This window comes from Nocardioides daeguensis (genome assembly GCF_019192965.1).
GTDB lineage: Bacteria > Actinomycetota > Actinomycetes > Propionibacteriales > Nocardioidaceae > Nocardioides > Nocardioides daeguensis.
On the sequence record NZ_JAHTKU010000002.1, the window covers coordinates 1 to 112,336 of the forward strand.

Below are 112,336 nucleotides of genomic sequence, written 5' to 3' on the forward strand. Positions count from 1 at the left end.
GCGGGGGGGCGGGCGCGGGCGGCCCCCGCCCCCGGGGCGCCCCGCGGGGCGCCCCCCCCCGGTCCGGTCGAGCTGTCAGGAAGGTCGAGCCAGGCGGCTCAGGCCTCTTCCTCGCCAAGGATGGAGCGCAGCCGCTTGGGGGCCGGGGTCTCCTCGACGGGCGCCAAGGTGTCGCCCGGTGCCTGCAGCGACTCGAGCTGCTGGGTGAAGTAGCTCTTGAGACGCGAGCGGTACTCACGCTCGAACGAGCGCAGCGTCTCGACCTCGGCGGAGAGCTTGTCGCGCTCCTTCTCGAGGTCGCCGAAGAGCTGGGTACGACGCTCGGCGGTCTCGGCGTCGAGCATCTCGGCACGGGTCCGGGCGTCGGACTCGAGGCGGTCGGCCTTGATCTTGGCCTCGGAGGCGAGGCGGTCGGACTTGGTCCGGGCCTCGCCGACGATCTTGTCGGCCTCGTTCTTGGCGTCCTCGACGAGCTCGTCGGCGTTGCGCGTGGCGATCTCGAGGAGACGCGCCGCGGCGTTGGACGCCTCGGGGACGGTCTCGACCCGGATGGTCTCGACGCCGCCGGTGGCAGCGGGCGCCGGGACGGGGGCCGCCACGACGGGCTCGACGGGGGCAGGAGCCGCGACCGGAGCCGGGGGCTCGGGCAGGATCTCGGGCACCGGCGCCAGCTGGGTCGGAGCGTCGAACGTCGCCGACGACGAGCCGGCCTGCGCAGCCGCGAGCTTGGCGCGGAGGTCGTCGTTCTCCTGGGTCAGCCGAGCGAGCTCAGCCTCGACCTCGTCCAAGAACTGGTCGACCTCGCCCATGTCGTAGCCCTCGCGCAGCCGAACCGGCGTAAAGCGCTTGTTGCTCACGTCCTCAGGCGTCAGGGGCATGACCTCACCTATCTAACGAAGAATCTCGACGGTATGTCTTCACGAACCATAGCGCCTGCACGGGCGAAGGCGGCATCCGCGGCCCGTGCGTGACTCGGTCCCGCGCCAGCGTCCGGATGATCACTGGCGTCACAGCAGTATCACAGGAGCAGGTTGCGGCGGTTCACCTCGAGCAGGACGTAGGCAAGGATCATCACGAGGATGAAGCTGAGATCCAGGGCGAAGTTGCCGATCCGGATCGGCTTGATCACCCGCCGCAGCCCGTTGAGGGGCGGGTCGGTGACGGTGTAGGCCAGCTCGAGGAAGACCAGCACCGGTCCGCGCGGCTCCCAGGCACGCGCGAACACCTGCACCCAGTCGGTGATGAAGCGCACCCAGAGGAAGCCGATGAAGGCGAACAGCACGCCCTCGATGATCCAGCCGACGATCGTCACGACGTCAACCTATCGCCCGCCCACCAGCGCAGCGCCCGCGCCCGCCCACCACCGCAGCCCACCACCGCAGCCCACCACCGCCAACACCGTCGGCCAGCGCGAAACGCTGCGGGCCGGAGCCGTCGGAGCGAGGAGCGAGCGACCGGAGGTGGAGGGAGGCCTCTTTCCTCGAGCCGACCGTCTTGCCGCCACGCGAAGGCAACCACCCACCGACTCGACTGCGCGCGCGGCAGCGTGTCAAGCGAAGCGCCGACACGCTCGCGCCCGTCACCACGGCCGCCGGTCGTCGCGGGAAGACCGGCCGACGGAGCGTAGAGAGCGACGAAGGAGCGACCGGAGCGACCGAGGACGGCCTTTCCGCGAGCCGACCGTCTTGCCGCCACGCGAAGGCAACCACCCACCGACTCGACTGCGCGCGCGGCAGCGTGTCAAGCGAAGCGCAGACACGCTCGCGCCCGCCACCACGGCCGTCGGTCGTCGCAGGAAGACCGGCCGACGGAGCGTAGAGAGCGACGAAGGAGCGACCGGAGCGACCGAGGACGGTCTTTCCGCGAGCCGACCGTCTTGCCGCCACGCGAAGGCAACCACCCACCGACTCGACTGCGCGCGCGGCAGCGTGTCAAGCGAAGCGCCGACACGCTCGCGCCATCCGGCTCAGCTCTGGTTGAAGAAGCCGTCGGCCGCGATGGCCTGCTTGTCCTCGGCCGCGACGGTCACGTTCGCCGGGGACAGCAGGAAGACCTTGTTGGTGACCCGCTCGATGCTGCCACGGGTCGCGAAGATCAGGCCGGCAGCGAAGTCGACCAGGCGCTTGGCGTCGGCGTCGTCCATCTCGGTGAGGTTCATGATCACCGGGATGCCCTCGCGGTACTCCTCGCCGATCGAGCGCGCCTCGTTGTACGTCGTGGGGTGGATGGTCGTGATCCGGGACAGCTCCGCCACGACCGGCTGCGCCGCGACCGCGACGGGACGGCGACGCTCCTCGAGGTCGGCGACACTGCCCGAGACGTTGCCCGACGGTACGGCGCGGACGGCGCGCTCCTGCCGGGACTCCCGCGTCTCACGCGGGCGGGCCGGCTCGGTCACCTCGTCGTCGTACTCGTCATAGCCGGTGTCCTCCAGCAGGCCGAGGTACTCACCGATCCTGCGCATCGCACCGCTCATGACTGTTGCCTCCGTGATCCGCGTCCCCGGGTACCGGGAACGTCTGGTGGTGTTGTGGACATTACTGGACTCCCACCCTCGAACCGAGGACCGCGGAGCCTATGCGTACGTGTGTCGCGCCGACGGTGATCGCCGCCTCCAGGTCACCGCTCATCCCGGCCGAGAGCAGGGTCGCGTCGGGGTGGCGGGCGAGGAAGTCGGCACGGATCCCGGCCAGCCGGGCGAAGGCCAGGGCGGGGTCGTCGCCGAGCGGCGCGACGACCATCAGGCCCCGCAGCCGAAGCTCCGGGGTGCGGGCGACCTCGTCTGCCAGGGCGGCCAGGGTGGCCGGGTCGGCGCCGGAGCGCTGGTCGCGCCCGGGCGGGTCGAGGCTGACCTGGAGCAGGACGTCGACGACCCGGCCGGCGTCGGCGGCACCGCGGGCGAGCCGCGGCACGAGGGCCGGGCGGTCGACGGACTCGACGACGTCGGCGTACCGGGCGACGGCGGCGGCCTTGTTGGACTGCAGACCGCCGATGAAGTGCCAGCGCAGGTCGAGGTCGGCGCACTCGGCGGCCTTGGCCTCCGCCTCCTGGTGGCGGTTCTCCCCCACGTCGGTGACGCCGAGCCCGGCCAGCAGGCGAACGTCGGAGGCCGGGAAGTACTTGGTGACCACGACCAGGGAGACGTCGTCGGCGGCGCGGCCGGCGTCGGCGGCGGCGCGCGCGATCCGGTCGTGGACGGCCCTCAGGTTGGTGCGCAGCTCGTCGAGGCGGGTCATCGCAGCCACACCAACCCGGCGAAGCGTCCGGCGGCCGCGCCGTCGCGTCGGTAGGAGTGGAAGGAGGCGTCCTCGCGCGTGCAGCCGGGGACGACGCTCGCCGGGACGCCCGCGGCGGCGAGCTGAGCGGCGACGCCGGCGCCCAGGTCGAGCGCGGGCGTGCCCCAGCTCGTCTCGGCGTACGTCGCGGGGACGGTGGCCGCCACCTCGTCGCGCAAGTCGGCGGGCACCTCGTAGCACCGGCCGCAGACGTGGGGACCGATCCAGGCACGGATGTCGCGGGCACCGAGCTCACGCATCCGCTCGACGGTCCGGGTGACGACGTCGAGCTGGACTCCGCGTCGGCCCGCGTGGGCGGCACCGACGACGCCGACGACCGGGTCGCCGAGCACGACGGGGACGCAGTCGGCGACGCGGACCATCAGCCCGAGCCCGCGGCGTGCGGTGACCTGGCCGTCGGCGGTCGGGGCGGGGCCGTCCGCAGCGTCGACGACGACCACGACGTCGCCGTGGACCTGGTGCAGCCGCGCGAACGGGACGCCGGCCTCCTCCTGCAACGCGGCGAGCGCGCCGTCGATCCCGCCGGTGCCGTCGGTGCCGTCGGTCTCACCGAGGTCGAGCGAGGCGTCGGTGAACGCGACCTCGACCCGGCCCGCGTCAGCGGGGGCCGGGTCGAGGTCGATGGACTCACGAAAGGCGAACACGGCTCACTTCAAGAAGTCGGGCACGTCCAGGTCGTCGCCGTCGTCGAACTGCATCGGCGCCGGCGTGGTGCGGGCACCGACCGGCTGCGGCTCGGCGGGCGTCGCGGGAGCGGCGGCCTCACGGGTCGGTGCGGACTGGGCGGACTGGGCGGGCTGGGCCTGCTGGGCGGGGGCCGCGCGCGTGGGGGCCGGCGTGGCCGGCGCCTGCTGGGCCGGGCGGCGTACGGCGGACTCGTCGCGACGCTTCGGCAGGCCACCGTCGAAGCCGGCGGCGATGACGGTCACCCGGACCTCGTCGCCGAGGGCGTCGTCGATGATCGTGCCGAAGATGATGTTGGCGTCGGCGTGCACCGCGTCGGCGACCATCGCGGCGGCCTCGTTGATCTCGAAGATGCCGAGGTCGGAGCCACCGGCGATGGAGAGCAGGACGCCGTGGGCGCCGTCGATCGAGGCCTCGAGCAGCGGGCTGCTGATCGCCATCTCGGCCGCGGCCAGCGCCCGGTCCTCGCCGCGGGCCGAGCCGATGCCCATGAGGGCGGAGCCGGCGTTGCTCATGACCGCCTTGACGTCGGCGAAGTCGACGTTGATCAGGCCCGGCGTCGTGATCAGGTCGGTGATGCCGGAGACGCCCTGCAGCAGCACCTGGTCGGCCTGCTTGAACGCGTCGAGCATCGACACGTTGCGGTCGGAAATCTGCAGCAGCCGGTCGTTCGGGATCACGATGAGGGTGTCGACCTCCTCGCGGAGACGCTCGATGCCCTCGTCGGCGGACTTCTTGCGGCGGGCGCCCTCGAAGGTGAACGGACGGGTCACCACACCGATGGTCAGCGCGCCGAGCGAGCGGGCGATCCGGGCCACGACCGGCGCACCGCCGGTGCCGGTGCCGCCGCCCTCGCCCGCGGTCACGAAGACCATGTCGGCACCCTTGAGCACCTCCTCGATCTCCTCCGCGTGGTCCTCGGCGGCCTTGCCGCCCACGTCGGGGTTGGCGCCCGCGCCGAGACCGCGGGTCAGCTCGCGTCCGATGTCGAGCTTCACGTCGGCGTCGCTCATCAGCAGCGCCTGTGCGTCGGTGTTGATCGCGATGAACTCGACGCCCTTGAGGCCGACGTCGATCATCCGGTTGACGGCGTTGACGCCGCCGCCTCCGATGCCGACGACCTTGATGATGGCCAGATAGTTCTGTGCTGCTGCCACGGTGGCTCCACCTCTCCGGTGTTGCGATGAGTTCGTATGTGTCCGTTCACCGACGTCGGCGGCCGGACCGCTTCCCCGTGGCCAGCCGGCGTGTCGCCACAACCCTTACCCTCAACCTGAGGGTTATAGTTATGTCAACCTCGTCGTGGTCACGACCCTAGGGACGGTCCGGCGCACCAGCGCGCCGACACGCCGCACCGGTCCCGGAAAGTCCACCGCCGAGCGCGCCTCGCGCCGGCCCGCCCCCGAATGTCGGGACACCCGACTAGCCTGCGACGTGGAGGTGGGAGCGTGAGCGAAGCAACAGACACGGCGCGGCACTCGTCGCTCGCGGCGCGCGTCGTCGCACTGGTGGCCTACGTCGGCGCCCTGGCCGCGTACGTCGCCGTGGTCGGGCTGCCGAAGCAGTCGTGGGTCGCGATCCTGTGGCTGTGGCTGCTCACCATCGCCTGGGACGTGCGCAAGCCGGTTCGCGAGCACCGCGCCTTCCTCAGGGACTGGGCGCCCGCTGTCGCGCTGCTCCTGGTCTACCTCTACAGCCGGGGGATCTCCGACGACCTGGGGCTCGGCTCGGTGCACGTGACCGCACCGATCGAGGCCGACCGCTGGCTCTTCGGCGGCACCCTGCCGACCGAGTGGCTGCAGGCGCACCTGTGCGGGGACCCGTGCCTGCGCGCCTCCGCGCCCGCCTGGTACGACGTGGTGCTCACGACCGTCTACTACTCGCACTTCTTCGTGGCGCTCACGATCGCCACGGTCCTGTGGATGCGCGACCGGCCGGAGTGGGTGCGCTACATGCGGCGCTACCTGTCGCTGAGCTTCCTCGCCCTGGCCATCTACATCGCCTACCCGATGGCGCCGCCGTGGATGGCCTCGCGCGACGGCTACCTCACCGACGACATCTCGCGGATCACCGGACGCGGCTGGTGGGACCTCGGCCACAGCGGCAGCAGCGGCGGCGGAGGCACCCACCAGAGCATCTCGGCGGTGGGCAACCAGGTCGCCGCGATGCCGTCCCTGCACGCCGGCATCGCGATCCTGGTCGCCGCCTGGGCGATCCCGAGGCTGCCGGTGCGGTGGCGCTGGCCGATGGCGCTGTACCCGGTCGCGATGTCGTTCATGCTCGTCTACTACGCCGAGCACTACGTCGTCGACGTGATCGCCGGCGGTCTGTGCGTCGCCGTCGTCCTGGTCGGCTGGTCCCTGGCCGAGCGCCGGCGGCGGCCGGCACCACCGCAGACGCCTCAGCGGGTGGTCGGGGCCCCGGGGACCGAGACGTCGTAGACCTGGGCCTCGCGGTTCAGCAGCTCGAGCAGCACGGCAGCCTTGTCGTCGGCCTGCTCCGCGCTCCCCCAGCGCACCAGCCGGCCGTCGCGCAGGTGGAGGTCGATCTCGTCGACGGTGCGGACCTCGACGAAGTCGACGAGCTCGGCGACGGCGGAGTCGAGGGCGACCACGACGGCGGCACCCTCGGCGAGAGCGTCGCTGTCGGCACCCGCACCGACCTTGACCCGCGGCAGCCCGGCGGGAGCCTTGGCGAGCCGGCCGAAGGCGACGCCGGACGCGTCGAGGTTGGTGAGCCGGTCCCCGCGGTCGAGGACCGCGACCGGAGTGCGCTCGACGATCTCGATGCGTACGTCGTGGGGCCAGGTCCGGGAGACGTCGACCGTCTTGACCGTTGCGAGGGACTTGAGGCGGACCTCGATGGCGTGCAGGTCGACGGTCGCGAGCGGCCCCCCGAGGGGGACGTCGGCGGTCGTGAGCACCTGCTTCTCGGACAGCTGGGCGTTGCCGACCACCTGGACGGCGTCGGCGCGCAGCCAGGCGGAGAAGTAGAGCGCGTAGACGCCGAAGCCCACCGCGGCGACGAGCAGCACCGCGGCCAGGACGTAGCGCCAGGTCAGCCACCGGCGGGCGCGCTGGCGTCGGGCGAAGGCGCGACGCGTCCGGTCCTGCGGGCTGCGCGCGCCCGCCCCGCGGCCGCTACCCCTCGCCATCGCCCCGCTCCGCGAGGGCGGCGAGCACCTGGGGCGCGAGCGCGGTCACGTCGCCCGCCCCGAGGGTGAGGACGAGGTCGCCGGGCCGGGCCAGCTCCACCAGTGCGGGTACGACGCCCGCCCGGTCGGGCACGAACCGCACCCGGTCGCCGGGAAGCGGCACTGCCTCGGCCACCCGCGCGCCGGTCACGTCGGGGTCGGGGTCCTCCCGGGCGACGTACACGTCCATCACGACGACGTCGTCGGCGGCCCCGAGCTCGCGGCCCATCTCCTCGCCGAAGATCCGGGTGCGGGAGACGAGGTGCGGCTGGAAGCACACGACGAGCCGCCCGTCCGGCCCCACCAACGAGCGGGCGGCCTCGAGGTCGCCGCGGATCTCGCTGGGGTGATGGGCGTAGGAGTCGTAGACGCGCACGCCGGCGGCCTCGCCGACGAGCTCCATGCGGCGCTTGGCGCCCTGGTGCTGCGCGAGGCCGCGGACCAGCGCGGCCGGGTCGAGGCCGAGCTCGAGGCCGGCGGCCAGGGCGAGCAGGGCGTCCTGGGCGTAGTGGCGACCGGGCACGGCGAGCTCGACGGTGCCGAGGTCGGTGCCGTCGCTCGACACCCGGAAGCGGGTGCGACCTGCCTCGATCACGAGGTCATGGCCGCGCAGCCGGGCATCGTCGGAGAAGCCGACGGTGCGGGTGGCGAGATCGGCCCGATCGGCGAGGGTCACCCCTGCCCGGCGCGCGAACTCGGCGAAGGCGGCCTCGTAGGCCTGCTCGGTGCCCCAGTGGTCGAGGTGGTCGGCGTCGACGTTGGTGATCACGCCGATCCGCGGGGTGTAGACGAGGAAGGCGCCGTCGGACTCGTCGGCCTCGACGACCGCGACCGGGCTGGTGCCGAGGCGGGCGTTGGTGCCGAGCGCCTCGACCTCCGCGCCGATGGCGAAGGTGAGGTCGACGCCGGCCGCGCGCAGCGCCATCACCGTCATCGCCGTGGTCGTGGTCTTGCCGTGGGTGCCCGCGATGGCGACGACGTCCTTGTCGAGCAGCACCGACTGCAGGCCGGCCGAGCGCGGCCACAGCCGCAGGCCGCGCTCGAGCGCGGCGACGACCTCGGGGTTGTCCTCGCGGACGGCGGTGGTGGCCACGACGGTGTCGACGCCGTCGAGGTGGGCGGCGTCGTGGCCGACGTGGACGGTGATGCCCTCGGCTCGCAGCGCCGAGACGACCGCCGAGTCACTGGCGTCGCTGCCGCTGACCGCCACGCCCGCCTGGTGCATCAGCCGGGCGATGCCGGACAGACCGGCACCACCGATGCCGATGAAGTGGACGCGACCGAGCCGGTCGGCGGGCAGGATCTCGTCGGGGACGGGGATCTTCACCTGGCGGCTCCGGCCACGTCGCGAATGATCCGCGCCAACCGGTCGTCGGCGTCGCGCGGGACCAGGCCCGAGGCCGCTGCACCCATCCGGGCCAGCCGCTCCGGGTCGGTGGCCAGCGCGGGCACCGTGTCGGCGACGTAGTCGGCGGTGAAGGAGGCGTCCTCCACCAGCAGCGCTCCCCCGGCGTCAACGACCGGCCGTGCGTTGAGCGCCTGCTCGCCGTTGCCGATCGGCAGCGGTACGAAGATCGCCGGGACGCCGGTGGCCGCGGCCTCGACGACGCTGGACGCGCCCGAGCGGCAGACCATCACGTCGGCGGCCGCGAGCGCCAGGTCCATCCGCTCGACGAACGGCACGACGACGTACGGGACGCCGGTCGGGACCGGATCGCTCCAGCTCGGGTCGCTCGCGCCGTTGGGGCCGATCACGTGGAGCACCTGGACCCCGGCCGCGCCGAGCGCTGCCGCGGCGCCGCTGACCGCCTGGTTGAGGCGGCGCGCGCCCTGGGAGCCGCCCGTGACGACGAGGGTCGGCAGTGCCGGGTCGAGCCCGAAGAACGCACGGGCCTCGGCCCGCAGGGCGGGCCGGTCGAGGGTGGAGATCATCCGGCGGATCGGGAGGCCGACGTACTCCGCGTGGCGCAGCGGCGTGTCCGGGAAGCTGACCGCGACCCGGTCGGCGATCCGCGCACCCACCTTGTTGGCGATGCCGGGCAGGGCGTTCTGCTCGTGCACCACGAGCGGCAGCCGGCGGCGGCGCGCCGCGATGTAGGCCGGCATCGAGACGTAGCCGCCGTAGCCGACGATCACGTCGGGGCGGACCTCGTCGACCACCTCGAGCGCGGCCTTGACTGCGGCCCGCAGCCGGTTCGGGACCAGAGCGAGGTCCTTGCCGGGCTTGCGAGGCAGCGGGACGGGCGGCACCAGCCGCAGCGGGTACCCGGCCGCGGGCACGACCTTGTTCTCCAGGCCGCGCGGTGTGCCGAGGCAGGTGATCTCGGCGTCCGGGTCGAGACGGCGCAGGGCGTCCGCGGTCGCGAGCAACGGCGAGGTGTGCCCCGCCGTCCCCCCGCCGGCCAGAAGAATCCTCACGCGGCTGAACCTATCGCGCGCCGGGTCAGGCGCTCAGACCGGCCGAACGCGCCCGGCGCCGCTGGGCGAGCGCCCGGGCGGCGGCAGGCTCGCGCCGGGCGAAGCCGATGACCAGGCCGAGCGCGCTCAGCGTCGGCAGCAGGCTCGAGCCGCCGTACGACACGAGGGGAAGCGGGATGCCGATGACGGGGAGCAGGGCCAGCACCATGCCGACGTTGATGATCATCTGACCCAGCAGCCAGACCACGATGCCGAAGGTGCAGTAGCGCACGAACGGCTGCTTGGTCTCGCGGGCGACCCGCACGCCGGCGTAGGCGAGGACGAGGAACAGTCCGATCACCAGCAGGGTGCCGACCAGGCCGAGCTCCTCGCCGAGCACGGCGAAGATGAAGTCGGTGTGGGCCTCGGGCAGCTGGCCCCACTTCTGCTGGCTGGCGCCGATCCCCTCACCGAGGACGCCGCCGCTGGCCATGGCGTACAGGCCGTGGGCCGGCTGCCAGCCGGTGCCGTGGTAGTCCTTGAACGGGTCGGCGAAGTTGGCGATGCGCGCCAGGCGGGTGGGCGAGGTCGCGGCCAGGCCGAGCGCAGCGACGGTGACCACGGCGAACACCATCCCGAACAGGCGGCCCGGGGCGCCGACGACCCACAGCATCGCGACCAGCAGGGCGAAGAAGACGAGCGCCGTGCCGAGGTCCCTGCCGAGGACGACGAGCCCGGTCGCCAGCACCATGCCGGGCACCACGGGCACCAGCATCTGGTGGAGGTTGCCGAGGCGGCGCTCCTTGTTGGCGTAGATGTTGCTCGCCCAGATGATCAACGAGAGCTTGGCGATCTCGGACGGCTGGATCTGGACCGGGCCGAGCACCAGCCAGTTCGTGTTGCCGCCGACCTCCTTGCCCGCGAACGCGGTGACCAGGAGCAGGGTGAGGGACACACCGAAGGCCGGGTAGGACAGTCTGCGGACCCAGCGCTCGGAGACGCGCGAGGCGATGAACGCGCACGGGACGCCGATCAGCACCCACATCATCTGGCGGCGCACGATCGTGTAGGAGTCGCCGGTCTCGCGGTAGGCGCGCACGCTCGAGGCGCTGAGCACCATGATCAGGCCGATCACCAGCAACAGCGCGGTGGCGCCGAGGAGCAGGTAGTAGGTCGTCAGCGGGCGCTCGAGCGCGTCCTTGAGGGCGCTGAGCCAGCCCGGTCGCCGGGTCCGGGCACGGAGGATGCCGAAGCGGATGCGCTCGGGCTGGGTCATGGGAGAGTGGGCGGTGGTGATGTCGCTCCCCCTTGCTCCTGCTGTGCTGCTGGTCAGCCCCTGACGTGGTCCTGCACGGCCGCGGCGAAGGCGTCGCCCCGCGCGGCGTAGTCGGTGAACTGGTCCATCGAGGCACATCCCGGCGCCAGCAGCACGGTGTCGCCCGGTTGGGCGGCCTCGGCTGCCGCGGCGACGACGCGCCTCATCAGGTCGAGCTCTCCGACGGCTCCAGTCTCAGGGGTGTCCACCTCGATCACCGGCACATCGGGTGCGTGTCGCGAAAGCGCGTCGGCGATCACCTGCCGGTCACGGCCGATGAGCACGGCGGCGCGCAGCCGCCCGCCGACCGAGCGGACCAGGTCGTCGAAGGCGGCGCCCTTCGCGAGACCCCCGGCGACCCACACGACCGGCTCGAACGCGACCAGTGAGGAGGCCGCGGCGTGCGGGTTGGTGGCCTTGGAGTCGTCGACCCAGGTGAGACCGTCGTGCTCGGCCACCACGGCGATCCGGTGCCCGTCGGGACGGAAGGCCCGCAGCCCGTCGCGTACGGCGGACCGGCTGATGCCGTGGGCCCGCGCGAGGGCTGCGGCGGCGAGGGCGTTGGCCACGAAGTGCGGGGCCCTCGAGGCGAGGTCGTCGAGGGTGCACAGCTCGGCGGCGCTGGTGGCGCGCTCCTCGATGAAGGCCCGGTCGACGAGGATGTCCTCGACCACGCCGAGCATCCCGGCCGCCGGGGTGCCGAGGGTGAACCCGATGGCCCGTGCGCCCTCCATCACGTCGGCGTCGCGGACCAGCTCCTCGGTGGCGGGGTCGGCGACGTTGTAGACGCAGGCGCGCTGGACGTTCTCGTAGATCCGGCCCTTGTCGCGGGCGTAGTCGTCCATCCCGGTCGGCCCGGTGTACCAGTCGAGGTGGTCCTCGGCGATGTTGAGCACGACGGCGCTCTCCGCCGACATCGAGGCGGTGTAGTGGAGCTGGAAGCTGGACAGCTCGACCGCGATCACGTCGTACGGCTCGGGGTCCATGACCGCCTCGGTCAACGGCAGGCCGACGTTGCCGGCGGCGACGCTGCGCAGGCCGGCCGCGCGCAGGATGCTGTCGAGCATCTGCACGGTGGTCGTCTTGCCGTTGGTGCCGGTCACGCACAGCCAGGGCGCGGGGTTCTCGGGGTCGCGCAGTCGCCAGGCCAGCTCGACCTCGCCCCAGACGGGGACACCCCGCTCGCGTGCGGCCGTGATGATCGGGGCGTCGGGGCGGAAGCCGGGCGAGACGACGAGGAGGTCGGTCTCGTCGGGCAGCGTCGCGGTCGCGCCCTCGTGGACCTCGATCCGGGCGCCGAGCACCTCGAGCAGCTCGGCGCGCTCGAGGTGCTTCGGGTTCACGGACTCGGCGACGGCGTGCACGGAAGCGCCGAGGTGGAGCAGGTTGTCGACGGCCGCGGCACCGCTGGTGCCGAAGCCGGCGACGACGGCGCGGACGCCCTCCCAGGAGTCGGTGCGGCCGAGGGTGGAGACGTCAGGACGTTCAGGCATCAGCGGGGTGGTTCATAGACGGGAGACCCATTCGGCGTAGAAGATGCCGAGACCGGTGGCGACGAAGAGACCGGTGATGATCCAGAACCGGATCACGACGGTGACCTGCTCCCAGCCGAGCATCTCGAAGTGGTGGTGGATCGGCGCCATCCGGAAGATCCGGCGGCCCTTGGTGAGCTTGAAGAAGCCGACCTGCAGCATGACCGAGACCGTCTCGAGGACGAACAGGCCGCCCAGGACGACGAGCAGCAGCTCGGTGCGGGTGAGGATCGCGAAGCCGGCCAGCGCGCTGCCGAGCGCGAGCGACCCGGTGTCGCCCATGAAGATCTTCGCCGGGGACGCGTTCCACCACAGGAAGCCGAAGCAGGCGCCGGTGATCGCGGCGCCGATGATCGCCAGGTCGAGCGGGTCACGGACGTTGTAGCAGGTGGCGCTCGGGTCCTCCTGGCAGAACTGGTTGTTCTGCCAGATGTTCACCAGCGTGTAGGCGCCGAAGACCATCACCGAGGCTCCGGCGGCGAGGCCGTCGAGCCCGTCGGTGAGGTTGACGGCGTTGCTGAACCCGGCCACGAACAGCCAGATCAGCGCGATGGCGAGGATCGTGGGCAGCACGAACCAGTCGAGCTCGCGCAGGAAGGAGACCTTCTCACTGGCCGGCGTGCGGCCGTGCTCGTCCTCGAGCAGCGGCGAGAGCGCGAGCCAGCCGAAGACGAGTGCGATCACGGTCTGCCCGGCCATCTTGGCCTTGCTGCGCAGGCCGAGGCTGCGCTGCTTGTAGATCTTGATGAAGTCGTCGAGGAACCCGACCAGGCCCATGCCGACGAACAAGAAGAGCAGCAGCATCGCCGAGGCGCTCGGGGTGGTGAGCGTGATCAGCTTGGCGGCGAAGTAGCCGACGACCGCGGCCAGGATGATGACGACGCCGCCCATCGTGGGGGTGCCGCGCTTCGTGTGGTGGCTCGTCGGGCCGTCGTCACGGATCTCCTGGCCGTAGCCGAGCTTCGTGAACGCATTGATCGCAACCCGGGTGCCGAGCAGCGAGATCAGCAGGGCGATGCCTCCGCCGAGCAGGATCGCTCTCACGCCGTCGTCTCCTCCAGGATCGCTGCTGCCACCACTTCCAAGGCGGCGCCGCGCGACGCCTTGACGAGGACGACGTCCTCCGCCCCGGCATTCTGCCGCACCCAGGCCGTCGCTTCCTCCCGCCCCGCCGTGACGATCACCTCACCGGCCCCGGTCCGGGCCCCCTCGGCGATCCCGGAGGCGGCTGGACCGACGACCACGACGATGTCGACGCCGAGCCGGGCGGCGTCGGCGCCGACGGCCCGGTGGCCGGCCTCGTGCTCGTCACCGAGCTCGCGCATCTCCCCCAGCACGGCGATGGTGCGCCGTCGCCGGGTGTCGTCGCCGCGGCCGATCGCGACCAGCGCCTCGAGAGCGGCACGCATCGAGTCCGGGTTGGCGTTGTAGGTGTCGTTGACGACGACCAGGCCGTCGGACCGCTCGCCGATCTCCATCCGCCACCGTGAGGCGGAGCGCGCCTCGCCGAGGGCCCGGGCCACGTCGGCGAGCGGGAACCCGGCAGCCGTGGCCATCGCGGCCGCGGCCACGGCATTGGGCACCTGGTGGAGCCCGGCCTGGAGCAGCTGGACGGCGTGCGCCCCCTCCTGGCCGGTGAGCAGGAAGGCCGGCCGGCCGAGGGCGTCGAGGTGCACGTCGCGCCAGTGCAGGTCGGCGGCGTGGCCGAAGGTGAGCACCCGGGCGCGGGTCCGCACGGCCATGGCGGCCACGAGCGGGTCGTCGGCGTTGAGGACCGCAGTGCCGTCGGCCGGGAGGGCCTCGACCAGCTCGCCCTTGGCGCGCGCGATCTGCTCCTGACCGCCGAACTCGCCGACGTGGGCGGTGCCGACGTTGAGCACGGCCGCTATCGCGGGGGGCGCGATGTCGCACAGGTAGGAGATGTGCCCGATCCCGCGGGCCCCCATCTCGACCACGAGGAAGCGGGTGCCGGGGTCGGCGCGCAGCACCGTGAGCGGGACGCCGAGCTCGTTGTTGTTGTTGGCGGCGGTCGCGACGACGACGTCCTCCCCGGCGAGGGTGCGCAGCACCGCGGCGAGGTAGTCCTTGGTGCCGGTCTTCCCCTGCGAGCCGGTGATCGCCAGCACCGTGGGGTCGAGCCGGTCGAGCACGTGGCGGGCCAGCCGTCCCAGCGCGGCGACCGGGTCGGCGACGACCACGGTCGGCGCGGTGGTCGCACGGCTGCCGAGCACGGCGTGGGCGCCGTCGGCATAGTCGTGGCCGTCGACCCGCTCCCCCACGACCGCGACGAACAGACCGTCGGCGAGCGGGGTTCGGCTGTCGACGTACGCGGGGGCGGAGACGGTGACGTCCGTGCCGTGCAAGGTGCCGCCGACCACCTCGGCGATCACCGAGAGCGGGAGCGGGATCATGCCTCACCTCCGGGGCCGGGCAGTTCGGCGAGCAGCTCGCGGAGCACCGCGCGGTCGTCGAACGGGTGCACGACGCCCCCGATCTCTTGGCCCGACTCGTGGCCCTTGCCGGCGACGAGGACGACGTCGCCGGGACCGGAGCGGCGCAGGGCGGTCGCGATCGCCTCCCGGCGGTCGCCGACCTCGAGGACCTCGGCGGTGCCGGTCCGGGCGCCGGCCAGGACCTCGGCACGGATGGCGGCGGGGTCCTCGGAGCGGGGGTTGTCGTCGGTCACGACGACGAGGTCGGCCAGCTCGGCGGCGATCGCACCCATCACGGGACGCTTGCCGCGGTCGCGGTCACCCCCAGCGCCGATCACGACCACCAGCCTGCCACGGGTGAGCGGGCGCAGGGTCCGCAGCACGGCGTCCACGGCGTCGGGCTTGTGGGCGTAGTCGACGACGACGGTCAGGTCGCGGTCGGTGTCGATCCGCTCGAGCCGCCCGGGTACGCCGCCCGAGCGACCGATCCCGTCGGCGACCCGCTGCGGGTCGAACCCCGCCTCGGCCGCCGCGGCGATGGCGGCGAGGGCGTTGGCGACGTTGAACCCACCCGCCAGCGGGACGGCCGCGGCGACGGTGAGGCCGTCGGGGCCGTGGACGGTGAAGGTCGAGCCGCCGGGACGCTGGTCGACGTCGGCGACCGTCCAGTCGGCGTCACGCCCGACCGCGTAGGTGCGGATCGGGACCGGCGCGTCCGCGGCGAGGCGACGACCGTGCTCGTCGTCGACGCAGACCAGGCCGAGCCGGGCGTGCTCAGGAGTGAACAGCATCGCCTTGGCGGCGAAGTAGTCCTCGACGTCGGCGTGGAAGTCGAGGTGGTCGCGGCCCAGGTTGGTGAAGACGGCGACGTCGAACACGACCCCGTCGACGCGGCCCATCACGAGCGCGTGGCTGGACACCTCCATCGCGCAGGCGGTGACGTCGAGCTCGCCCATCCGGGCGAACAGGCCGTGCAGGTCGGGTGCCTCCGGGGTGGTCAGCGCGGTCTTGACCTCCGCACCGGCGATCCGGGTGCCGACGGTGCCGATCACGGCGCTGCGCACGCCGGCGGCGAGCAGGCCGCCGTCGAGCAGCCGGGTGACGGTGGTCTTGCCCTGGGTGCCGGTGACGCCGATCGTCCGCAGCGCGGCCGCCGGGTGGCCGTAGACGAGTGCGGCGGCCGCACCGAGGACGGCGCGGGGCTCGGCCACCACGAGGGCCGGGAGGCCGGTCGGGGCGGCGAGCCGTGCGCCCTCGGCGTCGGTGAGCAGCGCCACCGCGCCCGAGGCCGCGGCCTGCTCGGCGAAGGCGGCGCCGTGGGCGCGCGCGCCAGGCAGGGCGGCGTACAGGTCGCCGGGAGCGACCCGCCGCGAGTCGAGGGTGAGGCCGGTGACGACGACGTCGCTCGCGACCACAGCGGCACCCACGGCCCGGGCGACCTCGGCCAGCGGTGTGGCCGGGGGGCGCGCGGGGCGCGTGGCGAGGGCTTCGCCGCTCACCACTCGACCGGCGTCCGGTTGGGCTGGGCGCCGGTGGGAGCGACGCCGTAGCGGCGCAGGGCATAGCTCATCAGCTGGGCGAAGGCCGGGCCGGCCACGCTGCCGCCGCCGCTGCCCGCGCGCGGGCGGTGCACCACGACGTAGATCGTGAACCGCGGCGCGTCGGCCGGGGCGAAGCCGGCGAAGGAGACCGTGAGGCTGCCGTCGTAGCGGCCGTCGACCACCCGCTGGGCGGTACCGGTCTTGCCGGCGACGCGGTAGCCGGGGACCGCCGCGCGCGGCGCGACGCCGGCCTCGGGGTCGACCACGCGCTCCATCATCAGCATGGTCTCGTGCGCGGCGTCGGCGCTGATCACACGCCGGCTGGTCGCCACGTCGGTGCCGACCTCGGTGCCGTCGTCGGTGCGGGCCTCGCCCTTGACCAGGCTCGGGGCGACCCGGACGCCGCCGTTGGCGATGGTGTTGACCGCGGCGATCATCTGCACCGCGTTGACCGACAGCGACTGGCCGAACGCGATGCGGTCGCCGACCTGCGAGGTCCAGGCCGCGCCCTGCGGCAGCAGGCCGCGGGTCTCGCCGCCCAGGCCGACGCCGGTGCGGTCGCCGAGTCCGAAGCCGGTCAGGTAGCCGCGCAGCTGGCCCGGTTTGAACTGGTCGGCGGCGAGCACGGTGCCGACGTTCGAGGACTTGGCGAGGATGCCGGCGAGAGTGAGCTTGAGGGTGCCGTGGTCCCAGTAGTCGCCGATCGGCCGGTCCTGTCGGTGCAGCTGTCCCGGGACCTTGAACCGCTGCTCCTTGAACGCCAGGCCGGCGTCGACGAGCGAGCTCACGGTGAGCACCTTCTCGACCGAGCCCGGCTCGTAGACGTCGGTCAGCGCCGAGGACTTGTAGAGCTCCTCGGGGTAGCTGCGCGGGTCGGAGGCGTCGTACGTCGGGTAGTCGGCCAGCGCGAGCAGCTCACCGGTCCTGGTGTCCTGGATCAGCGCCATGCCGGACTCGCCACCGGACTTCTGCACGGTCTGCTGGAGCACGCGCTGGGTGTAGAACTGCAGGTCCCGGTCGATGGTCAGCGTGAGGTTCTTGCCGTCGACCGCAGGCGTGACCGTGTTGTCACCGAGCGGGATCTGGTTGCCGGCGCCGACCTCGTAGCGGGCCTCGCCGTCCTTGCCGGACAGGTAGGTGTTGAACGAGTCCTCGAGCCCCGCGAGGCCGATGGTCGCGGCCTGCTTGCCCTTCTTGCCGTTCTCGCCGAGGAAGCCGATCAGGTTGGCCGCGACCGTGTCGTTGGGGTAGATCCGCAGCGGGTCGCGCTCGGTCTGCAGACCGCTGAACGGGCGCCCCTTGTCGTCCTTGAACTGCTCCTGGATGTCGGCGACGACCTTCTCGGCCTTGCTCGCCGGCACCTGGCGGGCGACGTACTGGAACCGGCCGCCTTCGCCCGTCACCCGCAGCCGGCGCAGGGTCTCGAAGTAGTCGACGCCGAGGCGCTCGGACAGGATCGTCGCCAGCTCGGGGGCCACCTTGGCCGTCACCTTCGGGTCGGCCACGACCATCCGGCCGTCGACGGTCTCGGCCATCGGGTGGCCGTTGCGGTCGAGGATCTCGCCTCGGGTGGCGGGCAACGTCACGTGGACCTGGCCCTCGGCCGCGGCCATCTCGGCGTACGACTGCGGGTCGATGCCCTGCAGCTGGACCAGGCGCGCGGCGAACACCGAGAGCACCATCGCGATGAGCAGGAACCCGACGTGCATCCGGCGGTGCGGCGAACCGCGCAGGACCTCTCCGGTGCGCAGCCGCAGTCGACTGGGAGTGGGACGGCTCACGGATCGAGGCTACGGCGCGAGGGTCACTGAACGGTGGCGGGCACGCCGTCGGTGGCGGGCTTCACCTTCTGCTTGACCGGCGGCGGGTCGAGGAACGAGGGACGCTGCGGGCCGGGCTGCTCCAGCGGGAGCCGGTCCGCCCCGGTGGCGGGCTGGGGGTCGCCGCTGATCTCGCCGGAGCCGAGGTGCAGGACACCGGCGGCGGTGCTCGGCGTCACCATGCCGAGCTTCTCGGCGGCGGCGGCGACGTGGGCCGGGTCGTTGAGCGACTGGAGATCCATCTCCAGCGCCTCCTGCTGAGCGCCGAGGTCGGTGGCCTGCTTGCGCAGGGCGGTCTCGCGGAAGGAGGCCTGCTGCATCGAGGTGTTGAACATGAGCAGGCCGATCACGCCACCGAGCAGGATCACGCTGACGAACGTCACGAACGGCACCCGGGGGGCGCGGGTGCGCCGCCGCGGTACGACGGTCAGCCGGGCCCGCTCCAGGGCCGCCTGCGCGATGCGTGGGGCGACGTACGGGAGCCGGTTGCGCACAGGTGAGGTGGAGGACATCAGACGGCTCCCTTGCCAGTGGATGTGCTGCTCGGACGGTGGTCGGCACGGATGCGCTCGATCGCGCGGAGTCGGACGGAGGCGGCCCGCGGGTTCTCCTCGACCTCCGCGGGGGTGGCCTGCTCGGCGCCGCGGGTGACGAGCCGGTACGACGGCTCCGCGCCCTCGGGCACGAACGGCAGGTCCTCGGGGACGTCGAGCCGGGTCGCCGCGGCGAAGGTCCGCTTGACCAGCCGGTCCTCCAGCGAGTGGTAGGACTCGACGACCACGCGACCGCCGACGCCGATCACCTCGACCGCCGCGGGCATCGCCCGCTCCAGCACCCGCAGCTCGTCGTTGACCTCCATCCGCAGCGCCTGGAACGTGCGCTTCGCGGGGTGGCCGCCGGTACGGCGGGCGGGGGCCGGGATCACCTGGTAGAGCAGCTCGACGAGACGGGCCGAGCTCGTGAACGGCTCCACCTGGCGCTCACGGACGACGGCGTCGGCGATCCGGCGCGCCATCTTCTCCTCGCCGTACTCCCGCAGGACGCGGGCCAGGTCGGCGGCGCTGTAGGTGTTGAGGACGTCCGCCGCGGTCGGGCCGGTGTCCCCCATCCGCATGTCGAGGGGCGCGTCGACGGCGTAGGCGAAGCCTCGCTCCGGCAGGTCGAGCTGCATCGAGGAGACCCCGAGGTCGAACAGGACACCGGCCACCTCGTCGAGACCCTGGTCCGCGACGACGTCGGCGATCTCGTCGTAGACGGCCTGGACTCCGACGAACCGGTCGCCGTACGGCGCCAGCCGCTCGCGGCTCATCGCGAGCGCCCGTGGGTCGCGGTCGATGCCGATCACCCGGGCCTGGGGGCAGCGCTCGAGGACCGCCTCGCTGTGGCCACCGAGGCCGAGCGTGCAGTCCACGAGGACGGCGCCCTCGTGGTCGAGCGCGGGCGCGAGGAGGGAGACGACCCGGTCCAGCAGGACGGGGACGTGGCGGGGGCCGCTCATGTCAGCGCCCCGCGAGGTGGGTCAGGACGAGCAGGAGTGCGCACCCGACCGAGAGCGACGCGGAGAAGGCCATCAACGTGACGGCATCGCGCGCCTGCTCACGGACGCGGCGCGCACCGGTGACCTCCGGTGGCTGCGTGCGAACGACGCTCATGCTCTCGACCCCTCGACCCTGGGAATTGGCTGTGCTGCTGGAAATGGCGAGATCCGCAGAGCCAGGTCACGGCCCGCTCCCATCCCGGTGTTCGGGGTGCCGTCTGGTGCCGGGGAAGGTGCCCCAGAAGGCGGTGGTTCGCCTGTCGCCTGTGGCCGGGGAAGGTGCTACAGGAGTCAGGATCAGGGAGCGGGAACGGGCCGAGACCTCGTCCTGCGGATCCGCTGTTGTGTTGTCAGTGGTGGTGCTGCTGTGTTGCGGGTGCTGCTGACCTGGTGCTGCTGGTCTGGTGCTGCGGCGGCTAGTCGTCGTCCTCGTCGAGGTCGGCGAACTCCTCCAGCGCCTCGAGCTGGAACTCGCGCCAGGCGGCGGGGTTCCAGATCTCCAGGCGGTCCCGGACCCCGATCACGACGACGTCGCGCTCGAGGCCGGCGTACTCACGCAGGTGGGCCGGGATGCCGATCCGGCCCTGCTTGTCGGGGGTGCTCTCGTCGCCGCCGGCGAAGAGCACCCGGGCGTAGCGCCGGGCGGCGCGGTTGGTCATCGGCCGGGCGGCTTGCCGCTCGGCCTCCTCGGCGAAGACATCGGTCGGCCAGACGACGAGGCACTTGTCCTGTCCCTGTGTGACCACGAGGCCCTCCGCCAGCCGATCCCTGAACTTCGCCGGGAGGAAGAGGCGGCCCTTGTCGTCGAGCTTCGGGGTGTAGGTGCCCATGAAGAGCATCGGGCCACCCCCAGCCGTCCCACCGGACTCCGCCATTCCTCCACTTTCCCCCACAGTACTCCACTTTCCCCCACCGTCAACCACCGACGCACCACTTTCGGCGGCGTGGCGCACCACCGCGCGCCTCAAAACCGCAGGTCAGCGCCCGGGGAGCGCCGGTGGAGCGAAGTGGAGCGCCCGCCCGTGGCGCGGGCTGCTCGACGGGCCCGACCGGGCCGACGTCTCGCTGCGGAGTGCTGCCGCGGTTCCCACCGCAGCCGTAGGGTTGCTCCACTGCAGCGAGGTGGCTGCCGAGAGAGGGAGAAGAGCCGTGGAGTCGCCGAGCACCGATGTCGACACCGTTGCGCGCGTCGCCGGGCGGATCCAGGCCAACGTCGAGAAGGTGATCGAGGGCAAGGGCGAGGTCGTCTCCGCCTCGATCGTCGTGCTGCTGGCCGAGGGCCACCTGCTCCTCGAGGACGTCCCCGGTGTCGGCAAGACCATGCTGAGCAAGGCGCTCGCGCGCAGCATCGACTCGACCGTGCGCCGGATCCAGTTCACCCCGGACCTGCTGCCGTCCGACATCACGGGGGTGTCGGTCTACAACCAGTCGACCCGCGAGTTCGAGTTCCGGCCCGGCGGCGTGTTCGCCAACGTGGTCATCGGCGACGAGATCAACCGCGCCTCCCCCAAGACCCAGTCGGCGCTGCTGGAGTGCATGGCCGAGCGACAGGTGACCGTCGACAACATCACCTACCACCTCGAGTCGCCGTTCATGGTGATCGCGACCCAGAACCCGGTGGAGATGGAGGGCACCTATCCCCTCCCCGAGGCCCAGCGCGACCGCTTCCTCGCCCGGGTCTCGATCGGCTACCCGGTGCCGGCCGCGGAGATCGCGATGCTGGCCAGCCACGGCGCGGCCAGCCCCCTCGACGACCTCGAGCCGGTCACCGACAGCGCCGAGATCCGCAAGATGTGCGCCATCGTCAGCCAGGTGCACGTGTCCGACGTCGTGCAGCGCTACGCCGTCGCCCTGACCGCTGCCACCCGGCACAGCCCCGAGCTGGTGCTCGGCGCCTCGCCACGCGCCACGCTCCACCTGGTCCGGGCCGCCAAGGCCCGCGCAGCCCTGCACCGCCGCGACTACGTCCTGCCCGACGACCTGCGGGCCCTCGTGCAGCCGGTGCTCGCCCACCGTCTGCTGCCCAGCGCGGAGGCCGCCATCGGCGGACGGGACGTCGCGACCATCCTGGAGGGCATCGCGGCGCAGGTCCCGGTGCCCGAGCCGACGTCCTGACGGCAGGACCGGGTCAGCCCGTGCGCCGGCACCTCTCCTCCCTCACCCTCCGCGGACGGGCGTTCCTCGCCGCGGGAGGAACGGCGGTCGCCTGCGCGATCGGCTTCGGCCAGCCCGCGCTGACCCGGGTCGGCGTCCTGGTGATGGCGCTGCCGCTGCTCGCGGCGCTCGTGGTGAGCCGGCGCAAGCACGACCCGACGGTGAGCCGCACCGTGTGGCCACGCCTGCTCCGCGCCGGGGAGACCGCGCGGATCGACCTCACCATCGCCAGCGACCGCAAGCGCTCCGACGGCGCCCTGCTCGTCGAGGACACCCTCCCCTACGCCCTCGGCGGGCGGGCACGGTTCGTGCTGCAGGCCCTGGGCAGCGAGTGGGAGCGCACGGTGTCCTACCCCGTCCGCTCCGACATCCGGGGGCGGTACGTCGTCGGGCCGGTCGTCGCCCGGCTGGCCGACCCGTTCGGGCTGGTCGAGCGACGCCGCGCGATCGGCGGGACCGCCCAGCTGACCGTCACCCCGCGCGTCGTACCGCTTCCCGCCATCCCGCTGACCGGCGGCTGGCAGGGCGCGGGCGAGCACCGGCCACAGGCGTTCGCGTCCGGGTCGGCCGAGGACGTCAGCGTGCGGGAGTACCGTCGTGGCGACGACCTGCGCCGGGTGCACTGGCGCAGCTCGGCCCGTATCGGCGAGCTGATGGTGCGGCGCGAGGAGCAGCCCTGGGAGGCGCACGCCACCGTCCTGCTCGACAACCGGCGCCTCGCGCATCGCGGCCAGGGCCCGGCCTCAAGCCTCGAGGCGGCCGTGATCGCCGCCGCCTCCGTCGTCGTCCACCTCGAGCAGCACGGGTACGCCGTCCAGCTGTGCACCGCCGACGGGATCGGCGGCGTCGGCGGCCCGGGCACCCTCGGCGCCGAGCAGGCCCTCGAGCACCTGGCCGTGCTCGAGATGTCGCCCCGCTCCACCCTCCACATCACCTGGTCCGGCGAGCAGGCCCGCGGCGGCGTCGTGGTCGCGGTCCTGGGCGGCTTCCTGCCCGACGACAACGCGGCACTGCGCCGGATCCGGCACGACGCCGGCGCCGCCCTGGCGCTCGTGCTCGACGTCGACCAGTGGTCGCCGAGCCGCGCCGGGCTGGGCGCCGCGGCCGCCGCACCGGTGACCTCGCTCGCGTGGCGCGCCACGGCGCTCGGCCCCCGCGACCACCTCGACGCCGCCTGGCGCGAACTCGGCCAGGCGCCCGTACGCGGAGGCGCCCGCTGATGAGCACCGGCAGCATCACCGACCGGCGCGGTCCGTTCGGCCCGCACCTCCTCTTCGGTGTGGTCGCCGTCCTGACGGCCTGGGCCGCGCTGATCGCGTGGGGCGGCTTCGTCGACGACCCGGGCAGCTACCTGCGTCCGCTCGCCGTCCTCGGCGCGCTGTTGGCGCTCAGCGGTGCACTGCTCCGGTGGAGCGGGATCCCACGCTGGCTGACCGCGCTCGCCCAGCTCGCGCTGACCACCTTGTTCGTGTCGCAACACATCACCGGGTCGCTGCTCCCGGTGGGCGGCACGGCCGGCGAGCTGTGGCAGGCGCTCGAGACCTCGGTCCGGACCTCACGCCGGTACGCCGCGCCGATCGGCGACCAGGTCCCGCCGGTCTGGCCGCTGCTCGTCGTCGCCGGGGCCGCGGTCCTCGTCCTCGTCGAGATCCTCGCCTGCACCCTGCGCAGGGTCCCCGCCGCCGGGCTCGCCCTGCTCGCCGCCTACGCCCTGCCCAGCGGCGTGCTCGACGACGGCCCGGACGCGGCCAGCTTCGTCGGCGCCGCCGCCGGGTTCATCGTCCTGCTCCACCTCGACTCCCGCGATCACCTGCTGCGCTGGGGCCGCTCGGTCGGCCCCGACCAGGACACCCTGTGGCGCGGCAACCCGTTGCGCGAGGCGATGCGTGCGGGCGCCGGCCGGATCGGCGTCACGGCCACCGCGCTCGCGCTCCTCGTCCCTGCCGTGCTGCCGACGGTCGGCGTCGACCTGCTCGACCTCGGCACCGGCAGCGGCAACGGCGACATCCGGATCCGCAAGCCGGTCGCCGACATGCGCCGTGACCTGGAGCGCGGCGAGGACGTGCCGCTGGTCGAGGTCCTCACCGACGACCCCGCGCCGTCGTACCTGCGGATCTCGGTGCTCAACCGCTACACGGGCGACGAGTGGAGCAGTGGCGACCGCGACGTGGCGCGCGACGACCGCGCCGACGGGCAGGTCCCCCTCCCCCGCGGGCTCTCCGACGAGGTGCCGCGCACCACCTACGACTACGACGTGTCGATCAGCGAGGACCTCGACTCCACCTGGCTGCCGACTCAGTACCCCGTGTCCGCGATCGACGCTCCCGGCGACTGGCGCTTCGACCCGGCGACCATGGACTTCCTGGCTGCCGACGGCGGACTCGACACCCGCGGCATCAGCTACACGATGAAGTCGCTGTCGCTCGACTTCGGCACCGACCGCGCGTTCTTCCGCAACTCCGGAGCGGGCGACACCTCCGAGGAGGTGCGGCGCCTCCCGACCACGGTGCCGCCGATCGTGCGCAACCTCGCGCGCGAGGTGAGCGCCGGTGGGACCACCGACTACGAGCGGGCGCTGTTGCTGCAGCGCTGGTTCCGGCAGGACGGCGGGTTCACCTACGACCTGCGCCAGGCGCCGAAGGGAACCGGGAACCAGACCCTGGCCGGCTTCCTGGCCCGCGACGGCCGCGTCGGCTACTGCGAGCAGTTCGCCTCCGCGATGGCCGTGATGGCACGGGTGCTCGGCATCCCGTCCCGGGTCGCGGTCGGCTTCCTCCAGCCCGACCCGGTCGGCAAGCGCCGCTGGGTGTACAGCAGCCACGACCTGCACGCCTGGCCCGAGCTCTACTTCGAGGGCTCCGGCTGGGTCCGCTTCGAACCCACTCCCGCGGGCCGCGTCGAGGACGTTCCTCCCTACACCCGGGTCGCCGTCGCCGGCGGCAGCGACGACCCGCGCGGTGGGCCGACCGCCGCGAGCTCGGCGACCTCCGGCGGCACCGGCACGGCCGGGCCCAGCGCTGGACCGAACCGGCGACCGGAGATCGAGCGCGACACCGGCTCGACCACCAGCGCCGACGAGGGCGGGCTGCCGCTGCCACTGCTGATCGGCGGCGGTGCCCTGCTCCTGCTGCTCGTGGCCGGCATCGCCGCGCTCGGCGGTCCGAGTGCCGTGCGGGCCCGTGAGCGCCGGACCCGTCTGGCGGGGACGCCCGACGACGTCTGGCGCGAGGTGCGCGCCACCGCCGTCGACCTGGGCCTGGCCTGGCCGGCCGGCCGCTCGCCACGCGAGGCGGGCGCCTTCCTGCTCGACCACCTCGCCGTCCCGACCGACCGGCCCGCCGAGCGGCCGCGCACCGGCGCCGAGGCCGCGCCGGAAGCCGCCGACGCGCTCGAGCGACTGGTTCTCGCGGTCGAGCGGTCTCGCTACGCGCGGCCGGGGTCGGTGGCAACCCTCGAGCGGACCTCGGCCACCGAGGACGGTGCGCTCGTCGTCGCGGCACTCCAGGCCGGGGTCACGCCACGTGCACGGCGGCGGGCGCGGTGGATCCCGCTCTCGGTCTGGCGGCGCTGAGCGGTGCTCGGCCGCGGTCACCGCCGCACTCGACGCCGCCACCCTCGTGAGCGGAGGACCCCGCCGCTGATCTCGGCCGGCTCCTGACCGACGACCGGGGCGCCGTCGCCCGCTCCCGGGAGGGGGCAGCTGCAGTGCCCGGCTTGACTGCCGTCGTACGCCGGCGACCGGCGGCCGGACGTGCCGATGTCCCCGCAGCCTGCTGGTCCTGCGGGGTTCGGGGCGGAGTGGCTACTCGTCGGGCGGGTGGACCACATGGGTGCCGCGGTGGTCGACCCGGAACCGGAACCCACTGGGGCTGGTCCACACATAGGACCCGGGCATCACGATGTCGTAGCGCCATGCCGAGTGGGTCTTCGCCCGGTGATGACGCCTGCAGAGCGGAACTTCGTTGCACGGACAGGTCACGCCACCCTCGCCGTAGGGGCGGGCGTGGTCGAGGTCGCAGCGTTGTGCGGGGCGGGTGCAGTGCGGGAACCGGCAGGAGTGGTCGCGCAGGGCGACGCGGGTCTTGTGCCGGTCGGGGATCTCGTAGGAGTCGACGGGGACGTGGTCGGCCAGGTCGATGACCGGGCGCACGATGATCGTGGTGCCCTTCGCCCGCAGCCACTCGCGGATCTGGGCGGTGCTGATCGGACAGCGCCCTTCCTCCCACCGCCCGACGGGGTTCGCGAACGGGTTCGTGTCGTCGAGGAGGCTGGTGTCGGTGAGGTGGACGTTCAAGACCACCTTGCGACCCGGCACCGTGCTCCCGGTGGTTGAGCTGTCTCCGGTGGTTGAGGTGCGAGCGCCAGCGAGCATCGAAACCCCCGGGCCCTCCGGCTCCCCGGTGGTTGAGGTGCGAGCGCCAGCGAGCCTCGAAACCCCCGGGCCCCCTGGGCCCTCGGAGGCCGGGATGAGCAGGTCGAGCGCGAGGTCCTGACGGGCGAGCTCGGCGGCAGCCTTGGACCGTCGTACGTCCAGGGACGACTCGTCGCCCAGCTTCCCGAGGACCTCGGCACGCCGTGCCACCGCGAGGTTCAGGTCGTGCCCGTCAGCGGCATCCAGCAGCCCGTCGAGGTGAACCAGGCCGTGCTCGTCGACCTCACCGATGTCGAAGTGACGCTGATCCGATGCGTTCCGCCGGTCGGTCTCTGCCTGCTCGGGGTCGAACCGCAGGACTGCTTCGGTGATGAGGCGTTCGAGCTGGGCCCATCCGACGCCGGAGGCGTGGAACAGCTGCCGGTCCACGAACGCCGCCGCTTCGGCACACAAGCCGTGGGTCAGGTCGGCGATGCGTTCGGCCCGCCACGGCGCCAACCGCCCGGCGGTCACCGCGGCGTAGACGTTGGGGAGCCGCCAGGCGCACTCGATCACCCGCCCGACGTACGCCTTGCCACCATCGGGGGTGCGGCCGAGGACCGCGACGAGCTCCATGACCGCGAACTCGGAGATCAGGGGTGCGCCGGGTCCGGCGATGGGGATGCCGGTGTCGAGATAGCCCTCGGTGATCGTCGCGGCGCCTTCAGGTCCGGTGACGATGTGGTCGCCGGCCCAGGCGGCGATGTCTTCCCATTCCTCGATCACCAAGGTGTTGCGGGAGCGGATCCGCTCACCCACGCGCGACAGCAAAGCTGTCGTCGAACGGTGCCGGGTTCCGAGATCCATGACCGGATTCTCTCAGTTGGGTCCGACACAACCCGAGGCCGCAAACCCGCCTGTGCACAGGCGAAACCCGACCATCGGGGTGGGGAGAGGCGACCTCACGATCGGTGACCGCAGGGGCTCGTGCCCCGGTGGTTGAGGTGCGACGAGCGCCAGCGAGGAGCCTCGAAACCACCGGGCCTCCGGACGCGAACTGTGCCCGGACGGTTCCGGCAGCATGGCCAGAGGTTTCGAGGCTCGCTGGCGCTCGCACCTCAACCACCGGCGGGGACTGCTCCGGTGGTTGAGGAGCGACGAGCGCCAGCGAGGAGCCTCGAAACCTCCGGGCCCACGGGCGCGAACTGCGCCCGGGCGCGTTCCGGCAGCACGGCCAGAGGTTTCGAGGCTCGCTGGCGCTCGCACCTCAACCACCGGCGGCGGGCGGGGGCTGCGGTTCGGTGGGGCTCAGAAGCCGCCGCGGTCGCGGCGACGACGCCAGCGGGCCTGGAGGGTGTCCATGAAGCCGGAGGAGCGGCCGTGGCTCCGGCCGTGGTGGTGGCGACGGCCGCCGTCGACGACGCCGAAGCCGGACGGGTGGGAGGTGACGTTGGGGGTCGCACCGCCGCGCTGGCTGCGGAGCGAACCCAGCAGGATGGTCGCGGAGGCGAGCATCACCAAGAAGCCGGCGACGCCGACGGGCCAGTAGCCGCTGACGGCACCGCCCATCATCACCGCGATGCCACCGGCGAACACGGCGCCTGCGAGGATCGCACGGCGTCGGGCAGCCTGCCGGAGGGTCGTGCCCCGCAGGGTGGACGCGAACTTGGGGTCCTCCTCGCTGAGGGCGCGCTCCATCTGCTCCAGCAGTCGCAGCTCCTCTTCCGAGAGTGGCACCGAATCCTCCGACACGTGTGAGGCGGTTCTCCGCCGATGACTTGCTTCAAGTGTAGGCAGGCATCTCCAGCGGTGGTAGGCCGTCCCCCGAAAATGTCCGGTCGACGACCGTGACCATCCCGACGGGTGGTCGGCCGCGGGGCCACCGCGGGGTCACAGCAGGCTCGCGCGGCGGACCGCGGAGCCGCCGAACCGGTCGATCGCTCGGTCGACGGCACGGTCGGCGTCGGGCCAGCCGGGATCGCGCTCGCCGAGCACCATCTGGCGTCCGTCGGCGGGGCGCAGCGGACGCAGCCCCTCGACGCGGACGCCGACCAGGCGGACCGCGAGCCGGCGAGGTCCGCGGTCGAGCAGACCGTCGAGGAGCCTCACGGCGACGGCGTAGACCTCCTGGGTGACATCGGTCGCCACCGGCAGGGTCCGCGAGCGTTGGACCGTGGTGAAGTCGGAGAACCGGACCGTGACGCTGACCGTGCGGCCGGTGCGGCCGGCGGTGCGGACCCGCGCCGCGACCCGCGCGGTGAGGCGGAGCAGCTCGCGGCGCAGCGTCACCCGGTCACGTACGTCGACCGCCAGGGTGTGCTGCGCGCCCATGCTGCCCTCCGGCTCGCCCTCGCCGAACCCGAACACGCCTGCGCCACCGGGCACCAGCTCGGTGCGATCGGTCCCCCACACGAGGGCGTGGAGGTGGCCGCCGAGATGGTTGCCGAGCATCCGGCGCAGCAGGTCGACCTCGACCGCGGCGACGTCGCCCACGGTGACCAGCCCGAGGCGGTGGAGGCGTTGTCGGGTGGCCTCGCCCACGCCGTACAGGACGCCGACGTCGAGCGGGTGCACCTCCGCGACGAAGCGGTCGGGCGGGATCACCCGGACACCGTCGGGTTTGGCCTGCCGGCTGGCGAGCTTGGCGACCGAGATCGAGGCGGCGATGCCGACCGAGCAAGTGATGCCGTGCTCGGCGCGGATCCGGGAGCGGAGCCGCTCGGCGATCGTCTCCGGCGGCCCGAACAGCCGGACCGCGCCGCGCACGTCGAGGAAGGCCTCGTCGAGCGAGGTCACCTCGACCAGCGGCGTGACCGTGCGGAAGGTCTCCATGATCGCCCGCGACACGGGCGTGAGGAGGCCGAAGTCGGGCGGCATGGTGAGCGCGTGAGGGCACAGCCGAGCCGCCTCGGCGCCGGGCATCCCGGAGCGGATGCCGAAGCGCCGGGCCGGGTAGTTGGCCGACAGCACCACCCCGCGGTGTCCACCCCCGACGACGACCGGGACGTCGTGGAGCTCGGGCCGGTCCCGGGTCATCACGGAGGCGTAGAACGCGTCCATGTCGACGTGGAGGATCGGGCAGGCCGGCGTCACGGCCCGCCTCCGGGCGGCGCCGCGACCCCCGTGGGCTCAGGACGCGGCGTGGGCCAGGACGTGGAGCTGCGTGGCGAGCGGGAGGTACTCCGGGCGCTGGGAGACCGCACGCTCCAGGTCGACGAGGGCCGCGGCGGCGCCGGGCTCCTGGTCGACGAGGGCCGCGGGGACCAGGTCGGCGAAGACCCGGACCGCGTGGACCGAGACGGCACCGAAGCCGTGCTCGGCGAGCAGCGCGCGCACCTCCTCGGCGGTGAACCGGCGCCCGGTCCGGGCGTCGACCGGCTCGTGGTCGTCGAGCAGTGCGCGCGCCTGCTGGAAGTGGCCCGCCATGGCCCGGGTGATGACAGCGGCGTGCCGCTGCCCGACGACCAGGCTGAGCAGACCGCCCGGGCGGAGCACCTCGCGGATCCGGGCCAGCGCCAGCGCCGGGTCGACGACCTCGAGCACGCCGTGGCACAGCACCACGTCGGCACTGGCGGCGCCGACCACGTCGACCAGGTCCGCGACGTCGCCCTGGATCCCGGACACCTCGAGGTCGACCTCGCGCGCGCGGCGGGCCAGCGCCGCCAGCGCGTCGGGGCTGGGGTCGACGACGCGGACCCGGTGTCCCGACTCGGCGAGCCGTACGGCGAAGCCGCCGGTGCCGCCGCCGAGGTCCACCACGTCGCGGGGTCCGCCCGCGAGCGCGGACTCGAGGGCGTCCCACACGACCGCGGTGCGAACCGATCCACGCTGCTCGCGAGAGGCCATGCGCCGAACACTAGTGGCTCCCCCGGGCCGATCAGGCAGGCGCTCCGTCAGCCGACGGCCAGGCCGGCCAGCTGGTCGCCCACCGGGACGTGAGGGGCGAGTCCCAGCGCCTGCTCGACCAGTGCCAAGAAGCGGTCGGCGTCGCGGACCAGGTCGTCGGCCTCGCGCTCGGTGGCCGCGCGCGAGGAGCCGGCCTCGGCCGCGGCCCGCTTGGCGGCGCCGGCCGCGAAGAAGGACGCCCACTCGGAGAGCTCCGGCGCGACGTCGGCGAGGAGCACCCAGGCGTTGCGCTGGGCTCGCCGACGGCCCGCCTCGGGGCGGGCGCGGGCGGCCAGCAGCGCGGCCGCCGCGCGCAGGGCCGCGACGTGGGCGCATGCGTAGCGGGTGGCCACGTCGCGGGCAGCCACGGCCTCGCTCAGCGATTCTGCCGCACGGATCAGGTAGTTGTGGGTGGTCGCCGGCAGGGCGTGCGGGCTGACCGTGAAGGGGGCGAACTGCTGGGCCACGGCGTCTTCTCCTCCGATCGCGTTCGAACAGGTGTTCGAACGCTCCGAAGGTACACCGGAGGTCCGACACGACTCAAGGGCCGCGCCTCAGCGAGCGGCGTCGCGGACGTACTGCGCGCTCTGCGGGTGCCACAGGAAGACCAGGGTCACCGCGCTGAGCACGGCGGCACCGATCGCCATCGCGTCGACCATCGTGGGCGGGTCGGTGCGGACCGTCGCGACGGCCACCACGATCACGCCGGCCACGATGGCGGCCAACGAGTGGCGAGCCCAGTTGTGGCCGGCCCAGAACAGCGCGATCAGCGTCGCCGCCAGGACCGCCGTGACGCCGTACAGCACGAGGATGACGGGCACGAACTCGACCGGCTGGACCGTGCTGTCCCCCACCTGCATCGGCGACCAGACGCTGCCGAGCTCGTCGCGCTGGACGACCACGAGGACGCACACGAGCAGACCGGCCGCGACCAGGAACCACAGCAACCGGCAGGCGACGACGACCGCGGGCGGCCGCACCAGCTGCGCGGCCTCCGGGGCGGCCTGCTGCTCGGCGTCGGTCTCGGGCATGGTTCCTCCAGTCCGTGGTGGGGTCGTGCTCGGTAGGGTCACCCCCATGTCGGCCGAGCATCCCTCGATCACCCGGTTCCGCGACGAGCACCAGCGCCGGGGCGGAACCGGCGAGATCGTCATTCTGCCCGACTCGGTCCACACCGCCGCACTGGCCGCCGAGGCGCTCGGCTGCGAGGTGGGGGCGATCGCCAACAGCCTGCTCTTCGACGCCGACGGAGCGCCGGTGCTGATCCTCACGTCCGGAGCACATCGCGTCGACACCGACCTGGTCCGCACGGCGATCGGCGGTCCCGAGCTGCGCCGCGCGAAGCCGGAGTTCGTCCGCGAGCACACCGGTCAGGTGATCGGCGGCGTCTCCCCCATCGGCCACCCGGCGCCGGTGCCGACGTACCTGGACCGGTGGCTGCAGCGTCACGAGGTCGTGTGGGCGGCGGCCGGCCACCCGGCGGCGGTCTTCTCGACGACGTACGACGAGCTGCTCGACCTCACCGGCGGCACCCCGATCGACGTCGCGAAGGACTGAGGACCCCGCATGGCACGCATCGTCGTCGTCGGCGGCGGCCTCGGCGGCATGGCCGCGGCCGCCCGGCTCGCCAAGCTCGGCCACGAGGTCGCCCTCCTCGAGGCCTCGCACCGGCTGGGCGGCGCGCTCGCGCCGGTGGAGCAGGACGGCCACGTGTGGGACGCGGGACCCGCGGCCACCCTGCTGCCGGCCGCCCTGCGCGACCTGTTCCGCAAGTCCGGCCGGCCGCTGGAGAAGGAGCTCGGCACGGACCTCGAACCGCTGCCGGTGCTGCGCGAGCACCGGTTCGCCGACCGGACCTCGGTCCGGTTGCCGGGCGGGTCGCGGGCCGACCAGATCGCGGCGTTCGACGCGCTGGAGCCCGGGCTCGGCGAGAAGTGGGCGGCCCACGTCGACGTCTACGGCCCGGTGTGGGACGTGCTGCGCCGCCACTACGTCGAGGTGCCGTGGGACCCGCGCACGAAGGGCGCGGTCCCCCAGGAGCTGGACTCGATGTTCGACATCCGCGAGACGCTCCACAAGCGGCTGCGCCACGCGCTCCGTGACGAGCGGCTGGCGCTGGTGGCCGGCTACCCGGCGGTCGCGGAGGGCCACGACCTGCGCAACGTGCCGTCCTGGGTGGGCGTCACCGCCTACCTCGAGCAGTGCTTCGGCGGCTGGCGGGTCCCCGGCGGGATGGGCCGGATCGCCGACCTGCTGACCGCCCGCCTGGCGACCCGCGGGGTGCAGGTCCGCACCGGAGTCGAGGTCGAGGACCTGGTCGTGCGCGAGGGCCGGGTGGTCGCCGTACGGACGACGGAGGGCGAGGTGGACGCCGACGTCGTGGTGACCGCGATCGACCCGCGCCGACTGCCCGCGCTGGCGTCGTACGTCGAGCGGACGATGCCCGCCATCCCGCCGGTCGTGACCCACGTGGGCCTCGCCGGCGACCTCCCCGACCTCCCCCACGAGCTGGTCATCCACGAGGAGCCGCTGATCACGGTGCGCCCGGGCGGCATCGCACCCGACGGCGGGGCCGCGTGGACGATCCACGGCCGCGGCAAGATCGCCGAGGACCTCCTCGACGCGCTCGCCCGCCACAAGATCGACATCCGTGAGAACGTCGTCACCCGGGTCGACCTCTCGCCGCGCGACCAGGTCGAGCAGTGGCGCGGGTCGCCGATGGGCGTGCTGTGGCAGGGCCGCGGCACCGTACGCCGCCGGCTCGGCCCGTCGACGCCGGTCGCCGGCGTGTACGCCGCCGGCACCCACACCGCACCCGGCGCTGGGGTGCCGTTCGTGACCCAGTCGGCCGCGCTGGTGGCGCAGCTGGTCGGCCCCGCCTGACCTCGGGCGCAACAAACCGATCGTGCGAGCGAAGCGAGCGCCTCGCCTCTGCGCCGTCAGGCGGTGATCTCCGTCAGGCGGTGATCTGCAGGGCCTCGAAGATCTCGAGCGTCGCCTTGGACCGGTTCAGCGTGTAGAAGTGCAGGCCCGGCGCACCGCCGGCGAGCAGGTCGTCGCAGAGCTCGGCGGCGATCCGGATGCCCTCGGCCCGCACCGCGGTCGCGTCGCCGTCGTACCTGCTGATCCGCTCGACGACGTCGTCGGGGACGCTGGTGCCGATCAGCTCGCCCTGGCGGCGGATGGCGGCCAGGTTCAGGATCGGCATGATGCCCGGGAGGATCGGGATGTCGACGCCGCGGGCGCGGACCCGCTCGACGAGCGCGAAGTAGTCGGAGGCGCGGAAGAACATCTGGGTGACCGCGAACTCGGCGCCGGCCCTGGCCTTGTCGACGAGCACGTCGGCATCGGCGTCGAGCGACCCCGCCGAGGGGTGCCCCTCGGGGAACGCGGCGATGCCGACCCGGAAGTCACCGCGCGAGCGGGCCAGCTCGACCAGCTCGACGGCGTAGTTGAGACCGCCCTCGGTCGGGGTCCACTCGGCGCGCGGACCCTCCTGCGGGTCGCCGCGCAGCGCCATGACGTGGCTGACGCCCTCGGCGACATAGGAGTCGAGGATGCCCTCGAGCTCGGCGCGGGTGTGCCCGACGCAGGTCAGGTGGGCCATCGGGATCATCGAGGTCTCGCGGGCGATGCGACCGGTGATCGCGACCGTCTTGTCGCGGGTGCTGCCGCCGGCGCCGTAGGTCACCGAGACGAAGGTCGGGCGGTAGGGCTCGAGCGCCCGGATCGCGTCCCAGAGCTGCACCTCACCCGCCTCGTCCTTGGGGGGGAAGAACTCGAAGGAGAACGAACGGCCACCCTCACGGATGATCTCGCCGAGGGAGCGCCCAGCACCGGTGGTCATGGGCCGCAGTGTAGGTGTCGGGATCGGGCCGGGGGCCCGCATCTCGCCGATCCCGCGGGTCACTAGGCTCACAGCCGTGACCAGCCAGGCGTGGGACCCGACCCCCTTCCGGACCGAGGTCCAGGCCGCCCTGGACGCCTTCCTCGCCGACCAGGCGACCCGGCTCGCGGCGCTCGGCGGCGACGCGGCACGCCTGCTGTCCGAGGCGCGGGTCACCGTGGCCGGCGGAAAGCGGTTCCGCGCGGCGTTCTGCCACTGGGGCTACGCCGCCCTCGCCGGCGCGCCGACCGGCACCGACGCCGAGGCGGTACGACGGGCCGCGGCCGCCCTCGAGCTGCTCCACGCCAGCGCGCTGGTCCACGACGACCTGATGGACGCCTCCGACACCCGGCGGGGGCGCTCGGCGACCCACCGCACCTTCGAGCGCGCCCACCGCGCCGACGGTTGGCGCGGCGACCCGGAGCAGTACGGCGCCGCCGCGGCGATCCTCCTCGGCGACCTGCTGCTGTCGTGGTCCGACGAGCTGCTGCGCCGCTGCGGGCTGGGCTGGGACCGGGTCGGTCCCGCCCTCGACGTGTTCGACCTGTGCCGCTCCGAGGTGATCGCCGGCCAGTTCCTCGACGTCTCGGTCCAGGCGCGTGGCCGCGCCGACGTCGCGCAGGCGATGACCGTGCTGCGCTACAAGTCGGCGAAGTACTCCATCGAGCGCCCCCTGCACGTCGGTGCCGCGCTCGCGGGCGCCGACGCCGCCACCCTCGACCTGCTCACCGCGTTCGGTCTGCCGCTGGGCGAGGCCTTCCAGCTGCGCGACGACCTGCTCGGCGTGTTCGGCGACCCGGCCACGACCGGCAAGCCCGCCGGCGACGACCTCGTGGAGGGCAAGCGGACCGTGCTCGTCGCGCTCGCGCTCGACCACGCGGCCCCGGCCGACGCCGAACGCCTCGACGCCGCTCTCGGCACCGCGCTCACGGAGGCGGAGGTCGCCGAGCTGCGCACGATCATCGACGGCTGCGGTGCCCGCGCCGAGGTCGAGTCGATGATCGACGACCTCGCCCGCCGGGCGGTCGACGCGCTGCACCGCGGCCAGGCCGAGGCCGGCTGGGACGCCGAGGCGTGCCAGGTGCTCGAGCAGCTCGCCGCCGCGGCGACCCGCCGCGCCCGCTGATCCCCCCCCCCGATCGTTCGATCGAACGATCGGGGGGCTGGGGCAGTCGGGCCCGCGCCCTACGCCAGCAGCGGTACGGCGTCCGCAGGCCCGGCGCCCCGCAGCAGGACCTCGACCGCGGGCCCCGCATCCCCCCGGTCCCCGAGGAGCTCGACCACGAGCCCGAACCAGCGGGGCTCGGCGTGGGCGAGGCCGGCCCAGGCGTCCCAGAGCAGGACCGTGCGGCCGGGCAGGTCGCGCAGGCAGTCGTTGAGGGCGTCGAGGTTGGCGCCGTAGTGGTCGGGGAAGGCCAGCGCGCTCCCGATCGCCCGCAGCACCTCGGCGCGGGTCTCGAGGCCGGCGCCGTCGACGTACCCGAAGCCCCAGCCGGCGTGCTCGACCGCGTGCCGCACGGCGGCGACGTCGAGCGCCGACTCCCAGCGGTGGACACCGGGCGTGTGCCGCCCGGCCAGCACCGCGGCGAGACCGCTCATGTGCGGATCCTCTCGAACGACGCGTAGTGGTCGCCGGTCCAGTACAGCTCGCCGCCGTCGCCCGCGATGATCCGCCGCGCGCCGCGGTCGTCGCTGCCGGGCGTCTCGACGGTGTACTCCGCGTAGTAGCCGCGCGGCCGGTCCGGCAGCAGGCCCTCGTAGTTGCCGAAGTCCGTCCCGTCCTTGCCGGGGTACGGGAACGGCCCGCCCGCCTCGATCAGCTCGACGGTGTCGGCCGCCTCGGGCGGCAGGTCCGCCAGGTCGACGTACGCGATGCCGTCCTCGTCGGCTTCCGCCCGCGCCTCGCGGGTGGCGCTCGGGGAGGCGGTGGCGCTCGGGGAGGCGGTGGCGCTCGGGGCGTCGGTCGCCCGGGACGGCCCGGGGTCCTCGCCGCCCCGCGACTGCAGCCACCACACGCCGACCAGCAGGACGACGGTGACCAGCGAGGAGACGACCCGGGTCGCCCGGCGGCTCACGCTCAGAAGGCGAGCGCCTGGGCGCGGCGCTTGACCTCGGCGCCCCGGTTCTCGCGCAGCGCGTCGATCGGGCGGCCCGGCAGGTCGGCGTCGAGGAAGATCCAGGCGATGCACTCGCGGTCGTCGAACCCGTTGTCGTGGAGCACGGTCAGCAGCCCGGGCAGGCCCTTGACCGGCTCCCCGTCGACGAGGAAGAGCGCCGGGACGCCCTGCCGCCGGCCCGCCCCGGGCACGGCCGCGGCGAGCTGGTGCTCGCGCACCATGGTGCGCACCGTGGCCGGTGTGACGCCGATCTGGGCGGCGGCCTGGTCCCAGTCCAGCCAGTCCTCGACGAGGGCGGCGAGGTCGAGGTCGGCCAGTCGCGGTTCACTCATGGACCCATTCTCCCCCACTGCCGCCGGATCGCGCCCTCCGGCGGGTGCGGCGTGGCTTCGGGCCTGCGTGCTCCCTCCCCGTACGATGGTCGTTCCGGCCACCTTCCCCGGCCGGTCCAGCAGAACATGCACAGGAGGGTCGCTGTGCACGAAGACCAGCGCGCCCGCGGCGGCCCCGTCGCGCGCCCCGGCGACCCCTCGTCCGGTTCGCCGGTGTCGAAGCGCGTGGAGGACCACCAGTTCGGCCGGCTGCTCGACGGCCGCTACCGGATCGGCATCCGGATCGCCCGCGGCGGCATGGCCAGCGTCTACGAGGCCGTCGACACCCGGTTGGACCGCACCGTCGCCGTCAAGATCATGCACCCCGGCCTCGGGGACGCCACGACCCCCGACGACGACTCGTTCGCCCGGCGATTCGTCAGCGAGGCCAAGGCCGCCGCCCGGCTCTCGCACCCGCACGTCGTCGCCGTCTTCGACCAGGGCCGCGACGAGAGCGACGGCACCGTCTACCTCGTCATGGAGTACGTCCCGGGCCACACCCTGCGCGACACGATCTCCAAGGACGCCCCGATGTCGCCGGAGCGGGCGCTCGCCCTGCTCGACCCGATCCTCTCCGCCCTCGGCGCCGCACACCGGGCCGGGCTGATCCACCGCGACGTGAAGCCCGAGAACGTGCTCATCGCCGACGACGGGCGGATCAAGGTCGCCGACTTCGGCCTGGCCAAGGCGATCAGCACCGACACCCAGCACACCGCGACCAACGGCGTGCTCATCGGCACCGTCTCCTACCTCGCGCCCGAGCTGGTGGTCGAGCAGCGGGCCGACGCCCGCGCCGACGTGTACGCCGCCGGCGTGATCCTGTTCGAACTGCTGACCGGCACCAAGCCGCACACCGGCGAGACACCGATCGCGGTCGCCTACCGCCACGTCCACGAGGACGTGCCGGCCCCGTCGACCGTCGTCCCCGGCATCCCCGACTACGTCGACGCACTGACCGTGCGGGCCACCACCCGCGACCCGAGCCTGCGCCCGGCCGACGCCACGGTGCTGCTGCACCACGTGCGTCGGGTCGCGCAGGCGCTCCGCGACGGCGTGCGCTCGGACCCCGAGCTGGTCGCCGACCTGCTGCCGACGTCCCGCGCCGCCGCGCCCGCCTCCCCCGCCGGGGTCGACGGCGACACCAAGCCCGAGCCGGTGAGCTCGCTGTGGGACGACCTGCCCGACCTCGTCGCCCCGGACCACGAGCCGACCTCCGTCATCCGGGAGCAACCGGCGCCGCGGACCCCGCCTCCGCCAACCGCTGCGCCGCGCCCGGCGCGCGCCCCGCGCGAGCGCAAGCCCGGCCGGCGCAAGGGCCTCGCGGTCGCACTGGTCCTGGTCGTCCTGGCCGCCGCCCTCGGCAGCACCGCCTGGTGGGTCGGCTGGGGCCGCTACACCACGACGCCCGGCGTGATCGGGCTCGAGCAGGCGGCGGCCACGAAGAAGCTCGAGCAGGCCGGGCTGGGCGTCGAGGTCGGCAAGGAGGTCTACTCCGAGAGCGTCGCCAAGGGCGTGGTCATCACGACCGACCCGCGACCCGGGTCCCGGATCCTGCCCGACGGCGACGTCAGCCTCACGGTCTCCCTCGGCAAGGAGCGGTACGACGTCCCCGACCTCGCCAACAAGACCGTGGCCGAGGCCGAGGCAGCGCTGAGCGAGGTGAAGTTCGTCGCTGCGCAGCAGCCCGTCGAGGAGTGGTCGGAGGACGTCGAGGCCGGCCGGGTGATCCGGACCGAGCCCGGCTTCGGCACCCCCGAGGCGCAGGGCCTGCCCGTCGGCACCTCGGTCACGCTGGTCGTGTCCAAGGGCAGGAAGCCGATCAACGTCCGCAGCTTCGTCGGCAAGGACGCCGACCGGGCGACCCGGGTGCTGGAGAAGAAGGGGCTCGAGGTCGAGGTCGTCGAGGAGAGGTACAGCGACGAGGTCGCCAAGGGCGACGTGATCAGCCAGACCCCGGAGACCGGCACCCTGTTCAAGAACGACACCGTCCAGCTCGTCGTGTCCAAGGGCCCGGAGCTGGTCGAGGTCCCCGCGGTCCGCTACTCCTCGACCGACGACGCCGTGGCGAAGCTCGAGGAGCTCGGGTTCGTCGTCGACAAGCAGCGCGCCACCATCTACCTGACCGGATCGGTCGCCTGGGACACCGATCCGAAGGCAGGCGCGAAGCTCCCCAAGGGCAGCACGGTCGTCCTCTATGTCGTCTGACCGCAGCGCGGTCCCCGGCAGCACCCGTCGTACCGCCCGCCTGGCCACGCTCGCCCTCCTCGCGATGACCGCGTGCTGGGGCTCGACCTTCTTCTTGATCAAGGACCTGCTCGAGCGGGTTCCGACCGTCGACTTCCTGGCCGTGCGCTTCCTGCTCGCCGGGGCGGTGATGCTGCTCGTCGCTCCGCGCGCGGTCGCACGACTCGCTCCCGACGTACGACGCCGGGCGCTGGTGCTCGGCGCGCTCTACGGTGTCGCCCAGCTGTTGCAGACCGCCGGGCTCGCCGAGACCCCGGCCAGCGTGTCCGGCTTCGTCACCGGCCTGTACGTGGTGGCGACCCCGCTGTTCGCCGCCGCGGTGCTGCGCACCCGGATCACGCCGGCCACCTGGGGCGCGGTCGTGCTCGCCACCACCGGCCTGGGGGTGCTCACCCTCGACGGCTTCTCGATCGGGTACGGCGAGGCGATCACCCTCGTCGCCGCCCTGCTCTACGCGGGGCACATCGTGGCTCTCGGCGCCTGGTCGCGCCCGGCGGACGCCCTGGGCATGTCGATCCTGCAGATCCTGGTCATCGCCGCGATCTGCCTGGCCGCCGCCCTGGTGTCGGGCGAGCCCGGGATCGTGCTGCCCGAACGCGGCGGGGACTGGCTGAGCATCGTCTACATGGCGCTCTTCGCCGGCGCCGCGGCCCTGCTGGCGCAGACCTGGGCGCAGGCGCACCTGCCGCCGACCCGCAGCGCGATCATCATGAGCATGGAGCCGGTGTTCGCGGCGTTCTTCGCCGTCCTGCTCGGCGGCGAGTCGCTGTCCGTGCGGATGCTGGCGGGCGGCCTGCTGGTCCTGGCGGCGATGCTCGTGGTCGAGCTGGTCCCCCGGCGCCACGTCGAGGGCGAGGTCACCCACCTGGCGGTGTGAGGGGTGGCCAACCCAGGTCGGTGGGCGCACCATGGGCGGTGGGGGAACCGACCCTTGGGAGTGATGAACATGACCGGTCACGTGGTCCACGTGCACAGCACCATCGCCGCCCCGCCCGCGCAGGTGTGGGACGTCATCACCGACGTCGCCCACGCGGAGGACGTGCTGCGCAGCGTCAGCGAGAGCAAGCTCCTCACCGAAGGCGGCTACGACGTCGGCACGACCTGGCGCGAGCGGCGCACCCTGTTCGGGCACCACGGCCCCGAGCAGATCCAGGTCGTGGAGTCGCAGCCACAACGCCGTACCGTCGTCGAGGCGGAGGTCGGCAACGACATCATCCGCACCGCCTACCGCCTCACGCCCTCCGGACCGGAAGCCACCGGGACCCGGCTGGCGATGACCACGACCGTGGAGATGAGCCACCGCTCGGCCCTGTCGCGGGCGATGTGGTCGATGTTCGGCGGGTTCAGCTACGAGCGCACCCGCCGGGTGCTCGAGCACGACCTCGAGGACATCGAGGCGGAGGCCTGCCGTCGCGCGCTGGCCGGCTGAGAGACGCCCGCGTCCCGAGGGGTGAGCCTCCGTCGTTCCGCCGGGGTACGGTGAGCCCCGCCATGACCACCCCGACGCACTGCACCAGCTGCGGGCACGAGCTCGGGGTCGGCCGGTTCTGCACCAACTGCGGGCAGCCCGTTCCCGGCCGGCACCCGGAGGCCGCGCCCGTTGCGAGCGCACCCGTGGTCCCGCCGCCGACGGGCCAGCTGCCGCCCGCCGCGCGCTATCCCCTGTACGCCGACTCGCCGACCGCCCCGTCCGGTCCGCCCCCGCTGGCGCCGCCGGCCGTCCCGGCCGCCGTCACGCAGGTGGCTCCCCCGCCGCCCTCGGCTCCGCTCTCCCCGGCCCCTCCGCCGGCGGGCGGCTCGACGGCGCGAACGCGGCTGCCCTGGCTGCCCTGGCTGCTCGGGGTGGTCGTGCTCGCGCTGGTGGCCGGCATCGGTGCCTTCCTGCTGGTCAGCGCGGGGGACGACGACGGGTCCGCCCTCGAGCAGCGCGCCGAGGAGGCCGAGCCGTCCTCGCCGAGCGACACCGACCGGTCCGGCGAGCCACGGCCGGACAGCTCGGGAACCGGCGGCCCGGTCGAGGCTCCCGAGCCCGGCGACCTGCGCGACCTGACCGCGACGGCGCGCGCCGAGGTGCCGGCCACGGCGCCGGCCTCCCGCGACCGGCAGAACAGGCCGGTCACCTATGTCGCCGACAACATGCTCGACGGCCGCCCGCGCACGGCCTGGCGGATGCCCGGCGACGGCACCGGAACCACCCTCGTCCTCGACCTCGGCGCGGAGGTCGTGCTGACCGAGGTCGGCCTGGTCAACGGGTACGCCAAGATCGACGGTGCCGACAACTGGTACCGCGGCAACCGACGGATCCGCGCCGTGCAGTGGGAGTTCGACGACGGTACGCGGATCACCCAGGAGCTCGGCGACCGGCCGAGCATGCAGCTGCAGCCGGTCGGCCCGGTGGCGACCACGACGGTCGTGCTCCACCTGGTCGAGGTCAGCGCGCCCGGCAAAGGGCCGGGCGGCCGGGACTTCACCGCGATCAGCGACCTCCGCCTGCGCGGCGCCCGCAGGTGAGCCTGCGAACCTGCGGGCAGCGCCGCAGGTGGGCCTGCGAACCTGCGGAGAGCGCCGCGGGTTGATCAGCGCTTCTGGAGCATGCCGGCCACCTGGAAGGCCAGCTCGAGCGACTGCACCCGGTTGAGGCGCGGGTCGACGACCGACTCGTAGCGGTGGGCCAGGCCCTGCTCGTCGAGCTCCTCGCCGCCGCCGACGATCTCGGTGACGTCGTCGCCGGTGTTCTCCACCAGGATGCCGGCCGGGACGGTGCCGAGTGCGTGGTGCACGTCGAAGAACCCCTGCACCTCGTCGAGGACGTCCTCGAAGCGGCGGGTCTTGTAGCCGTTGGACGTCTCGAAGGTGTTGCCGTGCATCGCGTCGCACACCCAGGCGACGTCGACGCCCTCGGCGGTGACCTTCTCGACCAACGACGGCAGGCCGTCGCGGATCTTGCCGGCGCCGAAGCGGGTGATGAAGGTGAGCCGGCCCGCCTCGTTGGTCGGGTTGAGCTTCGCGGCGAGGGCGAGCGCGTCGTCGGCCGTCGCGGTCGGGCCGAGCTTGCAGCCGATCGGGTTGCTGATGTGACTGAAGTACTCGACGTGCGCGCCGTCGAGCTGGCGGGTGCGCTCGCCGATCCAGACCATGTGGCCCGAGACGTTGTAGGGCTTCTCGGTGCGCGAGTCGATGCGGGTCATGGCGTGCTCGTACTCCAGCAGCAGCGCCTCGTGGGAGGAGTAGAAGTCGACCCGGTGGAACTCCTCGGGGTCGGCGCCGATCGCCTTCATGAAGGTCAGTGCCCGGTCGATCTCGGCTGCCATCGCCTCGTAGTGCTGGCCCACGGGGCTGTTGCGGACGAACTCGGAGTTCCAGGTGTGCACCTGGCGCAGGTCGGCGTACCCGCCGGTCGTGAAGGCACGAACGAGGTTCAGCGTCGACGCCGAGGCGTGGTAGACGTCGAGCAGCCGCTGCGGGTCGGGCCGACGCGACTCGGGGGTGAACTCGACGCCGTTGACCGCGTCGCCACGGTAGGCCGGCAGGGTGACGCCGTCACGCGTCTCGGTGTCGGAGGAGCGGGGCTTGGCGTACTGGCCGGCGAGGCGGCCGACCTTCACCACAGGCACCGACGCGGCATAGGTCAGCACCACCGCCATCTGCAGCAGCACGCGCAGCTTGTTGCGGGTGTTGTCGGCCGTCGCGTCGACGAAGGTCTCGGCGCAGTCACCGCCCTGGAGCAGGAACGCCTCGCCCCGGCTGGCGGCCGCGATCTTCGCCTTCAGCTCGTCGCACTCGCCGGCAAACACCAGCGGAGGCAGCGTGCGCAGTCGCGCGACCGCCGCGGCCAGGGCCGCAGGGTCGTCGTACGACGGCTGCTGCTTCGCTCCGATGGCGTGCAACTGCTCGAGGGACGGAAGGCTGGTCACCGCCCAATCGTACCCAGTGCTCAGTCACGGGTCGGATCGACGTCCACGGGCCCGACCCCAACGACCGGTCCGGCCCCGGGCTTGTGGATCAGCCGGGTCACCAGCCACAGCGCGACGCCGATCCCGAGCAGGCCGGCGGCGATGCGGTACTGGATCAGGTCGGCCTCGAGCCGGGCCCACGGGCCGAGCAGGTAGGCGCAGAGCAGGGCGCCGAGCACGGGCGCCACCGTGGGTGCCCGGAAGCCGGTGCCGGGCTCGCGACGCAGCACCAGGCAGGCGAGGTTGACGACGGCGAAGACGGCGAGGAGCAGCAGCGCCGTCGTACCGGACAGGGCGCCGACGATGGTGCTGCTCGAGCCGAGCCGGACGTAGGTGATCAGCCCGAGGGCCAGCAGGGTCGTGAAGCCGATGGCGACGTACGGCGAGCGGCGGCCGGGCAGCACCTTGCCGAGCACCGGCGGGAGCACGTGCTGCTGGGCCATGCCGTAGATCAGCCGGCTGGCCATCAGCATGTTGATCAGCGCGGTGTTGGCGACGGCGAAGACGGTGAGGAACGGGAAGAGGTCGTCGATCGGCAGGTCCGGGGCCCCGATCTTCACGACGTCGATGAGGATGCCCGCCTCGGCGTTGCTCGGCGTACCGATCCGGTCGGCGGGGATCACGGCGACGACCGAGACCGCCACCAGCACGTAGAGGAGGACCGCGATCCCGAGCCCGGTGAGCATCATCCGCGGGAAGACCCGTTCGGGGTCCCTGGTCTCCTCGACCATGTTGACCGAGTCCTCGAAGCCCACCATCGAGAAGAACGCGATGGCCGTCGCGACGGTGACCGCCAGGAACAGGCCCTTGTCGTCGGGGCTCTCGAAGACCGTGACCCGGTCGAGATTGCCCTCGCCCTTGCCGATCACCCACAAGGCGATGCCGATCACGATCACCAGCGCGGCCATCTCGACCACCGTGAGCACGACGTTGAAGCGCACGCTCTCCCCCACACCACGCAGGTTGACCAGCGCGAGCAGCACCATGAACGCGAGGGCGACCACGAGCACGAGCTCGTTGCTCGGCCCATCGTTGCCGAGGCCGATCAGCAGGTTGGAGGCGAGCAGGCCCGAGGACGTCGAGGCGCTCGTGATGCCCGAGCAGACGACGGTGTAGCCAACCAGGAAGGTGACGAAGGGCAGCCCGAACGCCCTGTGCGCGTAGAGCGCCGCACCCGCCGCCTGCGGATACTTGGTGACCAGCTCGAGATAGGAGAACGCGGTCAGCGTGGCGATCGCGAAGGCCACCAGGAACGGCAGCCAGGCGATCCCGCCGACCTGTCCGGCGAGCCGCCCAGTCACGGCGTACACACCCGCGCCGAGGATGTCGCCGACGATGAACAGCAGCAGCAGACCGGGACCGAGGACCCGTCGCAGCTCCGGCTGACGACGGTGCCCCGACGTGGCGGCACCCGTGGTCTCCGTGGCCATCAGATGTCGCCCCTTCCCGCGCCCCGACCCGGCTCGCGCCTCACCTTCGCGCAGACCGGTGCGGAACGGAAGCACCTGCCGGCTCGGCCGGCATGTCGCCGGCCGGCACCCGGGCGACGTCGAGGTCCGCCAGCAGGCCCAGGAACGCCCGGGCGAACGGGTTGGCGGTGGTCCTCGACGCCACGGCGCGCCAGTCCACCTGCTCGCGAACGGCCCGCGCCACGGGAAGCACCGCGGTGAAGTCGCAGGCGTGCTCCTCGAGCGAGCCGAGCTTGTCGGCCATCAGCACGGTCGCGGAGAGCACCGGCATCCGCACCGACTCCACCTCGATCTCCTCGGCGTCGCCGAAGCGGGAGCGCCGGATCGGCTCGTTGCGCACCCGGAAGATGACGTCGACCATCGCCTGGTCGACGAACACCTTGAACAGCCAGTCCTCCGGCGGCTGCACGACGTCCAACCCGCTCTCGGCGAGGACCTCCGCCACCCGGGCGGCGTCCTCCTCGGCGATCATGAAGTCGACGTCGTGGTCGGGCTCGGGGCCGCCTCGGGCCCACAGGCCGTAGCCGCCCGCGAGAGCGAACGGCACACCCGTCTCCTTGAGCAGCACCGCCACCAGCTTCAACGCCTCCCGCAGACGCCGGGGGCCGTTGGCGCCCTCCCCAGCCTCGCCCACCGTCATCTCCTCGTGCTCGTGCGGCGAGCACGAGGTACCCGCCCGGGTGGGAGCCATCCGGGCGGGTACCTGCTGCGCGATGCGCATCGTGACCTTCAACATCCTGGGCGGTCGCACCCAGCACGACGACGAGGTCGACGTGGACGTGCTGCGGGACGCGATCCGCGACCTGGACCCTGACGTGCTGGCCCTGCAGGAGGTCGACCACCTGCTCCACCGCTCGGGCCACGCGGACCTGACCGCCCTCTCCGCCGAGGCGATGGGCGCGACCGACCACCGCTTCGTCGCCGCGCTCGCCGGCAGCCCGGGGGCCACCTGGACCGCCGCGACCGGCGACGAGCAGCCGCACGACGCGGCGTACGGCATCGCGCTGCTGAGCCGGCTCCCGGTGACCGGCTGGCAGGTCCTGCGTCTGCCGGCGGTCGCGGCGCCGCTGCCGATGTGGTTCCCCGGACAGGCCACCCCGACCTGGGTCCGCGACGAGCCCAGGGTCGCGGTGACCGCGACCCTGGCCGCCCATGGTGGACAGGTGAGCGTCGCGACGACCCACCTGTCGTTCGTGCGTTGGTGGAACGGGCGTCAGCTGCGCCGCCTGGTGCGCTCGCTCTCCGGAGCCCCTCGCCCGCTGGTGCTGACCGGAGACCTCAACATGGGCGTCGAGCGTGCTGCGCGGATCTCCGGCCTGCACCCCCTGGCCACCCACCCGACCTTCCCTGCGGACCACCCGGTCGAGCAGCTGGACCACGTCCTCGCGGATCCGGCCCTGCCGGCCGTCGCCGAGGCCCGCCGGATGCAGCTCTCCGACCACCGTGCCCTCGTCGTCGACGTCGAACCCGTCAGTCGCTGAGCGGAACGCCCCGCACCACGACCTGCACGGGCCGGCCCAGGGCGTCGGGCTCCGCGGCCAGGTCGCCGTCGACCACGAGCAGGTCGGCGGCCAGACCCGGCCGCAGGACGCCGGTCTCGGCGGCGAGGCCGCACGCGCGCGCCGCACCCGACGTGCCGGCGGCGAGCGCCTCGCGGAGCGGCCAGCCGGCCGTGACCAGGTCGAGCACCGCGCGCCACGCGTTGCCGTGCGCCTTCACCGGCCCGGCGCCCGCGTCGACACCCGGCACGACCCGCACCCCATGAGCGCGCATCCGACCGACGTCGACGTAACGCTGCGCGTAGAACTCGTCGATGCCGACCCCGAGGTGCTCCATGATCGCGAGGACGGCCGGGGGCGGCGCAGACATCCGGTCCAGCACCGCGCGGTCGTTCCCCATCGTCGGGTCGACCGCGACGCCGGCGGCCGCCGTGCGGTCGAGCAGGTCGTCGCTCAGCACCGCACCGCACTGCGTGACCCCGGTGAAGTGCTCGATCCCGTCGACGCCCGCCGCGAGCGCGACCTCGATCGCCACCGCCGAATGCGCGTGCGCGAGCACCGGGAGGCCACAGCCGTGCGCGGTCTCGACCACCACCCTCAGCGAGTCCACGCCGAACTGGGCACCCACCATGTCGCTGCCGGAGGTGAGGAAGCCGCCACCGGCCATCACCTTGACCACGTCGACACCTCGCTCGGCGCGCTCGAGGACGGCGCAGCGCAGCTCGTCGTCGGTCGCGGCCTCGCCCCCGAGGAAGTGACAGTGGCCGCCCGGCGTCGTCAGTGGCGGCCCGGCCGCGACGATGCGGGGCAAACCCCGGGCCGCGGGCGTCGCGGAAGGACAGCGTGCGATAGCCGCGGTCCCCGAGGTCGCGCACCGTCGTCACCCCGGCGGCGACCTGCGCCGCCAGGGAGCGGGTGGTCTGGGCGTCGATCGCATCGGCCTCCAGCACGCCGACCCGTTCCAGCGCACCGACGCCGCCGTCGGAGACCAGGTGCACGTGGGCGTCGAGGAGGCCGGGCAGCAGCGTGCCGGCGTACGACGTCACGGGACAGTCGTGCGGCACGGCGAAGCCCGCCGGCTCGACACCGACGATCCGGTCGCCCTCCACCAGCACCGTCGCCCCGCCGGGCAGGAACCGAGTGCCGTCGAACGCGCGGGCAGCGCGCCACGCCTGCACGTCTTCCATGGTGCGCCCGCCGCGGGCGCGTGTCACGACCCCGGGATCAGCCGAAGAAGACCTGGGCCTCGGCGTACTCCTGGGCACTGACCAGCTTGAGCGCTCCGGTGGCCTCCGCCAACGGCACCCGCACGATGGAGGTGCCGCGCAGCGCCACCATCACGCCGTACTCGCCGTCGGCCACGGCGTCGATCGCCTGCAACCCGCAGCGGGTCGCCAGCCAGCGGTCGAACGCCGAGGGCGTGCCGCCGCGCTGGATGTGCCCGAGGACGACCGCGCGGGCCTCCTTGCCGGTGCGCACCTCGATCTCGTGGGCGAGGCGGTCGCCGATGCCGCCGAGGCGGACGTGCCCGAACGCGTCCTTCTCACCGCTGACCAGCGTCATGCCGGTGCCGTCGGCGGGGACGGCACCCTCCGAGACCACGATGATCGGGGCGTACTCGCTCCGGAAGCGGGTCTCGACGTGGGCGCAGACCGCCTCCACGTCGAACGGGACCTCGGGGATGAGGACGGCGCTCGCTCCCCCGGCGATGCCGGCGTGCAGCGCGATCCAGCCCGCGTGGCGGCCCATCACCTCCACGACGAGCACCCGGTGGTGCGACTCCGCGGTGGTGTGCAGCCGGTCGATCGCCTCGGTCGCGATGTTGACCGCGGTGTCGAAGCCGAAGGTGAAGTCGGTCCCGGACAGGTCGTTGTCGATCGTCTTCGGTACGCCGACCACCGCGACCCCCAGGTCGGCCAGCCTGGTCGCGACGCCCAAGGTGTCCTCCCCGCCGATGGCGACCAACGCGTCGACTCCTGCGGCGGCGAGGTTGTCCTTGATCCGCTCGACGCCTCCCTCGACCGCGAACGGGTTGGTGCGCGAGGAGCCGAGGATGGTGCCTCCGCGGGGCAGGATCCCGCGGCACTGCTCGATGCCGAGCGGCACGGTCGCGCCCTCGAGCGGGCCGCGCCAGCCGTCACGGAAGCCGACGAACTCGAACCCGTGGTCCTTCACCCCCCTCCGCACCACGGCCCGGATCACCGCGTTCAGGCCCGGGCAGTCACCTCCGCCGGTCAGCACTCCGACACGCATGGCTTCAAACTACGCGCCGAGGCGCAGCCCCGTCTCCCCGTCGAAGACGTGCAGGGAGGCCGGATCGACCGCGAGCCTCACCTGCTGGCCGCGGCGAAGACCGGAGCGCTGTTCGAGGCGCACCACGATCTGGGGGACCAGGTCGCGGCCGGGGCTGCCGGTCGGGTCGATGCCGGTCGGGTCGATGCCGGTCGGGTCGATGCCGGTCGGGTCGATGCCGGTCGGGGTGGCGTAGAGGTAGGAGTCGGCACCGAGCTCCTCGACGACCTGCACGGTGACCGGGAAGCCCTGCTCGCCCGCGCCGACCAGCCGCCATGCCTCGGGACGCACGCCCAGGGTCACCGCGCCCGAGGCCTGCGCGGCGGCGTCGCGGGCGATCGGGAAGTCGACGCCGTCGACGACCGCGATGCCGTCGCCGGCGGATCTGCCGGTCAGCAGGTTCATCGCCGGCGAGCCGATGAATCCGGCGACGAAGGCGTTCGCCGGCCGGTCGAACAGCGCGAGCGGGGTGTCGACCTGTTGGAGCACGCCGTCCTTCATCACCGCGACGCGGTCGCCCATCGTCATCGCCTCGACCTGGTCGTGGGTGACATAGACCGTGGTGACACCCAACCGCCGCTGCAGGGCGGCGATCTGGGTCCGGGTGGACACGCGGAGCTTGGCGTCGAGGTTGGACAGCGGCTCGTCCATGCAGAAGACCTGCGGTTGGCGCACGATGGCCCGCCCCATCGCGACGCGTTGCCGCTGGCCGCCGGACAGGGCACGCGGCTTGCGATCGAGCACGCCCTCGAGGTCGAGCAGGCGCGCCGCCTCGGCGACACGGGTTCGGCGCTCGGCCTTCGGCACGCCGGCGATCTTGAGCGCGAAGGCCATGTTGTCGGCGACCGAGAGGTGCGGGTAGAGCGCGTAGGTCTGGAAGACCATGGCGATGTCGCGGTCCTTGGGCGCCACCTCGGTGACGTCCTGCGCGCCGATGGAGATCGTGCCGGACGTGACGGGCTCGAGGCCGGCCAGCATCCGCAGCGACGTCGACTTCCCGCACCCCGAGGGGCCGACGAGCACCATGAACTCGCCGTCCTCGATGGTGAGGTCGAGCGCGTCGACCGCCGGGCGCTCCGCGCCGGGATACCTGTAGGTCGCCTGGTCGAACCGGACCTCGGCCATGTCGCTCCTCTCCACCAGGGGCACTCCCCCCGTGATGCAGATCACCGTAGGCGACAGAAGAGGCGCCGTCCAGTGGGAGCGCTCCCATCACTGGCTACGCACGCATGAGCCGTTCCGTAGGACTCCTTGACGATCACTGTGACGCATGTCATGGTGGCCGAGCCGCAATTCATGGAAGCGCTCTCACATCATCCGAAGCACCCGGCGGCAGCCCCCGCATCGCGTCCCACCCCGAGGAGCATCACCGTGCACCAGATCCGCCGATCCACCCGACTGCTCGCCTCGGCGGCCGTCGCGTCGCTCGTCCTCGCGACGAGCGCGTGCGGCTCCGGAGACGATCCCACCAAGTCCGCCGAGCAGAAGAAGCTCGACGACGGCGAGGCGCTCACCATCACCACCTTCGGCGAGTTCGGCTACGACGCGCTCATCGAGGAGTGGAACGCCGCCCATCCCGACGTCCAGGTGAAGCAGACCAAGGTCGGCAAGTGGGACACCTGGAAGGCCGACCTCCAGACCAAGCTGCAGGCCAACAAGGGCCTGCCCGACGTGGTCGCTGTCGAGGGCGACTTCATGCCCGCCCTGGTGGCCGCACCCGAGCGCTGGGTCGACCTCTCCTCCGACGACCTCGCCGGCCGCTGGCTGGACTTCAAGACCGAGGCCGCCACCACGGCCGACGGCGCCCTCGTCGGCTACGCGACCGACGCCGGCCCCGAGGCGATCTGCTACCGCGCCGACCTGTTCGAGAAGGCCGGCCTGCCGACCGACCGGGCCGAGGTCGCCGCGCTCCTCGGCACCTGGGACGACTTCTTCGCCACCGGTGAGAAGTTCAAGAAGGCCGTTCCCGAGGCCAACTGGTACGACGCCTCCGGGTCCGTCGCGCAGGCGATGCTCAACCAGGTCGAGTTCCCCTTCGAGCAGGCCGACAACACCGTCGACGTCAGCTCGCCTGAGCTGCGCCAGGTCTTCGACACCGTCGCCGAGCACGTCGACCTCGGCTCCCGGGCCGCGCAGTGGAGTGCCGACTGGACCGCCTCCTTCACGAAGGCCGGTGTCGCCACCGTCGCGTGCCCCGGTTGGATGCGCGCCAACATCAAGTCCAACCAGGGCGACCCCGCCCCGGACGGCGTCCAGTGGGACATCGCCGACGTCTTCCCCGGCGGTGGCGGCAACTGGGGCGGCTCGTACCTCGCCGTACCCAAGTCGTCGACCCACCAGGACGACGCGCAGCAGTTCGCCAGCTGGCTGACCGCTCCCGAGCAGCAGGCGAAGGTCTTCGCCGTCACCGGCAACTTCCCCTCACAGGTCGAGGCGCTGGCCGACCCGTCCGTCCTGGCGGCCACGGACCCGTACTTCAACGACGCCCCGGCCGGTGAGATCTTCTCCAACCGCGCCGCAGCGATCACGGTGCAGCCCTACCACGGGCCGCTCTACTCCGACATCCTGCAGAAGTTCCAAGACGCCATCAACCGCGTCGACCAGGGCACCGACCCCGACAAGTCGTGGGAGACGTTCCTCTCCGACGTCGCCGCCCTGCAGTGACCCAGCAGGTCCCGGACTCGCGCGCCGGGGAGGTCACCGCGACCTCCCCGGCGAGCGGGTCTCCCACCCCGGCCGGCAGGCCGCACCGGACCGAGCCGTCCGCGAGCGACGACGCCGCCCGACGGCGGCTGCTCCGGCGGCAGCGCCGCTCGCGCTGGGACCTGAAGCTGTCGCCCTACCTCTACGTCTCGCCGTTCTTCATCCTCTTCGCGCTGGTCGGGCTCTTCCCGCTGCTCTACACCGGGTTCTTGGCCGTCCACGACTGGAACCGGGCGTACTACGTGCGCGGCGACTTCGTCGGCCTCGACAACTTCGTCTGGGTGCTGAAGGACCCGGTCTTCCGCACCTCACTGGTCAACACCTTCTCGATCTTCTTGATGAGCTCGGTCCCGCAGGTGCTGCTGGCGGTCTCGATCGCCGGCCTGCTCGACACCCGGCTGCGGGGACGCACCTTCTGGCGGATGAGCGTGCTGCTGCCCTTCGTGGTGGCGCCGGCTGCCGCCGTGCTCATCTTCGGGAGCCTCTTCGCCGACCAGTCGGGCGTCGTGAACGGCTTCCTGCGCGAGCTCGGCCTCGACGGCATCCGCTGGCACGTCGACCGCTGGTGGAGCCACCTCGCGATCGCGGGCATGGTCAACTGGCGTTGGACCGGCTACAACGCGCTGATCTTCCTGGCCGCCATGCAGGCGGTGCCCCGCGACCTCTACGAGGCCGCGGCGCTGGACGGCGCCGGCAGAGTCCGGCAGTTCCTCTCGATCACGCTGCCCTTGATCCGGCCGACGATGGTCTTCGTCATCGTCACCAGCACGATCGGCGGCCTGCAGGTCTTCACGGAGCCGCGGCTCTTCGACGACACCCCCAGCCGTGAGGGCGGCGCCGACCACCAGTTCATGACGACGACGCTCTACGTGTACGTGAAGGGCATCGAGGACCAGTTCTACGGCCGAGCCTCGGCCGCCGCCTGGATCCTCTTCCTGATCATCGTCGCGATCGCCGTCCTCAACTTCACCCTCACCCGACTCCTGACGCGAAGGAGCGCCTAGTGGCCACCATCGACCGCCGTCCGGGCTTCCTCGTCTACGGCCTCCTCGCCGCCTTCGTGCTCGGCTCCGCGCTGCCGCTCTACTGGTCGTTCGTCATCGGCTCGCACACCAAGGCGGAGGCGGAGCAGTTCCCGCCGCCGATCCTGCCCGGTGGGCACTTCTGGGAGAACGCCCGCAAGGTGCTCGACACGATCGACTTCTGGCAGGCACTGGCCAACTCGCTGATCGTCTCGACCGCCTGTGCCGTGTCGGTCGTGTTCTTCTCCACGCTGGCCGGCTACGCGTTCGCCAAGCTCCGGTTCCGTGGGAGCAGCGTGCTGATGGGCTTCGTGGTCCTGACCATGGCGGTCCCGGTGCAGCTGGCGATGGTGCCGCTGTTCATCCTGATGCGGGACTACCGGCTGCTCGACACCCTCGCCGCCGTCGCACTGCCCACCCTGGTCACCGCGTTCGGCGTCTTCTTCATGCGGCAGTACCTCGTCGACGCCGTGCCCGACGAGCTGATCGAGGCCGCCCGGATGGACGGCTGCACCATGCTGCGGACCTTCTGGACCGTCGCGGTGCCCGCCGCCCGTCCTGCGATGGCGATCCTGTTCCTGTTCACCTTCATGCAGGTGTGGACGGACTACATGTGGCCACTCGTCGCGCTCGACACGAAGAACACCCTGCAGACGGCGCTCGACGCGCTCGCCGTGACCGGGCAGGGCCAGACCACCGACCACGCACTCGTCCTCGCAGGCGCCGGGATGTCCACCCTCCCGTTGCTCCTGCTCTTCGTCCTCGCCGGTCGCCAGCTGGTCACCGGCATCATGCAAGGAGCCGTCAAGGGATGACCCCCACGACCCCCGCCACCGACCTGCAGTTCCCGGCCGACTTCCTCTGGGGCGCCGCCACGGCGTCGTACCAGATCGAGGGAGCGGTCGACGCCGACGGCCGTACGCCGTCCGTCTGGGACACCTTCAGCCGCGTGCCCGGCGCGGTGCGCAACGGCGACACCGGCGACATCGCCTGCGACCACTACCACCGGATGCCGGAGGACGTCGCCCTGGTCCGTGACCTCGGCCTCGGCTCGTACCGGTTCTCGATCGCGTGGCCGCGGGTCCGTCCCGACGGCGGCGCGGCCAACCCGGCCGGCATCGGCTTCTACGACCGGCTGGTCGACGAGCTGCTCGGCGCAGGCGTCCTGCCCTGGGCGACGCTCTACCACTGGGACCTGCCCCAGACCCTCGAGGACGAGGGCGGCTGGCTCAACCGCGACACCGTCGAGCGCTACGTCGAGTACGCGCTGAGCGTGCACGACGCCCTCGGCGACCGCGTGCACCACTGGACGACCTTCAACGAACCGTGGTGCAGCGCCTTCCTCGGCTACACCGGCGGCCAGCACGCGCCGGGGCGCCAGGAGGGCGTCGCCGGCGTCATCGCCGCGCACCACCTGATGCTCGCGCACGGCAAGGCGCTCGACGAGCTGAGGCAGCGCGCCCCCGGGGACCAGCTGGGCATCACGCTCAACCTCACCCTCGCCGAGCCGTACGACGCCGACGAGCCGGCCGACGTCGCCGCGGCGCAGCGCGTCGACCAGCTCTGGAACCGGGTGTTCCTGGACCCCGTCCTCCGCGGCAAGTACGACGACGGCCTGGCCGCACACACCGAGGGCATGACCTGGCGCGGGCACGCCTGGCAGGACTTCGTGCACGACGGCGACCTCGAGCTGATCGGCGCACCGATCGACTTCCTGGGCGTGAACTACTACCACGGGGACGCCGCCTCCGGCCGGGCACACCCGGCGGCCGAGCTGCTCGGCTCACGGATCCCCCACCCGTCCCGGCCGACCAGCTCGCCGTTCCCCGGCGGTGAGCACGTCGTGTTCCCGCGGCGTGGGCTCCCCGTCACCGGGATCGACTGGGAGGTCCAGCCCGACGGGCTGACCGACCTCCTCGTGGGGCTGCACCGCGACTACGACCTGCCACCGATCCACATCACGGAGAACGGCGCCGCCTACCCGGACGTCGTCGCCGCGGACGGCAGCGTGACCGACCCGGAGCGGGTCGCCTACTTCGACGGGCACCTGCGGGCCCTGCACGCCGCCATGGCGGCCGGCGTCGACGTCCGCGGCTACTTCGCGTGGAGCCTGCTCGACAACTTCGAGTGGGCCTACGGCTACGAGCAGCGGTTCGGCATCGTGCACTGCGACTTCACGACCCAACGACGCACCCCCAAGGCCAGCGCCCGGTATCTCGCCGCAGTCGCCCGCACGGGGCGCCTGCCGGAAGTCGGTTAGCGTGCCCCGGGTGAGCCGTCCGTCCAGCGACCTGCCCCCCGGCCAGGCGTCGGCACCGACCCTCGACGAGGTGGCGTCGCGGGCCGGCGTCTCGCGGGCGACCGCGTCCCGGGCGATCAACGGCGGCGACCGGGTCTCGGCCACGGCACGCGCCGCCGTCGAGGCCGCGGTGCGGGAGCTCGGCTACACACCCAACCCGGCCGCGCGCAGCCTGGTCACCCGTCGTACCGACTCGGTGGCGCTGGTCGTCCCCGAACCCGACGAGCGCGTGTTCTCCGACCCGTTCTTCGTGCACACCCTGCGCGGCGTCAACCGGATGCTGGCCGCCCGTGACCTTCAGCTCGTGCTCCTCCTCGCCCGACCGGGCGACGAGCGGCGACTGCTGCGCTACCTCGGCAGCCGCCATGTCGACGGTGCCATCGTGGTCTCCCACCACCGCGACGACCAGCTCGCCGACCACCTGGCTGCCCTCGCGCTGCCGTGCGCCTTCATCGGCCGGCCGTGGACCAGCGCCGACCGGGTCGCCTACGTCGACACCGACAACGTCGCCGGAGGGCGGGCTGCCACCGAGCTGCTCATCGAGCGTGGCTGTCGCCGGATCGCCACGATCGCCGGCCCCGGCGACATGGCCGCCGGCATCGACCGGCTCAAGGGCTGGCGGGCCGCGCTGCGCGCCGCCCACCTCGCCGACGACCTGGTCGGGCACGGCGACTTCACCGAGCACGGCGGCGAGATGGCCGCCCGCCAGCTGCTCGAGCGGGCTCCGGACCTCGACGGCATCGTCGCGGCTTCCGACCTGATGGCTGCCGGCGCGCTGCGGGCACTGGCCGACGCCGGGCGCGTCGTCCCCGACGACGTCGCCGTGATCGGGTACGACGACGTGGGGGTGCCCGGGCGCACCACCCCACCGCTCACGACGGTGCGCAACCCGATCGGCGAGATGGCCGAGCAGGCCGTGCGGCTGCTGCTGGAGCAGATCAACGACCAGCGTGGGCCACGGCCGATGCGGGTGATCTTCCCTCCGGCGCTGGTCCGGCGCGACAGCGCCTGAGGCGTCGGGACCGCGACCTCTAGGCTCTGGGCCATGACCTTCTCGATCGTGGCCCGCTCCGCCGACGGCGAGACCTGGGGCGTCGCCGTCGCGTCCAAGTTCCTGGCGGTCGGGTCCGCCGTCCCGGCCGCCGTCGCGGGCGTCGGCGCGCTGGCGACCCAGGCCGACGCGAACGTCGCCTACAAGGGCCTCGCGCTCTCCCACCTCGACGAGGGGGCGACCGCGCCGATCGCGCTTCAGCGCCTCCTCGAGGAGGACGAGGGCCGGGCGCACCGCCAGGTCGGCATCGTCGACCTCGACGGCACCGCCGCCTCGCACACCGGCACCGACTGCATCCCCTGGGCCGGCGGCCGGACCGGCGACGGCTACGCCATCCAGGGCAACTGCCTCGCCGGGGAGGAGGTCGTCGCCGCGATGGAGGACGCCTGGCTCGCCAGCCCGCCCGACGCCCCGCTCCAGGACCGGCTGCTGGCCGCGCTCACGGCCGGCGACGAGAAGGGCGGCGACCGCCGCGGCCGCCAGTCCGCCGCGATCCTCGTGGTCCGTGAGGGTGCCGGGTACGGCGGCCTCGACGACGTCGCCGTCGACCTCCGCGTCGACGACCACCCCGCCCCGATCGACGAGCTGGGCCGGCTCCTCGAGCTCCACGAGCTCTATCTCACGGCCTCGACCGAGGACGAGAAGGTCGTCGTCGACGCCGCGCTGCGCGAGGAGCTGGAGGCGTTCGCGACCGCCGCCGGGCACCGCGACTTCGCCACCTGGGTCGGCACCGAGAACCACGAGATGCGGGCCGCTGCCGACCTGTCCTGGATCGACCGGCGGGTGCTGGCGATCGTGCGCGGTGAGGGCCGATGAGCGGCGGGTCCTGGGAGGAGTCGTGCACGGCGTTCGCCGACGCGGCCGCCTGGTTCGTCACGACGACCGCCGCCGTCGGTGACCGGTGGAGCCAGCCGGGCCTCGGCGAGTGGGACGTGCGGGCGCTGGTCGGCCACACCAGCCGGGCCCTGCTCACCGTCGAGGAGTACGCCGCCCGCCCGGCGGCCACCGTCGAGCACGCCTCGCCCGGTGACTACTTCCGGGCCGCCCGGGCGATCGCCAACGGTCCCGACGTCGCCGAGCGCGGCCGAGCCGCGGGCGCCCTGCTCGGCGAGCACCCGGCCGCCGCGATCGCCACGATCGCCGACCGGGTCGTCCCGGCGCTCGCGTCGCTGTCCTCAGAACAGCTGGTCACGACGGTGGTCGGTGGGATGCGGCTGGCCGACTACCTGCCGACGCGGACCTTCGAGCTGGCCGTCCACACCGCCGACCTCGCCCGCGCGCTGAGGCTCCCGGTCGACGTACCGGACACGGCCGCGGCGGCCGCGCTGGCGATCACCGCGGACCTGGCCCTCGGCAGCGGCCGGGCGGGCGCGCTGCTGCTCGCCGCGACCGGCCGCGCCGGTGCGCTGGACGGGCTCAGCGTGCTCTGAGCCTCTCCAGCGCCTGCTCCGCAGCGTCGCGCTCGGCCGTGGCGGTGCGCAGGTCGGCGCCGGTGCCGTCGCGGACCTCCTCGGCCTCGGCGAGCTCCTCCTCGAGCGCCTCGGCCTGCTCCTCCAGGTCGGCGAGGCGGCGGCGCAGCTCGTCGGTCTCGGCCTCGAGCTGCAGGGACCGGGCGGACAGGCGGGCGACCTCGCCGGAGGCGTCGTCGTGGGCGGCCCGCGCGGCGTCGTACTCCTCCTCGGCGGCCTCGAGGCGCTCCCGCGCCGCCGCGGTCGCCTTGGCCGCCCGGTCCGGGTCCGGTACGACGCGCAGGTCGGGCGGTCCCGGACGCGGGGCCGCGCGCGGGGTGGCGCTGAAGCCCAGGGCCTCGGGGACGGCGACGGCGCTGGCGAGGTCGTCGGCCGCCATCGGCTCGAGACCGGTCGTGTGCAGCGCGCTGACGAGCAGGCCGCTGCGGACCGCGCGTCCGCACTCGGCGTCGACCATCGCCGCGGTGAGGGTGGCCTCGACCTGCTCGGCGACGGCCTCGGTGACCCGCAGGCCCTCCTCGGCCGCGATCCGCCGCGCCTGCGTGGTGACGGCGGCCGTGACCTGGCGGCGCTGCCTGGTCAACGCACGCAGCTCGCCGGCCGACATCGCCTGCTGGGCGTCGCGCAGGGCGGCGCCGACGCTGAGGACCTGGTCGACCTGCGGGGCCTCGCGGCGCACGAGCAGGTCGACGACCCACGCGGCGGTGCTGGGCTTGCGCAGCGCCTTGACCTGCGCGGCGAGCGGCGTTCCCTTGAGCTCCTTGGCCCGCGCGTCGCGCGCCGGGGTGAACTGCGCCAGCGGCAGGGCGTAGAGCTCGTCGGCGATCTCCAGCAGGTCAGCCACGGTGCGAGTCTCCCAGACCCCTCATCGCAGCCCGGCGCCGATCATGGCGACGGTCAGGTCGATCAGCTCCTCCCGGCCGACGCCGTCGGGCCGCCCGAGCGCGATCCGCAGGCAGGTCGAGACCAGCACGCCCATCAGCATGAACACCACGGCCTCGAGCTGCTCGGGTGCGAGGTCGGGGCGGTGCCGGCGCGGGAGCAGCGAGGCGAGCCGGTGCAGGTCCGCCTCGATCTCGGGGAGGACGTTGGCGTTGTTGCCCGCGGGGATCTGGTTGACCATCGCAGTGATCACGCCGCGGTGCCGCTCGAAGCCGCCGACCAGGGTGACCACGACCATCCGCACGGCCGAGTCGACGTCGAGCTCCAGGGCGTCGACGACGCTCACCATGAGGTCGTCGCGGATGGCGTGCACCGCCTCCTCGCGGAGCACGGCGAGCAGCTCGGTGCGGTCGTTGAAGTAGCGGTAGAACGTCCCACTGCTCACGTGCGCGTCGCGGATGACCGCCGAGGTGGTCAGCCGGTCGAGGCCGTCGCGGTCGAGGATCCGCACCGCCGTGTCGAGCAGCAGCCGACGAGTCTGCACCGCCCGGTCCTGTCGCGGTCGCGCCCGCTGCCGATCCGCCACGCCGACCCCGTCAGTCCTCGTTGTCGTGGTTGTCGCGGTCGTCGTGGTCGTCGCGGTCGTCGTGGTCGAGGCCCTGCTCGATCACGTAGCGGGTGAGCTCGACCCGGTTGTGCATCTGCAGCTTGCGCAGGGTGTTCTGCACGTGGTTCTGCACGGTGCGGTGCGAGATGACCAGCCGCTCCGCGATGACCTTGTAGGACACGCCCTTCGCGACCATCCGCAGGATCTCGGTCTCGCGCTCGGTCAGCCGCTCGCCCGGGGGCGTGGCCGGCTCGTTCATCCGCCGGAACTCGCCGAGCACGAGGGCGGCCAGCCCGGGCGTGAAGACGGTGTCCCCCGCCGCGACCCGGCGTACGGCGCTCAGCAGCTCCGCGCGCGAGGCGGACTTGACCAGGTAGCCGGTCGCCCCCGCCTTCACCGCCGCGAGCACGTCGTCCTGCTCGCCGGAGGCCGACAGGACGAGCACCCGCGAGGACGGTTCGGCGGCCAGCACCTGCGCGGTCACCTCGACGCCGCTGGGCGAGGGGATCTGCAGGTCGAGGACGACCACCTGCGGCAGGGTCGCCCGGAACCGCGCGATCGCCTCGGTCCCCGTCGCCGCCACGGCGACCACGTCGAAGCCGGCGGCCTGGAGGTCGCGCTCGACGGCGTCGCGCCACATCGGGTGGTCGTCGACGACCATCACCCGGATCTGGTCCGTCATGCGCAGGACCCTACGGGACGGCTACGGGAGGCGGAGGTAGCGGCCGCGGCGGTGGAGCAGCGGGTCTCGATCGTCGCCGACGACGACGTGCTCGAGGACCGCGGTGACCTCGACCGACCAGCCGACCTCGCGCTCGCCGGCCAACCGGACGCCGGCCCACGTCGTGGCCGTGGCGAGCCGCGGCCCCGAGGACTCCGTGACGAACGTGGCCTGGCGGAACGGCCCGCCCGGGGCGGGCGCCGTACCGGCGAAGGCCTCGGCGAGCTGGCGGTCGGCCCACGAGAGCAGCTGGACGACCCCCCGGCCGGAGTCGCGCAGGGCCGCCAGGAGGTCGGAGTCGGGGTCGAGCAGCGCCAGCACCGCCGGCTCGGGACCCAGCGCGACCATCAGCGAGGTGACCGTGAGCCCGGCGCGGTCGTGGTCGTCGCCGGCGGTCCACAGCGTGACGGCCCCGCCGACCCGGCCGCGGAACCGCCGGGCGGGGTCGGGGTCGGCGTCGGCGAACGGGTGCGTGCTGTGGATGGTCACGATCGCTCCTTCCCACGGGGTACGGCGAGGGTCCACTCGGTTCCGTAGGGGCCGGTGTCGAGGGTGGCGCTGCCGCCGAGGTCGTGGATCCGGCCGCGGATCGACTCGGCCACGCCGAGGCGCCCCTCCTGCTCGGCGGCCTCCAGCCGGCCGGCCGCGATGCCCGGCCCCTCGTCGCGGACACTCACCTCGACCCGGTCGCCGAGGTCCTCGACGAGCACCCAGGCACGGGCGTCCGGGCCGACATGGCGCTCGACGTTGTCGAGGCAGGCGCGCACCACGGCCGCCAGCTCGGTCACGGTGTGGGCGGGCAGCTCGACGGCACCCGCGGGCAGCGCGACCTCGATACCGGGGCGCGACCCCAGCGCGGCCAGCGCGCCGGCGAGGTCCGCGTGCCCGGCGAGCGCCTGGGGGGTCGCGGTCAGCGCGTCCTGGGAACGGATCAGGGTGCGCAGCGCCTGCTCCTGCACGCCGGCGGCACGGCCGAGCTCACCGCCCTGGCGCTGGACCAGGGCGAGCACCTGCAGCACGCCGTCGTGCACGGCACGCGCCAGCCGGGCCCGCTCGGCGGCGGCAGCGGCCTCACGCTGGGCGAGGTCGCGCTCGGCGGCCATCGCCTTCAGCGACTCGCAGACGAAGCCGACCATCGAGCCCCCGAGGAGGATGAGGAAGACGTTCCCCCAGTCCTTCTCGGCGACCTGGGAGCGGGTGAGCAGGTCGGTCGCGCCGAGCAGCACCGCCGCGACCGTGCCGCCACGCCAGCCGTAGCGCACCGCCCAGGCCAGCAGCGCGCCGACGATCCAGTAGCCGGGGATGGTCGCCTCGAACCAGTCCCCCTTCGCCACGGGGGTCGCGAGCAGCAGTGCCACGGCGAGTGCCAGGTCACCCAGCAGCACCGCGGGGACGCGGCGCTCGGGGGCCGCGTACACGACGACGGCGGCCGCCGTCGCGACCACCATCACCGCGACGCACGCCCAGCCGAGGACGGGACGGTCGAAGTTGTCGCGGTAGGCGTTGAGGAGGACGGCGTAGCCGAGGACCACCACCCGCAGCACCGCCAGGGCACGGAACATGCGGTCCTCGACCGCGATCGCGGCCCGCGTGGTCGTGCCCTGGTCGGTCAGGACGCCAGCTTCCGCTCGCCGCCCTCGCCACGGTCGGACTTGCGCGACTCCGCCTTGGCGCGGGTGGCGTACATGTCGACGTACTCCTGCTGGGAGAGCCGCATGATCTCGTACATGATCTCGTCGGTGATCGAGCGCAGGATGAACCGGTCGTTCTCCATGCCGGCGTAGCGCGAGAAGTCGAGCGGCTTGCCGAAGCGCACCGTCGGCCGGGCGATCCGGCCGAACTTCTTGCCCGGGGGCGCCACGACATCGGTGCCGACGACGGCGACGGGGATCACCGGGACACCGGTCTCGAGGGTCAGTCGGGCGATGCCGGTCTTGCCGCGGTAGAGGCGGCCGTCGTGGGAGCGGGTGCCCTCGGGGTAGATGCCGAACAGCTCGCCCTCGGCCAGCACCCGCTTCGCCGAGACCAGCGCTCCGGACGCGGCGTCACCACTGGTGCGGTCGATCGGGATGTTGCCGGTGCCGCTGAAGAAGTTCTTCTGCAGCCAGCCCTTGATGCCCGGCGAGGTGAAGTACTCGGCCTTGGCGACGAAGCGCACCATCCGCGGGATCACCAGCGGCATGAACAGCCAGTCGGCGTACGACAGGTGGTTGCTGGCGAGGATCGCCGGTCCCGTGGCGGGGACGTTCTCGACGCCTTCGGCCCGGGGGCGGAAGACGACCTTCAGCAGCGGCCCGAGGGCGACGAACTTCAGGAACCAGTAGAACAACCGATCTGCCTTTCCCCAGTGTCCGGCGTCCGCCCGGACGGATGCCACTGCCTCGGATCCTAGTAGGTGTGCGGCACAATCTCGTCATGCCTCCGAGCGCCCCGGACCGCGGGACCGACCAGACCGCGCCACTGATGATCGCGGCCCGCCCCGAGCTGACGGGCGGACGCCGGATCGGCGTGCTGCTCAGCCACGGCTTCACCGGCTCCCCCGCATCGATGCGCCCGTGGGGCGAGCACCTCGGCGCGCTCGGGTACGGCGTCGCCGTACCCCTGCTGCCGGGGCACGGCACCACCTGGCAGCAACTCAACACCCACCGCTGGGCGGACTGGTACGCCGAGCTGGCCCGCGCCTTCGACGCGCTGCGGGCCGAGCACGACGCGGTCGTGGTCGGCGGGCTGTCGATGGGCGGTGCGCTGGTGCTGCGGCTGGCGGCCGACCGGGCCGACCAGGTCGCCGGCGTCATGGTGGTCAACCCGGCGGTCGCCACGCGGCGCCTGGACGTGAGGCTGCTGCCGGTCCTCAAGCACCTGGTGCCGTCGTTCCCGGCGATCGCCAACGACATCAAGAAGCCGGGCATCGACGAGCACGGCTACACCCGCACCCCGCTCAAGGCCATCCACTCGCTGCTGCAGGCCTGGCCCTCGCTGCGCGCCGACCTGCCGCGGATCACCGCGCCACTGATCTACTTCCGCTCGGCCGAGGACCACGTCGTCGACGACGCCTCGGAGCCGCTGGTGCTCGACGGCATCGCGTCGACCGACGTCACGCGCATCGCCCTGCCGGAGAGCTACCACGTGGCCACGCTCGACAACGACGCCCCGACGATCTTCGCGGAGTCGGCGGCGTTCGTCGAGCGGGTCACCTCGGCCTGACCGGCGGCCTGACCGGCAGGCTGCCCCGCGCTGGGCGCGGGGCGTAGCCTGAGGGCGTGCAGCGGGACGACCCGGACAACGACGACGCCGCCTGGCAGGCGATCATCGACAACTACGGCGAGCGCGTCGAGATCGACCCGCCCGACGATCCCGACGACGACCCCGGCCCGGCACCCGAGGGCGGCGACGAGCTCTACGACGACCGGTACGACGACGCCTACGACGAGATCGACCTCGTCGACGAGGACCGGTTCGTGCCCGACGCGGCGCCGCCGGTGCCGGTGCCGCCCGCCGACCGGATGCTCGCGTGGCTGGGCGTCTTCGGCTCGCCGACGGTGCTGCTCGTGTTCCTCGTCCTGGGGCTCGGCATGCCGAGCTGGCTCGGCTGGCTGTTGGTCGCCGGCTTCGTGGGCGGCTTCTGCTACCTGGTGATCAGGACGCCGGGCTCGCCGCGGGATCCGTGGGACGACGGGGCACGCGTCTGATCGCACCCCACGCCGCCGCCAGCGCCGCGACGCAGAGGCCGAGGAGCAGGAGGTTGCGCAGCGCGAGGAGGCCGACCACCGGCGCGCTCGCCCCCGAGTGTCCCTCGATCAGCGCCCCGTAGGCGTGCGGGTAGAGGACGTGGGACAGCACGGCAGCCGCCAGCAGCACGGCGGTCCAGCGGCCGAGTCGGCGACGGTCGGCCGCCTCGAGGAGAGCCAGTCCGGCGCAGGCCGCCGGGAGCAGCCACAGCAGGTACTGCGGGCTGAGGACCTTGCCGCTGACGACGAAGGCGGTCAGCGAGCCGAGCGTCAGCCAGACCACGCCGGGCAGTCCGGTCCGCGGGTCGGGCAGGCGGCGCCAGGCGAACGCCCACAGCACGAGGAGCACGAGTCCCAGTACGCCCGTGAGGACCGCGGACGCAGCCAGCAGGCCGCTCGTCCACGGCCCGTCGACCTCCCACGCGAGCGAGTCGGCGAAGGAGATGCGGTACCCGTCGGGTGCGACCGCCCACCGCACCATCGCCGGCGTCGCGGCGACGGACTCCACCTGCAGACCCCGGTCACCCTGGTAGGTCAGCGGCGACACCACCCGGTCCCAGCCGCCGACGGCGATGCTCACCGCGACCAGCACGATCCCGGCCGCGGCCCCGGCCCCGACGACCCGACTCCGGCTCGCGGCCGGGCCCGCGAGCCCGGGCAGCACGAGGGCGGGCGTGTACTTCAGCCCGGTGGCCAGGACGGCGAGCACCGCCGCCCGGCGCGGCGCCGCGACGAGGGACAGCAGCGCCAGCGCCACCAGGACACCGGGGACGAGGTCGAACCTGGCGTAGCTGATCGCGCCCAGCGCCGGGGTCGCGGCCAGCCACACGGCGACCGGCGCGACCGTTGCCGAGCGACGGAGCAGCGCAGCGAGGAAGCCCGCGTCCAGCAGCACCAGCAGCAGCAGGAGGACCACCTGGTAGGACGCCGTGACGCCGACGGCGGAGAGCAGGCCGTAGGGCGCCGCGAGCAGCAGGAACGCCGGCACGGGGTACTCCGCGAGCGTGCCGCCGACCCCCTCCGCCCCGAGGTCGTCGAGGCTCACCCGGTAGTAGTTGAGGTCGGAGAACGACCCCGACTCCGCGCTCGCCAGCAGCACGACCAGGACCAGGCGGCTCAGGCCCCACAGCAGCCAGGCCCGCACCGGGTCCAGCCGGCCGGTCACGAACGGCCGTCCCGGGCGAGCAGGGCCGCACCGATCGCGCCCGCCTCGGGACCGAGCAGGGCCGGCACCAGCGCCGGCACGGCGCGGTAGGCCGTGCCCTGCAACGAGTGGACCAACGCCGTGCGGGCCGGTCCGAGCAGCAGCTCGCCCACCGCGGACACCCCGCCGCCGACGACGACCAGCCCCGGATCGAACGCAGAGACCAGGCCGGCGACGCCGATCCCGAGCCAGGTACCGACCGAGGCGAACGAGCTGAGCGCGACCGGGTCGCCGGCACGGGCCAACGCCGTGACCTCGGGCCCGTCGAGGTGCCGACCGAGCGCGACCCGGGTGACCCGTTCGAGGGCGCGCCCGCTGCAGTACTGCTCCCAGCAGCCGCGCAGCCCGCACTCGCAGGCGAGCCCGTCGGGCACGACCTGCATGTGGCCGAACTCCCCCGCCAGGCCGTGCGCCCCGCGCACGACCCGGCCGTCGAGGACGATCGCGCCGCCGATGCCGGTGCCGATGGTGACCAGCAGCGCCGAGCCCACCCCGCGGGCCGCGCCGGCGACCAGCTCGGCGTGCGCCGCGCAGTTGGCGTCGTTGTCGAGGACGACGGTCAGTCCCGTGCGGTCGGCGAGCGTACGGCGGACAGGCGTGTCCCGCCACGGCAGGTGGGCGCCGAACAGGAAGCGCTCACCGGCCGCGTCCACCAGGCCCGCGGCGGAGACGCCGAGCGCGACGGGCGGCCGGCCGCCGTCCACGTCCCGGGCGGCGAGCACGATCGCCTCCTCGACCGCCTCCGGCCCCGCCGAACGGCCGGGCATCGGTCGGGTCGCAGTGGCTTGCACCTCGCCGGAGGCGTCGATCCGGACCGCGAGGACCTTGGTGCCGCCGACGTCGACACCGACCCAGCTGCGGGTCATGTCAGCCGCGGGCCAGGTCGGCTGCGCCGACGACTCCGGCGCGGTTGCCCATCGCAGCGAGGCGGATCTCGGCCTCCGGCCGGTAGCCCCGACCGGTGAGCTCGCGCTCGAAGGCAGCGCGGATCGGGTCGAGCAGCAGGTCCCGGGCCTCGCTGACGCCGCCACCGATGACCACCACGCCGGGGTCGAGGACCGCCGCCAGGGACGCGATCCCCTGGCCCAGCGCGTCGCCGAGGTCGGCGAGGCGCGCGCGGGCGAAGGCGTCGCCGTCCTTCGCGGCCGCGGTGACGAGCGGGCCGTCGATCGCCTCGACGTCGCCGCCGGCACGCTCGAGGAGTCCGCGGGCCGCGGCCGGGTCGGCCACCACCGCCTGGCGGGTGTCGCGCACGAGCGCGCTCCCGCTGCCGTACTGCTCCAGGCACCCGTGGTTGCCGCAGCCGCACAACCGCCCGTCGGGCACCAGCCGGAGGTGGCCGATCTCGCCGGCGACGCCGTGGGCGCCGCGCAGCAAGCGGCCGCCGGCGATCACGCCGCCGCCCACGCCCGTGCCGACGGTCACCATCAGCTGGTCGTCGTGGTCGCGGCCGGCGCCGTACCGGAACTCACCCCAGGCCGCCACGTTGCCGTCGTTCTCGACGACGACCGGCAGCCCGATCAGCCGGCTCAGGTCGGCCCCCAAGGGCTCGTTGCGCCAGGCGATGTTGGGAGCGAACAGCACCGTCGAGCGGTCGGAGTGGATGTAGCCGGCAGCGCCGACGCCCACCGCCGTCACCGGGTGCCGGGCGACGAGCTGGGCGACCAGCCCGGCCACCGCGGACTCGATGGCGCTCGCATCGGTCGCCGGGGAGTTCACCCGGCCCTCGGCGAGCACGGTGCCGTCCTCGTCGACGACGGCGCCGGCGATCTTGGTGCCGCCGATGTCGATCCCACACGTCAGGTTCCCAGTCACGGCGTCGGGTCCTCCGGGTCGTCGAGATCGATCCGCTGCACCTCGGAGGTCCGGCCCGAGGCCTCCTGCGACGGGGTCTCCAGCAGGCCGGCGGCCGCCTGCAGCAGCGACGACGCCGCCACCATCAGGTGCGCCTTGACCTCGGGCGAGGTCTGCCGCACGGCGTGCACCACGCGGCACACCGGGCAGTACCTGCACTCGACCGCGTCGGTCGCGATGTGCTCGCCGACCTCGTGGGCCATCGAGGCCGCCTCGCCGACGAGGTTCCCTGCCAGGTTGCCGAGACCGCCGGCGGCGTCGCCGGTGTGCTGCCTGGCCAGGTCGGCGAACGCGCCGAGGAGCTTCATCGCCTCCTCGCCCACGCTGCCGACGTCGTGGGGCCCGGGGCCGTGCATGTCGTCGGGCTCGTCGGTCATCGGGCCTCCACCGGCTCGGGCTCGGTGAACCTGACCCGGAGCTCGCCGTCGACCACGCTCGCTCCGGCCACCCGCAGCCGGGCCAGGCCCGGCGGCAGCGTCAGCAGACGGCGGTAGGAGCCGACGGTCATCACGAGCTCGTCGCCGTTGCGGGCGAGGCCGACCTCCGAGCGGGACACGTGGGGCAGGGACAGGTGGGCGACGGCTCCCCCGTCGTCACCGCGGGAGACGCGGAACGGCCCGTCCCCCGCAGGTACGGCGAACGGGTCGGCGCCGTCGTACAGGTCGTTGGCGAGGGCGGTGAGCGCGGACACCCCGACGGGCTCGGCCGGCTGGTACTGCGAGGTCCACACCGGCAGACCGCCGAAGGACTGCGCAACCTCCCGCAGCACGGCGCTCTGGGCCGTGACCCAGCCCGCGCGCCACGGGTCGTCGTCGCCCGACGGGAAGACCCGGTTGGCGACGACGCCGTCGACGCGGTACCCGAAGAGGCACAGGCTGGTGTAGGCCCGCCGTGCCTCCGCGAGCACGACCTGCTCCGGGGTGAGGACCAGTCGCACCGACGACTCCGGGCCGGACAGCAGGGCGTGCACGTCGTCGAGCTCGCCGTGCAGGCGGGTGATCGCGTCGAAGACCGGATCGCCGGGCATCGGGACGCCGGCCGCGCGGTTGAGGACCGGGCGCAGCGCCTTGACCAGCCGGCGCTGGATGGGCAGCAGCCGTTCGAGATACCAGCCGAGCGCCTCCGGCAGGGCCAGCAGGCGCAGCGTCTCGGCAGTGGGCGCGCAGTCGACCACGATCAGGTCCCAGCCGCCCGAGCGGGCGTGCTGGCGCAGCTCCAGCAGCGCGAGCACCTCCTCCGCGCCGGGGATGACGGTCATCTCCTCGGCCGCGACCGGGTCCATGCCCACCGCGTCGAGGACGGAGAGTAGGTAGCGCTGGATGTCGGCCCACGACTGCTCGAAGCGCAGCTGGGCGTCGACCTGCTGGACGAAGAGGTTCGCGGCCACCTCGCTCGGCTCGGCGCTCTGGTTGGTCGAGCCCGTCGCGGTCCCGACGGCGCCGTAGGCGTCGGCAAGGGAGTGTGCGGCGTCGGTCGAGATCACCAGGGTGCGCAGGCCCCGCGCCGCGGCCAGCGCCGCCGTACCCGCGGCGACGGTGGACTTGCCGACACCGCCCTTGCCGGTGAAGAGAACGATCCGCACGGAGCAGCCTGCCTGGGCGCCGTCAGGCGCCGGACTCGACGCGCTTCTTCAGGCCCTTGAGCGCGGTGTCGATGAGGATCTTCTCGCCCTTGCGCTTGAGCATGCCGATCAGCGGGATGGAGACGTCGAGGGCCAGTCGGTAGGTGACCTCGGTGGAGCCGCCGGTCTCACGGAGCACATAGGCACCCTCGAGGGCCTTGAGCATCTTGCCCTCGACGAGGGTCCAGGTGACCTGGCGGTCGCCGTCCCAGACGTAGGAGAGCGTGTACTCGTCCTTGATCGGCGAGACGTCGAGGGCGAAGAACACCTCACGGGCCCGACCGGCCTGCGTCGGGTCGCCGGCGTCGTACGACGAGCGCACCTCGGCCACGGTGACGCCCTTGGCCCACTGGGGGTAGGCCGCGAAGTCGGCGATGACGGCCATCACATCGGCGGCAGGGGCATCGACGACGATCGACGAGGACGTCTGTTCGGCCATGGCGGGAAGGCTACCGGACCCGGAGGTCGCGCAGCTGCCCGGCATCCGCGCGGTCTCGAACCCGGCGGTAACCTGCACAGGTGCGCGAGTACTCCACCCCGCAGACCGTCGAGATCCCGCAGACGGGCAACCTCACCGATGACGTGGTCCGCAACGCGGCCGAGGCGCCGCAGGCGGCGCAGTTCAGCCGTGCGAGCGCCGACGGAGGCTGGGAGGACGTGTCCTGCACGGCCTTCCTGGCCGAGGTCTCGGCCGTGGCGAAGGGCCTGGTCGCGGCGGGCGTCGGGGCCGGCGACCGGGTCGCGGTGATCTCGCGCACCCGCTACGAATGGACGCTGCTCGACTACGCGATCTGGTTCGCCGGGGCCGTCACCGTGCCGATCTACGAGTCCTCCTCGGAGGAGCAGGTCAGCTGGATCCTGTCCGACTCCGGCGCCCGGGCCGTGGTGTGCGAGGACGCCGGCCACCGCAGCCGGGTCGAGGCCACCCGTGACGCCCTGCCCGACCTGCAGCACCTGTGGACCATCGAGGACGGGGCAGTCGCGACGCTCACTGACCTGGGCGCCGGGGTCAGCGACGCCGACCTGGAGGCTCGTCGTACGACCGCCGGCCCGGCCGACCTCGCGACGCTGATCTACACCTCCGGCACCACCGGCCGCCCCAAGGGCTGCATGCTCACCCACGACAACTTCCAGACCGAGCTGGGGGTCGCGGTCGCCGAGCTGGAGCAGCTCTTCGACGCCGAGGGCGCCTCCACGCTGCTCTTCCTCCCGCTGGCGCACGTCTTCGCGCGGATCATCCAGGTGGGCTGCGTGAAGTCCCGCACCCGCCTCGGCCACAGCGCCGACATCAAGAACCTGCTGCCGCAGCTGGCGACCTTCCAGCCGACCTTCATCCTCGCGGTGCCCCGCGTCTTCGAGAAGGTCTTCAACACCGCGTCGCAGAAGGCGACCGCCGACGGCAAGGGCAAGATCTTCGACCGGGCCGCCGAGACCGCGATCGCCTGGTCCCGGGCCCTCGACGGCGGCGGCCGGGTGCCGCTCCGGGTCCGCGCGCAGCACGCCGTGTTCTCGCGACTGGTCTACGGCAGGCTGCGTGCCGCGCTCGGCGGCGCCTGCGAGCTCGCGCTGTCCGGCGGGGCTCCGCTCGGCGACCGGCTCGGCCACTTCTACCGCGGGGTCGGCATCACCGTGCTCGAGGGCTACGGCCTCACCGAGACGACCGCCGCCCTCACCGTGAACCTGCCCGACGCCCAGAAGGTCGGTTCGGTCGGGCGCCCGATGCCCGGCACCGCCGTCCGCATCGCCGACGACGGCGAGCTGCTGTTCCGCGGCGGCCAGGTCTTCACCGGGTACTGGAACAACCCCGAGGCCACCGCCGAGGCGATCGACGCCGACGGCTGGTTCCACACCGGCGACGTCGGCGAGGTCGACGACGAGGGCTTCGTACGGATCACCGGACGCAAGAAGGAGATCCTGGTGACCGCGGGCGGCAAGAACGTCGCACCCGCCGTCCTCGAGGACCGGGTCCGGGCCTCCGCCCTGGTCAGCCAGTGCCTGGTCGTCGGCGACGGCCAGCCGTTCATCGCGGCGCTGGTCACCATCGACGAGGAGGCCTTCCCGGCGTGGGCCGAGCTGCACGGCAAGACCGGGAAGGTGGCCGACCTCGTCGACGACGACGACCTGCGCGCCGAGGTCCAGGCCGCGGTCGACGAGGCCAACAAGGCGGTCTCGAAGGCCGAGTCGATCAGGAAGTTCGCGATCCTGCCGACGGACTGGACCGAGGAGGCCGGCCAGGTGACGCCGAGCCTCAAGCTGAAGCGGAACGTCGTCATGCGCGAGTACCGCGACGACATCGCCGCGCTCTACTCCTGAGCGCCGCCGCGGCGAGTCCGGGCGGTCCCCGACCGGTCACGGAACGGCGCGGCCGGCGGGACCATAGTCCTGACGAACCATCTCGCCGGTTGCGATCGGACATCATTCGTCTCCTTTTGGCGTTTTCACTCACACCTCGTGCGCCGTCTTCGCTAGCCTCGCGGTGCGCTGCAGCCGGGGAGCAGTGACCATGCACATGGGGAGCGGGAGGGCTCTGGAAGTGGACCGTCGCAGGTTGTTGCTCGTCGTCGCCGCGGTGATCGCCGCGCTGGGTGTCGGGCTTGTCTTCATGTTCGCCCGGGGCGCCGAGTCGCGCGCCGCTGAGAAGTACCAGACGACCGACGTCGTCACCGTCGCGGCCGGGAAGACCGTTCTTCCCGGCGAGAGCATCAAGTCGGCGCTCGACACCGGCAAGCTCGCGCAGACCGCCGTGCCGAAGGGCCAGGTGCTCGAGAACGCGCTGCGCCAGAGCCAGCTGGGCGACCTCGACGGCAAGGTCGCGCTGACCACGCTGTACGCCGGCGAGCAGCTGCTGTCGACCAAGTTCGGAGGCGTCGGCGACCCGGTCGACGTCGCGTCGCTGCCCCTGCCGACGGGCATGATCGCCAAGCCGGAGTCCTTCGACCTGCCGGTCGGTTCGTTCATCGAGCCCGGCTCGCAGCTGGCGGTGTTCCTCACGGTCAACCCGGCCACGCCGACCTGCCTGCTCATCGATCGCGTCACGGTCATCTCCAAGGGTGCGCAGACGGAGACCACCGCCGACGCCGCCGCTGACGCCGCCGAGCAGGCCCCGGCCCTGCACCTCGCGGTGACCCAGCAGCAGTTCGAGTGGCTCCAGGACGGCCGCGAGCGCGGCGAGCTGTCCGTGGCCCTGCTCAACGCGGAGAGCGAGGTCCAGCTCGACAAGACCGGGCCCTGCGCCACGATCCGCGAAGGCGAGTGACGTCATGCCGGTTCTCGTCGAACAGGATCCGTCGCTCGTCGACAGCCTGGTGCGCGCCATGCCCCCCGGTTCCCAGGCGGTCGCCACGACCGAGCGCGCCGTGGCCTGGCTCGACCAGCACCCGGACGAGTACGTCGTGGCGCTCGGCCCGAGCGTCCATCTCGGTGCCGCGCTCGCCACGGCCGAGGAGCTGCGGATCAAGCGTCCCACCGTCAGCGTCGTCCTCGTCCGCGAGCAGTTCGACACCGACGTCCTGACCAAGTCCATGCACGCCGGGATCCGCGACGTCGTCGTCGCGGGCGGCGACGAGAAGGCCCTCACCAGCGCTGTCGAGCGCGCACACCAGCTCTACCAGGCCCTCCGCGGCCCCGGCGGCGCGCGCCAGCTCGGTCGCGTCGTGACCGTCTTCTCCCCCAAGGGCGGCGTCGGCAAGACCACGTCGTCGGTCAACCTGGCGCTGGCGCTCACCGACCGGGGTGCCCGCAAGGTGTGCCTGGTGGACCTCGACCTCGCCTTCGGTGACGTCGCGATCACCATGCAGCTCTTCCCGACGCACTCGATCGAGCAGGCGGTCGGGTCGGAGGACTCGATCGACCTCGCCATGCTCGAGGGGCTGCTGACCCGCCACCAGGACTCGCTGACCGTGCTGGCGGCGCCGGCCCACCCGGACGTGCGCGAGCGGGTCACCCCGCTGCTGATCTCGCGGATCCTGCGGGCGCTGCGCGACGGCTTCGACTACATCGTCGTCGACACCTCGCCCTCGTTCGACGACGCGACCCTGACCGCGCTGGACGAGACCGACGAGTGCGTGATCGTCGCGACGCTCGACGTGCCCACGCTGAAGAACGTCAAGGTCGCCCTGGAGACCATGGACATGCTGTCCATCGCCCGCGGCCACCGGCACCTGCTGCTGAACCGCGCGGACGACGAGGTCGGCATCAGCGTGGAGAAGGTCGAGAGCATCCTCGGGATGCCGGTCAGCGCGCAGGTCGCGACGGCCGTCGACATCGCCGCGGCCACCAACGCGGGTACGCCGATCGTCTCGCACAAGCCGGGGCACCCGGCGAGCCTCGCCTACGCGCACCTCGCCGCGGCGGTCACCGGCGAGCCGGTCGCCGCCCCGTCGTCCGCCGCCTCCGAGCCGCCGACCGAACCGGCCCGTTCGCGCGGGCTGTTCCGCCGCGGGAGGAGCTGAGCGTGTCCAGTCTCTCCGAGCGCCTGGCCGCCGCGCGCCGTGAGGCCGCCGGGCAGGGCCGCCACGCCGCCACCCCCGGCGCCGACGCCGAGCTCCTCGCCGAGGTCGTCAGCGCGACCGAACCGCACGCGAGCGCCCCGGGCGCTGCCGCTCCGGAACCGGAGCAGAGGGCCGCCGGCCCGCTCTCCTCCCGGGCGGCTGCCGCGGCCGCGGCCACCGACGGCAAGCCCGGGCGCCGCATCGCCGGCACCGAGGACCGGCTCGAGGACCTGAAGTCGAGCGTGCACACCGAGCTGATCAAGCAGCTGGGCCCGCACCTGTACGACTCCGAGATGGACCAGGACGAGCTGGACCAGACCGTCCGCACCGTCCTCTCCGACGTCCTCGGCGCCCAGGACCGGCCGCTCAGCGCGGCCGACCGGGTCCGGGTGACCCAGGAGATCACCGACGACATCCTCGGCTACGGCCCGATCGACCCCTACCTGCGCGACCCCGAGGTCTCCGAGGTCATGGTCAACGGCCACGACGACGTGTGGCTCGAGCGGGACGGCCGGTTGGTCAAGGCCGAGGCGCACTTCGTCGACGAGGCCCACCTGCGCCGCACGATCGACAAGATCGTGTCGCGGATCGGTCGCCGCGTCGACGAGTCCTCGCCGATGGTCGACGCCCGCCTGCCCGACGGGAGCCGCGTCAACGCGATCGTCCCGCCGCTGGCGATCGACGGCTCCGCACTGACGATCCGGAAGTTCTCGACCGACCCGCTGACCGTGCAGGACCTGATCAACTTCGGGTCGCTGACCCCGCAGACGGCCGACTTCCTCGACGCCTGCGTCCGCGGCCGGCTCAACGTGATCGTGTCCGGCGGCACCGGCGCCGGCAAGACGACGACGCTCAACGTGTTGTCCTCGTTCATCCCGACCGACGAGCGGATCGTCACGATCGAGGACGCCGCCGAGCTCCAGCTCAAGCAGGACCACGTCGTGCGGCTGGAGTCGCGCCCGGCCAACATCGAGGGCAAGGGCGCGGTCACCATCCGCGACCTGGTCCGCAACAGCCTGCGCATGCGGCCGGACCGCATCGTCGTCGGCGAGGTCCGCGACGCCTCCGCGCTCGACATGCTCCAGGCCATGAACACCGGCCACGACGGCTCCATCTGCACCCTGCACTCCAACGGCCCGCGCGACACGCTCGCCCGCATGGAGACGATGGTGCTGATGGCCGGCATGGACCTGCCGATCCGCGCCATCCGCGAGCAGGTGGCCTCCGCGGTCGACCTGATCGTGCACCAGACCAGGTTCAAGGACGGCTCGCGCCGGATCACCCACATCACCGAGGTGGAGCGGATGGAGGGCGACATCATCACCCTCCAGGACATCTTCGTCTTCGACAACTCGGCCGGCTTCGACGAGAACGGCCGGATCCTCGGGCGGCTGCGCTCGACCGGGCTGCGGCCGAAGTTCGTCGAGAAGCTGGCCTACGCCAACGTCGCCGTCGATCCGACGATCTTCCGGACGGAACGCATCTGATGCGCGGGCAGCAGCTGGCGCGGGGGGTGGCGGCGCTGCTGGTCGCCCTCCTCGCCCTGCTCGTCGGTGCGCCGGCCCTTGCGGCCGACGGGGGCATCGCGCACGTCGAGTCGAGCGGCGACGGCATCCGGATCCTGGTCGACGTACCCGCCGGGAGCCAGGTCGACCTGTCCGGCGTCTCGGCGACGCTCGACGGCAAGACCCTGGAGGCGACCGCCACCAGCACCAGCTCCGGCTCGGCCGTGAAGCGCACGACCGTGCTGGTGATCGACACCAGCAACTCGATGCGCAAGCAGGGTCGCTTCGAGGCGGCCCAGCAGGCCGCGTCGACCTACCTCGACACGGTGCCCGGCGACGTCGAGGTCGGCATCGTGACCTTCGACAGCACCGTCGACGTCGCCCTCGCGCCGACGACCGACCGCGGAGCCGCCCGCACGGTCATCGACGGGCTCTCCCTGCAGCGCAACACGCTGCTGTACGACGGCATCCTCGCCGCCACCGACCTCGCCGGCGACAGCGGCCAGCGCTCGCTGCTGCTGCTCTCCGACGGCGCCGACGCCGGCAGCAAGGCATCGATCGAGGACGCCGTGGCCGCGATCAAGGACGCCGGCACCCGGGTCCACATCGTCGGCCTCGACCTCGCCGAGGACCAGCTCGCCCCGCTCCGCGCGCTCGCCGACGCCGGCAAGGGCGACGTCATCACCTCGAGCGGCACCGCCCTGGCTGCCGCCTTCGCCGAGCAGGCCGAGGCGCTGGCCGACCAGGTCCTCGTCACCGCCCCCCTCCCCTCCGGCTTCTCCGCCGACGTGGCGACCGTCGAGGTGAGCCTGCCGACCGCCGGTGGCGAACCGGTGGTCGCCCGCAGCCTGGCCACCATCGAGGCGACCAGCACCCCGGCCGCCGAGGCGCCGCTGCCCGCCATCACCGAGGACACCGGGTTCACGGCACCCGACTGGCTGCTCTGGGTCGGCGTCGCGGTCTTCGGGGTCGGTCTGCTCTCGGTGGCCGTGCTGCTCGTGCCCGCGAAGCCGGCTCCGATGAGCATCGCGGACCGCGTGACGGCGTACAGCACCCGGGTCGCGGGGGTCGAGGAGCGGGCGCAGAAGCCCCAGGCCGACCCCGTGCTCGACCAGGCCAAGGCCGCCGCCGCCGAGATCCTCGAGCGCAACAGCGCCCTCAACGACCGGATGACCCGGCGGCTCACGGCCGCCGGCAGCGAGTTCAAGCCCTCGGAATGGCTGCTGCTGCACGTGGGTACCGTGCTGGCCGCCGCCGTCGTCGGTCTCCTGCTCGGTCAGGGGAGCATCGTCCTCGGCCTGCTGTTCATGGCCGTCGGCTTCGTCCTGCCTCCCGCCTACCTGCGCATCATGGCCGGGCGTCGGCGCCGGGCCTTCGACGCCGCTCTGCCCGACGTGCTCCAGCTCCTGTCCGGAGCGCTGAGCGCCGGTCTCTCGCTTGCCCAGGCCGTCGACACCGTGGTCCGCGAAGGCCCCGAGCCGATCGCCTCGGAGTTCAAGCGGGTGCTCGTCGAGGCCCGGATCGGCGTGTCGATCGAGGACGCCTTCGAGGGCGTCGCCCATCGGTTCCAGAGCAAGGACTTCGGCTGGGCGGTGATGGCCATCCGGATCCAGCGCCAGGTCGGCGGCAACCTCGCCGAGCTGCTCACCACCGTCGCGGCGACCATGCGGGAGCGGCAGTACCTGCGGCGCCACGTGCGGGCGCTGTCCGCCGAGGGCCGGCTGTCCGCCGTGATCCTGTGCGGTCTCCCCCCGGTGTTCGGCCTCTACCTGTTCCTCACCAACCGTGAGTTCCTGCACCCGCTGGTCGCCGACCCCCGCGGCTGGGTCCTGCTCGCCTTCGGCGTGGTGTGGATGACGATCGGCGCGTTCTGGATGTCTCGCATGGTCAAGGTGGAGGCGTGATGCTGCTCCTGCTCGCACTCATCCTGTTCGTGGCCGCGATCGCCGCAGCCGGGGCCGCCTTCGCCAAGGAGCAGCCCACGGGCCTGGCGCGCGCCCTCGAGGCGCTCGAGCGGTCCGGTCCGGCGGGGCGGGAGCTCGTGGAGGCGGCGGACCAGCCGTTCGCCGAGCGGGTCCTCGCCCCCTTCCAGGCCCGCGCGCTCACGCTCGGTCGTCGCGTGACCGGCGCGGACAAGGCCGACCGGATCCGGCGTCGGCTCGACTTCGCCGGCAACCCACGCGGCTGGACCGTCGACCGGGTCCTGTCGCTCAAGGTCATCTGCGCCGTGGCCCTGCCGGTCGCGGTGCTGGCCTACGGGCTCCTGCTCGGCGGCTCGTTCACTGTGCTCGTCGTGCTCGCGCTGGCCGCCGCAGCACTCGGCTTCTTCGTCCCGGACCTCTACCTCTACAACCAGGCCGCCCACCGCGCCGACCAGATCAAGCGGAACCTCGCCGACTCGGTCGACCTGCTGACCATCAGCGTGGAGGCCGGGCTCGGCTTCGACGCCGCGCTGCAGCAGGTGGCACGCAACACCACCGGCCCGGTCGCCGAGGAGTTCTCCCGGGTGCTGCGCGAGATGCAGCTCGGCATGAGCCGCTCGGAGGCCCTCAAGGCGATGGGCACCCGGAGCAACGTGGAGGATCTCAACACCTTCGTCGGCTCGATGGTGCAAGCCGATGCCTTCGGCATCCCGATCGGCCAGGTGCTCCGCGTCCAGTCCGGCGAGATTCGGGTCAAGCGCCGGCAGTATGCCGAGGAGAAGGCCCAACAGGTGCCGGTGAAGATCATGATCCCGCTGATTCTCTTCATCCTGCCCTGCCTGTTCATCGTCGTCATGGGGCCTGCCGTGCTGAACGCACTCGACGCGTTCAACGGCAAGTGAGAGGCGGTTTCAGCACTAGGGTGGACACCATGCCGAGCAGCCAGACCTATGCAGTGGTCGGCGCGGCGCGTCTGTTCGCGCTGCTTGCCATCGGCGGTCCGATCGTCTGGCTCCACCAGGAGCAGGGCCTCCTCGCGCTCGGCGCCGTCAGCTGCGTGTGGGTCTACCAGGCCATCACCGCCACGCGGCGCGAGCTGGAGCTGTCGCTCAGCCCGATGACCGAGGCGGCGGCGATCGGCGTGATCGGCGCGCTGGCGATGAAGGACGCCCCCGTGATCCTCGCCGCCCTCGTCGTCGCGCCGCTCTACGCCACGGCGGTGGCCGGCGTACGCACCATGGTCCGGACCGTCCTGGTCGAGCTGATCGCAGTGATCGCGCTGGGGCTGATGTGGTGGGAGGAGATCACCTACGAGGAGGGGATCTCCATCTTCACCTGGAGCATGGCCGGGCTCGGCCTGAGCATGATCGCGGCCGTGACCTTCTCCTCCGACCGGGTCCCGGACCCGCTCGCGCCGTACCGCGACGCCCAGGAGCACCTCAAGCAGCTGATCGGCCTCGCGGGCAGCCTGAGCTCGGGGCTCGACGTCGGCGCCCTGGGTGGTGAGCTGCTCAGCCAGGTCAGCGACGACATCCCGAACCGGGCACTCGTCCTCTACGTGCCGCGCGGCGACGCGCTCTCGCCCGTCGCATCGACGGTCGACCTCGAGGCGGCGGACGCCGTGGCCACCGAGACCCTCGCCGGCGACGTCCGGCTCCAGGAGGCCGAGCCCTCGATGCCGATCGAGATCGGGGAGGGCTTCGCGTTCCGGGTCAGTGACCAGGCGATCGTCGCGGGCCTCCGGCCGGCCGGCGCGGACACCAGCCGGCCGCTCCCCCTCAACGCCGTGGCCCGCGACCTCGCCGACACCGCGGTCAAGCTCGACGCCGCGCTGCTCTTCGCCCAGTTCCGCGATGCCGCGACCGCCGACGAGCGGAACCGGCTGGCGCGCGAGATGCACGACGGAGTGGCTCAGGACATCGCCTCGCTCGGCTACATCATCGACGCGCTCGCGGCGCGTCCCGCCGACGAGCAGCAGGCCAAGGCGTTGAACATGCTGCGCGACCGGGTGTCGAAGGTCGTCGCCGAGGTACGGCAGTCGGTGATGAACCTGCGCACCAGCATCGGGGAGAGCGAGAGCCTCGGCGCCGCGATCAGCAACGTCGCGCGCCACCTCTCGGAGTCGTCGGGCATCCCCATCCGGGTGCGCCTCGACGAGCAACCGACGCGGCTGCGGCCCGAGGTCGAGGCCGAGCTGTTCCGGATCGCCCAGGAGGCGATGAACAACGCGGTCAAGCACGCGCGGGCCACCTCGATCGACGTGCGCTGCCAGGTGTATGCACCCGAGGCCATCATCACCGTCACCGACGACGGGGTCGGCCTGCAGTCCGCACGCGCCGACTCCCATGGTCTGAAGATCATGCGCGAACGTGCGAGACTGATCGGCGCGGAGCTCGTGGTCCGCGACAATGCCAGCCGCGGCCTCACGGTCTCCGTGGCGCTGAAAATCCCCCGGAGCTCGCCGGGCGGCCATGCCGCCATGAGCTCCCCGAGCCTCACGGAGCAGCGATGAGCGACCCGACGACCGTCCTCCTGATCGACGACCACGAGCTGATCCGTGACGGTCTGGGCGCGGTGATCGACCTCGAGCCCGACCTCAACGTCGTCGCGACGGCAGGTTCGGTGAGTGAGGGCATCCAGCGCTACCGCGAGGTGCGGCCCGACGTCGTCATCACCGACCTCCAGATGCAGGACGGCACCGGTCTCGACGTCGTCCGCACGCTGCGCAAGGAGAACGACGAGGTCGGCCTCATCGTGCTGACCATGCACTCCGGCGACGAGCAGATCTTCGCTGCCATGCAGGCCGGCGCGTCCGGCTTCGTCGGCAAGGATGCTCCCTCCACCGAGGTGATCAAGGCGGCACGCCATGCCGCCGTGTCTCCCAAGGCCTTCGTGTGCGCCGGGCTCGTCGGCGCCATGATGCGCCGTCAGTCGGCCGAGTCGACCGCCCTGACCGAGCGCGAGCACGACGTCCTGCTGCTGCTCGCCGAGGGGCTCAACGCGGCCGCCATCGGCGCCAAGCTGTACCTCTCCGAGTCGACGACCAAGTCCCACATCGCCCGGATCTACCAGAAGCTCGGCGCCGCCAACCGCGCCCAGGCCCTGGTCACGGCGATGCGGATCGGCCTGCTCTCCACCGTCCAGCCGTCCGCGCGGTGACCCATCCGCAGCCCGCAGCTCGCTGCTAGTCCGAAGTGACTAGCAGCGAGGAGACGAACTCCCGATCCGTGCCCCGGGCCGTTCCGGCAGAGTTCTGGTCATCGGGGAAAGCACTCCCCGGGGACACGGAACAACCAGTGCACAGGGAGACCCCATGATCCAGTACCTGCAGATCCTGCTCAACAGCCGCTTCGCCAAGATGGAGGAGCGCGGTGCCACCGCCGTCGAGTACGGCCTGCTCGTCGCCCTCATCGCCGCCGCGATCGTCGCGATCGTGCTGACCCTCGGCGGCACGCTCAAGGACGTCTTCACCGACGTCAACTCCAGCATCAAGGCGAAGCCCTGATCCCTGGGCCAGCCCAGCACGTCGGCCGCGTCACCCTGACGGGGACGCGGCCGACGTGCTGTCACCGTCCTACCGAACGAGGAGCACCATGACCACGCCGGACGTGCGCCAGGAGCGCGGGGCCTCGGCCGTCGAGTACGGCCTGCTGGTCGCGCTGCTCGCGGCCGCGATCGTGTTCGCCGTGCTGACCTTCGGGGGCGGCGTCACCGGCCTCTTCGAGAACACCAACGCCAGCTTCGACTCCGCGGTCAGTCCGTAGGACGGGCCTCGAACCGCTCGGCCAGTCCGATCCGCTGCAGCACGGTCGGGTGCGACCCGAACCACCACTGCGACCACGCCGGAGGTGTGGGGTCGGCGTGGGAGCGCAGGGCCAGACGGCGCTGGAGGTCGGCGAACGCCTGGGGGGCGCCGGTCGCCTCCAGCGCCGTCTGGTCTGCTCGGGTCTCGATGGCCCGGCTGACGCCGTTCTGGACCGGCGCCACCAGGAAGGTCGCGATCGCGACCAGCGCCAGGACCCGCGGCACGGCGGACACCTCGTCGGCCTCCCCCGGCCGCTCCCGGCGCGGCACGGCGAGCACGAGGCCCAGGAGTCCGATGCCGAGCAACGCCCCGACGGCGCCGAGCAGCGTCCCGGTCAGCACGTCGCCGTACTTCGCGTGGGCGAGCTCGTGCGCGACCACCGTGAGCGTCTCGTCGGTGGGCGTACTGTCGACCAGCGTGTCGTAGAGCACGACCCGGCGGCTGTGACCGAACCCCGACACGTAGGCGTTGAGCGTCGTCGTCCGGCGTGAGGCGTCGGCGACGAGCACGTCGTCGACCGCGACGCCCTCGGCATCGGCCAGTGCCAGGACCTGGCTACGCAGCGGTCCGTCCGGCAGTGACTCGAAGCGGTTGAACACCGGCTCCACGACCACGGGGTAGGCGAAGGAGCCGAGCAGCACGAGGACGGCTGCCGCCAATCCGCCGACGGCCGGCCACAGGCGTGGCAGGCGACGCATGCAGCCGACCAGCACGACCAGGGCGATGGACGAACCGACCACGGTGACCAGCCAGCCCTTGACCTGGTCGACGCCCCAGTCGGCCCAGGTCCCGGCGACCAAGCCCTCGTCGAGGCCGAGGCGGCGCAGGGCGATGCCGAACGGCAGCGTCACGAGCTCGCCGACGAGGGTGAGGCCGAGCACCACGACCACGACCCGGACCCACCACGCGCCACGCAACCGCGCGGCCCAACGCCGGCCGACCGGACCGAAGCCCAACCACGCGGCGACGCCGAGCGAGACCGCCAGGCGCGACCAGCTCCAGACCCGGGCCCAGAGCGCGTAGTGCTCGCCGCGGTCGATCTGGGCCTGGGTGAAGACCGAGGACGGGGCGACCGGCGCGGGCAGGCCGCCCGGTACGGGATGCCAGGGCACCCGGGTCGCCGCGACCAGCAGGAAGGCGGCAACGCCGATGAGCACGGTGCCGAGTGCGACCCTGCGCGCCGCCGACCGGTCCTCCACGGACCTCAGCCTGCCACGCCGGGCAACGCCCGGAGCCGGTCCTGCCAGGCCGCGGTCAGCTCGGCCACGCTCCAACCCTGGTGCTGGCGCAGCACGGCCGCCAGGTCCTCACCGCCGCGGACCTGCTCGTACAGGTCGACCAGTGCCCGCTCTCCCCCGTGGTCGGCGAGGGTGACACAGACCAGCCAGGCGGACTCGTAGACCCCACCGAGGTGGCTGGCCGACGGGTTGAAGTCGCCGTCGGCCGGAAGCGCCGTCGGCACCCCGTCCTTGCGCACCTGGGCAGCCACCTGTCCCGCGGTCCTGGTGAGCGGCAGGTCGACGTCGCGCAGGGCGACGTAGTCGGCGAAGCCCTCGACCAGCCACAGCGGCGCCTGGCGGGCCCCGACGGCCCCGGTCAGCGCGTGCACCGCCTCGTGGGTCATCACCACCTGGGCCGCGACGGGGTCGAGGTCGTCGTAGACGGCCCGGTTGAGGAACACGTGCACCGGGCTGCCCGGCGCCTGCGAGCCGTCCACGGGCGCGGTGACCGCCGCGATCGCGTCGTACTGCCCGGGCTCGGTGTCGAGCGTGCGCCGCAGGCCGTCGGGATCGGCCGGCACCTCGACGACCAGCCCGCCCGGCCCCGGTACGACGGCCCGCACCTGGGCGACGGCACGCCGGGCGGACGCGAGGTACTCCCGGGCCCCGGTCGGGTCGCCGGCCACCGCCACGACGACGTCGCCGTCGCGCTCGACACTCAGCGGGCCGGAGAGCCACAGCGGCAGCCGGGTCCCGGTGCCACCGATCGCGGCGATCGCCGCACCGTGGGCGGCGAAGGAGACGGGGAGCTCGGTCCGGGCGGATGCCTCGTCGTTGCCCTCGATCCGCCAGGTGAGCGCGACCTGCCCGTCCCAGCCGTCCGCGCCGTCGGTGCGTCCGGTCTCGGTGAGGTAGCGCAGGGTCACGTCGGTGAGCCCGAGTGCCTCGGCGTTGGCGACGAGCGCCGTCAGCAGGTCACGGACCTCGGCATCGGCGCCGAGGTCGGCGGCTGCCGGTCGGTCACCGTCGCGGACCGCGGCCTGGAGCGCGGCCAGGGTGTCGGCCGCAGCCGCCGGGTCGGCGACCTCGCTGGTCGTCGCCGGCGGCGGCGCGACGTAGTCGTCCTTCGAGCAGCCGCCCGCCACGAGGGCGACGGCTGTGAGCGCAACCGTGAGCGAGCGGAGCGAGGATGACCGCCGACCCCGTGGCCTCACCCAGGCCGGACCGCTCCGGCGTAGGGCATCTCGTCGAGGTCGGAGACCTTGACGCCGGCGCCCGGGTTGGCCGCGTGCACGATCAGGCCGTTGCCGAGGTAGATCCCGACGTGGCTGATGGGGCTGTAGTAGAAGACCAGGTCGCCCGGCTGCAGGTCGCTCTTGGCGACGTGCGCGCCGCTGCCGTACTGGGCGCGCGAGGAGTGCGGCAGGCTGACGCCGGCCTGGGCGTAGGCCATCATCGTCAGGCCCGAGCAGTCGAAGGCGTTGGGGCCGGCGGCACCCCAGACGTAGGCGTCGCCGACCTGGGCGAGCGCGTACTTGATCGCCGCGGCGGCGCGGCCGCTGGCCGGGATCGTGCTGGCGTCGATCGGGCGGCCCGCGTTGCGGGAGAGGAACTCGGCACGCTGCTCGGCCTCGAGCTTCGAGAGCAGCTCCTTGGCCTCGGCGAGCTTGGCGTCGGCGGTCTTCTTCTCCGCCGCGAGCTTCGCCTCGAGCTGCTTGATGTCGGCGCGGCGCTTCTCGGTCTGGTCCTTGCGGATGTCGTAGGCCTCGAGCTCGTCGCCGTAGTCGGCGAGGAGCGAGTCCTGGAGACCCTCCACCGTGGACATCGTGGAGAGCTCGTCGAGGAAGCCCTGCGAGTCGGAGGACAGCAGCTGGCCCGTCGGGCCGAGGCTGCCGGACTGGTACTGCTGGATGAGGGAGTCGCGCACGTCGGAGCGGACACCCGCGAGAGCGTCGCCCTGGCGGGACTGGTCGGCCTCGAGCGAGGTCAGGTCGTCGTCGAGCTCGGCGAGCTCGAGCTCGGCGTCGTTGTAGCGCTCGGCGGCCTGCTCGGACTCGTGGAAGAGCCGGTCGACCCGGGCCTTGACGGTCTCGAGGTCGGGCTCGGCCTGAGCGGGAGCGCCGCTGATGGACAGCGAGATCGCTCCGGTGACGGCGAGTGCCGCGAGGGCGGCGGTGGTACGTGTCCGGCCGTTCAGCACGAGCTGGCGGTCCCCTCTGCTGTCGTACGCCTACCGGGTGAGCTGACGGATTCGGGCACGACTCGCCCTACCCGCACTCCTCGCGCCGGCGGCGGCCCGATCGGCCGCTCACCCCCGCGCCTTGTGCGGGATTCACCCCAGAGTGATTGGTTCCCCGGCTCCGGACCCCGAGCGGCTCCGGACTCAGCGCGGTGTCCGCGCGGGTCGGTCGACCCACTTCCTCGGACACCTGTCGGAGCAGCCTAGTCGGGGCTCCCGGTCCCACCAAACCGGTCCCGGGGCGTGTTGGGGACGAGCACGCGACATTCCTTGTCACCTGCGTCACATCCGCCTCACTGGTCACGACTCCCCCTCCTGTCACCGGTGGACCAGGGGATCAGGCCGACTCGACCTGCGGACCGTCGACGGGCTGGACCAGCCGCAGCGGCGGCACCAGCCCTCCGTCGGCCAGCACCTCGAGGGCGGCCATCTCGTCGTCGCCGATCACCAGCTCGGGCGGTGGCCCGAGCAGCACCGTCACCACGCAGTCGTGGCAGGCCAGGCCTCGGACCACACAGGTGTCGCAATCGATCCTCGTCATGTCCGCGAGGCTCGCAGGGGGATCCGACACAACCCCGCGGCCGCCGCGGGACCGGGCATCCTCGCGACACCCGTCCCCGACTCCCGGGATCCGTCGGAGGTGGCGCCTACCGTCGCTCCCATGACCGCAGCACCCGCCACCAGCACACCGCGGTGGGATGCGCAGCGCAGCTTCGACGAGCTCGGCCGCCCACTGCACGACGTCACCTTCTGCGTCGTGGACCTCGAGACCACCGGCGGCTCGGTCGCCGACGGCGACATGATCACCGAGATCGGCGCGGTGCGGGTGCGGGGCGGCGAGGTGCTCGGCGAGTTCCAGACCCTGGTCAACCCGCACACCGCGATCCCGGCGTTCATCGCGGTGCTGACCGGCATCACCAACGGCATGGTCGCCGACGCCCCGCCGATCGAGGCCGCACTCCCGGCGTTCCTGGAGTTCGCGGCCGGCTCGGTTCTCGTCGCCCACAACGCCCGCTTCGACGTCGGCTTCCTGCGCCACTTCGCGCGCGAGCAGGAGATCGCCTGGCCCGACTTCGAGGTGCTCGACACGGTCAAGCTGGCCCGGCACGTGGTGACCCGCGACGAGGCACCCAACCACAAGCTGTCCTCGCTGGCCCGGGTGTTCCGGGCCGGGACGACGCCCAACCACCGCGCGCTCGCCGACGCGCGGGCGACCGTCGACGTGCTGCACGGCCTGATGGAGCGCCTCGGCGGGCTCGGCGTGCAGACCCTCGAGGAGCTGCAGGGCTACTCCAGCAAGGTGGCCAGCGCCGCTCGCCGCAAGCGCCACCTCGCCGAGCACCTCCCCCACGCCCCCGGCGTCTACCTGTTCCGCGACGACAGCTCCCGGGTCCTCTACGTCGGTACGTCGCGCGACCTGCGCCGCCGGGTCCGCAGCTACTTCACGGCCTCGGAGAAGCGCACCCGGATCGGCGAGATGGTCCAGATCGCCTCCTCGGTGAACGGCATCGAGTGCGCGACGCCGCTCGAGGCCTCGGTCCGCGAGCTGCGCCTGATCGCCGAGCACAAGCCGCCCTACAACCGGCGCTCGCGCCACCCGGAGAAGGTCACCTGGCTCAAGCTCACCCGGGAGCCGTGGCCGCGGCTCTCGCTGGTCAAGCGGGTCCTCGACGACGACGCCGACTACCTCGGGCCGTTCTCGTCCCGCGCCGCCGCGGAGAGCTCGCTCGCCGCACTGCACGAGGTCTTCCCCATCCGCCAGTGCAACGACCGCTTCGGCCGGCAGCCGCAGCGCAGCGCCTGCGTGCTCGCCGAGATGGAGCGCTGCCTGGCCCCCTGCGACGGCAGCGTCGACCCGCAGACCTACGCCGCCGTCGTCCGCCAGCTGCGCGACACCCTGCTGGTCCGCCCCGACGACGTCGTCGACCTGGTCCACGCCCGGATGTCGGCGCTGGCCGAGCAGGAGCGCTTCGAGGAGGCGGCCCACCACCGCGACCGGCTGGCGGACTTCGTGCGTGCCGCGGCGCGCACCCAACGGTTGACGGCACTGACCGGCTGCCCCGAGGTGGTCGCCGCCCGGCGCGAGGACGACGGCCGGTGGGCCGTCCACGTGGTGCGCCACGGCCGGCTCGCCGCCGCCGGGGTGATCCCGGCCGGCGCCGACGCGGTCGCGTACGTCGACGGGCTGCGCGCCTGCGCCGAGACCGTGCTGCCGGCGATCGGCCCGACACCCGCCGCGACGGCCGAGGAGTCCGAGCGGATCCTGCGCTGGCTGGAGTCCCCCGGGGTGCGGCTGGTCGAGGTGGTCGGCGAGTGGGCCTGCCCCGTGCGGGGCGCGGGTCGCCACGCGACCACCTTGCTCCCCACTACTGTGGCCCCATGATCACCGCCATCGTCTTCGTCCAGGCCGAGACCGCGCGGATCCCGGAGGTCGCCGAGGCGATCGCGGCGCTCGAGGGCGTCAGCGAGGTCTACTCCGTCACCGGCCAGATCGACCTGATCGCCCTGGTCCGGGTCAGCTCCCACGACGACATCGCCACCGTGGTCGCCGACCGGCTCAACAAGGTCGACGGTGTCGTCGACACCGAGACCCACATCGCCTACCGCGCGTACTCCCGTCACGACCTCGAGGCAGCGTTCTCGCTCGGGCTCGACTGAGCATGGCGGCTCCGGCCTCCGGCGGGCCGCGCTTCCCCCTGCTCGCCCGGGCATATCCCCTGATCGCTGCCGCCCTGGCCGCGGCGCTGCTCGTCGCGCTGGACCGGCGACCGTTGCGCTCCTTCGACACCTACTTCCACCTGCGCTTCGGCCAGGAGTTCCTCGACGGCTGGTCGATCGCCCACCCCGGACAGCTGAGTACGGCGTCCACCAACGACTGGGTACCGACCCAGTGGCTGCCGCAGGTGGTGCTGGCGCGGATCGCCGACGACCTCGGCACCACCGGCCTGGTGCTCGCTTTCTCCCTGCTCGTGGTCGGCTTCGCGGTGGCGACCTACCTGCTGCTTCGCCGCCACGCCGACTCGGCCGTTGCGATCACCCTCACCCTCGTGGTGATCCTCGGGTGCCTGCCGAGCCTGTCGCTGCGTCCCCAGGTGCTGAGCTACCTCTTCCTGGTCGCCGTGCTCGGCGCGTGGGACCGGGCGCGCGCCTCCGGCCGGGCGCCGTGGCCGCTCGTACCACTCGGATGGCTCTGGGCGACCTGTCACGGGATGTGGGTCGTCGGCGTGGCGGCGTGTGCCTTCCTCGCCGTCCTGGTGGTGCTCGAGCGTCGACCGGGCAGGGGCCGGGCGCTCGCCCTGCTGGCCGTTCCCGCCGGCATGCTGCTGGCCAGCCTCGCCACCCCGGTCGGCCCACGGCTGCTCTCGGCAGTGCTGCTGGTCAACTCACGCTCGGACTTCTTCGCCGAGTGGGCCGCTCCGGACCTGGTCAGCATCGGGGCTGCCCCGCTGACCGCGCTCGCCGCGCTGGCCGTCGTCCTGCTGGTCCGTCGCCGCGACGTGGGCCTCTACGAGCTCGGCCTGCTGGCGATGGGCGGTGCCTTCGCCGTCTACTCCGGCCGTACCCTCCCCCTGGCGCTGATCACCCTGGCCGCACTCGTCGCGTCGGAGCTCGGGCGACGACGCCCCCACCGCCCCGTGGGGCGCAGCGAGGCGCTGGTGGTGCTCGGACTGGCCGCCGTGGTGCTGGCCGTCGCGCCGTCCCAGAGCCTCCTCGACGACCCCGCCGCACGGGTCCGGCCGTTCGCGTCCCGCCTCGACGCGCTGCCGGCCGGATCGCGGGTCCTGACCGACTGGCCGGTCGGCGGCGTCCTGCTGTGGCTCGAGCCCCGCCTCGACGTGCCGCTGCACGGCTACGGCGACGTCTACACCGAGGACGAGCTGCAGCGCTACGCCGACCTGGACCATCTCGAGCCCGGCTGGGACGACACCGTGGACCGGCTCGCCCCCCGGGTCGCCCTGCTGCCGGACGACTCGGCCCTGGCCTACGCCCTCGAGCGCGACGGTTGGAGCGTGCAGCAGCGCACGAAGGAGCTGGTCCTGCTCGCTCCCCCGCCCGGCCAGACCCGAACAGACCCGAACAGACCCGACTAGGCCTGGCGGCCCGCGGCCGCGACCCACCGCTCGAGCGTGGCCCGCGCCGCACCCGAGTCGATCGCCTCGGCGGCCCGCGCGATGCCCGCGGCGAGCGCCTCGTCGTACGCCGCGCCCGGGGCGTCGTAGACCGCGAGTGCCGCGCCGGCGTTGAGCAGCACGGCGTCGCGGACCGGCCCGGTCCTGCCCTCGAGCAGGTCGCGGACCACGCCGGCGTTGTGCGCAGCGTCGCCGCCGCGCAGGTCCTCCGCAGTGGCCCGGGCGATGCCGTGCGCGGCCGGGTCGACGGTGACCTCGCTGACCTCGCCGTCGTGCACCGTCCACAGCCGCGAGGTGGTGGTCGTGGTGAGCTCGTCGAGGCCGTCGTCGCCGCGGAAGACCCAGGCGTCGACGCCGCGGCGGGCGAACACGCCGGCCATCACCGGGGCGAGCCGCGCGTCGGCACAGCCGATCGCCTGCGCGGCCGGGCGAGTCGGGTTCGCGAGCGGGCCGAGGGCGTTGAACGCGGTCCCGATGCCGAGCTCCTTGCGCGGCACCGCAGCATGCCGCATCGCGGGATGGAAGGCGGCCGCGAAGCAGAAGGTGATCCCCGCCTCGTCGACGACCTCGGCCACCCGCGTCACCGGCAGGTCGAGCCGCACGCCGAGCGCCTCGAGCACGTCGGCGGTGCCGGCCTGCGAGGAGGCCGAGCGGTTGCCGTGCTTGACCACGCGCGCGCCGGCGCCGGCGGCGACGATCGCGGACATGGTCGAGATGTTGACCGAGAACGAGCGGTCACCGCCGGTGCCGACCACGTCGAGGAGCCGTCCGGGGACGGAGATCGGGGTCATCACGGCGTACATCGCGTCGACGAGCCCGGTCAGCTCGTCGATGGTCTCGCCCTTGGCGCGCAGGGCGACGACGAAGCCCGCGATCTGGGCGGGGGTCGCCTCGCCGGCGAGGATCTCCCCCATCGCCCAGGCGGACTGGGCAGGCGTCAGGTCCTCCCCGGCGACCAGGGTGCCGAGGACGTCGGGCCACGTGCCGTTCATCGCACGACCCGCCGAGGCAGCCGGGGTCCCTGCGGAGCCGTGAGCTGCAGGAGCGGAGCGGGGGAAGCGCAGAACTCGGTGGGATGGCTCATGCGGGGACGCGGGCGCGGAGCAGCGAGACCACGGCCTCCGCGAGCTGGATCGGGTCGAGCGGGTGCGGTACGGCGGCGTCGGCGCGCGACCAGGTCGCCAGCCACGCGTCCTGCGGGCGACCGGTGAGCACGACGAGCGGCGGGCAGTCGCGGATCTCGTCCTTCAGCTGCTTGGCGATGCCCATCCCCCCGGCCGGGACCGCCTCGCCGTCCAGGATCGCGAGGGCCAGGCCACCGGCGTCCATGTTCTGGATGACCACGGGCTCGGTGGCGACCTCGACGTACTCCAGCTCCGGCAGGTCCGGGTGGGGACGGCGCCCCAGCGCCAGGATGACCTGCTCGCGGGTGTGCACGTCGTCGCTGTAGACGAGCACCTTCAGGGTCTTGGGGGACGTCACCCGCGCGATGCTACTCGGACGGCGTCCGGGCCGCGGGCGTGACCTCCGTCGCGGCGTGGTTGCGGTGCGGCCCTCGGGTCCGCTCACGCGCTCGCGTCCGCAGGTCCTACTCAGCCTCATCGCCCGGCGCGGACGGCGCGGACGGCGCAGACGCGCTCTGCTGGGCTCGGAGCTCCTGGCGCTCGAGTCGGTCGAGACGGCGGTCCTCCCGCACGGCCTCCTTCATCGACGAGCGCACCCACTGGGCGAAGAGGACCCCGAAGAACACCAGGCCGACCAGGTCGCCGGCGCCCCAGAGGATCCCGCCGGCCAGCTTCTGGTCGTCGTAGGGGTCGGGCAGCCACGCGCCGAGCGGTCCGTCGTGGAGCGAGGGGTACCAGTCGCCGCCCAGCAGCGTCGTCTGCCCCATGATCGTGACGCCGAGGAAGGCGTGGAACGGCAGGGTCATCACGGTCAGCAGCACCCGGAACGGGTGCGCGACCCGCCCGGGCAGCGGGTCGACCCCGACGATGGGCCAGAAGAACAGGGCACCGACGGCCACGAGGTGCACGTGCATCATCTCGTGGACGTACGTCGAGCGCAGCGAGGCCTCGTACCAGCCGGAGAAGTACAGCGCCCACGGCGAGATGACGTAGAGGCCGAAGGTCAGCGGCGGGAACCCCAGCACCTTGGCCAGGCGGGAGTGCAGCAGGGCGAGCAGCCAGCCCCGGGGCCGGCGCGGCAGGGTACGCAGCGCCAGGGTGACCGGCGCACCCAGTGCGAGCGAGAGCGGCACGAGCATCGACAGCACCATGTGCTGGACCATGTGGACGCTGATCAGCACCGTGTCGTAGGCAGCCAGCCCCGACGAGGTGACGAGGTAGAACGCCAGCATGCCGACGCCCCAGGCGATCGAGCGACCCACCGGCCAGCTGTCGCCCCGCCGGCGCAGGGTGAGCACGCCGACGACGTACAGGCCGGTGGCCCACACGGTGATGACCAGTGGCAGCGGCGCGAGACCCCATTCGGAGAGCAGCGCTCCGGCGTCGAACGGCGGCAGGTTGTCGACCCCCGCGCCACCAGCGGACACCACCAGTCCCACGTGTCACCCCTCCACCTACCGATCCCCGATTTGGGACCCGTTCGAGCGTAGGTCGTGGGTGGTTGACGCCCAGAACGGGGGGTCGGGATGCCGATGGGATCGGATACCGCCATAATGGCGCCCGTGGCGATCTCAGCTTCGGCAACTCTTCCGGCCTCGCGCCTGCACGGCCAGCACGACCGACCCAGCATGGTCGCGGTCGGCACGATCATCTGGCTGTCCAGTGAGCTCATGTTCTTCGCGGCGCTCTTCGCGTCGTACTTCACGATCCGCTCGGTATCCCCCGAGATGTGGGCGGAGAACACCCAGCTGCTGAACGTGCCGTTCGCGTCGATCAACACCACGATCCTCGTGCTGTCGTCGTTCACCTGCCAGCTGGGCGTGTTCGCTGCCGAGCGCGGCCAGGTCTCGCGCGCCGGCTCGCTGCTCCAGGTGGGCAAGTGGGGCCTGCGCGAGTGGTTCATCCTGACCTACGTCATGGGTGCCATCTTCGTCGGCGGCCAGGCGCTCGAGTACGCCGAGCTCATCCACGAGGGTGTCACCATCCCGCACGACGGCTACGGCACGATGTTCTACCTGACCACCGGCTTCCACGGCATCCACGTGACCGGCGGTCTCATCGCTTTCCTCTTCGTCCTCGGCCGCACCTACGTCGCCAAGCGCTTCACCCACGAGCAGGCGGTCAGCGCGATCGTCGTCTCGTACTACTGGCACTTCGTCGACGTGGTGTGGATCGGCCTGTTCGCGACGATCTACCTGATCAAGTGACGCGGCAGACCTCGATGACGAAGAGCAGTTGGATCCTCCGGACTGACAAGGACTGAATGTGCGCCTCTTGAACCGTTCCGCCGGTCGACTCTCGCGGCATCGCCGCGGTCCGATCGCCGGACTCCTGGTGCTCGTCTGCGGCCTCCTGCTGACGGGTGGCCTCTACGCAGCGCTCGCGCCGGCCCAGGCCGACACCAGCCAGGACGAGGCGGCACTGGTCAAGGAGGGGCGCGAGCTCTTCCTGGTCGGCTGCGCCTTCTGCCACGGCCAGAACGGTGAGGGCGTCCTGACCCAGGGCGGCTCCCAGTACGGCCCGGCCCTGACCGACGTGGGCGCCGCTGCCGTCGACTTCCAGGTCGGCACCGGCCGCATGCCGATGGCCCAGCCCGGCGCGCAGGCGCCGCGCAAGGAGGTCGTCTACACCGAGGAGGAGACCGCTGCGCTCGCGGCGTACGTCGCCTCGCTCGGCACCGGCCCGGCCGTCCCCGACAAGGAGCTCTACTCCACCGAGGGGATGAGCCAGAAGGAGATCGAGGCGCTCGTCGTCCGCGGCGGCCAGATCTTCCTCGCCAACTGCACGGCCTGCCACAACTTCGAGGGCTCCGGCGGCGCCATGCCGCGCGGCGGCTACGCACCCAAGATCCGCGGCGTCGACTCCAAGCACATCTACGAGGCGATGCTGACCGGCCCGCAGTCGATGGACACCTTCTCCGACGGCAACATCCCGCCCGAGGACAAGAAGGCGGTCATCGCCTACCTCAACGAGCTGGACAAGGCCCCGAGCTACAGCGGCTTCACGCTGGGCAGCCTCGGTCCGGTCAGTGAGGGCATCATCGCCTGGGTCGGTGGCATCGGCTTCCTGGTCGGCTTCGCCGTCTGGATCGCTGCGCACACCACCCGCTCGAGCAAGAAGAAGGACGAGGCGGCAGCGTGACCGACGCACACGACATCCACTCCGACCCGAGCGGGGGCGAGCTCGCGGTGCCCATCGCGGACCCGGGCCTGCCCGAGCACCAGTGGCGGCCGACCGACGTCGACCCCGCAAAGGAGAAGCGCGCCGAGCGCCAGGTGGCCACGCTGTTCGGCCTCTCCGCGCTCGCGACCCTCGCCTTCCTGGTGTCCTACTTCACCCTCGACATCGGTGACGACTGGACCCTGATCGGCAACATGGGCGCCTCGACGATGGCCCTCGGGTTCTTCCTCGGCCTCGCGCTGCTGTTCATCGGCGTCGGCATCATCCACTGGGCCCGCAAGCTCATGGCCGACCACGAGATGGTCGAGCTGCGGCACCCCGCGAAGTCCTCCGAGGAGGACCGCGAGGTCGCCGTCCAGGCGCTCAACGACGGCATCGCCGAGTCGGGCATCGGCCGTCGGCCGCTGATCCGCAACTCGCTGCTGGGTGCGGTCGGCCTGCTCGGCCTGCCTGCCGTCGTCCTGCTGCGCGACCTGGGTCCGCTGCCGGGCGACAAGCTCTACCACACCATCTGGGGCAAGGGGACCAAGGACAAGCCGATGCGCATCGTGCGCGACGGCATCTGGACCCCGATCCTGGCCTCGGACCTGGAGATCGGCGACCTGGTCAACTGCCAGCCCGACGCTCTCCACAACCCGGAGCGCTACGACATCGACCCGACCGAGGTCGAGGGCGTGAACCTGCAGATCCACAAGTCCAAGGCGTCGCTGATCCTGCTGCGGATGAACCCGGGCGACATCAAGCCGGGCAAGGACGCCAAGGGCGAGAGCCGGGCGAACTGGACGGTCAACGGCATCGTGGCCTACTCCAAGATCTGCACCCACGTCGGCTGCCCGATCTCGCTGAACGAGCGGACGACCCACCACCTGCTGTGCCCTTGCCACCAGTCCACCTTCGACCTCGCCGACTCCGGCAAGGTGGTGTTCGGCCCCGCCGGCCGTCCGCTGCCGCAGCTGCCGATCGCCGTCGACGACGAGGGCTACCTGGTCGCGCAGAGTGACTTCGACGAGCCCGTCGGCCCGAGCTTCTGGGAGCGTGACTACTATGACCGTTGGTGACATGAGCAAGGTCGCCACGACCAACGGCACGACGCCCGCCACCGCCAAGGGTGGCAAGGCTGCCGGAACCATCGCGAACTGGGCCGACGAGCGCCTGGGCCTCGGCTCCGCGATGAAGAAGAACATCCGCAAGGTGTTCCCGGACCACTGGTCGTTCATGCTGGGCGAGATCGCCCTGTGGAGCTTCGTCGTCGTCCTGCTGACCGGTGTCTTCCTGACGCTGTGGTTCGACCCGAGCATGACCGAGGTCCAGTACGACGGCGCGTACGACCCGCTGCGCGGCGTCCACATGTCGTCGGCCTACGCCTCGTCGCTGGACATCTCCTTCGACGTCCGTGGTGGCCTGCTCATGCGGCAGATGCACCACTGGGGCGCGATGATCTTCATCGCCTCGATGATGATCCACATGCTCCGCGTCTACCTGACCGGCGCGTTCCGCAAGCCGCGCGAGCTGAACTGGATCATCGGCTGCCTGCTCCTGCTGCTGGGCACGATCGAGGGCTTCACCGGCTACTCGCTCCCCGACGACCTGCTCTCCGGAACCGGTGTCCGGGCGGCGGACGGCTTCATGAAGGCCTCGCCGATCGTCGGCTCCTACATGTCGTTCTTCCTGTTCGGCGGCGAGTTCCCGGGCGACGCGATCATCCCGCGGTTCTACGCGATGCACATCCTGCTCATCCCGGGCCTGCTGCTCGCCCTGGTGGCCGCGCACATGCTGCTGCTCGTCTACCACAAGCACACGCAGTGGCCTGGCCCCGGCCGGACCGAGCAGAACGTCGTCGGCTACCCGATGCTCCCGGTCTACGCGGCCAAGGCGGGCGGCTTCTTCTTCATCGTGTTCGGCACCATCGCCACGATGGGCGGCCTGTTCTCGATCAACGCGGTGTGGAAGTACGGCCCGTACGACCCGTCCAAGGTGACCGCGGGCTCGCAGCCCGACTGGTACATGGGCTGGCCCGACGGCCTGCTGCGCATCATCCCGGCCTGGGAGACGCACATCTGGGGCATCACCTTGTCCTGGAACGTGATGATCCCGATCCTCGTGATGCCGCCGCTGATGCTGATGATCCTGATGGCGCTGCCGTTCCTCGAGGCGTGGATCACGGGCGACAAGCGGGAGCACCACCTGCTCCAGCGCCCGCGCAACGCGCCGACCCGCACCGCGATCATGGTCGCGCTGATGACCTTCTACGGCCTGTCCTGGGCCGCGGGCGGCAACGACATCATCGCGATCAAGCTCCACCTGAGCATCAACCAGATCACGTACTTCATGCGTGGCGCGGTGTTCATCGGTCCCGTCATCGCCTTCATCATCACGCGTCGCTGGTGCATCTCGCTCCAGCGCCACGACGAGGGCAAGCTGCTCCACGGCTACGAGACCGGTGTCCTGGTCCGCTCCCCCGAGGGTGGGTACGCCGAGAAGCACCTCCCCCTCCCCGAGGGCAAGGCCTACGCGCTCACGGCCCGCGACGACGACCCGACGCCGGAGACGGTCGAGGAGATCGACGCCTCCGGTGCCACCGGACGCAGCGCGCGGCTGCGCAAGCTGCGGGCCAAGCTGGCTGCGCTGTTCTTCGCGGACAACGTCCAGAAGCCGACGGCCGAGGAGCTGCACGAGGCCCAGCACCACGCGGAGCACGAGCTGCACGAGCTCGAGTCGCAGATCGCGGCCGGCCCCAACCGGCACGGTCCGGCAGAGCACTGATCGACCAGCACGACCACGGCCGACCCCGGCACCGCATTCTCGCGGTGTTCGGGGTCGCCGTGTTCCTGCTCTACAGCCTGGGCACGCTGCACCCTCCGATCACCGGTGACGTGTGGTCCGCGGACCTCGGCGCCTGGCGCCTGGCGACCAGCGCGACGCCATGGCTCGACGACGTCGACCCCGACCAGCTGCCTGCGTGGCCCGGCGTCGACGGAGTGTCCAGCAGCGGACTGTGGACCGCTACGAACCCCGACAACGGGCACCTCACGGTGGCTCGCAGCCCGGGCGTGGTGCTCGCCGGCGTGCCGGCGTACGTGGTCGCCGGCTGGTTCGACGGCGCTGCGGGCAGGTTCTCGGACGCGCCCGGGTCGCTCACGGCGGCCCTGCTCGTCTCCGTGGCCGCCACCCTGCTGCTGTCGTGCACGGCTCGCCTCGTCCCGTTCCGAGCCGCGCTCGCTTGCGCCGGAGCGCTCGCCGTCGGGACGCCACTGTGGAGCGTCGCCGGCAACGACCTGTGGCCCCACTCCGTCGGGGTGCTCGGCATCGCCGGCATGGCCTGGGCGGCCTCGCGGGAGCGGTGGTGGCTCGTCGGGGTGTTCGGCGGCGTCGCCCTCGTCGGCCGTCTCCACCTGGCGCTGGTGGTGGCGGCGGTCGGTGTCGGTGTGGCGATCGCGCGGCGGCGGCCCGGCATCGCGATCCGCGTCGCCGGCGGCAGCCTGCCCTTCCTCGTGGCGAGCTCGGCGTGGGGGCACTGGTTGTACGGCAGCTGGAGCCCCACGACGGGCTACGCAGCGAGCACCCTCGGCGCGTGGCCCGCGTCGCGCGACTGGGGCGAGCGCGCTGGCGACCTCGCCGGCGCACTGGTCTCCCCCGGCGTCGGCGTCCTCATCTGGACGCCGTGCCTGCTTCTGGTCCTCCCGTTCCTCGCTCGCGCCTGGAGGGACGCTCCCGACTGGACCCGGTCGCTGGCGCTCGGCGGCATCGTCTACCTGGCGATCCAGGTGTACCTCAACCCCTTCGACGGCGGCACCGGCTTCTGGGGTTACCGGTTGCCGCTCGAGACGCTGTGTGCGTGCTTCCCCCTCCTCGTCCTCGCTGCGGTGCGGATGGGACGGCGGACCCGGATCGCGGCGTCCGTGCTCGTCGGGCTCCAGGTGGGTCTCCTCGCGATCGGCGTGCTCTTCGGCGCTGCGTCCACCGACGCCGACGGCGACGGCGACGCCTGGCGCTACAACCTCGCGCTGGACGCGTACCGCGAGAACCCCCCGGCGTTCTTGCTCATCCTCGGCATGGGCGCCACAGCGGCGTACCTGCTTGCCCGATGGCCGCAGCGACCTCGACTCGGCCACGGCGAGGTAGTCCCAAAGGGCTAGGCCGGCGACGACTGTCGGCCAGACCTGTCCAGGAGGGATGCCGCGAGCAGCTCGCCGTCACTAACCTCGAGACGTGAACCCGTCCGCCGCCCTCGACCGCACCCTCGTCGTCGTGCCCACGTACAACGAGGCAGCCATGGTGGGCTCCGTCGTCACCGGGCTTCGCGAGGTGTTCACGCATGTCGTCTGCGTGGACGACGGGTCGCACGACGACTCCGCTGCCGACGCCCGGGCAGCGGGGGCGACGGTGCTGCGCCACCCGGTCAACCTCGGCCAGGGCGCCGCCCTCCAGACCGGGTTCGACTACGCCCTGCGCCACACCGACGCCAGCCACGTGGTGACCTTCGACGCCGACGGGCAGTACCTCGTCTCGGATGCCGTGGCGATGGTCGAGCTGATCGAGGAGACCGGCGTCGACATCGTGCTCGGCTCCCGCAACCTGGGGCGCACCGAGGGCCAGCCCTTCGCCCGTCGGGTCCTGATGGCGGCGGCTCTGCGCTTCTCGCGCCGGATGACGGGGATCGAACTGACCGACACCCACAACGGCCTGCGCGTGCTCAGCCGGACCGCCGTCGCCGCCATGAACCTGCGCCAGCGCGGGATGGCCCACGCCTCGGAGATCGAGTCCCGGATCGCGTCCGCGGCGCTGACGTGGCGTGAGCACCCGGTGACGATGTGCTACTCGGACTACTCACGCGGCAAGGGACAGTCGAACCTCAACGCCTTGAACATCCTGTTCGACCTCGCCAGCGACCGCATCGGAGCGCCCGCATGATCATCCGGGTCTTCCTGTTGGCCAGCATCGTGCTCGCGGTCGTCTGGCTGCTGCGTACCCGGCCCTCCGGTACCCGGCTCGCGGTCATGCGGGTCGCCGGCTTCCTGGTCGCAGCCGGAGCGGCGGCAAGCGTCATCGCACCGGGACTCGTCACCGACGCCGCCCACCTGGTGGGGGTTCGCGAGGGGCCCAACCTCATCCTCTACGTGCTGGTGGTCGTGTTCGTGTTCACCACCATCGTCCAGAGCCTGCGGATGCGCGACCTCGAGCGTCGCCTCGCACAGGTGGTCCGGGCTCAGGCCCTCGCCGGCGCGAAGCCACCGGCCGCGGTCGACACGGGCCGCTGAGCGCGGCTCAGGACTCCGGCCGGCGTGCCAGGATCCAGACGTTGCGACGCCACCACGGCAACCACGCCAGCAGCGCCAGCACCCGCGGCCGACGCTTGCGCGGGAACCATCCCGACACGATGCCCGTCCCCGGAGCGACGCTCTCGTAGGAGACCCGGAGCACCTCGAACCCGTGGTCGGCGAAGATCCGCCGCATCGCCGTGCGGGTCCACGGTCGCCGGTGGGTGTAGTCGTGCCACGCCCAACGCTGGGCGTCGGGCGACGATGCGAACACCCGCCCCCCGGGCCGCAGGACTCGAAGGGTCTCCCCCACCACGGCAGCAGGATCGAGCAGGTGCTCGAGCACGTCCTTGAGCACGACGCCGTCGAAGCTCGCGTCCGGGAGCGGCAGCGGTTGCTCGAGGTCGACCAGGCGTACGTCGACACCCCGTTCCCGGGCCGCGTCGACCGCAGCCGGCACGTGGTCGAGGCCGACGTAGGCCGGGAAGTCCTCGGAGAGCCAGCCCGTGCCGCAGCCGACGTCGAGCAGTCGGCTGCCCGGTTCGAAGTGGCGTACGACGTCACGGTAGTAGCCGGGCCGCGCATGCCATTCGTGATAGCCCACGGCGGGAGTCTAGTGTCCGGCGGCGCGGCGCAGGGCGGTCAGTGTGCTCCGTGCCGTCCGGTCCCAGGTCAGGCTCCTGACGCGGGCGAGCCCGGCCCGGCGCAGCTGGTCCTGGAGCACCGGATCGCCCACCAGCCGACGCACCGCAGCGGCGATCTCCGCAGCCGACGTCGGGTCGAAGTACGTCATCGCCGTGTCCCCGACCTCGTGGAGGACCTCGATGTCGGAGCCGAGCACCGGGCACCCTGCCGCCATGGCCTCGACCACGGGAAGCCCGAAGCCTTCGAACAGGGTCGGGAAGACGTAGCCGGTGGCAGAGGCGTACAGGTCAGCGAGCTCCGCAGCGTCCACCCAGCCGCGCAGGAGGACGTCGTCGTGCAGACCGTGGCGCTCCACCTCGTCGCGCAGCGGGTCCGCGCCATGACTCCCGGTGAGGACGAGCAGGGGTCGCTCGGCCGCCGGAATCAGGGACCAGGCCTCGATCAGGAGCGCGAAGTTCTTGTGGGGCATCCGGTTGCCACCGGCCAGGAGGAACGGGCGCGCGGAAGGCCGGCGCTCCCCTCGCGCCCCGGCCGGGGCGCCGAGCAACGCGACGTCGACGTCGTCCGGACGACGGCCGGTGAGCGTGGTGATGTCGGCAGCAGTGGCAGCGCTGTCGGCCAGGAGCCGGTCGGCCACCTTGATCGTGCGCAGCTGGAGTCGTCGGACGCCCTCCGAGCGGCCGCCCGGGACCCATTCCGGGTGCTTGAGGGGCAGCAGGTCGTGCACGGTCACCACGGTGGGCAACGCGCGGAAGGCTGGCCCGAAGTTCGCAGGACAGTGCAGGACGTCCGCGCCCAGCAGGCGCGCCCGCGGGCCGACGGCGAAGGCAACCGCTGCTGCCCACTGCACCCGGTTCTCGCCGGAGACCGGCAGGTGCACCAGCTCACCCGGGAACCAGGCGCCCTGCGGCCCGCGGAGCTCTCGCCCGCCGATGCCGACCAGCTCGACCCCCGGATGTGCCGCGAGCGCCGGGAGCAGCCGGCGCGCATAGCTCTCGGTGCCCCCCTTGCGGCCCGTGAAGTAGACCAGCTCGACCGCCACACGCAGCGGCGCACTCGTCATCCCGCCTCCACCCGTGCCTCGATGGCCGCGAGGATGCGTCGCGCCGTGACGGCCACGGAGCCGGTCCGCGCGTGCTCGTCGTACCAGGCCCGAGCGCTGCGTCGGAGCTCCGCGCCCCGCTCGATCACCTCGACGATCGCGGCCGCCAGGTCCTCAGCATCGGTCGTGCGCGCCACCGCGCCGTTGAGCCCCGGATCGACCAGCTCGACCGACGCGTTGTCCGGCCCGTCGACGACCACCACCGGAGTGCCCGCCGCCATCGCCTCGACCACCACGAGCCCGTAGCCCTCCCGACCCGACGGATTGACCAGCACCGAGGCCGTCCGCAGTGCATGGTCGAACTCGGCGCGCTCGACGAAACCCGGGAGAGCGACCACGTCCTCCAGGCCGAGGCGCTCCACCTCCCGGCGGACGTCCTCCCGGCAGGGGCCGTCGCCATAGATGGTCGCGGTCAGGCCCGGGAGATGTCTGCGCGCGGCGGCGATCGCCGCAGGCAGGGCGTCGACGTGCTTGTCCTCGATGTGGCGCCCGACGTAGATGACGTGCGGCCGCCGCGGTGGTTCGAGGAACGCGGGACCGTGGTCCTCGGGAAACACCAGGCCGGGGCTGCGCAACGGCGTCGACCGCAGCCCGCTGTCGACCAGGCGAGCAGCATTCAAGGCCGAGTGACAGGTCGCCACGGGCGAGAGCCGCGCTGCCAGCCGCTGCAGGGCCCACGCCACGCGGCCGAGCACGGGCCCGCTGTAGTCACGCCAGCGCTGGGGCGTCCAGACCTCCAGCCAGTCAGCCGCCACCGCGGTCCGCGACCCGAGCAGCGCGCCGCGCACCGCCGGCACGTTGGTCGCCGGCAGCGCGCTGACAAGAACGGCGTCGTACCGACGGCGGTTGCGCAGCAGGTGCGCGAACAGGCGCACAGCGAACCCCAGAGCGGGTCCCGGCCGGCGAGCGCCGGAGCCGTCGTGCAGGACGGCACGGCCGGCGACCGCGACGACCTCGACCCCACGGACCTCCGGCACCGGGCCGTCCCACTGCCGGCGCGTCAGGTAGCTGACCTCGTGGCCCTGGGCCACGAACTCCTCCGCGAACGCACGGTACTGCCGCTCGCCTCCCCCCAGGGTCCAGGGGTAGAGGCAGTCGTAGGCGATCGCGATCCGCATGGTGCCGACGTTGCGGGCGCTCAGCTGAGCGCGGAGCCGGCGGCGTACTCGTTCCAGGCGATGTTCCAGTCGCCCCAGCCGTTGCCGGGCTCCATGGGGCGGTCGGTGCCGACGTACTCGACGACGTCCCCACGACGGGTCATGGCGTAGAGCCAGGCAGCGTTGTCGGTGCTCATGCCGGTGCAGCCGTGCGAGACGTTGGCGTGGCCCTGGGAGCCGACCGACCACGGAGCGGCGTGGATGAACTCACCGGAGCTGGTCAGGCGCATGGCCCACTTGACGTCGTCGATGTCGTAGGCCTCGGCGGAGCCGCGGGCGATGCCGACGGTCTCGGAGTTCATCCGCTTCTGGGCGTACTTCTCCATGATCACCTTGACGCCCGAGCGGGTGGTGAAGCCCGGCTTGCCGGTGGTGATGGGCAGCGTGCGGACCAGCTTGCCGTTCTCGAACACCTTCATCTGATGGGTGCGGGCGTTGACCTTGTAGACGTGCGCGGCGCCGACCTCGAAGTCGACGTCGCGGTCCTCCTGGCCGTAGATCCCACCGCCGGCGCCGACGCCGTTGACGTCGACGGCGACACTGACCTTGGTACCGGCCTGCCAGTAGGTCTCGGGCCGCCAGTGCGCCTCCGTGCTGCTGACCCAGTACCAGGAGCCGGCCTGGGCCGGCGTGGAGGTGACGGTCATGTGCTTCTCGAAGCTCGCCTGGTCGGTGACGGGGAGGTCGAAGGTGACGATCACCGGCATGCCGACACCGACCGTCTCCCCCTGCAGGGGTGCGATCGAGGCGTAGGTCTGCCGGTCGAGGCCGAGTGCCTCGGTGGTGAAGGTCGAGATGTCCTCCACGTCCTTGCCGTCGCCGTTGCGGGCCACGGCGCGCACCCGGTAGCGGGTGCCGGGCTCGAGCCCGCCGGTGGCCACCCACCGGGTCCCGTCGGCGCGGATCTCGCCCTCGACGCGACCGGCCTTGGACCGGACGACGACCGTGGTGAGCGTGCCCTTGTCGGCCTTCACCTTGACGACCTTGTCGACCGGTACGCCGGTCGCGTCGTCCTTGACGTTGGTCGTGACGACGGCCTCGGTGGCAGCCGCCGGCGTGCTGTCGTCCTCCCCCGGCGAGGCAACGCCGGGCACGAAGCCCGAGCCGTCGCAGGCGGACGCGACGAGAGCCACGGCAGCCAGTGCGGCGGCGGCGCGCAGGGCGCGCGAACGAGGGCGTGTCAGCGGGGAAGGCACTCGACGAGGGTACCTGCCGGTCCCCCGGATTCGGGGTTGGAAGCACGTCGGCGGTGTCACACCGAAAGGTGGGACACCGCCGACGAGAGGCGTTGCGAGGGGCTCAGCCCGATGTTCAGTGGGCGTAGACGCCCCGGTAGTACTCGAAGATCCAGCCGCTGACCGCCACAGCGCCGAGCACGACGGCGATGATGAACAGCCACCAGGCCAGCACGGCGAGCGAGAAGACGATCAGGCCGAGCGTGGCGGCGCACCACAGCGGCCACCAGGAGTAGGGCGGGAAGAAGCCCATCTCGCCGGCACCGTCCGCGATCTCACCGTCCTTGAGGTCCTCCGGGCGGGAGTCCATCCGGTTGGCGTGGAAGCCCAGGTACAGCGCGACCATGGCGCTCAGCAGCGTGGTCATCACCAGGGCCGACGTGCCGGTCCAGTCAGCGCCGTGCTCGCTGCCGTCGGTGATGAACCAGTACGCCGGGCTGACCAGGACCAGGAAGACCGTGGTCACGCCGAAGATCCATGCTTCGACCTTCATCAGGCGTCGACCTCCTTGGCACCGGCGCCCGCGGCGACCGGCTCGTCGTACATCTCGATGGCGGCGATCTCCGGGTGGTGGAGGTCGAACGCCGGCGACTCCGAGCGGATCCGCGGGATGGAGTTGAAGTTGTGGCGCGGCGGCGGGCAACTCGTGGCCCACTCCAGCGACCGGCCCCAGCCCCACGGGTCGTCGGTGTTGACGAGCGGACCCCGGCGGGAGACGTAGACGTTGTAGAAGAACGGCAGCATCGAGGTCGCGAGGATGAACGCGCCGATCGTCGAGACCTGGTTGAGCGTGGTGAAGCCGTCGCTGGGCAGGTAGTCCGCGTAGCGGCGGGCCATGCCCTCCACACCCAGCCAGTGCTGGACCAGGAAGGTGGTGTGGAAGCCGACGAACAGCAGCCAGAAGTGGATCTTGCCGAGGCGCTCGTCGAGCATCCGCCCGGTGAACTTGGGCCACCAGAAGTAGAAGCCGGCGAACATCGCGAAGACGACCGTGCCGAACACCGTGTAGTGGAAGTGCGCCACCACGAAGTAGGAGTCGGAGACGTGGAAGTCGAGCGGCGGGCTCGCCAGGATGACACCGGTCAGACCACCGAAGAGGAAGGTCGTCAGGAAGCCGATCGACCAGAGCATGGGCGTGTCCATGCGGATCGATCCGCCCCACATGGTGCCGATCCAGTTGAAGAACTTCACGCCCGTCGGTACGGCGATCAAGAAGGTCATGCCGGAGAAGAACGGCAGGTTGACCGCCCCTGTGACGAACATGTGGTGGGCCCACACCGCCACCGAGAGGATCGCGATGCCGAGCGTCGCACCGACCAGGCCGATGTAGCCGAAGATCGGCTTGCGGCTGAAGACCGGGAGGATCTCGGAGACGATGCCGAAGAACGGCAGCGCGATGATGTAGACCTCGGGGTGCCCGAAGAACCAGAACAGGTGCTGCCACAGGATCGGGCCGCCGTGGGAGCTGTCGAAGACGTGGGCCCCGAGCTGACGGTCGGCCTCGAGGGACAGCAGCGCGCCGGCGAGGATCGGGAACGCGATGAGCACCAGGATCGAGGTGATCAGCACCGTCCAGGTGAAGATCGACATCCGGAACATGGTCATGCCGGGGGCACGCATGCAGATGATGGTCGTGATGAAGTTGACCGCGCCGAGGATGGTGCCGAGACCACCCATCCACAGGCCCATGATCCACAGGTCGCCGCCGACGCCGGGGCTGTTGACCGAGTCCGAGAGCGGAGCGTAGGCGAACCAGCCGAACGACGCGGCGCCCTGCGGCGTGAGGAACCCGGCCGCCGCGATCAGGCCGCCGAACAGGTACAGCCAGTAGCTGAACATGTTCAGGCGCGGGAACGCGACGTCTGGCGCACCGATCTGCAGCGGCATGATCGCGTTGCCGAACCCGAAGAACAGCGGCGTCGCGAACAGCAGCAGCATCACCGTGCCGTGCATGGTGAAGAGCTGGTTGTAGAGCTCCTCGTTGACGAGCTGGCTGCCCGGGTAGGCGAGCTCGGAACGGATCAGGAGCGCCATGAGGCCGCCGGCCATGAACCAGGCGAGCGCCGTGAAGAAGTACAGGTTGCCGATCAGCTTGTGGTCGGTCGTGGTCAGTGCGCGGACGATCTGCTGGCCGAGCGGCTTGCGCTGGCTGAGGTCCGCGGAACGCGCGAGAGTGGTCACTCGTGCTCTCCCTCGTCGTTGATGGGCTGCTTGGCGTACTTGCCGCCTTCGACGGGCTGCTCCGCGACGTTGTCGGGGTTCTTCGCCAGGTCGGCGAGGTAGGCCTCGTAGTCGGCCTCCGAGACGACCTTCACGTTGAAGAGCATCCGCGAGTGGTAGGCGCCGCACAGCTCGTAGCACTTGCCGGCGTACTTGCCGATCTCGGTGGGCGTCACCTGGTAGGAGTTCTCGTTGCCCGGCACGACGTCCATGCGCATCGCGAAGGCCGGGATGCCGAAGTTGTGGATCACGTCGGGGCTGCGGAGCTGGAACTCGATCGTCTTGTCGACCGGGATCACCAGGTCCGGGATGTCCTCACCGGTGCCGGAGACGAAGACGTACTCGCCCTCGTACGGCTGGTTGAACGTCCACTGCCACTTCTGGCCGACGACCGTGACGACGACGTCCGGGTTGTCATCGTGCTCGAGCGCGAGGTTCTGCACCCGCACGGTCTGCGAGAAGAACGCGATGACCATGATGACCGGGAAGATCGTGTAGAAGATCTCGATCGGCAGGTTGTAGCGCGTCTGCACCGGGACCTCGTCGTCACTGCGACGACGGAACCACAGCGGGACACCGATGATCAGCGCCCAGGTGACGACACCCGTCACCAATGCGGCGATCCAGGCGCCCTGCCACAGGTGCAGGATGTGCTCGCCCTGCTTGGACGTGATCTCCGGCATGCCGAACCGTTCCCACTGGGTATCGGTCGAGCAGCCGGACAACGCCAGCGCGAGTACGACGAATCCGGCGAGCGGGGTCGCGCGACGGAAACGTCGCTGCGCTCCGCGCGTGCGCTCGGGGTGCCACCAGCCCACGAACGAGCCTTCCTCTCGAGGGTCAGAACCACTACGAAGACTAGCGGAGTACGACCCCGGCAGGGGCGGCGGGTGGGTCTTCCGGGACTCGTGGGTCCTCCGGTGAGCGTGGAACGAGCGTACGGACCCCGCTCAACTATGGTCGACGGGTGAGCAGCACCTCCGAGGTCTACCTCGACTCGGCCTCGTCGTCCCCGCTCCACCCGGCGGCCCGGGACACCCTGCTGGCCGCCCTCGACCGGGGGTACGGCGACCCGCGGCGCCTGCATGCCGCCGGGCGCGACGCGCGGCTGCTCCTCGACAACGCACGGGCGGTCGTGGCGCAGTGCCTCGGCGCCCGGCCCGACGAGGTGGGCTTCGCCGCCTCCGGCACCGACGCCGTCCACCGGGGGCTGCTGGGCCTGACCGCCGCCACGGGCCGCGACGGGATCGTCCACGGCGCCGTCGAGCACTCCGCGGTGCTGCACGCCGCCGCGTGGCGTCCTTCCCCTGCCCACCGCCGCATCCCTGTCGACGCGCTCGGCCACGTCGACCTGGCCGCGATGGCCGCGGGAGCACGCGAGGCCGGGGTGGGCGCGGTGGCGCTCCAGGCCGCCAACCAGGAGGTCGGGACGGTGCAGCGCGTCGACGACCTCGACCTGCCGGCCGGCGTACCCCTGCTCGTGGACGCGGCCGCCGCTGCCGGACACGCACCGCTTCCCCGACGCTGGGACGCGCTCACCGCGTCGGCGCACAAGTGGGGCGGGCCGGCCGGCGTCGGCGTGCTGGTGGTGCGCCGCGGCACCCGGTGGACCAACCCGTTCCCGGGCGATGACGGCCTGGACCAGTTGGGCGGGTTCCCGGACGTCCCGGCCGCGCTCGCCGCGGCCGCCGCGCTGCAGGCCGTCCTCGCGGAGCGGGAGGAGGTCGCGGCCCGGCAGCACGCGCTGGTCGACCGGATCCGGGCGGCCGCCGCGAACCTGCCCGACACCGAGGTCGTCGGCGACCCGGTGGCCCGGCTCCCCCACCTGGTGACCTTCTCGTGCCTCTACGTCGGCGGCGACGAGATCGTCTCGGCGCTCGCCCGCCGGGGATTCGGCGTCGCCAGCGGTTCGGCCTGCACCGCCTCCACCCTCGAGCCGAGCCACGTGCTGGCCGCGATGGGAGCACTCACCCACGGCAACGTGCGGGTCTCGCTCGGCCGGGACACCACGGCCGAGGAGGTCGAGGCGTTCTGCGGCGCACTTGCCGACGAGGTCGGCCGGATCCGGGCGGAGGCGGGCCTGTGAGGACGACCGAGATCGACTGCCGCGACCTGCCCTGCCCGCGGCCGATCATCGAGCTGGCGAAGGCGCTGCCGTCGGTGGAGGTCGGCGACCAGCTCGCCGTCGTCGCCCACGACCCGGCGGCGCGGCACGACGTGCCGGCCTGGTGCCGGATGCGCGGGCAGGAGTACGTCGGAGAGGAGCGCGCCGCCGACGGCGCGCCCCGCTACGTGGTCCGACGAGTCAGCTGACCTCGAGGTGCTTGGCGACCTCGTCGGCCGCCTCGGCGCCGTACGAGTCGCGGATCCGGGCCACGAACTGCTCGTGGGTGAAGTCGTACTCCTGGGTGCCGACCGTCTCGACGACGTAGGCGGCGAGCACGCAGCCGACCTGGGCGGCCCGCTCGAGCGAGGTGCCCCACGTCAGAGCGGCCAGGAACCCGCCCCGGAACGCGTCGCCGACGCCGGTGGGCTCGAGTGCGGCGACGTCCTTGGCCGCCGGGACCTCGAACGAGGTGCCGTCGCTGGAGGTGACCCGCACCCCGTCCTTACCGAGCGTGGTGACCTGCAGGCCCACCTTGGAGAGGACCTCCTCGGCGCTCCAGCCGGTCTTCTTCTCGATGACGTGCGACTCGTACTCGTTGGAGAACAGGATCGCGGCGCCGTCGATCAGGTCGCGGATCAGGTCGCCCTCGGCGAACGCGAGCTGCTGGGAGCAGTCGGCGATGAAGGCGTAGCCGCGCTGGCGGCACTCCTCGGTGTGCCGCTTCATGGCGTCGGGGTCGTCGGCGCCGATGAGGACGTAGGTCGGCTCGCCGACGCGCTCGACGATCGGGTGCAGCTCGATCTGGCTGGCCTCGCTCATCGCACCCGGGTAGAAGGACGCGAACTGGGCCATCGTGGTGTCGGTGGTGCACACGAAGCGGGCGGTGTGCTTGTTCTCCGAGATGTGCACGGAGTCGCAGTCGACGCCGTGGCGCTCGAGCCACGAGCGGTAGTCGGCGAAGTCCTCGCCCGCGGCGCCGACGAGCACCGGGCGCAGACCGAGCCGGGCCAGGCCGAAGCACATGTTGGGGGCCACGCCGCCGCGGCGGATCTCGAGGTCGTTGACCAGGAAGGAGACCGACAGCTTGTCGAGCTGCTCGACGACCAGCGAGTCGGCGAACCTGCCGGCGAAGGTCATCAGGTGGTCGGTGGCGATCGAGCCGGCGATCAGGAGGGAGCCCGTGGGTGCAGTCACGATACGAAAGGTTAACCCAGCGGTAGCCGTCGCGACGGCGTTCCCTCTGGGTCTACCCGAAAGTAACGCCTAGCGTCGAGGACATGCCGCCGTACGAAGAGATCGCTGCCCCCGCCGACCTGATCGCCGACTGCCAGGCGGTGAGCCGCCGCCTCCAGGACGCCGCCGTCAAGGCCACCCGTCCTGCCCCCAGCATCCACTTCGACGAGCGCCCCCGCGAGGTGGCCAAGCGCGACATCCAGATCTCCGAGGCCGCCCAGCGCCTCGCGAACGCGCTGCACCTCCACCTCGACTGAACGTTGAGTTGCCACTTTCTCGCGCTTGAAATGCCAGAACCGCACGGGTGACCCGTGCGGTTCTGGCATCTCAACGGTGAGAAAGTGGCAACTCAACCCGTCAGTGGAACGAGTCGCCGCAGGCGCAGGAACCCGTGGCGTTCGGGTTGTCGATCGTGAAGCCCTGCTTCTCGATGGTGTCGACGAAGTCGATCACCGCACCGTTGAGGTAGGGCACGCTCATCCGGTCGACGACGACGGCCACGCCGTCGAAGTCGGTGACGACGTCACCGTCGAGGGTGCGCTCGTCGAAGAAGAGCTGGTAGCGCAGGCCCGAGCAGCCACCCGGCTGCACCGAGATCCGCAGGGAGAGGTCGTCGCGACCTTCCTGCTCGAGCAGGCTCTTCACCTTCGTGGCCGCCACCGGGCTCAGGTTGATCTGGTCCTCACGGCGGTCGAGGTCCACGGGGGCCGCAACCGTCGTGGTGGTGCCGGGGGCCTCGTGGCTGTGGCCGCCTCCGCAGCAGCTGTCGCTCATGCTCACTCCAGGTCTGTCAAGGCTGTCTAGCCGAAGGGTGTTCGACCACCCCAATGGTCGCACAGTCGTGGTTATTCCCCGCAAACCCGCTCAGGACCACACGAGGACCGGCTTGACCACGGTTCCCGCCCGCGAGTCGGCGACGGCGTCGGCGATCTTCTCGAAGGGGTACGTCGTCACGAGGCGGTCGACGTCGAACCTCCCCGCCGCCCGCAGCGCGATCAGCTCGGGGATGGTGACCAGCGGGTCGGCCTCCCCCTCGATCGAGGAGCGGATGATCTTGCCGGACTGGAGCAGGTCGATCGCGTCGATCGTGTACTCCGGCGCGCCCAGGCCCAGTGCGACCAGCACACCGCGGGGCCGCAGCGAGCGTTGCGCCTGCAGCACGACGGCCGGGATGGCGGTCGTGTCGACGGCGTACGTCGCCCCGCCGCCGGTCAGCTCGCGGACCCGGTCCTCGACGGGCGCCGCACCCTCCTCGGTCGGGTCGAGCGCGGTCGCCCCGTAGCCCTCGGCCACCTCGCGCCGGGAGGCGACCGGGTCGACGGCGACCACGCTCTCCACGCCGGCGCCCCGGGCGGCGGCGACGGCGGCGAGGCCGACCGCGCCGGCGCCGTACACGACGATGCTGTCGCCGGGCGCGGGGTCGAGGACATTGAGCACCGTGCCGGCCCCGGTCTGGAAGCCGCAGGCGAAGGGCGCCAGCCGGGTCAGGTCGAGGGACTTGTCGACGACGACGCAGTTGTCGGCGTACGCGAGCGCGTGGCGGGCCAGGCTGGACTGGCCGAAGAAGCTGCCGAAGACCGTCTGGCTGTGCCCGTCGGCGAGGGCCCGCCTCATCGTGGTCGAGCCGTCGGCGCGCATGCCCATGTAGTTGAGCAGCAGGGACTGCTCGCAGTACCCGACGTCGCCGGCGCGGCACGGGGCGCACTGCCGGCAGGAGCGGAAGCTCAGCACGACATGGTCGCCGACCTCGATGCCGGCGACGGCGGCGCCGACCTTCTCGACCACACCGGTGCCCTCGTGACCGACCACCGTCGGCAGCATCTCCTGCGGCAACATGGTCGGGACCGTCAGGTCGGTGTGGCACAGGCCGGTCGCGACGATCCGGACCAGCACCTCGTCGTCACGGGGCTCGTCGAGCTCGACCTCGGCGGCGACGAAGTCGCCCCCGGGCTCCTCGACGAGGTAGGCAGTCGTCCTCATGCGTCACGCTCCAGCCAGAAGTAGTAGAGGTCGTCGATGCCGAAGGTGGACGCGAGCTTGCCGTTCATGATGCCCATGACGGTGTCGTCGTCGACCTTCTTGAAGTGGTCGAAGACGGGCAGCTTGTCGTAGACCATGGTCGCGGTGACCTCCCCGCGGAAGCCGACCGGCCACAGCGACGCCTCGCCGCCGCCACCGGCCGCGAGGTTGGAGTAGAGCTCGCCGTCCTCGCCCCGGCAGACCAGCGGGACCGCCTCGAGCGGGCCCTCGAAGCGCTTGCCGTGCCAGCGCACCTTCTCCAGCACGGTGCTGACGACGTGCCCGGTGGCGAAGTCACCGCCCCGCCAGGCGCCGAGCATCTCCTCCACCTCCACGGTCGCGAGATCCGCCCAGAGGGCGTCGAGGTCGGCGGGATCCGCGTGCCCGGCGGTCCGCAGCGCGTCGAAGCGCGTCCTGATGTCCGTCACCCGGGCAATCTAGAACACGTTCCAGGTCCGAGGCGAGGGGGTCGGTCGGTTCAGCTCGACCAGGTGCGCGCCACCCGGGCGGCGAGCTCGGTCAGCGAGCCCGCCGGGTCGGCGAAGGCCCGCTGCTCCCCCACGGCGTCGACGAGCGAGTACGCCGCGTCCATGCCGAGCGCGCGCATCTCGCGGGAGCCGACCAGGACCTGGCCGGCGAGAGCCACGCACGGGCGCAACGCGTCGGCGGCGATCGCCGCGACGCCGGCCGGGACCTTGCCGGCCCGGCTGCTGAAGTCGAAGGCCCCCTCGCCGGTGATCACCAGGTCGGCGTCGCCGGCCTGCCGGACGAGGCCGACCGCCTCCGCGACCAGCTCGATCCCCGACACCCGGGTGCCGCCGAGCAGCATGAGGGCGAAGCCGAGGCCGCCGGCCGCGCCCGCGCCCGGCTCGAGCGCGGTCCTGCGGTCGGTCGCGGCCGCGAACCTGTCGAGGAAGCCGTCGAGCAGCACCTGGGTCTCCTCGTCGAGACCCTTCTGAGGACCGAACGTCTTGCTCGCCCCGAACAGGCCGGTGAGCGGGTTGTCGACGTCGGTCGCCGCGACGATCTCGACGCCGTCGACCAGGCCCCGGGGGATGCTGAGGTCGACCCGGGTCACGCCGTCGAGGAAGATCCCACCGACGTCGAGGGCGACGTCGGCGTCGGCGCCGAGGGCGGCGAGCAGCCCGGCACCGCCGTCGTTGGTGCCGGACCCGCCGAGCCCGACGACCACCCGGCGTGCGCCGGCGTTGACGGCTTCGAGGAGCAGCCGGCCGACCCCGACCGTCGTACCGAACTCGCCGAGCCGGCCGCCGGTGAGGTGGACCCCACACACCTGCGCGCTCTCGATGTAGACGGTGTCGCCGACCAGGAGGATCGTGGCCGGCACCTCGTGGCCCTGGGGCGCCTCCGCCACGACGGCCAGCAGCTCGCCGCCGAGGGTCGCGTGCAGCACGTCGACGAAGCCGGGCCCGCCGTCCGACATGGGGGCGAGCACCACCTCGTCGTCCGGAGCGTGCCGGTGCCAGCCGGCCGCGATCGCCTCGGCCGCCTCGACCGCCGTCAGGGTGCCCGCGAACTTGTCGGGGGCGACCAGAATCCGCATGCGTCCCATCATGGTGGACGTCTACGGTCGCGGGTGTGCAGGACGTGCTGATCCGACCGATGGCCGACCCCGACGTGCCCCTGGCCGAGCGGATCAGTGACGACGCCTTCTTCGCCCTCGACGCCGCACACCGGCCTCCCTCGGCTCCCGCGCCCCAGCGACGCTCCCCCGAGCACAGCGCGGCCTGGGCGGCCCGCACCCGCGCCTTCCTCGCCTCCGACCCCGGCGGCTCATGGGTCGCCGAGTGCGACGGCGAGGTGGTCGGCTTCGCCACCGGCTACCTCCGGGAGCAGGTCTGGTGCCTGGCGACCTTCGCGGTGCAGCCGGGCCGGCAGGGCGCCGGGATCGGCGCCCGGGTCCTCGAGGCAGCGGTGGCGTACGGCGCCGACGCGCCTCGCGGGATGCTCGCCGCCTCCGTCGACCCGCGGGCCCTGCGCCGCTACCACCACGCCGGGTTCCGGCTGCACCCCCAGCTCACCCTGCACGGCGCTGTCGACCGGTCCGCCCTCCCGGCGGTCACCGGCGTGCGCGACGGCGGTCCGGGCGACCTCGGGTGGATGGACGACCTCGACCGCTCCCACCGTGGCGGCCCGCACGGTCCCGACCACGAGCGGCTCATGGCCGCCGGCATGCTGGTCGTCACGACCGACCGTGCCGGCTATGCGTACACCGACGGCCGGGTCCTGGCGCTGCTCGCCGCCAGCGACGACGACACCGCCCGCACCCTGTTGTGGGAGTGCCTCGCCGGTGCCGAGGGGCACTACGAGGTCGCCCACGTGACCTCGGCGAACTACTGGGCGGTCGAGGTCGCGCTGGCCGCACGGATGGACCCGGTCGCCCGCGGGTTCCTCGGCCTGCGCGGCATGAGCCCGCCGGCGCCGTACGTGCACCACGGGGCGCTGCTGTGACGGCGATACGATGGGCCCGTTGGTGCGACCACCGGGTCGCCTCCGATCAGGGAGCCCCATGCCTCGCCGTGCACACGACTTCCGCGGCCTCACCCCGCTGGGCCGGCTGAAGGTGCTGCGGGCCGTCCAACACCGGCCCGGCAGCCGGCTGGCCGACGTCGCCGAGGCGACGGGACTGCACGTCAACACCGCGCGCGACCACCTCCGCGTGCTCGAGGACGAGGGACTGGTCGCCCGTCACACCGTCGCCACCCGTCGGCGCGGACGCCCGCCGATCGCGTTCTTCCCCGTGCGCGACACCCGGCAGAACCCTCGCGCGGCGCAGCGGGCCGCGGAGGCCACCCAGCGGGGCGACCTGCTGCGCAAGGTCGCCCCGCATCCCGATCACGGCTCGACGCTCGGTCCGCGGGCCGCCCACCAGCTCGACGTGCTCTACGAGCACCTCGACGACACCGGCCTGGAGCCCGTGGTCGACGTCGAGGACCTGACGATCGGGCTGACTCCGTGCCACTACGGCGACGTGAGTGCCGAGGAGCGGCCGATGGTGTGCTCGGTCCACACCCGACTGGTCGAGTCGATGCTCGCGCAGGTGCCCGGGCCGCTGGAGCTGGGCACCCTGCAGCCGTTCGTCACCCCGGCGTCCTGCGTGGTCCGGCTCCGCCGCACCGACACCGCCGGCTGAGGGCGGCCGGGTCCGGCCGGGTCAGGCCGGGTCAGGCGGGCTGCTGCGCCCACAGGTCGGGCCCGAACACCTCGTAGTGGATGTTGGCCGACTGCACGCCCTGCCCGATCAGCGTCCGGCGCGCCTCCTGCATGAACGGGATCGGGCCGCACATCACCACCTGGGCCCGCTCCGGGATCTCCACGTCCGAGAGGTCCATGTAGCCCGCCCGTGCCGGGTGCAGGGTGGGCGCGGCCTCGGCACCCTCCTCGTACCAGTTCTGCGCGCGGGCGTCCGTCATCGCCAGCACCTTGCGCCGCAGCTCCCGGTAGAGGGTGTGGTCGTCGTGGGACCGGTCGGCGTGGAACAGCCGCACCGTCCGGGACGGCTGGCGGCGCGACAGGTCCGCCATGATCGCCACCACCGGCGTGATGCCGATGCCGGCGGACACCAGCACCAGGGGGACGTCGGACTCGTCGAGCACGACGTCGCCGCAGGGCTGGGAGACGTCCAGGACGGCGCCGGGGACGGCGTGCTCGTGCAGCCAGCCGGACACCTGGCCGTCGGGGGCGCCGTCGATGCCGCGCATCCGCTTGATCGTCACTCGCAGCGAGTCGTTGCCCGGGCCGGAGGAGATCGTGTACTGGCGCGGTTGCCGGGTGCCGTCGGGCAGGTCGACGGCGATCGCGACGTACTGGCCGGTGCGGTGCGGGAGGACCTCGCCCTCGAGGGGGACGAGCACGAGCGAGAACACGTCCTCGGACTCCTCGACCCGCTCGGCGACCCGGTGCGGACGCCACGGGTGGGCCGGATCGGTGCCCTGGCCGGCGTACAGGCGGGCCTCCTCGGCGATCAGGGCGGTGGCGAAGAGCCAGTACACCTCGTCCCAGGCGGCCGCGACCTCCGGCGTGACCGCGTCACCCAGCACCGTCTTGACCGCCTTGAGCAGGTGGTGCCCCACGATCGTGTACTGGGCGGCGTGGATGCCCAGGGAGACGTGCTTGTGGGCGATGCGGCGCAGCACCGGACCGAAGTCCGGAGCATCCGGGTCGATGAGCTGGACGGCGAAGGCGACGACCGACGCGGCGAGCGCCTTCGGCTGCTCGCCGACCGCCTGGTTCGCCCGGTTGAACACGTCGAGCAGCTCCGGGTGGGCGGCGAACATGTCCGGGTAGAAGACGCGGGTGATCGCCTCGGCGTGCTCGGCGACGGCGCCCGCGGTGGCGGCGACGACGGCTTCGGACTCGGTGGACAGCTTCATGGGGACCCCTTGGTGAGGCTGGGTGGTGGACGAACGCCTGATCCTGTCCACGGGAGCGGTGCGCCGTTCCGGGTTCGACCGTGACTATTCGCCGGTGCTCACGGGGGCTGGCCGGGGAACGTCGGGATCCGCGCCCGACCTAGGATGAGGCCATGACCACCGTGGACCTCCCGCTGCTGCCCCTGGGCCGCGGCACGGACGCGCTCTCCGAACGCGGCGTCG

The 112,336-nt window shown here is 72.5% G+C and carries 114 protein-coding genes and 1 riboswitch (1 of these 115 cut by a window edge); of the genes, 47 read left to right on the forward strand and 67 right to left on the reverse strand.

Annotated elements, in window-relative coordinates; genetic code table 11:
- Window positions 1–98: 98 nt before the first annotated feature.
- From KU893_RS01120 to ftsZ, 6 genes are all read right to left on the reverse strand, one after another.
- Window positions 99–878 carry a DivIVA domain-containing protein gene (locus KU893_RS01120; protein ID WP_218232476.1) on the reverse strand — a complete coding sequence of 260 codons (780 nt, stop codon included), beginning with the start codon at window positions 876–878 and terminating at the stop codon, window positions 99–101.
- Window positions 879–1,018: 140 nt separating this feature from the next.
- On the reverse strand, window positions 1,019–1,312 hold the full coding sequence (locus KU893_RS01125) for a YggT family protein (protein WP_218232477.1): 294 nt from the start codon (window positions 1,310–1,312) through the stop codon (window positions 1,019–1,021).
- 654 nt (window positions 1,313–1,966) lie between these two features.
- Window positions 1,967–2,476: a cell division protein SepF gene (locus tag KU893_RS01130; protein WP_218232478.1), complete on the reverse strand. Its 510-nt coding sequence runs from the start codon at window positions 2,474–2,476 to the stop codon at window positions 1,967–1,969.
- A 61-nt stretch (window positions 2,477–2,537) separates the two neighbouring features.
- Window positions 2,538–3,236, reverse strand: a complete 699-nt coding sequence (locus KU893_RS01135; RefSeq protein ID WP_218232479.1) for a YggS family pyridoxal phosphate-dependent enzyme — start codon at window positions 3,234–3,236, stop codon at window positions 2,538–2,540.
- Window positions 3,233–3,940 carry a purine nucleoside phosphorylase YfiH/LACC1 family protein gene (locus KU893_RS01140; RefSeq protein ID WP_218232480.1) on the reverse strand — a complete coding sequence of 236 codons (708 nt, stop codon included), beginning with the start codon at window positions 3,938–3,940 and terminating at the stop codon, window positions 3,233–3,235. Before KU893_RS01140 ends, KU893_RS01135 begins: the two co-directional genes overlap by 4 nt.
- Window positions 3,941–3,943: 3 nt before the next feature.
- Window positions 3,944–5,137, reverse strand: coding sequence for a cell division protein FtsZ (gene ftsZ / locus KU893_RS01145; protein WP_218232481.1), 1,194 nt, complete (start codon window positions 5,135–5,137; stop codon window positions 3,944–3,946).
- A gap of 291 nt (window positions 5,138–5,428) precedes the next feature.
- Between ftsZ and KU893_RS01150 the strand changes: the two genes are divergently transcribed.
- Complete coding sequence (locus tag KU893_RS01150; RefSeq protein ID WP_218232482.1) at window positions 5,429–6,421, forward strand: phosphatase PAP2 family protein; 993 nt, start codon at window positions 5,429–5,431, stop codon at window positions 6,419–6,421.
- Here KU893_RS01150 and KU893_RS01155 read toward each other — a convergent pair.
- From KU893_RS01155 to mraZ, 13 genes are all read right to left on the reverse strand, one after another.
- Complete coding sequence (locus KU893_RS01155; protein WP_218232483.1) at window positions 6,382–7,134, reverse strand: cell division protein FtsQ/DivIB; 753 nt, start codon at window positions 7,132–7,134, stop codon at window positions 6,382–6,384. The two genes, KU893_RS01150 and KU893_RS01155, sit on opposite strands and share 40 nt — an antisense overlap.
- Window positions 7,121–8,500, reverse strand: coding sequence for a UDP-N-acetylmuramate--L-alanine ligase (gene murC, locus KU893_RS01160; protein ID WP_218232484.1), 1,380 nt, complete (start codon window positions 8,498–8,500; stop codon window positions 7,121–7,123). The genes KU893_RS01155 and murC overlap by 14 nt, the downstream gene beginning before the upstream one ends.
- Window positions 8,497–9,591, reverse strand: coding sequence for an undecaprenyldiphospho-muramoylpentapeptide beta-N-acetylglucosaminyltransferase (gene murG / locus KU893_RS01165; protein WP_218232485.1), 1,095 nt, complete (start codon window positions 9,589–9,591; stop codon window positions 8,497–8,499). Before murG ends, murC begins: the two co-directional genes overlap by 4 nt.
- Before the next feature lie 25 nt (window positions 9,592–9,616).
- Window positions 9,617–10,846, reverse strand: coding sequence for a putative lipid II flippase FtsW (ftsW, locus tag KU893_RS01170; protein ID WP_218232486.1), 1,230 nt, complete (start codon window positions 10,844–10,846; stop codon window positions 9,617–9,619).
- A gap of 53 nt (window positions 10,847–10,899) precedes the next feature.
- Window positions 10,900–12,378 (reverse strand): UDP-N-acetylmuramoyl-L-alanine--D-glutamate ligase, encoded by a 1,479-nt coding sequence (gene murD / locus KU893_RS01175; protein ID WP_218232487.1) that lies wholly within the window; start codon window positions 12,376–12,378, stop codon window positions 10,900–10,902.
- A gap of 12 nt (window positions 12,379–12,390) precedes the next feature.
- Complete coding sequence (mraY, locus tag KU893_RS01180; protein WP_218232488.1) at window positions 12,391–13,461, reverse strand: phospho-N-acetylmuramoyl-pentapeptide-transferase; 1,071 nt, start codon at window positions 13,459–13,461, stop codon at window positions 12,391–12,393.
- Window positions 13,458–14,828 carry a UDP-N-acetylmuramoyl-tripeptide--D-alanyl-D-alanine ligase gene (locus KU893_RS01185; RefSeq protein WP_218232489.1) on the reverse strand — a complete coding sequence of 457 codons (1,371 nt, stop codon included), beginning with the start codon at window positions 14,826–14,828 and terminating at the stop codon, window positions 13,458–13,460. The genes mraY and KU893_RS01185 overlap by 4 nt, the downstream gene beginning before the upstream one ends.
- Window positions 14,825–16,348, reverse strand: a complete 1,524-nt coding sequence (locus tag KU893_RS01190; protein WP_257441076.1) for a UDP-N-acetylmuramoyl-L-alanyl-D-glutamate--2,6-diaminopimelate ligase — start codon at window positions 16,346–16,348, stop codon at window positions 14,825–14,827. Before KU893_RS01190 ends, KU893_RS01185 begins: the two co-directional genes overlap by 4 nt.
- Window positions 16,345–18,171, reverse strand: coding sequence for a peptidoglycan D,D-transpeptidase FtsI family protein (locus KU893_RS01195; protein ID WP_257441074.1), 1,827 nt, complete (start codon window positions 18,169–18,171; stop codon window positions 16,345–16,347). Before KU893_RS01195 ends, KU893_RS01190 begins: the two co-directional genes overlap by 4 nt.
- Before the next feature lie 23 nt (window positions 18,172–18,194).
- A complete protein-coding gene (gene ftsL / locus KU893_RS01200; RefSeq protein WP_218232490.1) occupies window positions 18,195–18,722 on the reverse strand; it encodes a cell division protein FtsL in 528 nt (175 codons plus the stop codon).
- Window positions 18,722–19,708 (reverse strand): 16S rRNA (cytosine(1402)-N(4))-methyltransferase RsmH, encoded by a 987-nt coding sequence (gene rsmH, locus KU893_RS01205; RefSeq protein WP_218232491.1) that lies wholly within the window; start codon window positions 19,706–19,708, stop codon window positions 18,722–18,724. Before rsmH ends, ftsL begins: the two co-directional genes overlap by 1 nt.
- Before the next feature lies 1 nt (window position 19,709).
- Entirely contained in the window at window positions 19,710–19,862 is a 153-nt protein-coding gene (locus KU893_RS01210; protein WP_218232492.1) for a hypothetical protein, read from the reverse strand.
- A 301-nt stretch (window positions 19,863–20,163) separates the two neighbouring features.
- Window positions 20,164–20,586, reverse strand: coding sequence for a division/cell wall cluster transcriptional repressor MraZ (gene mraZ / locus KU893_RS01215; RefSeq protein ID WP_179730068.1), 423 nt, complete (start codon window positions 20,584–20,586; stop codon window positions 20,164–20,166).
- Window positions 20,587–20,947: 361 nt separating this feature from the next.
- Between mraZ and KU893_RS01220 the strand changes: the two genes are divergently transcribed.
- The 3 genes from KU893_RS01220 to KU893_RS01230 are packed head-to-tail and all read left to right on the forward strand — an operon-like array spanning window position 20,948 to window position 25,472.
- Entirely contained in the window at window positions 20,948–21,862 is a 915-nt protein-coding gene (locus KU893_RS01220; protein ID WP_372449653.1) for an AAA family ATPase, read from the forward strand.
- Between the two features lie 20 nt (window positions 21,863–21,882).
- Window positions 21,883–23,121, forward strand: a complete 1,239-nt coding sequence (locus KU893_RS01225) for a DUF58 domain-containing protein (protein ID WP_218232494.1) — start codon at window positions 21,883–21,885, stop codon at window positions 23,119–23,121.
- On the forward strand, window positions 23,121–25,472 hold the full coding sequence (locus tag KU893_RS01230) for a transglutaminase TgpA family protein (protein ID WP_218232495.1): 2,352 nt from the start codon (window positions 23,121–23,123) through the stop codon (window positions 25,470–25,472). The genes KU893_RS01225 and KU893_RS01230 overlap by 1 nt, the downstream gene beginning before the upstream one ends.
- Before the next feature lie 231 nt (window positions 25,473–25,703).
- Here KU893_RS01230 and KU893_RS01235 read toward each other — a convergent pair whose 3' ends face one another.
- The 6 genes from KU893_RS01235 to KU893_RS01260 all read right to left on the reverse strand — a co-directional run bounded on the left by KU893_RS01235 (window position 25,704) and on the right by KU893_RS01260 (window position 31,168).
- Window positions 25,704–27,071, reverse strand: coding sequence for an HNH endonuclease signature motif containing protein (locus KU893_RS01235; protein ID WP_218232496.1), 1,368 nt, complete (start codon window positions 27,069–27,071; stop codon window positions 25,704–25,706).
- A gap of 489 nt (window positions 27,072–27,560) precedes the next feature.
- Window positions 27,561–27,989: an SCO2097 family morphological protein gene (locus tag KU893_RS01240; protein WP_218232497.1), complete on the reverse strand. Its 429-nt coding sequence runs from the start codon at window positions 27,987–27,989 to the stop codon at window positions 27,561–27,563.
- Between the two features lie 153 nt (window positions 27,990–28,142).
- Complete coding sequence (gene dinB / locus KU893_RS01245) at window positions 28,143–29,345, reverse strand: DNA polymerase IV (protein WP_257441069.1); 1,203 nt, start codon at window positions 29,343–29,345, stop codon at window positions 28,143–28,145.
- Between the two features lie 36 nt (window positions 29,346–29,381).
- Window positions 29,382–30,098, reverse strand: a complete 717-nt coding sequence (locus tag KU893_RS01250) for a methyltransferase domain-containing protein (RefSeq protein ID WP_218232498.1) — start codon at window positions 30,096–30,098, stop codon at window positions 29,382–29,384.
- A gap of 47 nt (window positions 30,099–30,145) precedes the next feature.
- Window positions 30,146–30,604 carry an SAV_6107 family HEPN domain-containing protein gene (locus tag KU893_RS01255; RefSeq protein WP_257441067.1) on the reverse strand — a complete coding sequence of 153 codons (459 nt, stop codon included), beginning with the start codon at window positions 30,602–30,604 and terminating at the stop codon, window positions 30,146–30,148.
- 87 nt (window positions 30,605–30,691) lie between these two features.
- Complete coding sequence (locus tag KU893_RS01260; protein WP_218232499.1) at window positions 30,692–31,168, reverse strand: hypothetical protein; 477 nt, start codon at window positions 31,166–31,168, stop codon at window positions 30,692–30,694.
- A gap of 46 nt (window positions 31,169–31,214) precedes the next feature.
- On the opposite strand from KU893_RS01260, the gene KU893_RS01265 reads away from it, so the two are divergent.
- Entirely contained in the window at window positions 31,215–31,694 is a 480-nt protein-coding gene (locus KU893_RS01265) for a YbaK/EbsC family protein (protein WP_218232500.1), read from the forward strand.
- A 9-nt stretch (window positions 31,695–31,703) separates the two neighbouring features.
- Window positions 31,704–33,020, forward strand: coding sequence for a phytoene desaturase family protein (locus tag KU893_RS01270; RefSeq protein ID WP_218232501.1), 1,317 nt, complete (start codon window positions 31,704–31,706; stop codon window positions 33,018–33,020).
- Window positions 33,021–33,093: 73 nt separating this feature from the next.
- On the opposite strand, the gene metF is transcribed toward KU893_RS01270, so the two are convergent.
- Window positions 33,094–33,984 (reverse strand): methylenetetrahydrofolate reductase [NAD(P)H], encoded by an 891-nt coding sequence (metF, locus tag KU893_RS01275; RefSeq protein ID WP_218232502.1) that lies wholly within the window; start codon window positions 33,982–33,984, stop codon window positions 33,094–33,096.
- Between the two features lie 76 nt (window positions 33,985–34,060).
- Between metF and KU893_RS01280 the strand changes: the two genes are divergently transcribed.
- Entirely contained in the window at window positions 34,061–35,149 is a 1,089-nt protein-coding gene (locus tag KU893_RS01280) for a polyprenyl synthetase family protein (protein ID WP_257441063.1), read from the forward strand.
- A 59-nt stretch (window positions 35,150–35,208) separates the two neighbouring features.
- Here the strand turns inward: KU893_RS01280 and KU893_RS01285 are convergent, their stop codons facing one another.
- The 3 genes from KU893_RS01285 to KU893_RS01295 are packed head-to-tail and all read right to left on the reverse strand — an operon-like array spanning window position 35,209 to window position 36,472.
- Window positions 35,209–35,622, reverse strand: a complete 414-nt coding sequence (locus KU893_RS01285; protein ID WP_218232504.1) for a barstar family protein — start codon at window positions 35,620–35,622, stop codon at window positions 35,209–35,211.
- Complete coding sequence (locus KU893_RS01290; RefSeq protein ID WP_257441060.1) at window positions 35,619–36,098, reverse strand: guanyl-specific ribonuclease; 480 nt, start codon at window positions 36,096–36,098, stop codon at window positions 35,619–35,621. The genes KU893_RS01285 and KU893_RS01290 overlap by 4 nt, the downstream gene beginning before the upstream one ends.
- Window positions 36,099–36,100: 2 nt before the next feature.
- Entirely contained in the window at window positions 36,101–36,472 is a 372-nt protein-coding gene (locus KU893_RS01295; RefSeq protein ID WP_218232505.1) for an Rv2175c family DNA-binding protein, read from the reverse strand.
- A 144-nt stretch (window positions 36,473–36,616) separates the two neighbouring features.
- Between KU893_RS01295 and pknB the strand changes: the two genes are divergently transcribed.
- The 4 genes from pknB (at window position 36,617) to KU893_RS01315 (ending at window position 41,266) form a co-directional block, all read left to right on the forward strand.
- The gene (gene pknB / locus KU893_RS01300; protein WP_257441057.1) at window positions 36,617–38,716 is read left to right on the forward strand and encodes a Stk1 family PASTA domain-containing Ser/Thr kinase; all 2,100 of its coding nucleotides are present in this window, start codon (window positions 36,617–36,619) and stop codon (window positions 38,714–38,716) included.
- Entirely contained in the window at window positions 38,706–39,632 is a 927-nt protein-coding gene (locus KU893_RS01305; RefSeq protein WP_218232507.1) for a DMT family transporter, read from the forward strand. Before pknB ends, KU893_RS01305 begins: the two co-directional genes overlap by 11 nt.
- Before the next feature lie 63 nt (window positions 39,633–39,695).
- Window positions 39,696–40,184, forward strand: coding sequence for an SRPBCC family protein (locus KU893_RS01310; RefSeq protein ID WP_218232508.1), 489 nt, complete (start codon window positions 39,696–39,698; stop codon window positions 40,182–40,184).
- A 62-nt stretch (window positions 40,185–40,246) separates the two neighbouring features.
- Window positions 40,247–41,266, forward strand: a complete 1,020-nt coding sequence (locus tag KU893_RS01315; protein ID WP_218232509.1) for an NADase-type glycan-binding domain-containing protein — start codon at window positions 40,247–40,249, stop codon at window positions 41,264–41,266.
- Window positions 41,267–41,331: 65 nt separating this feature from the next.
- On the opposite strand, the gene KU893_RS01320 is transcribed toward KU893_RS01315, so the two are convergent.
- Genes KU893_RS01320 through KU893_RS01330 form a run of 3 tightly spaced genes read right to left on the reverse strand, consistent with a single transcriptional unit; the run spans window position 41,332 to window position 44,898 of the window.
- Window positions 41,332–42,669 carry a class II 3-deoxy-7-phosphoheptulonate synthase gene (locus KU893_RS01320; RefSeq protein ID WP_218232510.1) on the reverse strand — a complete coding sequence of 446 codons (1,338 nt, stop codon included), beginning with the start codon at window positions 42,667–42,669 and terminating at the stop codon, window positions 41,332–41,334.
- Between the two features lie 20 nt (window positions 42,670–42,689).
- On the reverse strand, window positions 42,690–44,138 hold the full coding sequence (locus KU893_RS01325) for an APC family permease (protein WP_218232511.1): 1,449 nt from the start codon (window positions 44,136–44,138) through the stop codon (window positions 42,690–42,692).
- A 40-nt stretch (window positions 44,139–44,178) separates the two neighbouring features.
- Window positions 44,179–44,898, reverse strand: coding sequence for a nucleotidyltransferase domain-containing protein (locus KU893_RS01330; protein WP_218232512.1), 720 nt, complete (start codon window positions 44,896–44,898; stop codon window positions 44,179–44,181).
- Here KU893_RS01330 and KU893_RS01335 point away from each other — a divergent pair.
- Complete coding sequence (locus KU893_RS01335; protein WP_218232513.1) at window positions 44,891–45,658, forward strand: endonuclease/exonuclease/phosphatase family protein; 768 nt, start codon at window positions 44,891–44,893, stop codon at window positions 45,656–45,658. The two genes, KU893_RS01330 and KU893_RS01335, sit on opposite strands and share 8 nt — an antisense overlap.
- Here the strand turns inward: KU893_RS01335 and KU893_RS01340 are convergent.
- The 3 genes from KU893_RS01340 to KU893_RS01350 form a co-directional block, all read right to left on the reverse strand.
- A complete protein-coding gene (locus KU893_RS01340) occupies window positions 45,648–46,487 on the reverse strand; it encodes an amidohydrolase family protein (protein ID WP_218232514.1) in 840 nt (279 codons plus the stop codon). The genes KU893_RS01335 and KU893_RS01340 overlap by 11 nt on opposite strands.
- A 413-nt stretch (window positions 46,488–46,900) precedes the next feature.
- Complete coding sequence (locus tag KU893_RS01345) at window positions 46,901–47,929, reverse strand: 6-phosphofructokinase (protein WP_218232515.1); 1,029 nt, start codon at window positions 47,927–47,929, stop codon at window positions 46,901–46,903.
- A 9-nt stretch (window positions 47,930–47,938) separates the two neighbouring features.
- A complete protein-coding gene (locus KU893_RS01350) occupies window positions 47,939–49,093 on the reverse strand; it encodes an ABC transporter ATP-binding protein (RefSeq protein WP_218232587.1) in 1,155 nt (384 codons plus the stop codon).
- A 246-nt stretch (window positions 49,094–49,339) separates the two neighbouring features.
- On the opposite strand from KU893_RS01350, the gene KU893_RS01355 reads away from it, so the two are divergent.
- From KU893_RS01355 to KU893_RS01385, 7 genes are read left to right on the forward strand one after another with little or no spacing between them, the layout of a single operon-like run.
- Window positions 49,340–50,632, forward strand: a complete 1,293-nt coding sequence (locus tag KU893_RS01355; RefSeq protein ID WP_257441043.1) for an ABC transporter substrate-binding protein — start codon at window positions 49,340–49,342, stop codon at window positions 50,630–50,632.
- On the forward strand, window positions 50,629–51,675 hold the full coding sequence (locus KU893_RS23435; protein ID WP_218232516.1) for a carbohydrate ABC transporter permease: 1,047 nt from the start codon (window positions 50,629–50,631) through the stop codon (window positions 51,673–51,675). Before KU893_RS01355 ends, KU893_RS23435 begins: the two co-directional genes overlap by 4 nt.
- Entirely contained in the window at window positions 51,675–52,508 is an 834-nt protein-coding gene (locus tag KU893_RS22425) for a carbohydrate ABC transporter permease (RefSeq protein WP_218232517.1), read from the forward strand. The genes KU893_RS23435 and KU893_RS22425 overlap by 1 nt, the downstream gene beginning before the upstream one ends.
- Entirely contained in the window at window positions 52,505–53,953 is a 1,449-nt protein-coding gene (locus tag KU893_RS01370; RefSeq protein ID WP_218232518.1) for a GH1 family beta-glucosidase, read from the forward strand. Before KU893_RS22425 ends, KU893_RS01370 begins: the two co-directional genes overlap by 4 nt.
- 10 nt (window positions 53,954–53,963) lie before the next feature.
- Window positions 53,964–55,004: a LacI family DNA-binding transcriptional regulator gene (locus KU893_RS01375; protein WP_257441040.1), complete on the forward strand. Its 1,041-nt coding sequence runs from the start codon at window positions 53,964–53,966 to the stop codon at window positions 55,002–55,004.
- A 33-nt stretch (window positions 55,005–55,037) separates the two neighbouring features.
- The gene (locus KU893_RS01380) at window positions 55,038–55,859 is read left to right on the forward strand and encodes a DUF1028 domain-containing protein (protein ID WP_218232519.1); all 822 of its coding nucleotides are present in this window, start codon (window positions 55,038–55,040) and stop codon (window positions 55,857–55,859) included.
- Window positions 55,856–56,473: a maleylpyruvate isomerase N-terminal domain-containing protein gene (locus KU893_RS01385; protein ID WP_218232520.1), complete on the forward strand. Its 618-nt coding sequence runs from the start codon at window positions 55,856–55,858 to the stop codon at window positions 56,471–56,473. Before KU893_RS01380 ends, KU893_RS01385 begins: the two co-directional genes overlap by 4 nt.
- On the opposite strand, the gene KU893_RS01390 is transcribed toward KU893_RS01385, so the two are convergent.
- Genes KU893_RS01390 through KU893_RS01415 form a run of 6 tightly spaced genes read right to left on the reverse strand, consistent with a single transcriptional unit; the run spans window position 56,460 to window position 61,051 of the window.
- Window positions 56,460–57,356, reverse strand: a complete 897-nt coding sequence (locus tag KU893_RS01390) for a hypothetical protein (protein WP_218232521.1) — start codon at window positions 57,354–57,356, stop codon at window positions 56,460–56,462. The genes KU893_RS01385 and KU893_RS01390 overlap by 14 nt on opposite strands.
- Before the next feature lie 21 nt (window positions 57,357–57,377).
- Window positions 57,378–57,938: a TetR/AcrR family transcriptional regulator gene (locus tag KU893_RS01395; protein ID WP_218232522.1), complete on the reverse strand. Its 561-nt coding sequence runs from the start codon at window positions 57,936–57,938 to the stop codon at window positions 57,378–57,380.
- Between the two features lie 52 nt (window positions 57,939–57,990).
- Window positions 57,991–58,683, reverse strand: coding sequence for a response regulator (locus tag KU893_RS01400; protein ID WP_218232523.1), 693 nt, complete (start codon window positions 58,681–58,683; stop codon window positions 57,991–57,993).
- Window positions 58,684–58,704: 21 nt separating this feature from the next.
- A complete protein-coding gene (locus tag KU893_RS01405) occupies window positions 58,705–59,211 on the reverse strand; it encodes a flavin reductase family protein (protein ID WP_218232524.1) in 507 nt (168 codons plus the stop codon).
- A complete protein-coding gene (macS, locus tag KU893_RS01410; protein WP_218232590.1) occupies window positions 59,208–60,335 on the reverse strand; it encodes a MacS family sensor histidine kinase in 1,128 nt (375 codons plus the stop codon). Before macS ends, KU893_RS01405 begins: the two co-directional genes overlap by 4 nt.
- Window positions 60,332–61,051, reverse strand: coding sequence for a lysophospholipid acyltransferase family protein (locus tag KU893_RS01415; RefSeq protein WP_218232525.1), 720 nt, complete (start codon window positions 61,049–61,051; stop codon window positions 60,332–60,334). The genes macS and KU893_RS01415 overlap by 4 nt, the downstream gene beginning before the upstream one ends.
- Before the next feature lie 86 nt (window positions 61,052–61,137).
- Between KU893_RS01415 and KU893_RS01420 the strand changes: the two genes are divergently transcribed.
- Both KU893_RS01420 and KU893_RS01425 read left to right on the forward strand, forming a co-directional pair.
- Window positions 61,138–61,926 carry an alpha/beta hydrolase gene (locus KU893_RS01420; RefSeq protein ID WP_246591530.1) on the forward strand — a complete coding sequence of 263 codons (789 nt, stop codon included), beginning with the start codon at window positions 61,138–61,140 and terminating at the stop codon, window positions 61,924–61,926.
- A gap of 56 nt (window positions 61,927–61,982) precedes the next feature.
- The gene (locus KU893_RS01425) at window positions 61,983–62,411 is read left to right on the forward strand and encodes a hypothetical protein (RefSeq protein ID WP_218232526.1); all 429 of its coding nucleotides are present in this window, start codon (window positions 61,983–61,985) and stop codon (window positions 62,409–62,411) included.
- Here KU893_RS01425 and KU893_RS01430 read toward each other — a convergent pair.
- The 6 genes from KU893_RS01430 to KU893_RS01455 are packed head-to-tail and all read right to left on the reverse strand — an operon-like array spanning window position 62,359 to window position 67,568.
- Complete coding sequence (locus KU893_RS01430; protein WP_218232527.1) at window positions 62,359–63,615, reverse strand: glycosyltransferase 87 family protein; 1,257 nt, start codon at window positions 63,613–63,615, stop codon at window positions 62,359–62,361. The two genes, KU893_RS01425 and KU893_RS01430, sit on opposite strands and share 53 nt — an antisense overlap.
- Window positions 63,612–64,520 carry an ROK family protein gene (locus KU893_RS01435; RefSeq protein ID WP_218232528.1) on the reverse strand — a complete coding sequence of 303 codons (909 nt, stop codon included), beginning with the start codon at window positions 64,518–64,520 and terminating at the stop codon, window positions 63,612–63,614. Before KU893_RS01435 ends, KU893_RS01430 begins: the two co-directional genes overlap by 4 nt.
- Window position 64,521: 1 nt before the next feature.
- Window positions 64,522–65,469 (reverse strand): ROK family glucokinase, encoded by a 948-nt coding sequence (locus KU893_RS01440; RefSeq protein WP_218232529.1) that lies wholly within the window; start codon window positions 65,467–65,469, stop codon window positions 64,522–64,524.
- Entirely contained in the window at window positions 65,466–65,885 is a 420-nt protein-coding gene (locus KU893_RS01445; protein ID WP_218232530.1) for a hypothetical protein, read from the reverse strand. The genes KU893_RS01440 and KU893_RS01445 overlap by 4 nt, the downstream gene beginning before the upstream one ends.
- The gene (locus KU893_RS01450) at window positions 65,882–67,090 is read right to left on the reverse strand and encodes an ArsA family ATPase (protein WP_218232531.1); all 1,209 of its coding nucleotides are present in this window, start codon (window positions 67,088–67,090) and stop codon (window positions 65,882–65,884) included. The genes KU893_RS01445 and KU893_RS01450 overlap by 4 nt, the downstream gene beginning before the upstream one ends.
- Window positions 67,091–67,112: 22 nt before the next feature.
- Window positions 67,113–67,568 carry an SRPBCC family protein gene (locus tag KU893_RS01455; RefSeq protein ID WP_218232532.1) on the reverse strand — a complete coding sequence of 152 codons (456 nt, stop codon included), beginning with the start codon at window positions 67,566–67,568 and terminating at the stop codon, window positions 67,113–67,115.
- 80 nt (window positions 67,569–67,648) lie between these two features.
- Between KU893_RS01455 and KU893_RS01460 the strand changes: the two genes are divergently transcribed.
- From KU893_RS01460 to KU893_RS01505, 10 genes are all read left to right on the forward strand, one after another.
- Complete coding sequence (locus KU893_RS01460; protein ID WP_218232533.1) at window positions 67,649–69,442, forward strand: AMP-dependent synthetase/ligase; 1,794 nt, start codon at window positions 67,649–67,651, stop codon at window positions 69,440–69,442.
- 235 nt (window positions 69,443–69,677) lie between these two features.
- Window positions 69,678–70,385 carry an RcpC/CpaB family pilus assembly protein gene (locus KU893_RS01465; protein ID WP_218232534.1) on the forward strand — a complete coding sequence of 236 codons (708 nt, stop codon included), beginning with the start codon at window positions 69,678–69,680 and terminating at the stop codon, window positions 70,383–70,385.
- A 4-nt stretch (window positions 70,386–70,389) separates the two neighbouring features.
- The gene (locus KU893_RS01470) at window positions 70,390–71,580 is read left to right on the forward strand and encodes a CpaE/TadZ family protein (protein WP_218232535.1); all 1,191 of its coding nucleotides are present in this window, start codon (window positions 70,390–70,392) and stop codon (window positions 71,578–71,580) included.
- A gap of 2 nt (window positions 71,581–71,582) precedes the next feature.
- Window positions 71,583–73,106 carry a TadA family conjugal transfer-associated ATPase gene (locus KU893_RS01475; protein WP_218232536.1) on the forward strand — a complete coding sequence of 508 codons (1,524 nt, stop codon included), beginning with the start codon at window positions 71,583–71,585 and terminating at the stop codon, window positions 73,104–73,106.
- Window positions 73,106–75,028 carry a type II secretion system F family protein gene (locus tag KU893_RS01480; protein WP_218232537.1) on the forward strand — a complete coding sequence of 641 codons (1,923 nt, stop codon included), beginning with the start codon at window positions 73,106–73,108 and terminating at the stop codon, window positions 75,026–75,028. Before KU893_RS01475 ends, KU893_RS01480 begins: the two co-directional genes overlap by 1 nt.
- The gene (locus tag KU893_RS01485) at window positions 75,028–75,948 is read left to right on the forward strand and encodes a type II secretion system F family protein (protein WP_218232538.1); all 921 of its coding nucleotides are present in this window, start codon (window positions 75,028–75,030) and stop codon (window positions 75,946–75,948) included. Before KU893_RS01480 ends, KU893_RS01485 begins: the two co-directional genes overlap by 1 nt.
- 29 nt (window positions 75,949–75,977) lie before the next feature.
- A complete protein-coding gene (locus KU893_RS01490; RefSeq protein ID WP_218232539.1) occupies window positions 75,978–77,558 on the forward strand; it encodes a sensor histidine kinase in 1,581 nt (526 codons plus the stop codon).
- Complete coding sequence (locus KU893_RS01495; RefSeq protein ID WP_218232540.1) at window positions 77,555–78,205, forward strand: response regulator; 651 nt, start codon at window positions 77,555–77,557, stop codon at window positions 78,203–78,205. The genes KU893_RS01490 and KU893_RS01495 overlap by 4 nt, the downstream gene beginning before the upstream one ends.
- Window positions 78,206–78,359: 154 nt before the next feature.
- Window positions 78,360–78,551, forward strand: a complete 192-nt coding sequence (locus KU893_RS01500) for a Flp family type IVb pilin (protein WP_218232541.1) — start codon at window positions 78,360–78,362, stop codon at window positions 78,549–78,551.
- Window positions 78,552–78,639: 88 nt separating this feature from the next.
- Window positions 78,640–78,810 carry a Flp family type IVb pilin gene (locus tag KU893_RS01505; RefSeq protein WP_218232542.1) on the forward strand — a complete coding sequence of 57 codons (171 nt, stop codon included), beginning with the start codon at window positions 78,640–78,642 and terminating at the stop codon, window positions 78,808–78,810.
- On the opposite strand, the gene KU893_RS01510 is transcribed toward KU893_RS01505, so the two are convergent.
- From KU893_RS01510 to KU893_RS01525, 4 genes are all read right to left on the reverse strand, one after another.
- Window positions 78,800–80,050, reverse strand: a complete 1,251-nt coding sequence (locus KU893_RS01510) for a M48 family metallopeptidase (protein ID WP_218232543.1) — start codon at window positions 80,048–80,050, stop codon at window positions 78,800–78,802. The two genes, KU893_RS01505 and KU893_RS01510, sit on opposite strands and share 11 nt — an antisense overlap.
- A gap of 5 nt (window positions 80,051–80,055) precedes the next feature.
- On the reverse strand, window positions 80,056–81,216 hold the full coding sequence (locus tag KU893_RS01515; protein ID WP_218232544.1) for a hypothetical protein: 1,161 nt from the start codon (window positions 81,214–81,216) through the stop codon (window positions 80,056–80,058).
- 65 nt (window positions 81,217–81,281) lie between these two features.
- Window positions 81,282–82,271 (reverse strand): C40 family peptidase, encoded by a 990-nt coding sequence (locus tag KU893_RS01520; protein WP_257441033.1) that lies wholly within the window; start codon window positions 82,269–82,271, stop codon window positions 81,282–81,284.
- A gap of 12 nt (window positions 82,272–82,283) precedes the next feature.
- Window positions 82,284–82,470: riboswitch (cyclic di-AMP (ydaO/yuaA leader) on the reverse strand.
- 177 nt (window positions 82,471–82,647) lie between these two features.
- Window positions 82,648–82,851 carry a hypothetical protein gene (locus KU893_RS01525; protein ID WP_218232545.1) on the reverse strand — a complete coding sequence of 68 codons (204 nt, stop codon included), beginning with the start codon at window positions 82,849–82,851 and terminating at the stop codon, window positions 82,648–82,650.
- 120 nt (window positions 82,852–82,971) lie between these two features.
- Here KU893_RS01525 and KU893_RS01530 point away from each other — a divergent pair, with 120 nt between their 5' ends.
- The 3 genes from KU893_RS01530 to KU893_RS01540 are packed head-to-tail and all read left to right on the forward strand — an operon-like array spanning window position 82,972 to window position 86,401.
- Entirely contained in the window at window positions 82,972–84,693 is a 1,722-nt protein-coding gene (locus tag KU893_RS01530) for a DEDD exonuclease domain-containing protein (RefSeq protein ID WP_218232546.1), read from the forward strand.
- Window positions 84,690–84,968 carry an Lrp/AsnC family transcriptional regulator gene (locus KU893_RS01535; RefSeq protein ID WP_038678258.1) on the forward strand — a complete coding sequence of 93 codons (279 nt, stop codon included), beginning with the start codon at window positions 84,690–84,692 and terminating at the stop codon, window positions 84,966–84,968. Before KU893_RS01530 ends, KU893_RS01535 begins: the two co-directional genes overlap by 4 nt.
- A 2-nt stretch (window positions 84,969–84,970) precedes the next feature.
- Window positions 84,971–86,401 (forward strand): hypothetical protein, encoded by a 1,431-nt coding sequence (locus KU893_RS01540; protein ID WP_218232547.1) that lies wholly within the window; start codon window positions 84,971–84,973, stop codon window positions 86,399–86,401.
- Here KU893_RS01540 and trpD read toward each other — a convergent pair.
- The 3 genes from trpD to KU893_RS01555 all read right to left on the reverse strand — a co-directional run bounded on the left by trpD (window position 86,398) and on the right by KU893_RS01555 (window position 89,003).
- Window positions 86,398–87,432, reverse strand: coding sequence for an anthranilate phosphoribosyltransferase (gene trpD, locus KU893_RS01545; protein ID WP_218232548.1), 1,035 nt, complete (start codon window positions 87,430–87,432; stop codon window positions 86,398–86,400). The genes KU893_RS01540 and trpD overlap by 4 nt on opposite strands.
- Before the next feature lie 88 nt (window positions 87,433–87,520).
- Window positions 87,521–87,922: an Rv3143 family two-component system response regulator gene (locus KU893_RS01550; RefSeq protein ID WP_218232549.1), complete on the reverse strand. Its 402-nt coding sequence runs from the start codon at window positions 87,920–87,922 to the stop codon at window positions 87,521–87,523.
- Window positions 87,923–88,028: 106 nt separating this feature from the next.
- Window positions 88,029–89,003, reverse strand: a complete 975-nt coding sequence (locus tag KU893_RS01555; protein WP_257441028.1) for a cytochrome c oxidase assembly protein — start codon at window positions 89,001–89,003, stop codon at window positions 88,029–88,031.
- A gap of 114 nt (window positions 89,004–89,117) precedes the next feature.
- Between KU893_RS01555 and ctaE the strand changes: the two genes are divergently transcribed.
- The 7 genes from ctaE to KU893_RS01590 all read left to right on the forward strand — a co-directional run bounded on the left by ctaE (window position 89,118) and on the right by KU893_RS01590 (window position 96,002).
- The gene (gene ctaE, locus KU893_RS01560; protein ID WP_218232550.1) at window positions 89,118–89,771 is read left to right on the forward strand and encodes an aa3-type cytochrome oxidase subunit III; all 654 of its coding nucleotides are present in this window, start codon (window positions 89,118–89,120) and stop codon (window positions 89,769–89,771) included.
- Window positions 89,772–89,829: 58 nt separating this feature from the next.
- Entirely contained in the window at window positions 89,830–90,705 is an 876-nt protein-coding gene (gene qcrC, locus KU893_RS01565) for a cytochrome bc1 complex diheme cytochrome c subunit (protein ID WP_218232551.1), read from the forward strand.
- Window positions 90,702–91,802 carry a cytochrome bc1 complex Rieske iron-sulfur subunit gene (gene qcrA, locus KU893_RS01570; protein ID WP_218232552.1) on the forward strand — a complete coding sequence of 367 codons (1,101 nt, stop codon included), beginning with the start codon at window positions 90,702–90,704 and terminating at the stop codon, window positions 91,800–91,802. The genes qcrC and qcrA overlap by 4 nt, the downstream gene beginning before the upstream one ends.
- A 1-nt stretch (window position 91,803) precedes the next feature.
- Window positions 91,804–93,507: a cytochrome bc1 complex cytochrome b subunit gene (qcrB, locus tag KU893_RS01575; RefSeq protein ID WP_246591534.1), complete on the forward strand. Its 1,704-nt coding sequence runs from the start codon at window positions 91,804–91,806 to the stop codon at window positions 93,505–93,507.
- A gap of 44 nt (window positions 93,508–93,551) precedes the next feature.
- On the forward strand, window positions 93,552–94,880 hold the full coding sequence (locus tag KU893_RS01580; protein ID WP_218232554.1) for a hypothetical protein: 1,329 nt from the start codon (window positions 93,552–93,554) through the stop codon (window positions 94,878–94,880).
- A gap of 73 nt (window positions 94,881–94,953) precedes the next feature.
- Entirely contained in the window at window positions 94,954–95,655 is a 702-nt protein-coding gene (locus KU893_RS01585) for a glycosyltransferase family 2 protein (protein WP_257441024.1), read from the forward strand.
- Entirely contained in the window at window positions 95,652–96,002 is a 351-nt protein-coding gene (locus KU893_RS01590) for a DUF2304 domain-containing protein (RefSeq protein WP_218232555.1), read from the forward strand. The genes KU893_RS01585 and KU893_RS01590 overlap by 4 nt, the downstream gene beginning before the upstream one ends.
- 7 nt (window positions 96,003–96,009) lie before the next feature.
- Here KU893_RS01590 and KU893_RS01595 read toward each other — a convergent pair whose 3' ends face one another.
- The 7 genes from KU893_RS01595 to ctaC form a co-directional block, all read right to left on the reverse strand.
- Window positions 96,010–96,606: a class I SAM-dependent methyltransferase gene (locus tag KU893_RS01595; protein ID WP_218232556.1), complete on the reverse strand. Its 597-nt coding sequence runs from the start codon at window positions 96,604–96,606 to the stop codon at window positions 96,010–96,012.
- Window positions 96,607–96,615: 9 nt separating this feature from the next.
- The gene (locus KU893_RS01600) at window positions 96,616–97,710 is read right to left on the reverse strand and encodes a glycosyltransferase family 4 protein (protein WP_218232557.1); all 1,095 of its coding nucleotides are present in this window, start codon (window positions 97,708–97,710) and stop codon (window positions 96,616–96,618) included.
- Window positions 97,707–98,867 carry a glycosyltransferase family 4 protein gene (locus tag KU893_RS01605; protein ID WP_218232558.1) on the reverse strand — a complete coding sequence of 387 codons (1,161 nt, stop codon included), beginning with the start codon at window positions 98,865–98,867 and terminating at the stop codon, window positions 97,707–97,709. The genes KU893_RS01600 and KU893_RS01605 overlap by 4 nt, the downstream gene beginning before the upstream one ends.
- A gap of 20 nt (window positions 98,868–98,887) precedes the next feature.
- Window positions 98,888–100,102 carry a L,D-transpeptidase gene (locus tag KU893_RS01610; protein WP_257441019.1) on the reverse strand — a complete coding sequence of 405 codons (1,215 nt, stop codon included), beginning with the start codon at window positions 100,100–100,102 and terminating at the stop codon, window positions 98,888–98,890.
- A 115-nt stretch (window positions 100,103–100,217) separates the two neighbouring features.
- Window positions 100,218–100,634, reverse strand: coding sequence for a cytochrome c oxidase subunit 4 (locus KU893_RS01615; RefSeq protein WP_218232559.1), 417 nt, complete (start codon window positions 100,632–100,634; stop codon window positions 100,218–100,220).
- A complete protein-coding gene (gene ctaD / locus KU893_RS01620) occupies window positions 100,634–102,322 on the reverse strand; it encodes an aa3-type cytochrome oxidase subunit I (protein WP_218232560.1) in 1,689 nt (562 codons plus the stop codon). Before ctaD ends, KU893_RS01615 begins: the two co-directional genes overlap by 1 nt.
- Window positions 102,319–103,179 (reverse strand): aa3-type cytochrome oxidase subunit II, encoded by an 861-nt coding sequence (ctaC, locus tag KU893_RS01625; RefSeq protein ID WP_443678867.1) that lies wholly within the window; start codon window positions 103,177–103,179, stop codon window positions 102,319–102,321. The genes ctaD and ctaC overlap by 4 nt, the downstream gene beginning before the upstream one ends.
- A gap of 149 nt (window positions 103,180–103,328) precedes the next feature.
- Between ctaC and KU893_RS01630 the strand changes: the two genes are divergently transcribed.
- Both KU893_RS01630 and KU893_RS23075 read left to right on the forward strand, forming a co-directional pair.
- Window positions 103,329–104,447, forward strand: coding sequence for a cysteine desulfurase family protein (locus KU893_RS01630; RefSeq protein ID WP_218232562.1), 1,119 nt, complete (start codon window positions 103,329–103,331; stop codon window positions 104,445–104,447).
- The gene (locus tag KU893_RS23075; protein WP_218232563.1) at window positions 104,444–104,674 is read left to right on the forward strand and encodes a sulfurtransferase TusA family protein; all 231 of its coding nucleotides are present in this window, start codon (window positions 104,444–104,446) and stop codon (window positions 104,672–104,674) included. Before KU893_RS01630 ends, KU893_RS23075 begins: the two co-directional genes overlap by 4 nt.
- Here KU893_RS23075 and KU893_RS01640 read toward each other — a convergent pair.
- Window positions 104,667–105,605, reverse strand: a complete 939-nt coding sequence (locus tag KU893_RS01640) for a carbohydrate kinase family protein (protein ID WP_218232596.1) — start codon at window positions 105,603–105,605, stop codon at window positions 104,667–104,669. The genes KU893_RS23075 and KU893_RS01640 overlap by 8 nt on opposite strands.
- A 140-nt stretch (window positions 105,606–105,745) precedes the next feature.
- On the opposite strand from KU893_RS01640, the gene KU893_RS01645 reads away from it, so the two are divergent.
- On the forward strand, window positions 105,746–105,958 hold the full coding sequence (locus KU893_RS01645) for a hypothetical protein (protein WP_218232564.1): 213 nt from the start codon (window positions 105,746–105,748) through the stop codon (window positions 105,956–105,958).
- Window positions 105,959–106,058: 100 nt separating this feature from the next.
- Here KU893_RS01645 and erpA read toward each other — a convergent pair whose 3' ends face one another.
- The 4 genes from erpA to KU893_RS01665 all read right to left on the reverse strand — a co-directional run bounded on the left by erpA (window position 106,059) and on the right by KU893_RS01665 (window position 109,284).
- Complete coding sequence (gene erpA, locus KU893_RS01650; RefSeq protein ID WP_246591536.1) at window positions 106,059–106,475, reverse strand: iron-sulfur cluster insertion protein ErpA; 417 nt, start codon at window positions 106,473–106,475, stop codon at window positions 106,059–106,061.
- A 90-nt stretch (window positions 106,476–106,565) separates the two neighbouring features.
- Window positions 106,566–107,681, reverse strand: a complete 1,116-nt coding sequence (locus KU893_RS01655; protein ID WP_218232565.1) for an NAD(P)-dependent alcohol dehydrogenase — start codon at window positions 107,679–107,681, stop codon at window positions 106,566–106,568.
- On the reverse strand, window positions 107,678–108,148 hold the full coding sequence (locus KU893_RS01660) for a DUF4334 domain-containing protein (protein ID WP_218232566.1): 471 nt from the start codon (window positions 108,146–108,148) through the stop codon (window positions 107,678–107,680). Before KU893_RS01660 ends, KU893_RS01655 begins: the two co-directional genes overlap by 4 nt.
- Window positions 108,149–108,198: 50 nt before the next feature.
- Entirely contained in the window at window positions 108,199–109,284 is a 1,086-nt protein-coding gene (locus KU893_RS01665; protein ID WP_218232567.1) for a glycerate kinase family protein, read from the reverse strand.
- A 35-nt stretch (window positions 109,285–109,319) separates the two neighbouring features.
- Between KU893_RS01665 and KU893_RS01670 the strand changes: the two genes are divergently transcribed.
- Together KU893_RS01670 and KU893_RS01675 are read left to right on the forward strand one after the other, a co-directional pair.
- The gene (locus tag KU893_RS01670; protein ID WP_218232568.1) at window positions 109,320–110,192 is read left to right on the forward strand and encodes a GNAT family N-acetyltransferase; all 873 of its coding nucleotides are present in this window, start codon (window positions 109,320–109,322) and stop codon (window positions 110,190–110,192) included.
- A 58-nt stretch (window positions 110,193–110,250) separates the two neighbouring features.
- The gene (locus tag KU893_RS01675) at window positions 110,251–110,874 is read left to right on the forward strand and encodes a helix-turn-helix domain-containing protein (protein WP_218232569.1); all 624 of its coding nucleotides are present in this window, start codon (window positions 110,251–110,253) and stop codon (window positions 110,872–110,874) included.
- 31 nt (window positions 110,875–110,905) lie between these two features.
- On the opposite strand, the gene KU893_RS01680 is transcribed toward KU893_RS01675, so the two are convergent.
- Complete coding sequence (locus tag KU893_RS01680; protein ID WP_218232570.1) at window positions 110,906–112,114, reverse strand: globin domain-containing protein; 1,209 nt, start codon at window positions 112,112–112,114, stop codon at window positions 110,906–110,908.
- A gap of 152 nt (window positions 112,115–112,266) precedes the next feature.
- Between KU893_RS01680 and nadA the strand changes: the two genes are divergently transcribed.
- Window positions 112,267–112,336 carry the start of a quinolinate synthase NadA gene (nadA, locus tag KU893_RS01685; RefSeq protein ID WP_218232571.1) on the forward strand. 1,106 nt of this gene lie beyond the right edge of the window, so only the first 70 of its 1,176 coding nucleotides appear in the window; the start codon lies at window positions 112,267–112,269; its stop codon lies beyond the right edge, outside the window.

What these genes read in the sequence shown, in the direction of transcription:
- KU893_RS01120 (WP_218232476.1), bottom strand. Translation starts at nt 878, where the DNA reads ATGCCCCTGACGCCTGAGGACGTGAGCAACAAGCGCTTTACGCCGGTT.
- KU893_RS01130 (WP_218232478.1), bottom strand. Translation starts at nt 2,476, where the DNA reads ATGAGCGGTGCGATGCGCAGGATCGGTGAGTACCTCGGCCTGCTGGAG.
- KU893_RS01135 (WP_218232479.1), bottom strand. Translation starts at nt 3,236, where the DNA reads ATGACCCGCCTCGACGAGCTGCGCACCAACCTGAGGGCCGTCCACGAC.
- KU893_RS01155 (WP_218232483.1), bottom strand. Translation starts at nt 7,134, where the DNA reads ATGGCGAGGGGTAGCGGCCGCGGGGCGGGCGCGCGCAGCCCGCAGGAC.
- ftsW (WP_218232486.1), bottom strand. Translation starts at nt 10,846, where the DNA reads ATGACCCAGCCCGAGCGCATCCGCTTCGGCATCCTCCGTGCCCGGACC.
- murD (WP_218232487.1), bottom strand. Translation starts at nt 12,378, where the DNA reads ATGCCTGAACGTCCTGACGTCTCCACCCTCGGCCGCACCGACTCCTGG.
- KU893_RS01185 (WP_218232489.1), bottom strand. Translation starts at nt 14,828, where the DNA reads ATGATCCCGCTCCCGCTCTCGGTGATCGCCGAGGTGGTCGGCGGCACC.
- ftsL (WP_218232490.1), bottom strand. Translation starts at nt 18,722, where the DNA reads ATGTCCTCCACCTCACCTGTGCGCAACCGGCTCCCGTACGTCGCCCCA.
- rsmH (WP_218232491.1), bottom strand. Translation starts at nt 19,708, where the DNA reads ATGAGCGGCCCCCGCCACGTCCCCGTCCTGCTGGACCGGGTCGTCTCC.
- KU893_RS01210 (WP_218232492.1), bottom strand. Translation starts at nt 19,862, where the DNA reads ATGAGCGTCGTTCGCACGCAGCCACCGGAGGTCACCGGTGCGCGCCGC.
- mraZ (WP_179730068.1), bottom strand. Translation starts at nt 20,586, where the DNA reads ATGCTCTTCATGGGCACCTACACCCCGAAGCTCGACGACAAGGGCCGC.
- KU893_RS01230 (WP_218232495.1), top strand. Translation starts at nt 23,121, where the DNA reads ATGAGCACCGGCAGCATCACCGACCGGCGCGGTCCGTTCGGCCCGCAC.
- KU893_RS01250 (WP_218232498.1), bottom strand. Translation starts at nt 30,098, where the DNA reads ATGGCCTCTCGCGAGCAGCGTGGATCGGTTCGCACCGCGGTCGTGTGG.
- KU893_RS01260 (WP_218232499.1), bottom strand. Translation starts at nt 31,168, where the DNA reads ATGCCCGAGACCGACGCCGAGCAGCAGGCCGCCCCGGAGGCCGCGCAG.
- KU893_RS01265 (WP_218232500.1), top strand. Translation starts at nt 31,215, where the DNA reads ATGTCGGCCGAGCATCCCTCGATCACCCGGTTCCGCGACGAGCACCAG.
- KU893_RS01270 (WP_218232501.1), top strand. Translation starts at nt 31,704, where the DNA reads ATGGCACGCATCGTCGTCGTCGGCGGCGGCCTCGGCGGCATGGCCGCG.
- metF (WP_218232502.1), bottom strand. Translation starts at nt 33,984, where the DNA reads ATGACCACCGGTGCTGGGCGCTCCCTCGGCGAGATCATCCGTGAGGGT.
- KU893_RS01285 (WP_218232504.1), bottom strand. Translation starts at nt 35,622, where the DNA reads ATGAGCGGTCTCGCCGCGGTGCTGGCCGGGCGGCACACGCCCGGTGTC.
- KU893_RS01295 (WP_218232505.1), bottom strand. Translation starts at nt 36,472, where the DNA reads ATGAGTGAACCGCGACTGGCCGACCTCGACCTCGCCGCCCTCGTCGAG.
- KU893_RS01305 (WP_218232507.1), top strand. Translation starts at nt 38,706, where the DNA reads ATGTCGTCTGACCGCAGCGCGGTCCCCGGCAGCACCCGTCGTACCGCC.
- KU893_RS01310 (WP_218232508.1), top strand. Translation starts at nt 39,696, where the DNA reads ATGAACATGACCGGTCACGTGGTCCACGTGCACAGCACCATCGCCGCC.
- KU893_RS01315 (WP_218232509.1), top strand. Translation starts at nt 40,247, where the DNA reads ATGACCACCCCGACGCACTGCACCAGCTGCGGGCACGAGCTCGGGGTC.
- KU893_RS01325 (WP_218232511.1), bottom strand. Translation starts at nt 44,138, where the DNA reads ATGGCCACGGAGACCACGGGTGCCGCCACGTCGGGGCACCGTCGTCAG.
- KU893_RS01335 (WP_218232513.1), top strand. Translation starts at nt 44,891, where the DNA reads ATGCGCATCGTGACCTTCAACATCCTGGGCGGTCGCACCCAGCACGAC.
- KU893_RS01330 (WP_218232512.1), bottom strand. Translation starts at nt 44,898, where the DNA reads ATGCGCATCGCGCAGCAGGTACCCGCCCGGATGGCTCCCACCCGGGCG.
- KU893_RS01345 (WP_218232515.1), bottom strand. Translation starts at nt 47,929, where the DNA reads ATGCGTGTCGGAGTGCTGACCGGCGGAGGTGACTGCCCGGGCCTGAAC.
- KU893_RS01350 (WP_218232587.1), bottom strand. Translation starts at nt 49,093, where the DNA reads ATGGCCGAGGTCCGGTTCGACCAGGCGACCTACAGGTATCCCGGCGCG.
- KU893_RS01370 (WP_218232518.1), top strand. Translation starts at nt 52,505, where the DNA reads ATGACCCCCACGACCCCCGCCACCGACCTGCAGTTCCCGGCCGACTTC.
- KU893_RS01380 (WP_218232519.1), top strand. Translation starts at nt 55,038, where the DNA reads ATGACCTTCTCGATCGTGGCCCGCTCCGCCGACGGCGAGACCTGGGGC.
- KU893_RS01385 (WP_218232520.1), top strand. Translation starts at nt 55,856, where the DNA reads ATGAGCGGCGGGTCCTGGGAGGAGTCGTGCACGGCGTTCGCCGACGCG.
- KU893_RS01400 (WP_218232523.1), bottom strand. Translation starts at nt 58,683, where the DNA reads ATGACGGACCAGATCCGGGTGATGGTCGTCGACGACCACCCGATGTGG.
- KU893_RS01420 (WP_246591530.1), top strand. Translation starts at nt 61,138, where the DNA reads ATGCCTCCGAGCGCCCCGGACCGCGGGACCGACCAGACCGCGCCACTG.
- KU893_RS01435 (WP_218232528.1), bottom strand. Translation starts at nt 64,520, where the DNA reads ATGACCCGCAGCTGGGTCGGTGTCGACGTCGGCGGCACCAAGGTCCTC.
- KU893_RS01445 (WP_218232530.1), bottom strand. Translation starts at nt 65,885, where the DNA reads ATGACCGACGAGCCCGACGACATGCACGGCCCCGGGCCCCACGACGTC.
- KU893_RS01455 (WP_218232532.1), bottom strand. Translation starts at nt 67,568, where the DNA reads ATGGCCGAACAGACGTCCTCGTCGATCGTCGTCGATGCCCCTGCCGCC.
- KU893_RS01470 (WP_218232535.1), top strand. Translation starts at nt 70,390, where the DNA reads ATGCCGGTTCTCGTCGAACAGGATCCGTCGCTCGTCGACAGCCTGGTG.
- KU893_RS01480 (WP_218232537.1), top strand. Translation starts at nt 73,106, where the DNA reads ATGCGCGGGCAGCAGCTGGCGCGGGGGGTGGCGGCGCTGCTGGTCGCC.
- KU893_RS01485 (WP_218232538.1), top strand. Translation starts at nt 75,028, where the DNA reads ATGCTGCTCCTGCTCGCACTCATCCTGTTCGTGGCCGCGATCGCCGCA.
- KU893_RS01490 (WP_218232539.1), top strand. Translation starts at nt 75,978, where the DNA reads ATGCCGAGCAGCCAGACCTATGCAGTGGTCGGCGCGGCGCGTCTGTTC.
- KU893_RS01495 (WP_218232540.1), top strand. Translation starts at nt 77,555, where the DNA reads ATGAGCGACCCGACGACCGTCCTCCTGATCGACGACCACGAGCTGATC.
- KU893_RS01500 (WP_218232541.1), top strand. Translation starts at nt 78,360, where the DNA reads ATGATCCAGTACCTGCAGATCCTGCTCAACAGCCGCTTCGCCAAGATG.
- KU893_RS01505 (WP_218232542.1), top strand. Translation starts at nt 78,640, where the DNA reads ATGACCACGCCGGACGTGCGCCAGGAGCGCGGGGCCTCGGCCGTCGAG.
- KU893_RS01525 (WP_218232545.1), bottom strand. Translation starts at nt 82,851, where the DNA reads ATGACGAGGATCGATTGCGACACCTGTGTGGTCCGAGGCCTGGCCTGC.
- KU893_RS01530 (WP_218232546.1), top strand. Translation starts at nt 82,972, where the DNA reads ATGACCGCAGCACCCGCCACCAGCACACCGCGGTGGGATGCGCAGCGC.
- KU893_RS01535 (WP_038678258.1), top strand. Translation starts at nt 84,690, where the DNA reads ATGATCACCGCCATCGTCTTCGTCCAGGCCGAGACCGCGCGGATCCCG.
- KU893_RS01540 (WP_218232547.1), top strand. Translation starts at nt 84,971, where the DNA reads ATGGCGGCTCCGGCCTCCGGCGGGCCGCGCTTCCCCCTGCTCGCCCGG.
- trpD (WP_218232548.1), bottom strand. Translation starts at nt 87,432, where the DNA reads ATGAACGGCACGTGGCCCGACGTCCTCGGCACCCTGGTCGCCGGGGAG.
- ctaE (WP_218232550.1), top strand. Translation starts at nt 89,118, where the DNA reads ATGGCGCCCGTGGCGATCTCAGCTTCGGCAACTCTTCCGGCCTCGCGC.
- qcrB (WP_246591534.1), top strand. Translation starts at nt 91,804, where the DNA reads ATGAGCAAGGTCGCCACGACCAACGGCACGACGCCCGCCACCGCCAAG.
- KU893_RS01590 (WP_218232555.1), top strand. Translation starts at nt 95,652, where the DNA reads ATGATCATCCGGGTCTTCCTGTTGGCCAGCATCGTGCTCGCGGTCGTC.
- KU893_RS01600 (WP_218232557.1), bottom strand. Translation starts at nt 97,710, where the DNA reads ATGACGAGTGCGCCGCTGCGTGTGGCGGTCGAGCTGGTCTACTTCACG.
- KU893_RS01605 (WP_218232558.1), bottom strand. Translation starts at nt 98,867, where the DNA reads ATGCGGATCGCGATCGCCTACGACTGCCTCTACCCCTGGACCCTGGGG.
- KU893_RS01615 (WP_218232559.1), bottom strand. Translation starts at nt 100,634, where the DNA reads ATGAAGGTCGAAGCATGGATCTTCGGCGTGACCACGGTCTTCCTGGTC.
- KU893_RS01640 (WP_218232596.1), bottom strand. Translation starts at nt 105,605, where the DNA reads ATGACCTTCGCCGGCAGGTTCGCCGACTCGCTGGTCGTCGAGCAGCTC.
- KU893_RS01645 (WP_218232564.1), top strand. Translation starts at nt 105,746, where the DNA reads ATGCCGCCGTACGAAGAGATCGCTGCCCCCGCCGACCTGATCGCCGAC.
- erpA (WP_246591536.1), bottom strand. Translation starts at nt 106,475, where the DNA reads ATGAGCGACAGCTGCTGCGGAGGCGGCCACAGCCACGAGGCCCCCGGC.
- KU893_RS01655 (WP_218232565.1), bottom strand. Translation starts at nt 107,681, where the DNA reads ATGAGGACGACTGCCTACCTCGTCGAGGAGCCCGGGGGCGACTTCGTC.
- KU893_RS01665 (WP_218232567.1), bottom strand. Translation starts at nt 109,284, where the DNA reads ATGCGGATTCTGGTCGCCCCCGACAAGTTCGCGGGCACCCTGACGGCG.
- KU893_RS01675 (WP_218232569.1), top strand. Translation starts at nt 110,251, where the DNA reads ATGCCTCGCCGTGCACACGACTTCCGCGGCCTCACCCCGCTGGGCCGG.
- KU893_RS01680 (WP_218232570.1), bottom strand. Translation starts at nt 112,114, where the DNA reads ATGAAGCTGTCCACCGAGTCCGAAGCCGTCGTCGCCGCCACCGCGGGC.